This is a genomic window from Pantoea sp. X-Soil-TKNS-1280 (assembly GCF_059730475.1).
Genome location: NZ_AP035962.1, coordinates 1 through 113621 on the forward strand (window position 1 = coordinate 1; position 113621 = coordinate 113621).

At 54.4% G+C, this 113621-nt stretch carries 111 protein-coding genes and 1 tRNA gene (1 of these 112 running past the window's edge); 56 read left to right on the forward strand and 56 right to left on the reverse strand.

The genetic code is table 11. The features are described 5' to 3' along the window. Positions 1 to 323 precede the first annotated feature (323 nt). The 19 genes from mnmG to AC6I8X_RS00095 all read left to right on the forward strand — a co-directional run bounded on the left by mnmG (position 324) and on the right by AC6I8X_RS00095 (position 20160). A complete protein-coding gene (mnmG, locus tag AC6I8X_RS00005) occupies positions 324 to 2213 on the forward strand; it encodes a tRNA uridine-5-carboxymethylaminomethyl(34) synthesis enzyme MnmG (protein WP_299455765.1) in 1890 nt (629 codons plus the stop codon). 47 nt (positions 2214 to 2260) lie between these two features. Next, the gene (gene rsmG, locus AC6I8X_RS00010) at positions 2261 to 2878 is read left to right on the forward strand and encodes a 16S rRNA (guanine(527)-N(7))-methyltransferase RsmG (RefSeq protein WP_497840351.1); all 618 of its coding nucleotides are present in this window, start codon (positions 2261 to 2263) and stop codon (positions 2876 to 2878) included. Between the two features lie 713 nt (positions 2879 to 3591). Then, positions 3592 to 3972 (forward strand): F0F1 ATP synthase subunit I, encoded by a 381-nt coding sequence (gene atpI, locus AC6I8X_RS00015; protein ID WP_313684287.1) that lies wholly within the window; start codon positions 3592 to 3594, stop codon positions 3970 to 3972. 8 nt (positions 3973 to 3980) lie between these two features. Further along, on the forward strand, positions 3981 to 4799 hold the full coding sequence (gene atpB, locus AC6I8X_RS00020) for a F0F1 ATP synthase subunit A (RefSeq protein ID WP_013511097.1): 819 nt from the start codon (positions 3981 to 3983) through the stop codon (positions 4797 to 4799). A gap of 49 nt (positions 4800 to 4848) precedes the next feature. Next, entirely contained in the window at positions 4849 to 5088 is a 240-nt protein-coding gene (gene atpE, locus AC6I8X_RS00025; protein ID WP_003849523.1) for a F0F1 ATP synthase subunit C, read from the forward strand. A gap of 107 nt (positions 5089 to 5195) precedes the next feature. Further along, positions 5196 to 5666, forward strand: coding sequence for a F0F1 ATP synthase subunit B (gene atpF, locus AC6I8X_RS00030; protein ID WP_084878108.1), 471 nt, complete (start codon positions 5196 to 5198; stop codon positions 5664 to 5666). Positions 5667 to 5680: 14 nt separating this feature from the next. After that, on the forward strand, positions 5681 to 6214 hold the full coding sequence (gene atpH / locus AC6I8X_RS00035; RefSeq protein ID WP_299455745.1) for a F0F1 ATP synthase subunit delta: 534 nt from the start codon (positions 5681 to 5683) through the stop codon (positions 6212 to 6214). A 14-nt stretch (positions 6215 to 6228) separates the two neighbouring features. Continuing rightward, complete coding sequence (atpA, locus tag AC6I8X_RS00040; protein WP_084878112.1) at positions 6229 to 7770, forward strand: F0F1 ATP synthase subunit alpha; 1542 nt, start codon at positions 6229 to 6231, stop codon at positions 7768 to 7770. A 52-nt stretch (positions 7771 to 7822) separates the two neighbouring features. After that, positions 7823 to 8689, forward strand: coding sequence for a F0F1 ATP synthase subunit gamma (gene atpG, locus AC6I8X_RS00045; protein WP_084878114.1), 867 nt, complete (start codon positions 7823 to 7825; stop codon positions 8687 to 8689). A gap of 30 nt (positions 8690 to 8719) precedes the next feature. Then, a complete protein-coding gene (atpD, locus tag AC6I8X_RS00050) occupies positions 8720 to 10117 on the forward strand; it encodes a F0F1 ATP synthase subunit beta (protein WP_084878116.1) in 1398 nt (465 codons plus the stop codon). A 24-nt stretch (positions 10118 to 10141) separates the two neighbouring features. Continuing rightward, positions 10142 to 10561: a F0F1 ATP synthase subunit epsilon gene (locus AC6I8X_RS00055; RefSeq protein WP_084878118.1), complete on the forward strand. Its 420-nt coding sequence runs from the start codon at positions 10142 to 10144 to the stop codon at positions 10559 to 10561. A 178-nt stretch (positions 10562 to 10739) separates the two neighbouring features. Next, the gene (glmU, locus tag AC6I8X_RS00060; protein WP_497840352.1) at positions 10740 to 12110 is read left to right on the forward strand and encodes a bifunctional UDP-N-acetylglucosamine diphosphorylase/glucosamine-1-phosphate N-acetyltransferase GlmU; all 1371 of its coding nucleotides are present in this window, start codon (positions 10740 to 10742) and stop codon (positions 12108 to 12110) included. A gap of 144 nt (positions 12111 to 12254) precedes the next feature. Then, positions 12255 to 14084: a glutamine--fructose-6-phosphate transaminase (isomerizing) gene (gene glmS, locus AC6I8X_RS00065; RefSeq protein ID WP_497840353.1), complete on the forward strand. Its 1830-nt coding sequence runs from the start codon at positions 12255 to 12257 to the stop codon at positions 14082 to 14084. A 176-nt stretch (positions 14085 to 14260) separates the two neighbouring features. Beyond that, positions 14261 to 15304, forward strand: a complete 1044-nt coding sequence (gene pstS / locus AC6I8X_RS00070) for a phosphate ABC transporter substrate-binding protein PstS (protein ID WP_299455736.1) — start codon at positions 14261 to 14263, stop codon at positions 15302 to 15304. A gap of 91 nt (positions 15305 to 15395) precedes the next feature. After that, positions 15396 to 16358, forward strand: a complete 963-nt coding sequence (gene pstC, locus AC6I8X_RS00075) for a phosphate ABC transporter permease PstC (RefSeq protein WP_084878129.1) — start codon at positions 15396 to 15398, stop codon at positions 16356 to 16358. Beyond that, positions 16355 to 17242 (forward strand): phosphate ABC transporter permease PstA, encoded by an 888-nt coding sequence (gene pstA, locus AC6I8X_RS00080; RefSeq protein ID WP_299455732.1) that lies wholly within the window; start codon positions 16355 to 16357, stop codon positions 17240 to 17242. Before pstC ends, pstA begins: the two co-directional genes overlap by 4 nt. A gap of 44 nt (positions 17243 to 17286) precedes the next feature. Then, positions 17287 to 18060, forward strand: coding sequence for a phosphate ABC transporter ATP-binding protein PstB (pstB, locus tag AC6I8X_RS00085; protein ID WP_084878133.1), 774 nt, complete (start codon positions 17287 to 17289; stop codon positions 18058 to 18060). 17 nt (positions 18061 to 18077) lie between these two features. Then, positions 18078 to 18812: a phosphate signaling complex protein PhoU gene (gene phoU, locus AC6I8X_RS00090; protein ID WP_208716984.1), complete on the forward strand. Its 735-nt coding sequence runs from the start codon at positions 18078 to 18080 to the stop codon at positions 18810 to 18812. Between the two features lie 106 nt (positions 18813 to 18918). Continuing rightward, positions 18919 to 20160, forward strand: a complete 1242-nt coding sequence (locus AC6I8X_RS00095) for an MFS transporter (protein ID WP_497840354.1) — start codon at positions 18919 to 18921, stop codon at positions 20158 to 20160. A 102-nt stretch (positions 20161 to 20262) separates the two neighbouring features. Here AC6I8X_RS00095 and yieH read toward each other — a convergent pair whose 3' ends face one another. After that, positions 20263 to 20922 (reverse strand): 6-phosphogluconate phosphatase, encoded by a 660-nt coding sequence (gene yieH, locus AC6I8X_RS00100; RefSeq protein ID WP_313685515.1) that lies wholly within the window; start codon positions 20920 to 20922, stop codon positions 20263 to 20265. Positions 20923 to 21062: 140 nt separating this feature from the next. Between yieH and AC6I8X_RS00105 the strand changes: the two genes are divergently transcribed. Continuing rightward, on the forward strand, positions 21063 to 22376 hold the full coding sequence (locus tag AC6I8X_RS00105; RefSeq protein ID WP_299455724.1) for an NCS2 family permease: 1314 nt from the start codon (positions 21063 to 21065) through the stop codon (positions 22374 to 22376). A gap of 32 nt (positions 22377 to 22408) precedes the next feature. Here the strand turns inward: AC6I8X_RS00105 and AC6I8X_RS00110 are convergent, their stop codons facing one another. After that, positions 22409 to 23167, reverse strand: coding sequence for a 4'-phosphopantetheinyl transferase family protein (locus tag AC6I8X_RS00110; RefSeq protein ID WP_313685511.1), 759 nt, complete (start codon positions 23165 to 23167; stop codon positions 22409 to 22411). Positions 23168 to 23468: 301 nt separating this feature from the next. Here AC6I8X_RS00110 and AC6I8X_RS00115 point away from each other — a divergent pair, with 301 nt between their 5' ends. Continuing rightward, on the forward strand, positions 23469 to 23975 hold the full coding sequence (locus AC6I8X_RS00115) for a flavin reductase family protein (protein ID WP_313685509.1): 507 nt from the start codon (positions 23469 to 23471) through the stop codon (positions 23973 to 23975). A 54-nt stretch (positions 23976 to 24029) separates the two neighbouring features. Here AC6I8X_RS00115 and AC6I8X_RS00120 read toward each other — a convergent pair whose 3' ends face one another. The 6 genes from AC6I8X_RS00120 to rpmH all read right to left on the reverse strand — a co-directional run bounded on the left by AC6I8X_RS00120 (position 24030) and on the right by rpmH (position 28661). Further along, positions 24030 to 24620 (reverse strand): malonic semialdehyde reductase, encoded by a 591-nt coding sequence (locus AC6I8X_RS00120; RefSeq protein WP_299455718.1) that lies wholly within the window; start codon positions 24618 to 24620, stop codon positions 24030 to 24032. A 209-nt stretch (positions 24621 to 24829) separates the two neighbouring features. Next, on the reverse strand, positions 24830 to 26194 hold the full coding sequence (mnmE, locus tag AC6I8X_RS00125; RefSeq protein ID WP_313685507.1) for a tRNA uridine-5-carboxymethylaminomethyl(34) synthesis GTPase MnmE: 1365 nt from the start codon (positions 26192 to 26194) through the stop codon (positions 24830 to 24832). Between the two features lie 81 nt (positions 26195 to 26275). Continuing rightward, entirely contained in the window at positions 26276 to 27922 is a 1647-nt protein-coding gene (gene yidC, locus AC6I8X_RS00130; protein WP_313685505.1) for a membrane protein insertase YidC, read from the reverse strand. Between the two features lie 2 nt (positions 27923 to 27924). Beyond that, positions 27925 to 28182, reverse strand: coding sequence for a membrane protein insertion efficiency factor YidD (gene yidD / locus AC6I8X_RS00135; RefSeq protein ID WP_084878154.1), 258 nt, complete (start codon positions 28180 to 28182; stop codon positions 27925 to 27927). Next, positions 28146 to 28505, reverse strand: a complete 360-nt coding sequence (gene rnpA, locus AC6I8X_RS00140; protein ID WP_036625704.1) for a ribonuclease P protein component — start codon at positions 28503 to 28505, stop codon at positions 28146 to 28148. Before rnpA ends, yidD begins: the two co-directional genes overlap by 37 nt. A 15-nt stretch (positions 28506 to 28520) precedes the next feature. After that, positions 28521 to 28661, reverse strand: a complete 141-nt coding sequence (gene rpmH, locus AC6I8X_RS00145) for a 50S ribosomal protein L34 (protein WP_003849659.1) — start codon at positions 28659 to 28661, stop codon at positions 28521 to 28523. A 603-nt stretch (positions 28662 to 29264) separates the two neighbouring features. Between rpmH and dnaA the strand changes: the two genes are divergently transcribed. The 15 genes from dnaA (at position 29265) to AC6I8X_RS00220 (ending at position 47047) form a co-directional block, all read left to right on the forward strand. Further along, on the forward strand, positions 29265 to 30665 hold the full coding sequence (gene dnaA, locus AC6I8X_RS00150) for a chromosomal replication initiator protein DnaA (RefSeq protein ID WP_497840355.1): 1401 nt from the start codon (positions 29265 to 29267) through the stop codon (positions 30663 to 30665). A 4-nt stretch (positions 30666 to 30669) separates the two neighbouring features. Beyond that, positions 30670 to 31770, forward strand: a complete 1101-nt coding sequence (dnaN, locus tag AC6I8X_RS00155) for a DNA polymerase III subunit beta (protein ID WP_299455660.1) — start codon at positions 30670 to 30672, stop codon at positions 31768 to 31770. Positions 31771 to 31942: 172 nt separating this feature from the next. Continuing rightward, entirely contained in the window at positions 31943 to 33028 is a 1086-nt protein-coding gene (gene recF, locus AC6I8X_RS00160) for a DNA replication/repair protein RecF (RefSeq protein WP_313686833.1), read from the forward strand. A gap of 17 nt (positions 33029 to 33045) precedes the next feature. Continuing rightward, positions 33046 to 35454, forward strand: a complete 2409-nt coding sequence (gyrB, locus tag AC6I8X_RS00165) for a DNA topoisomerase (ATP-hydrolyzing) subunit B (protein WP_299455656.1) — start codon at positions 33046 to 33048, stop codon at positions 35452 to 35454. A gap of 199 nt (positions 35455 to 35653) precedes the next feature. Then, positions 35654 to 36853 carry a PfkB family carbohydrate kinase gene (locus AC6I8X_RS00170; RefSeq protein ID WP_313686831.1) on the forward strand — a complete coding sequence of 400 codons (1200 nt, stop codon included), beginning with the start codon at positions 35654 to 35656 and terminating at the stop codon, positions 36851 to 36853. A 36-nt stretch (positions 36854 to 36889) separates the two neighbouring features. Continuing rightward, positions 36890 to 37813, forward strand: coding sequence for a dihydrodipicolinate synthase family protein (locus AC6I8X_RS00175; protein ID WP_313686829.1), 924 nt, complete (start codon positions 36890 to 36892; stop codon positions 37811 to 37813). A 133-nt stretch (positions 37814 to 37946) separates the two neighbouring features. Further along, positions 37947 to 38441: a NanQ anomerase/TabA/YiaL family protein gene (locus tag AC6I8X_RS00180; RefSeq protein WP_313686827.1), complete on the forward strand. Its 495-nt coding sequence runs from the start codon at positions 37947 to 37949 to the stop codon at positions 38439 to 38441. Beyond that, positions 38438 to 39724, forward strand: a complete 1287-nt coding sequence (locus AC6I8X_RS00185; RefSeq protein WP_299455650.1) for an MFS transporter — start codon at positions 38438 to 38440, stop codon at positions 39722 to 39724. The genes AC6I8X_RS00180 and AC6I8X_RS00185 overlap by 4 nt, the downstream gene beginning before the upstream one ends. Positions 39725 to 39813: 89 nt before the next feature. Beyond that, positions 39814 to 40623, forward strand: coding sequence for a sugar-phosphatase (gene yidA, locus AC6I8X_RS00190; RefSeq protein ID WP_299455649.1), 810 nt, complete (start codon positions 39814 to 39816; stop codon positions 40621 to 40623). Between the two features lie 274 nt (positions 40624 to 40897). Beyond that, positions 40898 to 41596, forward strand: coding sequence for a FadR/GntR family transcriptional regulator (locus AC6I8X_RS00195; RefSeq protein WP_084878172.1), 699 nt, complete (start codon positions 40898 to 40900; stop codon positions 41594 to 41596). After that, positions 41593 to 42465 carry a 2-dehydro-3-deoxygalactonokinase gene (locus AC6I8X_RS00200; protein WP_497840356.1) on the forward strand — a complete coding sequence of 291 codons (873 nt, stop codon included), beginning with the start codon at positions 41593 to 41595 and terminating at the stop codon, positions 42463 to 42465. Before AC6I8X_RS00195 ends, AC6I8X_RS00200 begins: the two co-directional genes overlap by 4 nt. Beyond that, positions 42449 to 43066: a 2-dehydro-3-deoxy-6-phosphogalactonate aldolase gene (locus AC6I8X_RS00205; protein WP_313686821.1), complete on the forward strand. Its 618-nt coding sequence runs from the start codon at positions 42449 to 42451 to the stop codon at positions 43064 to 43066. The genes AC6I8X_RS00200 and AC6I8X_RS00205 overlap by 17 nt, the downstream gene beginning before the upstream one ends. After that, on the forward strand, positions 43063 to 44211 hold the full coding sequence (dgoD, locus tag AC6I8X_RS00210; protein WP_299455644.1) for a galactonate dehydratase: 1149 nt from the start codon (positions 43063 to 43065) through the stop codon (positions 44209 to 44211). Before AC6I8X_RS00205 ends, dgoD begins: the two co-directional genes overlap by 4 nt. A gap of 196 nt (positions 44212 to 44407) precedes the next feature. After that, a complete protein-coding gene (locus AC6I8X_RS00215) occupies positions 44408 to 45700 on the forward strand; it encodes an MFS transporter (RefSeq protein WP_497840357.1) in 1293 nt (430 codons plus the stop codon). A gap of 84 nt (positions 45701 to 45784) precedes the next feature. Then, on the forward strand, positions 45785 to 47047 hold the full coding sequence (locus AC6I8X_RS00220; protein WP_313684038.1) for a YidR family protein: 1263 nt from the start codon (positions 45785 to 45787) through the stop codon (positions 47045 to 47047). On the opposite strand, the gene AC6I8X_RS00225 is transcribed toward AC6I8X_RS00220, so the two are convergent. Further along, a complete protein-coding gene (locus AC6I8X_RS00225) occupies positions 47025 to 47384 on the reverse strand; it encodes a YceK/YidQ family lipoprotein (protein WP_313684036.1) in 360 nt (119 codons plus the stop codon). The genes AC6I8X_RS00220 and AC6I8X_RS00225 overlap by 23 nt on opposite strands. Positions 47385 to 47667: 283 nt before the next feature. On the opposite strand from AC6I8X_RS00225, the gene ibpA reads away from it, so the two are divergent. Then, a complete protein-coding gene (gene ibpA / locus AC6I8X_RS00230) occupies positions 47668 to 48084 on the forward strand; it encodes a small heat shock chaperone IbpA (protein WP_299455638.1) in 417 nt (138 codons plus the stop codon). Between the two features lie 64 nt (positions 48085 to 48148). Here the strand turns inward: ibpA and AC6I8X_RS00235 are convergent, their stop codons facing one another. The 10 genes from AC6I8X_RS00235 to AC6I8X_RS00280 all read right to left on the reverse strand — a co-directional run bounded on the left by AC6I8X_RS00235 (position 48149) and on the right by AC6I8X_RS00280 (position 56038). After that, the gene (locus AC6I8X_RS00235; protein WP_497840358.1) at positions 48149 to 49021 is read right to left on the reverse strand and encodes a hypothetical protein; all 873 of its coding nucleotides are present in this window, start codon (positions 49019 to 49021) and stop codon (positions 48149 to 48151) included. A gap of 19 nt (positions 49022 to 49040) precedes the next feature. After that, positions 49041 to 49358: a hypothetical protein gene (locus AC6I8X_RS00240; RefSeq protein WP_497840359.1), complete on the reverse strand. Its 318-nt coding sequence runs from the start codon at positions 49356 to 49358 to the stop codon at positions 49041 to 49043. Next, on the reverse strand, positions 49351 to 49845 hold the full coding sequence (locus AC6I8X_RS00245; RefSeq protein WP_497840360.1) for a hypothetical protein: 495 nt from the start codon (positions 49843 to 49845) through the stop codon (positions 49351 to 49353). Before AC6I8X_RS00245 ends, AC6I8X_RS00240 begins: the two co-directional genes overlap by 8 nt. Further along, positions 49802 to 50104 carry a hypothetical protein gene (locus AC6I8X_RS00250; RefSeq protein ID WP_208717011.1) on the reverse strand — a complete coding sequence of 101 codons (303 nt, stop codon included), beginning with the start codon at positions 50102 to 50104 and terminating at the stop codon, positions 49802 to 49804. The genes AC6I8X_RS00245 and AC6I8X_RS00250 overlap by 44 nt, the downstream gene beginning before the upstream one ends. Positions 50105 to 50319: 215 nt before the next feature. After that, entirely contained in the window at positions 50320 to 51225 is a 906-nt protein-coding gene (locus tag AC6I8X_RS00255; RefSeq protein WP_497840361.1) for an EamA family transporter, read from the reverse strand. Between the two features lie 20 nt (positions 51226 to 51245). Then, a complete protein-coding gene (locus tag AC6I8X_RS00260) occupies positions 51246 to 51746 on the reverse strand; it encodes a YbaK/EbsC family protein (protein WP_313684028.1) in 501 nt (166 codons plus the stop codon). A gap of 28 nt (positions 51747 to 51774) precedes the next feature. Further along, the gene (locus tag AC6I8X_RS00265) at positions 51775 to 52575 is read right to left on the reverse strand and encodes a 2OG-Fe(II)-dependent halogenase WelO5 family protein (RefSeq protein ID WP_313684026.1); all 801 of its coding nucleotides are present in this window, start codon (positions 52573 to 52575) and stop codon (positions 51775 to 51777) included. 6 nt (positions 52576 to 52581) lie between these two features. Continuing rightward, positions 52582 to 53289, reverse strand: a complete 708-nt coding sequence (locus AC6I8X_RS00270) for a class II glutamine amidotransferase (RefSeq protein ID WP_313684024.1) — start codon at positions 53287 to 53289, stop codon at positions 52582 to 52584. Then, entirely contained in the window at positions 53277 to 54554 is a 1278-nt protein-coding gene (locus AC6I8X_RS00275; protein WP_497840362.1) for an ATP-grasp domain-containing protein, read from the reverse strand. The genes AC6I8X_RS00270 and AC6I8X_RS00275 overlap by 13 nt, the downstream gene beginning before the upstream one ends. Positions 54555 to 54571: 17 nt before the next feature. Then, complete coding sequence (locus AC6I8X_RS00280) at positions 54572 to 56038, reverse strand: hypothetical protein (RefSeq protein WP_497840363.1); 1467 nt, start codon at positions 56036 to 56038, stop codon at positions 54572 to 54574. 219 nt (positions 56039 to 56257) lie between these two features. Between AC6I8X_RS00280 and AC6I8X_RS00285 the strand changes: the two genes are divergently transcribed. After that, positions 56258 to 57712 carry an aminotransferase-like domain-containing protein gene (locus AC6I8X_RS00285; protein WP_497841057.1) on the forward strand — a complete coding sequence of 485 codons (1455 nt, stop codon included), beginning with the start codon at positions 56258 to 56260 and terminating at the stop codon, positions 57710 to 57712. Here the strand turns inward: AC6I8X_RS00285 and AC6I8X_RS00290 are convergent. From AC6I8X_RS00290 to AC6I8X_RS00330, 9 genes are all read right to left on the reverse strand, one after another. Beyond that, on the reverse strand, positions 57709 to 58956 hold the full coding sequence (locus AC6I8X_RS00290; protein WP_497840364.1) for a valine--pyruvate transaminase: 1248 nt from the start codon (positions 58954 to 58956) through the stop codon (positions 57709 to 57711). The two genes, AC6I8X_RS00285 and AC6I8X_RS00290, sit on opposite strands and share 4 nt — an antisense overlap. A 93-nt stretch (positions 58957 to 59049) precedes the next feature. After that, positions 59050 to 60033 (reverse strand): glyoxylate/hydroxypyruvate reductase GhrB, encoded by a 984-nt coding sequence (gene ghrB / locus AC6I8X_RS00295; protein ID WP_313684016.1) that lies wholly within the window; start codon positions 60031 to 60033, stop codon positions 59050 to 59052. 69 nt (positions 60034 to 60102) lie between these two features. Next, positions 60103 to 61383, reverse strand: a complete 1281-nt coding sequence (locus tag AC6I8X_RS00300; protein ID WP_299455613.1) for an MFS transporter — start codon at positions 61381 to 61383, stop codon at positions 60103 to 60105. Positions 61384 to 61445: 62 nt separating this feature from the next. Next, positions 61446 to 62390 carry a sugar kinase gene (locus AC6I8X_RS00305; RefSeq protein WP_313684044.1) on the reverse strand — a complete coding sequence of 315 codons (945 nt, stop codon included), beginning with the start codon at positions 62388 to 62390 and terminating at the stop codon, positions 61446 to 61448. 13 nt (positions 62391 to 62403) lie between these two features. Continuing rightward, positions 62404 to 63150, reverse strand: a complete 747-nt coding sequence (locus AC6I8X_RS00310) for a sugar phosphate isomerase/epimerase family protein (RefSeq protein ID WP_497840365.1) — start codon at positions 63148 to 63150, stop codon at positions 62404 to 62406. 161 nt (positions 63151 to 63311) lie between these two features. Further along, positions 63312 to 64337: a LacI family DNA-binding transcriptional regulator gene (locus tag AC6I8X_RS00315; protein ID WP_299455607.1), complete on the reverse strand. Its 1026-nt coding sequence runs from the start codon at positions 64335 to 64337 to the stop codon at positions 63312 to 63314. Between the two features lie 66 nt (positions 64338 to 64403). Then, positions 64404 to 65399, reverse strand: a complete 996-nt coding sequence (locus tag AC6I8X_RS00320) for a LacI family DNA-binding transcriptional regulator (protein WP_497840366.1) — start codon at positions 65397 to 65399, stop codon at positions 64404 to 64406. Positions 65400 to 65551: 152 nt separating this feature from the next. After that, on the reverse strand, positions 65552 to 66214 hold the full coding sequence (locus tag AC6I8X_RS00325) for an OmpA family lipoprotein (protein WP_313684008.1): 663 nt from the start codon (positions 66212 to 66214) through the stop codon (positions 65552 to 65554). Between the two features lie 108 nt (positions 66215 to 66322). Then, positions 66323 to 66883 carry a DNA-3-methyladenine glycosylase I gene (locus AC6I8X_RS00330; protein ID WP_313684006.1) on the reverse strand — a complete coding sequence of 187 codons (561 nt, stop codon included), beginning with the start codon at positions 66881 to 66883 and terminating at the stop codon, positions 66323 to 66325. A gap of 144 nt (positions 66884 to 67027) precedes the next feature. Here AC6I8X_RS00330 and AC6I8X_RS00335 point away from each other — a divergent pair, with 144 nt between their 5' ends. From AC6I8X_RS00335 to AC6I8X_RS00350, 4 genes are all read left to right on the forward strand, one after another. Next, positions 67028 to 67729, forward strand: coding sequence for an autotransporter (locus AC6I8X_RS00335; RefSeq protein WP_313684004.1), 702 nt, complete (start codon positions 67028 to 67030; stop codon positions 67727 to 67729). Between the two features lie 113 nt (positions 67730 to 67842). Then, a complete protein-coding gene (gene dnaT / locus AC6I8X_RS00340) occupies positions 67843 to 68379 on the forward strand; it encodes a primosomal protein DnaT (protein WP_497840367.1) in 537 nt (178 codons plus the stop codon). Further along, on the forward strand, positions 68379 to 69119 hold the full coding sequence (dnaC, locus tag AC6I8X_RS00345) for a replicative helicase loader DnaC (RefSeq protein ID WP_313684042.1): 741 nt from the start codon (positions 68379 to 68381) through the stop codon (positions 69117 to 69119). The genes dnaT and dnaC overlap by 1 nt, the downstream gene beginning before the upstream one ends. 117 nt (positions 69120 to 69236) lie before the next feature. Next, on the forward strand, positions 69237 to 70370 hold the full coding sequence (locus tag AC6I8X_RS00350; protein WP_497840368.1) for an ROK family protein: 1134 nt from the start codon (positions 69237 to 69239) through the stop codon (positions 70368 to 70370). A gap of 93 nt (positions 70371 to 70463) precedes the next feature. Here the strand turns inward: AC6I8X_RS00350 and AC6I8X_RS00355 are convergent, their stop codons facing one another. Beyond that, positions 70464 to 71924, reverse strand: coding sequence for a sugar porter family MFS transporter (locus AC6I8X_RS00355; protein WP_313683998.1), 1461 nt, complete (start codon positions 71922 to 71924; stop codon positions 70464 to 70466). Positions 71925 to 72326: 402 nt separating this feature from the next. Here AC6I8X_RS00355 and AC6I8X_RS00360 point away from each other — a divergent pair, with 402 nt between their 5' ends. Continuing rightward, a complete protein-coding gene (locus AC6I8X_RS00360) occupies positions 72327 to 73319 on the forward strand; it encodes a LacI family DNA-binding transcriptional regulator (RefSeq protein ID WP_313683994.1) in 993 nt (330 codons plus the stop codon). Positions 73320 to 73367: 48 nt separating this feature from the next. Here AC6I8X_RS00360 and AC6I8X_RS00365 read toward each other — a convergent pair whose 3' ends face one another. Beyond that, a complete protein-coding gene (locus AC6I8X_RS00365) occupies positions 73368 to 74402 on the reverse strand; it encodes an acyltransferase family protein (RefSeq protein WP_313683992.1) in 1035 nt (344 codons plus the stop codon). Positions 74403 to 74639: 237 nt separating this feature from the next. Next, positions 74640 to 75773, reverse strand: coding sequence for an EpsG family protein (locus tag AC6I8X_RS00370; RefSeq protein WP_299455589.1), 1134 nt, complete (start codon positions 75771 to 75773; stop codon positions 74640 to 74642). Positions 75774 to 76216: 443 nt separating this feature from the next. Here AC6I8X_RS00370 and AC6I8X_RS00375 point away from each other — a divergent pair, with 443 nt between their 5' ends. From AC6I8X_RS00375 to AC6I8X_RS00395, 5 genes are all read left to right on the forward strand, one after another. Next, a complete protein-coding gene (locus AC6I8X_RS00375) occupies positions 76217 to 76957 on the forward strand; it encodes an alpha/beta hydrolase (protein ID WP_310616225.1) in 741 nt (246 codons plus the stop codon). Between the two features lie 130 nt (positions 76958 to 77087). Beyond that, positions 77088 to 77525 carry a DcrB-related protein gene (locus AC6I8X_RS00380; protein WP_497840369.1) on the forward strand — a complete coding sequence of 146 codons (438 nt, stop codon included), beginning with the start codon at positions 77088 to 77090 and terminating at the stop codon, positions 77523 to 77525. Positions 77526 to 77542: 17 nt separating this feature from the next. After that, the gene (locus AC6I8X_RS00385) at positions 77543 to 81790 is read left to right on the forward strand and encodes an RHS repeat-associated core domain-containing protein (protein ID WP_497840370.1); all 4248 of its coding nucleotides are present in this window, start codon (positions 77543 to 77545) and stop codon (positions 81788 to 81790) included. Next, positions 81787 to 82047 (forward strand): DUF6966 domain-containing protein, encoded by a 261-nt coding sequence (locus tag AC6I8X_RS00390; protein WP_497840371.1) that lies wholly within the window; start codon positions 81787 to 81789, stop codon positions 82045 to 82047. Before AC6I8X_RS00385 ends, AC6I8X_RS00390 begins: the two co-directional genes overlap by 4 nt. A gap of 248 nt (positions 82048 to 82295) precedes the next feature. Next, on the forward strand, positions 82296 to 82691 hold the full coding sequence (locus tag AC6I8X_RS00395; RefSeq protein ID WP_497840372.1) for a helix-turn-helix domain-containing protein: 396 nt from the start codon (positions 82296 to 82298) through the stop codon (positions 82689 to 82691). Here the strand turns inward: AC6I8X_RS00395 and AC6I8X_RS00400 are convergent. The 3 genes from AC6I8X_RS00400 to AC6I8X_RS00410 all read right to left on the reverse strand — a co-directional run bounded on the left by AC6I8X_RS00400 (position 82651) and on the right by AC6I8X_RS00410 (position 85626). After that, complete coding sequence (locus AC6I8X_RS00400) at positions 82651 to 83499, reverse strand: AraC family transcriptional regulator (protein WP_497840373.1); 849 nt, start codon at positions 83497 to 83499, stop codon at positions 82651 to 82653. The two genes, AC6I8X_RS00395 and AC6I8X_RS00400, sit on opposite strands and share 41 nt — an antisense overlap. A 281-nt stretch (positions 83500 to 83780) precedes the next feature. Continuing rightward, complete coding sequence (locus AC6I8X_RS00405) at positions 83781 to 84272, reverse strand: GNAT family N-acetyltransferase (RefSeq protein ID WP_497840374.1); 492 nt, start codon at positions 84270 to 84272, stop codon at positions 83781 to 83783. Positions 84273 to 84357: 85 nt separating this feature from the next. Further along, positions 84358 to 85626 carry a hypothetical protein gene (locus AC6I8X_RS00410; RefSeq protein ID WP_497840375.1) on the reverse strand — a complete coding sequence of 423 codons (1269 nt, stop codon included), beginning with the start codon at positions 85624 to 85626 and terminating at the stop codon, positions 84358 to 84360. Between the two features lie 22 nt (positions 85627 to 85648). Here AC6I8X_RS00410 and AC6I8X_RS00415 point away from each other — a divergent pair, with 22 nt between their 5' ends. Both AC6I8X_RS00415 and AC6I8X_RS00420 read left to right on the forward strand, forming a co-directional pair. Then, entirely contained in the window at positions 85649 to 86086 is a 438-nt protein-coding gene (locus AC6I8X_RS00415; RefSeq protein WP_497840376.1) for an ASCH domain-containing protein, read from the forward strand. After that, positions 86083 to 86628 carry an ATP-binding protein gene (locus tag AC6I8X_RS00420; RefSeq protein WP_497840377.1) on the forward strand — a complete coding sequence of 182 codons (546 nt, stop codon included), beginning with the start codon at positions 86083 to 86085 and terminating at the stop codon, positions 86626 to 86628. The genes AC6I8X_RS00415 and AC6I8X_RS00420 overlap by 4 nt, the downstream gene beginning before the upstream one ends. A 251-nt stretch (positions 86629 to 86879) precedes the next feature. Here the strand turns inward: AC6I8X_RS00420 and AC6I8X_RS00425 are convergent, their stop codons facing one another. From AC6I8X_RS00425 to AC6I8X_RS00455, 7 genes are all read right to left on the reverse strand, one after another. Further along, positions 86880 to 87128 (reverse strand): ogr/Delta-like zinc finger family protein, encoded by a 249-nt coding sequence (locus AC6I8X_RS00425; protein WP_084871612.1) that lies wholly within the window; start codon positions 87126 to 87128, stop codon positions 86880 to 86882. Further along, complete coding sequence (sid, locus tag AC6I8X_RS00430) at positions 87125 to 87838, reverse strand: capsid size-determining scaffold Sid (protein ID WP_497840378.1); 714 nt, start codon at positions 87836 to 87838, stop codon at positions 87125 to 87127. Before sid ends, AC6I8X_RS00425 begins: the two co-directional genes overlap by 4 nt. A gap of 401 nt (positions 87839 to 88239) precedes the next feature. Further along, on the reverse strand, positions 88240 to 90912 hold the full coding sequence (locus AC6I8X_RS00435; RefSeq protein ID WP_497840379.1) for a DUF927 domain-containing protein: 2673 nt from the start codon (positions 90910 to 90912) through the stop codon (positions 88240 to 88242). Between the two features lie 9 nt (positions 90913 to 90921). Beyond that, positions 90922 to 91299 (reverse strand): DUF5375 family protein, encoded by a 378-nt coding sequence (locus AC6I8X_RS00440; RefSeq protein WP_497840380.1) that lies wholly within the window; start codon positions 91297 to 91299, stop codon positions 90922 to 90924. After that, the gene (locus tag AC6I8X_RS00445; protein ID WP_497840381.1) at positions 91296 to 91580 is read right to left on the reverse strand and encodes a hypothetical protein; all 285 of its coding nucleotides are present in this window, start codon (positions 91578 to 91580) and stop codon (positions 91296 to 91298) included. Before AC6I8X_RS00445 ends, AC6I8X_RS00440 begins: the two co-directional genes overlap by 4 nt. 34 nt (positions 91581 to 91614) lie before the next feature. Further along, positions 91615 to 91971: a hypothetical protein gene (locus tag AC6I8X_RS00450; protein WP_497840382.1), complete on the reverse strand. Its 357-nt coding sequence runs from the start codon at positions 91969 to 91971 to the stop codon at positions 91615 to 91617. After that, positions 91964 to 92143 carry a host cell division inhibitor Icd-like protein gene (locus AC6I8X_RS00455; RefSeq protein ID WP_497840383.1) on the reverse strand — a complete coding sequence of 60 codons (180 nt, stop codon included), beginning with the start codon at positions 92141 to 92143 and terminating at the stop codon, positions 91964 to 91966. Before AC6I8X_RS00455 ends, AC6I8X_RS00450 begins: the two co-directional genes overlap by 8 nt. A 129-nt stretch (positions 92144 to 92272) precedes the next feature. Between AC6I8X_RS00455 and AC6I8X_RS00460 the strand changes: the two genes are divergently transcribed. After that, positions 92273 to 92446 carry a hypothetical protein gene (locus AC6I8X_RS00460; protein WP_167379232.1) on the forward strand — a complete coding sequence of 58 codons (174 nt, stop codon included), beginning with the start codon at positions 92273 to 92275 and terminating at the stop codon, positions 92444 to 92446. A gap of 69 nt (positions 92447 to 92515) precedes the next feature. Here the strand turns inward: AC6I8X_RS00460 and AC6I8X_RS00465 are convergent, their stop codons facing one another. From AC6I8X_RS00465 to xylF, 8 genes are all read right to left on the reverse strand, one after another. Next, positions 92516 to 92791 (reverse strand): helix-turn-helix transcriptional regulator, encoded by a 276-nt coding sequence (locus AC6I8X_RS00465; RefSeq protein ID WP_084871619.1) that lies wholly within the window; start codon positions 92789 to 92791, stop codon positions 92516 to 92518. A 123-nt stretch (positions 92792 to 92914) separates the two neighbouring features. Then, a complete protein-coding gene (locus AC6I8X_RS00470; RefSeq protein WP_497840384.1) occupies positions 92915 to 93742 on the reverse strand; it encodes a hypothetical protein in 828 nt (275 codons plus the stop codon). A gap of 1 nt (position 93743) precedes the next feature. After that, complete coding sequence (locus AC6I8X_RS00475; RefSeq protein ID WP_084871621.1) at positions 93744 to 94922, reverse strand: tyrosine-type recombinase/integrase; 1179 nt, start codon at positions 94920 to 94922, stop codon at positions 93744 to 93746. A gap of 175 nt (positions 94923 to 95097) precedes the next feature. After that, a tRNA-Sec gene (locus tag AC6I8X_RS00480) sits at positions 95098 to 95192 on the reverse strand. A 61-nt stretch (positions 95193 to 95253) separates the two neighbouring features. Next, on the reverse strand, positions 95254 to 96432 hold the full coding sequence (gene xylR / locus AC6I8X_RS00485) for a D-xylose utilization transcriptional activator XylR (protein ID WP_084871622.1): 1179 nt from the start codon (positions 96430 to 96432) through the stop codon (positions 95254 to 95256). A 93-nt stretch (positions 96433 to 96525) separates the two neighbouring features. Next, entirely contained in the window at positions 96526 to 97707 is a 1182-nt protein-coding gene (gene xylH, locus AC6I8X_RS00490) for a xylose ABC transporter permease XylH (protein WP_497840385.1), read from the reverse strand. Beyond that, a complete protein-coding gene (locus AC6I8X_RS00495; protein WP_497840386.1) occupies positions 97700 to 99226 on the reverse strand; it encodes a xylose ABC transporter ATP-binding protein in 1527 nt (508 codons plus the stop codon). The genes xylH and AC6I8X_RS00495 overlap by 8 nt, the downstream gene beginning before the upstream one ends. A gap of 20 nt (positions 99227 to 99246) precedes the next feature. Continuing rightward, positions 99247 to 100239 carry a D-xylose ABC transporter substrate-binding protein gene (gene xylF / locus AC6I8X_RS00500; RefSeq protein WP_416410778.1) on the reverse strand — a complete coding sequence of 331 codons (993 nt, stop codon included), beginning with the start codon at positions 100237 to 100239 and terminating at the stop codon, positions 99247 to 99249. Between the two features lie 369 nt (positions 100240 to 100608). Here xylF and xylA point away from each other — a divergent pair, with 369 nt between their 5' ends. The 3 genes from xylA (at position 100609) to AC6I8X_RS00515 (ending at position 104501) form a co-directional block, all read left to right on the forward strand. Continuing rightward, entirely contained in the window at positions 100609 to 101931 is a 1323-nt protein-coding gene (xylA, locus tag AC6I8X_RS00505; RefSeq protein ID WP_084871626.1) for a xylose isomerase, read from the forward strand. Positions 101932 to 101948: 17 nt separating this feature from the next. Further along, entirely contained in the window at positions 101949 to 103391 is a 1443-nt protein-coding gene (gene xylB / locus AC6I8X_RS00510; RefSeq protein ID WP_497840387.1) for a xylulokinase, read from the forward strand. Between the two features lie 177 nt (positions 103392 to 103568). Further along, positions 103569 to 104501 (forward strand): GlxA family transcriptional regulator, encoded by a 933-nt coding sequence (locus tag AC6I8X_RS00515; protein WP_497840388.1) that lies wholly within the window; start codon positions 103569 to 103571, stop codon positions 104499 to 104501. Here AC6I8X_RS00515 and AC6I8X_RS00520 read toward each other — a convergent pair. Then, positions 104486 to 105481: an acyltransferase gene (locus tag AC6I8X_RS00520; protein ID WP_497840389.1), complete on the reverse strand. Its 996-nt coding sequence runs from the start codon at positions 105479 to 105481 to the stop codon at positions 104486 to 104488. The genes AC6I8X_RS00515 and AC6I8X_RS00520 overlap by 16 nt on opposite strands. A 193-nt stretch (positions 105482 to 105674) precedes the next feature. Here AC6I8X_RS00520 and glyQ point away from each other — a divergent pair, with 193 nt between their 5' ends. Then, entirely contained in the window at positions 105675 to 106586 is a 912-nt protein-coding gene (gene glyQ / locus AC6I8X_RS00525) for a glycine--tRNA ligase subunit alpha (RefSeq protein ID WP_013507262.1), read from the forward strand. A 9-nt stretch (positions 106587 to 106595) separates the two neighbouring features. After that, complete coding sequence (gene glyS / locus AC6I8X_RS00530; RefSeq protein WP_497840390.1) at positions 106596 to 108665, forward strand: glycine--tRNA ligase subunit beta; 2070 nt, start codon at positions 106596 to 106598, stop codon at positions 108663 to 108665. 45 nt (positions 108666 to 108710) lie between these two features. On the opposite strand, the gene AC6I8X_RS00535 is transcribed toward glyS, so the two are convergent. From AC6I8X_RS00535 to fdhE, 6 genes are all read right to left on the reverse strand, one after another. Further along, positions 108711 to 109019: a type II toxin-antitoxin system RelE/ParE family toxin gene (locus tag AC6I8X_RS00535; RefSeq protein WP_497840391.1), complete on the reverse strand. Its 309-nt coding sequence runs from the start codon at positions 109017 to 109019 to the stop codon at positions 108711 to 108713. Then, complete coding sequence (locus tag AC6I8X_RS00540; protein ID WP_084871633.1) at positions 108985 to 109269, reverse strand: type II toxin-antitoxin system ParD family antitoxin; 285 nt, start codon at positions 109267 to 109269, stop codon at positions 108985 to 108987. The genes AC6I8X_RS00535 and AC6I8X_RS00540 overlap by 35 nt, the downstream gene beginning before the upstream one ends. A gap of 108 nt (positions 109270 to 109377) precedes the next feature. Continuing rightward, positions 109378 to 111222: a selenocysteine-specific translation elongation factor gene (gene selB / locus AC6I8X_RS00545; RefSeq protein ID WP_497840392.1), complete on the reverse strand. Its 1845-nt coding sequence runs from the start codon at positions 111220 to 111222 to the stop codon at positions 109378 to 109380. After that, on the reverse strand, positions 111219 to 112598 hold the full coding sequence (selA, locus tag AC6I8X_RS00550) for an L-seryl-tRNA(Sec) selenium transferase (RefSeq protein WP_497840393.1): 1380 nt from the start codon (positions 112596 to 112598) through the stop codon (positions 111219 to 111221). The genes selB and selA overlap by 4 nt, the downstream gene beginning before the upstream one ends. Positions 112599 to 112609: 11 nt before the next feature. Then, positions 112610 to 113221 carry a glutathione S-transferase gene (locus AC6I8X_RS00555; protein ID WP_497840394.1) on the reverse strand — a complete coding sequence of 204 codons (612 nt, stop codon included), beginning with the start codon at positions 113219 to 113221 and terminating at the stop codon, positions 112610 to 112612. Positions 113222 to 113271: 50 nt separating this feature from the next. After that, positions 113272 to 113621: the 3' portion of a formate dehydrogenase accessory protein FdhE gene (gene fdhE / locus AC6I8X_RS00560; RefSeq protein ID WP_084871637.1), read on the reverse strand. The gene runs 580 nt beyond the window's last position; only the last 350 of its 930 coding nucleotides appear in the window; its start codon lies off the right edge, out of view; the stop codon is at positions 113272 to 113274.

The following is a 113621-nucleotide window of genomic DNA, read 5'->3' on the forward strand; positions in this document are numbered from 1 at the left end:
CCGGTAGTTATCCCAAGAATAACCGATGATGCTTTTCTGAGCTGTGGATAACCAGTCATTTTGATCTCAGCTTATACGGATCAGGATCACCGATCATTCACAGCAAACGATCCTGACCAACATGCTGTTGCTGAAGTGCTTTTTCAGGTTATCAACAGAGAACCGTGATCCTAATAAGAGATCTAACAGGAAGATCATCCAAAGAATAAAGATCCTTTCTTTTAAACCTCAGGATCCCACGACTTTCACCGCAGACAGAATTTCAGTAGAATCCACCGCCCAGGGCAATGATCCCTGTCCGAACATTAACGAGGTACCACTTCATGTTTTATCCAGATCCTTTTGACGTCATCGTAATTGGTGGTGGTCATGCGGGCACAGAGGCCGCGATGGCAGCTGCCCGAATGGGTCAGCAAACCCTGTTACTCACCCATGACATTGATAAGCTGGGACAAATGTCCTGCAACCCGGCGATCGGTGGTATCGGCAAAGGACACTTGGTGAAGGAAGTGGATGCCCTCGGCGGTTTGATGGCAACGGCAATCGACAAAGCGGGTATCCAGTTTAGGATACTAAACGCGAGTAAAGGCCCGGCCGTGCGCGCGACCCGTGCACAGGCTGACCGTGTACTGTATCGTCAGGCAGTGCGTTCTGCGCTGGAGAATCAGCCTAACCTGATGATCTTCCAGCAGGCAGTTGATGATCTGATTGTGGAAAACGATCGTGTCGTCGGCGCTGTAACACAGATGGGCCTGAAATTCCGTGCTAAAACCGTAGTGCTGACTGTCGGGACATTTCTCGACGGAAAAATTCATATTGGTATGGATAATTACAGCGGTGGTCGCGCAGGCGATCCGCCGTCGATCCCGTTGTCCAAACGCCTGCGCGCACTGCCGCTACGTGTTGGCCGTCTGAAGACCGGTACTCCGCCACGTATTGACGCGCGCACCATTGACTTCACCCAGCTGTCACCGCAGCACGGCGATGACCCAATGCCGGTGTTTTCATTCATGGGTAATGTCAGCCAGCACCCACAACAGGTGCCATGCTGGATCACCCATACCAATGAACAAACCCATGATGTGATCCGCAACAACCTCGATCGCAGCCCAATGTATGCCGGGGTTATCGAAGGGATCGGTCCACGTTATTGCCCGTCGATCGAAGACAAAGTGATGCGCTTTGCCGATCGTAACTCGCATCAGATCTTCCTTGAGCCGGAAGGGCTGACCAGCAACGAAATCTATCCGAACGGTATTTCCACCAGCCTGCCATTCGATGTGCAGATGCAGATCGTCCGTTCGATGAAAGGCCTGGAAAACGCGAAGATTGTGCGTCCGGGCTATGCCATTGAGTATGACTTTTTCGACCCGCGTGATCTGAAACTGACGCTGGAAAGCAAATATATCCAGGGCTTGTTCTTCGCGGGCCAGATCAACGGCACCACCGGCTACGAAGAAGCGGCGGCACAGGGTCTGCTGGCGGGTCTGAACGCGGCTCGTCAATCCGCCGATAAAGAAGGCTGGGCGCCGCGTCGCGATCAGGCTTATATGGGTGTGCTGGTTGATGACCTGTGCACGCTGGGAACCAAAGAACCGTACCGCATGTTTACCTCACGCGCGGAATATCGTCTGATGCTGCGTGAAGACAACGCGGATTTGCGTCTGACTGAAACCGGCCGCGAGCTGGGTCTGGTGGATGATGCGCGTTGGGCGCGTTACAACCAGAAACTGGAAGCAATTGAGCTGGAACGTCAACGTCTGCGCGATTTGTGGGTGCATCCAAAATCCGACAACGTAGCGGAAGTGAACAGCATCACCAGCTCGCCGCTGACCAAAGAAGCCAGTGGTGAAGATTTGCTGCGTCGTCCGGAAATGACCTATGCGTTGCTGACCTCGCTGAACAGCTATGGCCCGGCGCTGGCCGATGAACAGGCAGCAGAGCAGGTCGAAATCCAGGTGAAATACGAAGGTTACATTGCGCGTCAGCAGGAAGAAATTGATCGCCAGCAGCGTAATGAAAACACCTTGTTGCCTGCCACGCTTGATTACCGTCAGGTGTCGGGTCTGTCGAATGAAGTGATTGCTAAACTCAACGATCATAAACCCAGCTCGATTGGTCAGGCGTCACGCATTTCTGGCATTACGCCAGCTGCCATCTCCATTTTGCTGATTTACCTGAAAAAACAGGGTCTGCTGCGTAAAAGCGCCTGATTGATCACGGGGCGAGCCAGCTCGCCCCCGTTAATGGAATTCTCGTCGTGATTAACAAACTCTCCGCGCTGCTGAAAGCGGCAAACATTTCTCTCTCCGATCAACAAAAACAACAGCTGGTTGGTTATGTTGAGTTGCTGCATAAATGGAATAAAGCCTACAACCTGACATCCGTACGCGATCCGCAGCAAATGCTGGTACGCCATATTCTCGATAGCATCGTGGTGGAGCCGCATTTACAGGGCGATCGCTTTATTGATGTAGGCACCGGGCCGGGATTACCAGGTATTCCGCTGGCGATTGTGCGTCCACAGGCACAGTTCACGCTACTGGATAGTCTTGGCAAGCGTGTTCGTTTTCTGCGTCAGGTGCAACATGAGTTAGGGCTTACTAACGTGACGCCAGTGCAGAGCCGCGTTGAGGAGTTTCCGGCGGAGCCGCCATTTGATGGGGTGATCAGCCGTGCCTTCGCTTCGCTTGAGGATATGGTGAACTGGTGCCATCATCTTCCTTCGGCACAGGGACATTTCTATGCCCTGAAAGGGGTACGCCCGGATGATGAAATAAACACCTTACCGGCGGGGTTTGTGGTCGAGCAGGTTTATCCGTTACAGGTGCCTGAGCTGGAAGGGGTACGTCATCTGGTGGTGATCGCCCGTCAATAGCCCCTGAAATGGTATGGATTAAGACCAATCTATACCATTTGAGTTATCCCAGGCGCTGTATAAAAAATCAGCAATCAAACAACAGGTGATGAAGAGATTTATTCAGCAGGGCAGGGGAAGCGAGTTAACATTCCTGGCGGAAATTATCCGAAAAGCTCTGTTACATTTAACGTTTAATTCACATTTCATTATCAGTTAGATCACTTCTCTGGGTGTATTTACGCGAAACAATAGTCACGCCAGAAAATATAACTCAGCAATAAATCGGCGTGCGTAATATCAGTTTTGCGATTTTATTACGCTGTGAGATGTCAATAGAGTGTTTTTATCGTTAATCCAGTCGATGTGGTCTGAATATAATTTTATCTTTCTGATAACTGGACTTTTTTGCCAAATCTGAAATGGGTATTTTTTTGTTCAAAACAAAATCACATCATGTCCATATGCTTATAATGTGATCTGAAGCACGCTTTAAAAGCAAGTGGCAGGCGCAATTTCACCTCATGAAACCATCATTCTTCGATGTGAATCTTTTGAGAAATAGCCCTCCGGAAAGAAATTTAAATAATTGTTCACCTTTTCGCTACTTAGCGATTGAAATCGCAGGTGCGGCCCGTATAATTTGCACGGCTTTTGCTGCTTGACTCAAATGAGTAAAGGCAGTCTTATACGACACGCGACATACCCCATTCGGGGCAGGAGAGTTCAGCACCATGTCAGTGTCTCTTTACAGTGTAAAATTAGCCCGAACCGTGCTGCTTTTTCAGCTGGTGACTTTTGTCGTAATCGGTGCGTTGTTTGCCCTGAAAGATGCCATCTGGGGTGCCTCCGCCATCGCGGGTGGGCTGGCAGCCTGGCTGCCGAATGTATTGTTTATGTTTTTAGCCTGGCGCCTGCAGGGGCAAACACCGGCCAAAGGGCGTGTAGCCTGGAGCTTCGCCTTCGGTGAAGTATTAAAGGTGTTCGCCACCATTATTTTTCTCATTGTGGCGTTGGGTGTGTTTGGGGCGGTCTTCTGGCCAGTCGCAATCACCTGGTTATCGGTGCTGGTGGTGCAGATCGTCGCACCGGCTGTAATTAACAACAAAGGGTAAGAGGCATCATGGCTGCAGGAGAAATCTCTACTCCGCAAGAATACATAGGTCACCACCTGAATAACCTTCAGCTGGACCTGCGTACTTTCGAGTTAGTGAATCCGCACGACGCTCCCGCGACGTTCTGGGTATTAAATATCGATTCCATGTTTTTCTCTCTGGTGCTGGGACTTATCTTCCTGGTGTTGTTCCGTAAAGTGGCCAAAAGCGCCACCAGCGGTGTGCCAGGGAAATTACAAGCGGCTATCGAATTGGTTGTCGGTTTCGTTGATAACAACGTACGCGACATGTACCACGGTAAAAGCAAACTTATCGCCCCGCTGGCTCTGACGATTTTTGTCTGGGTCTTCCTGATGAACTTCATGGATCTGCTGCCTATCGACCTGCTGCCGTTTATCGGTGAGCACTATTTAGGCCTGCCGGCGCTGCGCGTCGTGCCGTCTGCGGACGTGAACATCACGCTGTCTATGGCGCTGGGCGTATTTATTTTGATTCTGTTCTACAGCATCAAAATGAAAGGTGTAGGTGGCTTCGCCAAAGAGCTGACGCTGCAGCCTTTTAATCACCCGATCTTCATCCCCATCAACCTGATTCTTGAAGGTGTTAGCCTGCTGTCCAAACCGGTTTCACTCGGTCTGCGACTGTTCGGCAACATGTATGCGGGTGAGCTGATCTTTATCCTGATTGCCGGTCTGCTGCCGTGGTGGTCGCAATGGGTGTTGAATGTGCCGTGGGCCATTTTCCACATCCTGATCATTTCGCTGCAGGCTTTCATTTTCATGGTCCTCACGATCGTCTATCTGTCGATGGCATCTGAAGAACATTGATTTTTATCTCAACTACTTAGCTTTTAACTGAAACAAACTGGAGACTGTCATGGAAAACCTGAATATGGATCTGCTGTACATGGCTGCCGCTGTGATGATGGGCCTGGCGGCAATCGGTGCTGCGATCGGTATCGGCATCCTCGGTGGAAAATTCCTGGAAGGCGCAGCGCGTCAGCCGGACCTGATTCCTCTGCTGCGCACGCAGTTCTTTGTTGTAATGGGTCTGGTGGATGCAATCCCGATGATCGCTGTTGGTCTGGGTCTCTACGTGATGTTTGCTGTCGCCTAAGCCTGATAGCCTTTGTTTCTCATGACACCGGGTGTGGTGAGAAACGGATTCTGCCGCTTATCATTGATAACGGCAGAGCAAGTTAACTTAATAAGAGGCATTGTGCTGTGAACATTAATGCAACAATCCTCGGCCAGGCCATCGCGTTCATCCTGTTTGTCGCGTTCTGCATGAAGTACGTATGGCCGCCGATTATGGCTGCCATCGAAAAGCGCCAGAAAGAAATTGCTGATGGCCTTGCTTCTGCTGAACGCGCGAAGAAAGATTTGGATCTCGCGCAGGCCAATGCGACCGACCAGCTGAAAAAAGCCAAAGAAGAAGCCCAGGTCATTATCGAGCAGGCGAACAAACGCCGTGCACAGATTCTGGACGAAGTGAAAACTGAAGCTGAGACTGAACGTAACCGCATCGTGGCGCAGGCGCAGGCAGAAATCGAAGCCGAGCGTTCACGTGTCCGCGAAGAGCTGCGTAAGCAAGTCGCGTTGCTGGCATTAGCTGGCGCCGAGAAGATCATCGAACGTTCCGTAGATGAAGCTGCTAACAGCGACATCGTTGATAAACTGGTCGCTGAACTGTAAGGAGGGAGGGGCTGATGTCTGATCTGATTACTGTAGCTCGCCCCTACGCCAAAGCAGCTTTTGACTTTGCTGTTGAGCATCAAAGTATCGAGCGCTGGCAAAACATGCTGGCGTTTGCCGCAGAAGTGGCTGGCAACGAACAGATGGCAGATCTCCTTTCCGGTGCCTTAGCACCGGAAGCCTTATCTGCTTCTTTCATCGCAGTCTGTGGTGATCAACTGGATGAATACGCTCAGAACCTGATTAAGGTGATGGCGGAAAACGGACGTTTGACAGCGCTTCCAGATGTACTGGAACAGTTCATTCAACTGCGTGACGCTCACGAAGCGACGGCCGAAGTTGATGTGATTTCTGCCAGTACGCTGAGCGACGGCCAGCTGACGAAAATCAGCGCCGCGATGGAAAAACGTCTGTCACGCAAAGTTAAGCTGAATTGCAAAATTGATAAGTCTGTAATGGCAGGCGTGGTCATCCGTGCGGGTGATCTGGTGATTGATGGCAGCGTTCGCGGCCGTCTTGAGCGTCTGGCAGACGCCTTGCAGTCTTAAGGGGACTGGAGCATATGCAACTGAATTCCACCGAAATCAGCGAACTGATCAAGCAGCGCATTGCTCAGTTCAATGTCGTGAGCGAAGCTCACAATGAAGGTACTATTGTTTCTGTAAGTGACGGTATCATCCGCGTACACGGCCTGGCCGATGTGATGCAGGGTGAGATGATTGCCCTGCCGGGTAACCGTTACGCTATCGCCCTGAACCTCGAGCGTGACTCTGTAGGTGCGGTGGTGATGGGTCCGTATGCTGACCTCGCCGAAGGCATGAAGGTTAAGTGTACTGGCCGTATTCTGGAAGTGCCGGTTGGTCGTGGCCTGCTGGGTCGCGTTGTGAACACCCTGGGTGCTCCAATCGACGGTAAAGGCGCAATCGAAAACGACGGCTTCTCGCCGGTTGAAGTGATTGCTCCGGGCGTTATCGATCGTCAGTCTGTTGATGAGCCAGTTCAGACTGGTTACAAATCTGTCGATGCGATGATTCCAATCGGCCGTGGCCAGCGTGAGCTGATCATCGGTGACCGTCAGACCGGTAAAACGGCAATGGCTATCGACGCCATCATCAACCAGCGCGATTCAGGCATCAAATGCGTGTACGTCGCGATCGGTCAGAAAGCTTCTACCATCTCTAACGTGGTACGTAAGCTGGAAGAACACGGTGCACTGGCTAACACCATCGTGGTTGTGGCTTCTGCTTCTGAATCTGCTGCACTGCAATACCTGGCACCGTATGCCGGTTGCGCAATGGGCGAATACTTCCGTGACCGTGGTGAAGATGCGCTGATCGTATACGATGACCTGTCTAAGCAGGCTGTTGCTTACCGTCAGATTTCTCTGCTGCTCCGTCGTCCGCCGGGTCGTGAAGCGTTCCCTGGCGACGTGTTCTACCTCCACTCTCGTCTGCTGGAGCGTGCATCACGCGTTACCGCTGATTACGTTGAGCGTTTCACCAATGGTGAAGTGAAAGGTAAGACCGGTTCTCTGACTGCACTGCCGATCATCGAAACCCAGGCGGGTGACGTTTCTGCGTTCGTTCCGACCAACGTGATTTCAATCACCGATGGTCAGATCTTCCTGGAATCTAACCTGTTCAACTCCGGTATTCGTCCGGCAGTTAACCCGGGGATCTCAGTATCTCGTGTGGGTGGTGCAGCGCAGACCAAGATCATCAAGAAACTGTCCGGTGGTATCCGTACCGCTCTGGCGCAGTATCGTGAACTGGCGGCGTTCTCTCAGTTTGCTTCTGATCTGGACGATGCAACCCGCAAACAGCTGAGCCACGGTCAGAAAGTGACCGAGCTGCTGAAACAGAAACAGTATGCGCCGATGTCAATCGCGCAGCAGGGTCTGGTGCTGTTTGCCGCAGAGCGTGGCTTCCTGAACGACGTTGAGCTGGCAAAAATTGGTAGCTTTGAAGCAGCGCTGCTGGCGTTTGCAGACCGCGACCACGCCGAGCTGATGGCTGAAATCAACCAGTCTGGTAACTTCAACAACGAAATCGAAGAGAAGCTGAAAGGCCTCCTCGAAACGTTTAAAGCAACCCAGTCCTGGTAATGTCTGGCGGCTTGTCTGAAAAGGCAGGCCGCAAGGCTTTGAGGAGAAGCTAATGGCCGGCGCAAAAGAAATACGATCCAAAATCGGAAGCGTGAAAAACACGCAGAAGATTACCAAAGCAATGGAAATGGTCGCCGCCTCCAAGATGCGTAAAACGCAGGAACGCATGGCGGCCAGTCGTCCGTATGCAGATACCATGCGCAAAGTGATTGGTCACCTTGCGTTAGGCAATCTGGAATACAAGCACCCTTACCTGGATGAGCGTGACGTTAAGCGCGTCGGCTACCTGGTCGTTTCGACTGACCGCGGGCTTTGTGGTGGTTTGAACATTAACCTGTTCAAAAAAGTGCTGGCAGAAATGAAAGCCTGGACTGATAAAGGCGTACAGAGCGATCTGGCGATTATCGGTTCCAAAGGGCTGGGTTTCTTCGGCTCTGTGGGTGGCAACATCGTGGCGCAGGTTACAGGCATGGGCGATAAGCCTTCACTGTCTGAATTGATCGGCCCGGTAAAAGTGATGTTGCAGGCTTATGATGAAGGCCGCATCGACAAGCTGTATGTCGTCAGCAACAAGTTTAATAACACCATGTCTCAGACTCCGACCATTACCCAACTGCTGCCGTTACCGCCAGCGGAAGGTGAAGAAGAGATGAAGGCGAAGACCTGGGATTACCTGTACGAACCCGATCCGAAAGCGCTGCTGGATACCCTGCTGCGTCGTTATGTCGAATCGCAGGTTTATCAGGGTGTGGTGGAAAACCTGGCCAGTGAGCAGGCCGCACGTATGGTTGCGATGAAAGCTGCAACCGATAACGGCGGAAATCTGATCAAAGAGCTGCAGTTGGTTTACAACAAAGCTCGTCAGGCCAGCATCACCCAGGAACTTACCGAGATCGTCTCGGGGGCCTCCGCGGTTTAACCAGGTTTGGAATTAGGTAGAGGATTCAAGATGGCAGCTGGAAAGATTGTCCAGATTATCGGCGCCGTAGTTGACGTCGAATTCCCTCAGGACGCAGTACCGCAAGTGTACAGCGCCCTTGAGGTTAAGAATGGTGATGCTCGTCTGGTGCTGGAAGTTCAGCAGCAGCTGGGTGGTGGCGTGGTTCGTACCATCGCCATGGGTACTTCTGACGGCCTGAAGCGCGGTCTGGAAGTTACCGACCTGAAAAAACCGATCCAGGTACCGGTTGGTAAAGCAACCCTCGGCCGTATCATGAACGTGCTGGGCGAGCCGATCGACATGAAAGGCGACCTGAAAGAAGAAGACGGCAGCGCAGTAGAGGTTTCCTCTATTCACCGTGCAGCACCTTCTTATGAAGAACAGTCTAACTCGCAGGAACTGCTGGAAACCGGCATCAAGGTTATCGACCTGATGTGTCCGTTCGCTAAGGGCGGTAAAGTCGGTCTGTTCGGTGGTGCGGGTGTAGGTAAAACCGTAAACATGATGGAGCTGATCCGTAACATCGCGGCTGAGCACTCAGGTTACTCGGTATTTGCCGGTGTGGGTGAGCGTACTCGTGAGGGTAACGACTTCTACCACGAAATGACTGACTCCAACGTTATCGATAAAGTAGCGCTGGTGTATGGCCAGATGAACGAGCCGCCGGGTAACCGTCTGCGCGTAGCACTGACCGGTCTGACCATGGCGGAAAAATTCCGTGATGAAGGCCGTGACGTACTGCTGTTCATCGACAACATCTATCGTTACACCCTGGCCGGTACAGAAGTCTCTGCACTGCTGGGTCGTATGCCTTCAGCGGTAGGTTATCAGCCGACTCTGGCTGAAGAGATGGGTGTGTTGCAGGAGCGTATTACCTCCACCAAGACCGGTTCAATCACTTCCGTACAGGCCGTTTACGTTCCTGCGGATGACTTGACTGACCCGTCTCCGGCGACCACCTTCGCCCACCTGGATTCAACTGTAACCCTGAGCCGTCAGATCGCTTCGCTGGGTATCTACCCGGCCGTTGACCCGCTGGATTCCACCAGCCGTCAGCTGGATCCGCTGGTTGTTGGTCAGGAGCACTACGATGTAGCGCGTGGCGTACAGTCACTGCTGCAACGTTACCAGGAACTGAAAGACATTATCGCCATCCTCGGTATGGACGAGCTGTCTGAAGACGACAAACTGCTGGTGGCACGTGCGCGTAAGATTCAGCGCTTCCTGTCTCAGCCGTTCTTCGTTGCTGAAGTGTTCACCGGTTCTCCAGGTAAGTACGTATCGCTGAAAGACACCATCCGTGGCTTCAAAGGCATCATGGAAGGTGAATTCGACCATCTGCCAGAGCAGGCTTTCTACATGGTTGGCGCGATCGACGAAGCTGTGGAAAAAGCGAAGAAACTGTAATTTCGGTTTCCCGGGAGGAATGATATGGCTATGACTTATCACCTGGATGTGGTCAGCGCGGAGCAACAAATGTTCTCCGGTCTGGTGCAGAAGATCCAGGTGTCAGGTAGCGAAGGTGAGCTGGGTATTTTCCCAGGTCACGCCCCGCTCCTGACTGCCATCAAGCCTGGTATGATTCGCATCGTTAAACAGCACGGCGAAGAGGAGTACATCTACCTCTCTGGCGGCGTGCTGGAAGTACAGCCGAGTAGCACCACCGTGCTGGCCGACACTGCGATTCGCGGTGAAGACCTGGACGAGGCGCGCGCGCTGGAAGCGAAACGTAAAGCAGAAGAGCACATGAGCAGCAGCCACGGTGATGTGGACTATGCGCAGGCCTCTGCCGAACTGGCGAAAGCTATCGCGAAACTGCGTGTAATCGAGCTGACCAAAAAAGCGATGTAATCAGGCTTTATGCGTCACGAAATGCCAGCCCTTTGGGCTGGCATTTTTTTTCCCTGCAATTTCCTGCCTGCACATTTCTGTCACACCGCGACATCCTCTAATTTCGATCCGAGAAAAATGTAGTAATCTCAGGGGTAAACCTTAAACTTTCGAAAGCTAAAACAGAGTCAGGATGGTTATGTCTACAACTGCGATGAGTGTGGTGATTCTTGCTGCTGGCAAGGGCACCCGTATGTATTCCGATCTCCCCAAAGTTCTGCATACCCTGGCAGGAAAACCGATGGTTCAGCATGTGATTGACGCCGCCACCGGGCTGGGCGCACAGCAAATCCATCTGGTGTATGGTCATGGCGGTGATCAACTCAAAGCGCAACTTGCCGGGAACACCCTGAATTGGGTACTTCAGGCACAGCAGCTGGGAACCGGACACGCGATGCAGCAGGCGGCTCCTTATTTCGCCGATGACGAAGATATTCTGATGTTGTACGGCGATGTGCCGCTGATCTCGCAGGAAACTTTGCAGCGTCTGCGCGCTGCCAAACCAGCTGGCGGCATTGGGCTACTGACGGTAGTTCTCGACAATCCCACCGGCTATGGTCGCATCGTACGTGAACACGACACCATCACCAGCATCGTGGAACAAAAAGATGCTTCGGCAGAACAGCTGAAAATTCAGGAAATCAACACCGGTATTCTGGTTGCCAATGGCGGCGACCTCAAACGCTGGCTGTCGCAGTTAAACAATAACAATGCGCAGGGCGAGTTCTACATTACTGACATTATTGCCATGGCACATCAGGAAGGGCGTCTGATTCAGGCAGTACATCCGGCACGTATCAGTGAAACCGACGGTGTGAACAACCGCCTGCAACTGGCTGCGCTGGAGCGTGCATATCAGACTGAGCAGGCCGAGAGATTGTTGCTGGCAGGTGTGATGCTGCGTGATCCAGCACGTTTCGATCTGCGTGGCACGCTGAAACATGGTCGCGATGTCGAAATTGATACCAATGTGATCATCGAAGGTAACGTGACGCTGGGCGATCGGGTGAAAATCGCGGCGGGTTGCATCATCAAAAACAGCGTGATCGCTGACGATTGTGAAATCAGCGCGTATTCGGTGATCGAGGATGCCAGTCTGGCTGCGGCCTGCACCGTTGGCCCCTTTGCTCGTCTGCGCCCCGGAAGTGAACTGGGGGAGAAGGCGCACGTTGGCAACTTCGTGGAAATGAAAAAAGCCACCCTCGGTAAGGGATCTAAAGCCGGTCACCTCTCGTATCTTGGCGACGCAGAGATTGGTGACGATGTGAATATCGGCGCGGGCACCATTACCTGTAATTACGATGGTGCGAACAAATCCAAAACCATCATTGGTGACAACGTGTTTGTTGGTTCCGATACTCAGCTGGTGGCTCCGGTCACTGTCGCCAGTGGCGCAACTATCGCCGCCGGCACCACGGTAATGAAAGACGTTCCCGCCGCCGTTCTGGTCTACAACCGTAAAGAACAGAACCAGAAAGCAGGCTGGCAGCGCCCGGAAAAGAAAAAGTAATTTTTAATGGCCGACAAAGATCGGCCTGTTAGCAGTAACTATAACTACATCCCCACTCTCTACAAGGCTCGGGGAACCGGCACTGCCGGATATCAGGTCAGATGACAACGCAATGGCCGAAAGCCATGAAGTCAGGAAACTATTATGTGTGGAATTGTTGGTGCAGTAGCACAGCGCGACATTGCAGAGATTCTGCTGGAAGGTCTGCGTCGTCTCGAATATCGCGGTTACGATTCGGCTGGTCTGGCCGTCGTTGACGCCCAGGGCCATGTGACGCGTCTGCGTCGTCTCGGCAAAGTGCAGAAGCTGGCAGAGGCGGCGGAAGAACAGCCGTTGATTGGTGGCACCGGTATCGCTCACACCCGCTGGGCAACGCATGGTGAACCCTCAGAAGCGAATGCGCATCCGCATATTTCTGAGCACATCATCATTGTGCATAACGGCATCATTGAGAACCATGAGCCGCTGCGTGCACAACTGATTGAACGCGGCTACCAGTTTGCCTCAGAAACCGACACCGAAGTGGTGGCGCATTTGGTGCACTGGGAGCAGAAGCAGGGCGGTTCGCTGCGTGAAGTGGTATTGCGGGTCATTCCGCAGCTGCGTGGTGCTTATGGCATGGTGATCATGGACAGCCGCGATCCGTCGCTGCTGGTGGCTGCCCGTTCCGGTAGCCCGCTGGTGGTCGGTCGTGGCATGGGCGAAAACTTTATCGCCTCTGATCAGTTGGCATTGCTGCCGGTGACGCGTCGCTTCATCTATCTGGAAGAGGGCGATATCGCTGAGATCACTCGCCGCGACGTGACGATTGTCGATCGCAGTGGCAAACCGGTTAATCGCGCCGAGATCGAATCCAATGTGCAATACGATGCTGGTGACAAAGGCGTGTATCGTCATTACATGCAGAAAGAGATTTATGAACAGCCGATGGCGATCAAAAACACCTTAACCGGTCGTTTCAGCCACGGTGAGGTCGATCTCAGTGAACTGGGCCCGCAGGCTGAAACCCTGCTGAGCAAAGTTGAGCATATCCAGATTATCGCCTGCGGCACGTCGTACAACTCCGGTATGGTGTCGCGTTACTGGTTCGAGTCACTGGCCAACATTCCCTGTGATGTCGAAATCGCTTCTGAGTTCCGCTATCGCAAATCTGCGGTACGTAAAAACAGCCTGCTGATCACGCTGTCGCAGTCAGGTGAGACGGCAGATACGCTGGCCGCGCTGCGTCTGTCGAAAGAGCTGGGCTACCTCGGTTCGCTGGCGATCTGTAACGTCGCGGGTTCGTCGCTGGTACGGGAATCCGATCTGGCGCTGATGACCAAAGCGGGCACCGAAATCGGTGTGGCTTCCACCAAAGCCTTTACCACGCAGCTTACGGTATTGCTGATGCTGGTGGCGAAACTGGGTCGTCTGCACGGTATGTCTGCCGACACCGAGCACGACATTGTGCACGCGTTGCAGGCGCTGCCGAGCCGTATTGAGCAGATGCTGGCGCAGGACAAGGTGATCGAAAGTCTGGCAGAAGGTTTCTCTGACAAACACCACGCCCTGTTCCTTGGCCGTGGCGATCAGTACCCGATTGCTATGGAAGGGGCACTGAAGCTCAAAGAGATCTCCTACATCCACGCGGAAGCCTATGCTGCCGGTGAGCTGAAGCACGGGCCGCTGGCGCTGATTGATGCCGATATGCCAGTGATTGTGGTGGCACCGAACAATGAGTTACTGGAAAAGCTGAAGTCTAATATTGAAGAGGTGCGCGCGCGCGGTGGTCTGCTGTACGTGTTCGCCGATCAGGATGCGGGTTTCAGCGACAGCGAAGGCATGAAGATTATCTCACTGCCGCACGTAGAAGAGGTGATTGCGCCGATCTTCTATACCGTGCCGCTGCAACTGCTTTCGTACCATGTGGCGTTGATTAAAGGTACTGATGTTGATCAGCCACGTAACCTGGCGAAATCAGTTACTGTCGAATAATCAGTAAGAAAAGCGGGGCCTGTCAGGTCCCGCTTCATTTTTAAACGATGTCATAAAACTGTCATATTTCGTACATTTGACTGTAATCAAACTGTCCTATTTTCCCTCCAGCAGCAATCAATGACTCCTACTAAAATGGCATAGAGCCTGATTTTTTTAACTCCCCTGGAGGGAACATGACACTGATGCGTAGCACCGTAGCCCGAATCCTCGCCGCCACCTTCGCAGTAAGCGCGGTCTCTGCTTTTGCAGCAACCGATCTGACTGGCGCAGGCGGGACGTTCCCGGCACCGGTTTATGCCAAGTGGGCAGCAGAATACCAGCAAGCCACCGGTAGCAAAATCAACTATCAGGGTATTGGTTCTTCAGGCGGCGTGAAGCAAATCATCGCCAAAACCGTCGATTTCGGTGCGTCAGATGCGCCGATGAAAGATGAAGATCTGCAAAAAAATGGCCTGTTCCAGTTCCCGACCGTAATCGGTGGCGTGGTACTGGCAGTTAACATCCCTGGTATTAAATCTGGTCAGCTGACCCTCGACGGCAAAACCGTTGGTGACATCTACCTGGGTAACATCAAAAAGTGGAACGATCCGGCAATCACCAAGCTGAATCCGGGCGTGAAACTGCCTGACACCAATATCAACGTGGTACGCCGCGCTGATGGTTCCGGTACTTCTTTCGTTTTCACCAGCTACCTGTCTAAAGTGAACGAAGAGTGGAACAGCAAAATCGGTAAAGGTAACACCGTAAACTGGCCGACCGGTCTGGGCGGTAAAGGTAACGACGGCGTGGCTGCATTCGTTCAGCGTCTGCCGGGTTCAATTGGCTACGTAGAATATGCGTATGCTAAGCAGAACAACCTGACCTATACCAAACTGATGGATGCTGACGGTAAAGCGGTATCGCCGAGCGAAACCAGCTTCTCTAACGCGGCGAAAGGCGCGAACTGGAGCGAAACCTTTGCTCAGGACCTGACTTTCCAGAAAGGCGCAGATGCATGGCCGATCTCCTCTACCACGTTCATCCTGGTTTACAAAGATCAGGCGAATGCTGAGAAAGGTAGCGAAGTGCTGAAGTTCTTCGACTGGGCTTACAAACACGGTTCTAAAACGGCGACCAGCCTGGATTACGCCGCTCTGCCAGACAGCGTAACCGCGCAGATCCGTTCTGCCTGGAAAGCCAATATCAAAGACAGTTCAGGCAAAGCGCTGTTCGAATAACTGATAGACCTGGCCAGCTGCAATGCTGGCCTACCCAATGGGCGGCATGATGATCATGTCGCCCTGTCATTCCCTGAGAACAGAGACTTCTATGGCTGCCACTAAGCCGACGTTTAAAGCCCCTGGCAAACAAGGTGACATGATTTTCGGCGCGCTGGTTAAACTCTCCGCGCTGATTGTGTTGTTGCTGCTGGGTGGCATCATCGTCTCCCTGATTTTCTCCTCCTGGCCCAGCATCCAGAAATTTGGCTTCTCCTTCCTGTGGACCAAAACCTGGGATGCGCCTAATGAACAATTTGGTGCGCTGGTGCCGATTTACGGCACTGTCGTGACCTCACTGATTGCGTTGATCATCGCCGTTCCGGTGAGCTTTGGTATTGCCCTGTTCCTGACGGAACTGGCACCAGGCTGGCTGCGTCGCCCACTTGGTACGGCGATTGAACTGCTGGCGGCCATCCCCAGTATCGTTTACGGCATGTGGGGCCTGTTTATTTTCGCACCGCTGTTTGCGCAATATTTCCAGACGCCGGTGGGTGACATCATGTCGAATATCCCGATCGTCGGCGCGTTGTTTTCCGGCCCGGCCTTTGGTATCGGCATCCTCGCCGCAGGTGTGATCCTGGCCATTATGATCATCCCTTATATCGCTTCGGTGATGCGTGATGTGTTTGAGCAGACGCCGGTGATGATGAAAGAGTCAGCCTATGGTATCGGCTGCACCACCTGGGAAGTGATCTGGCGCATCGTGCTGCCGTTCACTAAAAACGGGGTTATCGGTGGCGTGATGCTCGGCCTGGGTCGTGCCTTGGGTGAAACCATGGCGGTCACCTTTATTATCGGTAACACCTACCAGCTCGACAGCGCTTCGCTGTTTATGCCAGGCAACAGCATCACCTCGGCGCTGGCGAACGAATTCGCTGAAGCGGAATCCGGCGTGCATGTGGCGGCACTGATGGAACTGGGGCTGATCCTGTTTGTTATCACCTTTATCGTGCTGGCGATCTCCAAACTGATGATCCTGCGTCTGGCGAAGAGTGAAGGAGCCCGTTCATGACAACGATTGAATTGCAGGCGCGCGCCGAGCTGGAAGCCTCACGTCGTAAAATGCAGGCATGGCGCAGCACTAAAAATAAAATTGCGCTGACGTTGTCGTTACTGACGATGGCGTTTGGCCTGTTCTGGCTGGTGTGGATTCTGTTCACTACCGTTTCGCGCGGTATCGATGGCTTATCCTGGTCGCTGTTTACTGAATCGACCCCGCCGCCCAATACCGCAGGTGGTGGTCTGGCAAACGCCCTGGCCGGCAGCGGTTTATTGATTTTCTGGTCAACCTTCGTCGGGACGCCGCTGGGCATCATGGCGGGGATTTACCTTGCGGAATATGGTCGCAAGCACTGGCTGGCGGAAGTGATTCGTTTTATTAACGACATCCTGTTATCCGCACCGTCGATTGTGGTGGGTCTGTTCGTTTACACCATCGTGGTGGCGCAGATGCAGCACTTCTCCGGCTGGGCAGGTGTGGTGGCGCTGGCGCTGTTGCAGATCCCGATAGTGATCCGTACCACCGAGAACATGCTGCGTCTGGTGCCTGACAGCATGCGTGAGGCAGCTTATGCCCTGGGTACGCCGAAGTGGAGGATGATTTCAGCTATCACCCTGAAGGCGTCAGTCTCGGGCATTATGACCGGTGTGCTGCTGGCGATTGCGCGTATTGCCGGTGAAACCGCACCGCTGCTGTTTACTGCGCTGTCGAACCAGTTCTGGAGCACCGACATGATGCAGCCGATCGCGAACCTGCCGGTGACCATCTTCAAATTCGCCATGAGTCCGTTTGCGGAATGGCAGAGTCTGGCGTGGGCGGGTGTGCTGATCATTACCCTGTGCGTGTTGCTGCTGAACATCCTGGCGCGTGTGATTTTCTCCAAGAGCAAACACTAATTTCCCGGCGCGGCTTCGGCGGCGCGGTACATGAGAGACGAGCAATGAGTATGGCAACTTCTTCTGCCGGCAAAATTCAGGTGCGCAATCTGAACTTCCATTACGGGAAATTCCATGCGCTGAAAAATATCAATCTGGACATCGCGAAAAACCAGGTCACCGCATTTATCGGGCCGTCGGGCTGCGGTAAATCGACCCTGCTGCGTACCTTCAACAAAATGTACTCACTCTACCCGGAGCAGCGTGCAGAAGGTGAAATTCTGCTGGATGGCGACAACATTCTGGCATCGAGCCAGGATATCGCCCTGCTGCGCGCCCGTGTTGGCATGGTGTTCCAGAAGCCGACGCCATTCCCGATGTCGATTTATGACAACATCGCCTTTGGCGTGCGTCTGTTTGAAAAGCTGTCGCGTGCTGATATGGATGAGCGCGTGCAGTGGGCGCTGAGCAAAGCAGCGCTGTGGAATGAAACCAAAGACAAGCTGCATCAGAGTGGTTACAGTCTCTCCGGCGGTCAGCAGCAACGCCTGTGCATTGCACGCGGCATTGCGATTCGCCCGGAAGTGCTGCTGCTGGATGAGCCTTGTTCGGCGCTGGACCCGATTTCAACCGGCCGTATCGAAGAACTGATCACCGAGCTGAAGCAAGACTACACCGTGGTGATCGTAACCCATAACATGCAGCAGGCGGCGCGTTGTTCTGATCACACCGCGTTTATGTATCTGGGAGAGCTGATTGAATTCAGCGATACCGATACGTTGTTTACCAAGCCCGCGCAAAAACAGACAGAAGACTACATTACCGGTCGTTACGGCTGATTTGACAGGAGACGCACATGGATAATTTAAATCTGAACAAACATATCTCCGGTCAGTTCAACGCGGAGCTGGAACATATTCGCACTCAGGTGATGATCATGGGTGGCATGGTTGAGCAGCAGCTCACCGACGCCATTACCGCGATGCATAATCAGGATGGCGAACTGGCACAGCGCGTTATCGACGGTGATCAGAAGGTCAATATGATGGAAGTGGAGATTGATGAAGCCTGCGTGCGCATCATCGCCAAACGCCAGCCTACCGCCAGCGACCTGCGCCTGGTGATGGCAATCATCAAGACCATTTCTGAGCTGGAACGTATCGGTGACGTGGCGGAAAAAATCAGCCGCACTGCACTGGAGAAATTTGGTCAGCAACATTTGCCGCTGCTGGTGAGCCTGGAATCACTTGGCCATCATACCGTGCAGATGCTGCATGATGTGCTGGATGCGTTTGCCCGCATGGATCTTAATGCGGCGATCCAGATCTACCGTGAAGATAAGAAGGTGGATAAAGAGTACGAGGGCATTGTACGTCAGCTGATGACCTACATGATGGAAGATCCGCGTACCATCCCCAGTGTACTGACCGCCCTGTTCTGCGCACGCGCCATTGAGCGTATCGGTGACCGTTGCCAGAATATCTGCGAAATCATCTTCTACTTCGTGAAGGGACAGGATTTCCGTCACGTTGGTGGCGACAAGCTGGATGAGCTGCTGTCCGGCGACGATGGCACCAACAAACCGTCCTGATAGCCTGATGGCTGTCTGCATTAGCGGCAGCCATCTTCATTTCTGATTGGTCTCACGGCGTTCCGCTCTTTATACTTGGCGCACTTTTTATTACAAGGTGTTGCTGATGTCACCCCTCTCCCCCAAAAAGAAACAGAGCGTCACCCCGGCCAAAGCGATGTTGGCGGCGGTCAGTGGCTATGCGATGGACGGATTCGATCTGCTGATTCTTGGCTTCATGTTACCGGCGATTAGCGTATCGCTGGCACTCGATCCTTCACAGGCAGGATCGCTGGTCACCTGGACGCTGATTGGAGCCGTGGTGGGTGGCATTGTCTTTGGTCATCTCAGCGACCGTTTTGGCCGCATCCGCATTCTGACCGTCACTATTCTGATGTTTTCCATTTTCACCGGGCTATGCGCAGTGGCGCAGGGCTACTGGGATTTGCTGGCGTACCGTACTCTGGCAGGGATGGGGCTGGGTGGCGAGTTTGGTATCGGCATGGCGCTTATCGCTGAAGCCTGGCCGCAGGAGAAGCGTAATCGCGCCTCCGCATGGGTAGGCATCGGCTGGCAGCTGGGTGTGCTGCTGGCAGCCTTTATTACCCCGGCACTGCTGAGTGTGATTGGCTGGCGCGGTATGTTCCTGGTGGGGCTGTTGCCCGCGCTGGTGTCGTTTGTGATTCGCCGCAGCATGGGGGAACCGGAAGGATTTACCCGTCATGTGGCGAAAACGCCGCAATTGTCGTTTGCCGCACGTATCCGTTTGCTGTTTAGCGACCGGGCCACCAGCAAGGCAAGTCTGGGTATCTTTATCCTCTGCTCGGTACAGAACTTTGGTTATTACGGTCTGATGATTTGGATGCCGAGTTATCTCTCCTCCAGCTTCGGTTTCAGTCTGACCAAATCCGGTCTGTGGACTGCTGTCACCGTGGTGGGGATGACGTTCGGGATCTGGCTGTTTGGCGTGCTGGCGGACCGCTTCGCGCGCTGGAAAATCTTCCTGTTGTATCAATTTGGCGCGGTAGTGATGGTGGTGATTTACGCTCAGCTGCGTGATCCCACCGTGATGCTGTTTACCGGTGCGCTGATGGGGATGTTTGTGAATGGCATGATTGGCGGCTATGGCGCGTTAATTTCCGATACTTTCCCGCCACAGGCTCGCGCCACGGCGCAGAACGTGTTGTTTAACCTCGGGCGTGGTGTGGGGGGTTTTGGGCCGCTGGTGATTGGTTTACTGGCTGCGAAAATATCATTCGCTGCGGCGATTACGCTGCTGGCGCTGATTTATCTGCTGGATATTGTGGCAACGCTGTTTTTGCTGCCGAAGAAGCAGGGTAACGAGGATTCACTGGGCGCGATTGGCTGACAATACCTGCACACCGTAGCGGCGCGATTTATCGCGCAATGTTTTGGGCGCGTGAATCAAAACCCGCGCGATAAATCGCGCCGCTACGGATAATGCGCTCAGTTACACCAATGTCCAACCGCGCGCGCGCCACAAGTCGGGGAGTTGCGCCATATCATCAAAACGGGTCACCAGCGGGTGATCAAGCTCCGGGTTATGCGCATCCGCGCAGTAATAAAACACCGGAATACCGGCGGCAATGCCAGCGCGGGCACCCGCTTCCGAATCATCCACCAGAATGCATTTCTCTATCGGCACCTGCATTTGCTCCGCCGCGTGATACATCAGTTCCGGATCTGGTTTCCAGTGATTGATGTCATAACCGCTGTAAAGATTCTCAGCGAAGTACGGCAGCATGCCGGTCAGACCGAGGGAATGCTGCATTTTCTTCACTGTGCCATTCGATACCACACACATCGGCACTTTAACCTGCTCCACCAGCGCTTTGGCCCCGGCGATAGGCTCCAGCTGCAAGTCAAACAGCCGGGCCACTTCGGCGCGGTAGGCGGTTTCCACTTCATCGATGGGGAGTTCGGCCTGATGTTCCGCCGCCACATCACGGATGATGTCGTACAGTTTTACCCCTTTGTATTTTTCGAACATCTGCTGGAGCGATAGCTCGATACCGTAGCGGGCAAAGGTGTTGACGTAAGATTGCGTACAGATCACCTCGCTGTCGACCAGCGTGCCGTCACAATCAAAAAAAATACATTCAACTGACATCGCACATCATCCTTTTGGTAAACAATTAGCTGCCACTCTACCCCACTGCGCGCGTCGAGCAAACGCTTGCGAAAAATCAGTGTGCTGGGCCGGTAAAATCTATAGGATACGCGCGTTAAATTTTTCAGCAGGATAATGCTATGAACAAGCAGGGTCTGTTGCAGCGCATTTTTAAGTTGCAGGAACACGGTACTACCGTGCGCACGGAAGTGATCGCCGGTTTCACCACCTTTCTGACGATGGTGTACATCGTCTTCGTTAACCCGCAAATCCTTGGTGCCGCGGGTATGAATACCCAGGCGGTGTTTGTCACCACCTGTCTGATTGCCGCATTTGGCAGCATCCTGATGGGGCTGGTGGCTAATCTGCCGGTCGCACTGGCACCAGCGATGGGGCTGAATGCCTTCTTTGCCTTTGTCGTGGTCGGCGCGATGGGGTATTCGTGGCAGATCGGTATGGGGGCAATCTTCTGGGGCGCGCTGGGGTTATTAATCCTCACGTTGTTGCGCGTGCGTTACTGGATGATTGCCAATATCCCGCTGAGCCTGCGCGTGGGCATCACGGCCGGTATCGGGCTGTTCATCGCCATGATGGGGCTGAAAAATGCGGGTATCATCGTGCCAAATGCCGACACGCTGGTCACCGTGGGTAACCTGACTTCGCATAGCGTGTTGCTGGGCGCGCTTGGCTTCTTCATCATTGCCATTCTGGCTTCACGTAATATCCATGCGGCGGTGCTGGTGTCGATTGTGGTGACCACCGTGATTGGCCTGCTGCTGGGCGATGTGAAGTTTACCGGCGTGTTCGCGACACCGCCGTCTGTGGGCTCCGTGGTGGGTCAGGTCGATATCAAAGGTGCACTGAATATCGGGATGGCCGGGGTGATATTCTCGTTCATGCTGGTCAACCTGTTTGACTCCTCCGGCACGCTGATTGGCGTAACCGACAAAGCCGGGCTGACCGATGAAAAAGGCACCTTCCCGCGGATGAAGCAGGCGTTGTTTGTTGACAGCGTCAGCTCAGTGGCCGGGTCGCTGATTGGTACTTCATCGGTTACCGCCTATATCGAAAGTTCTTCGGGCGTGGCGATTGGTGGCCGTACCGGGCTGATGGCGGTGATCACCGGTATCCTGTTCCTGCTGGTGATGTTTCTGTCACCGCTGGCGGCGATGGTGCCCGCCTACGCGGCTGCGGGCGCTTTGATCTACGTCGGCGTGCTGATGACGGCGTCATTGTCACGCGTGCGCTGGGACGATCTTACTGAAGCGGTTCCGGCGTTTGTCACCGCAGTGATGATGCCGTTCAGTTTCTCGATTACGGAAGGCATTGCGCTGGGCTTTATCGCTTACTGCGTGATGAAGCTGGGAACGGGACGCTGGCGGGAAATCAGCCCGTGCGTAGTGGTGGTGGCGCTGTTGTTTGTACTGAAAATCGTGTTTGTTGACGCCCACTAAAACTAAACAGGCCGCATAAGCGGCCTGTCTTATTATGGATGACCGATTTCCTGCGGTGTAGTGCGTTCGCTCGGTAAACTGGTCAGACGCAAGGTGCGTGGACCGATATTCGGTTTACTCATCTCCACATCGCGTAGCGGCTGCCATTGATAGCCGCCATCAATTTCCCACAACCGAAGTCGTTCCGTACCGGGTGACAAAGCGCATGACCAAACCAGCGTCGGTTCGGCATCGCACACGGCCTGAATATCCGGGAACACGCTGGAGCGCAGGCGTCCTGCGGCGGGATGGAGCCGCAATGAATCGATACCGCTTTCCGCTTCGCCGGTGAGTTTGAGAATGCTCTGGCGTAGCGTCCAGATCTGCGTCACCGCTTCCATAAAATCCTGCTGCGCATTAATCCAGGCTTTCTCCCCGGAAGAGAGGTCCTGGGTGAGGGCATCCTGCGTCTGACGGCTGTGGGCGCGCACGATTTCCATATCCAGCCCAGCCCGGCCACCTTCTTCAGCCAGCAGAACACCCACCATATTTCCGGCATAGGCGATGCTGAAATCAGGCAGGGCGGAATCGGCAAAACAAGGCCGACCGCTGCTGGTGGTTACAAGCAGCGGCAGTTCATTGATACCGTAAATACGCAACATCAGCTGCGCCAGCAGCTCACGAGCGGCAAGAAAGCGGCCGCGGCGCTTATCGGGCAGACGTTGCGCGCTATTAATTACATCCTGTGGAACCCGCATTGTCTCAGAGGAGAGGGGCGGGTTACCCATCCAACGAACAAAATGACTAGCCATCTGTCGCTCCGTGAAAATGGTCGGATAATCATCACAGCTATTGTAAGAATTTTCTCATGTCTTTGCATCCGGCATTACGTGGAATCCCTGAATTTCAGATAACGCCGAACATCATGACCATGCGCTGAGGCCGCGCCAGTAGCCATATCATCCAGCTTGTTTGCTGATAAATGCCTGATTAGATGCTGAATGGGGCGATGTAGTGTAGGATTTGGGCATTAAAAAAGCAGGCTGATGAGAAAATTATAATTGCCGGGTTTCAGCTGTGCTTCATCGCAGAATCATGCACGTCGGAGTTTTTATGTCAGTTACTTCATCTTCCCAGGAATCGATCTCACTCGATGACTTTCGTTTTGGTATGCGCCGCCTGAGTGCAGGCGTCTCATTGGTCACCACACAATCAGGCGATGAGAAATTTGGTCTGATTGCGTCGTCGGTCAGCTCACTGGCGGCAGAACCACCCAGCCTGTTGGTTTGCATCAACCAAAGCTCCTCCAGCCATGCGGGTTTTCTGCAGGCAGGATATTTTGCGGTTAACGTGCTGCGTGAGCACCATGCCGAGCTTTGCGCGCAGTTCAGTCAGCCATCACGTCGCGCTGAGCGCTTTCAGCACGGCGACTGGCAAACCCTGACTACTGGCGCGCCGGTGCTGGCTGATGCGCTGGTGAGTTTTGATTGTCAGCTGGAAAAAGTGGTGGACTGGCATACACATAGCGTGTTGCTGGCGCGTATTGTGGGCATTAGTTTGCCGGGCGAAGCGGCAGAACCGATGGTCTACTTCAATAGCGGTTTTCATTCGCTAGGGTAATAAAATCCACGCGATAAATCGCGCCGCGACAGACTGTGTCACGGCGCTTTTTACTCAGGCAAATTTGCAGACATCGTCAAAACCGAGGCGTGGCAGACGCGGATGCAGTTTGCTCGCTTCGCCATAACCGAGGTTGATCAGCAAATTAACCTGCCATTTGCTGTTGCTGAAGAAAGCTTCATTGATTTTGGCCGGATCAAAACCCGACATCGGGCCAGCATCCAGCCCCAATGAGCGAGCCGCCAGGATCAGATAGCCCGCCTGCAAACTGCTGTTGCGAAATGCAGTCTCTTTAACCAGCTCCGGATTGCTGGTGAACCAGCTACGCGCATCGCCGTGCGGAAACAGCTTCGGCAGATTTTCATAGAACTCCGCATCGGAGGCGACGATAACCGTCACTGGAGCTGCCATGGTTTTTTCCAGGTTGCCGGAAGAGAGCGCGGGTTTCAGCTTTTCTTTCCCTTCCTGGGAGGTGACAAACACAAAGCGGCCCGGTGAGCAGTTGGCAGAAGTCGGACCCAGCGCGGTCAGCGCATAGAGTTGCTTTAATAGGTCCTGTGAAATCGGTTTGTTTTGCCAGTAGCTGTGGGTGCGGGCTTCATTGAACAGCGCATTCAGGGCGAGGCTGTCGAGCGGTGTACTCATGTTTCTCTCCTTTTCAGGCATCAAATTGAGCCTAATGTTTAGCATGAATAGAGGAATGACCGGGATCCGTTGGTGCACTTTTTGCACCCAGTGGGATCGTTATACTGCAAAGGCAGGGGGGAGCCAAATAACAAAGCTGCATGCATTACACGCTATAGCAGGTAAATCAGCTGCTACCTGTTATAACAGGTAGCAGTAGAAGGTGAGCGTTATTTCCCAATACAAAAACTGGAGAAAATCCGCCCCAGCAGGTCATCCGAGGTGAACTCGCCGGTGATTTCGCTCAGGGCCTGTTGCGCCAGACGCAGTTCCTCGGCCAGCAATTCTCCAGCCCAGGCACCCAGCAGTTGATCTTTGCCCTGTTGCAGGTGAGTCGCTGCTAACTCCAGTGCCTGCAAATGGCGGCGGCGGGCGAGGAAGCCGCCTTCCATATTGCCGCTGAAGCCCATGGTTTGTTTCAGGTGATCGCGCAGGGTATCCACGCCTTCACCGGTACGGGCGGAGAGACGAATAAGTGAGTGACCATTTACTTCGGACAGGCCGAGAGATTCACCGGTCATATCGGCTTTGTTGCGTACTACGGTGATCGGCAGCTCGGCAGGCAGACGCGAAACAAAATCGGGCCAGATGGCGGCGGCTTCGGTGGCATCCGTGGTGGTGCCATCCACCATAAACAACACGCGATCGGCCTGTTCAATCTCCTGCCACGCCCGTTCAATACCGATGCGTTCAACTTCGTCGCTGGCATCGCGTAAGCCAGCGGTATCGATGATATGCAGTGGCATGCCGTCGATATGAATATGTTCGCGCAGCACGTCACGCGTGGTACCGGCGATATCGGTGACAATAGCGGCTTCGCGTCCGGCTAATGCATTGAGAAGACTGGATTTTCCGGCGTTGGGACGGCCAGCAATCACCACTTTCATCCCTTCACGCAGCAGGCTGCCCTGGCGGGCTTCGGCTCGCACGCCATTCAGGTCGCCGATCACCGCATTGAGCTGTGCTTCAATTTTTCCGTCAGAGAGGAAATCGATCTCTTCATCCGGAAAATCGATGGCCGCTTCCACATAGATACGCAGGTAAGTGAGTGCTTCCACAAGGGCGTTAATACGCACGGAAAATGCGCCCTGTAACGAATTCACCGCCGAGCGTGCTGCCTGCTCGGAACTGGCATCGATCAGATCAGCAATGGCTTCCGCCTGGGCCAGATCGAGTTTGTCATTCAGAAAAGCGCGTTCGGAAAATTCACCCGGCTGAGCAATGCGCACTCCGGGCAGGGCCACAATGCGCTTTAGCAGCAGGTCGAGAATTACCGGACCGCCGTGGCCCTGCAACTCCAGCACGTCTTCACCGGTAAAAGAATGGGGGCCGGGGAACCACAGCGCAATACCTTGATCCAGCACGCTGCCATCGGCATCGGTAAACGGCAGATAGTCGGCATAGCGTGGTTTCGGCAGTTTACCCAGCACGGCTTGCGCGATGTCGGCCGCTTTTGCTCCGGAGATACGCAGAATGCCGACGCCGCCACGGCCGGGTGGCGTTGCCTGGGCGACGATGGTATCGCTATGGCTCATGATTCACCTTCTTTGCAAAAAAAAACAGGGCGACATAAATGCCGCCCCGATGTTTACGTCCTTGCTCGCAGGAGCTGGGCGTTACGCTTTCTTCTTGTCGCGGCTATGCAGACCACGTTTTTCCAGGCCGCGATAAATCAACTGCTGCTGGAGGATGGTGACCAGGTTGCTGACGATGTAGTACAGCACCAGACCTGACGGGAACCACAGGAAGAACACGGTAAAAATAACCGGCATGTAAGTCATGATCTTCTGCTGCATCGGATCGGTCACGGTGGTCGGTGACATCTTCTGAATGAAGAACATGGTGATACCCATGATAACCGGCAGGATGTAGTACGGGTCCTGCGCGGACAGGTCATGAATCCACAGAATAAACGGCGCGTGACGCAGTTCAACCGAGCCTGACAGCATGTAGTACAGGGCAAGGAAGATTGGCATCTGAATCACCAGCGGCAGACAGCCACCGAGCGGGTTCACCTTCTCCGCTTTGTACAGCGCCATCATCTCCTGGCTCATCTTCTGCTTATCATCGCCCAGACGCTCACGCATAGCCTGAATCTTCGGCTGCAGCATGCGCATCTTCGCCATCGAAGTGTACTGCGCTTTGGTCAGCGGGTACATGATGCCACGAACGATGAAGGTGATAACGATGATGGAGAAGCCCCAGTTACCGATAAAGCTGTGGATGAACTTCAACAGCTTGAACAGCGGCTGAGAGATGAACCACAACCAACCGTAATCCACCGTCAGATCCAGGTGAGGCGCGATAGCTGCCATCTGGTCCTGAATTTCCGGGCCAACCCACAGGGTCGCGCCGAGATTCTGCTGCGCGCCAGGTGCGACGGTGACCGGTGCTGATTTATAACCGATGGCGGCAACGCCGTTACCCAGATTGCTGGTGTACAGGGTGTTGGTGCCTTCAGTGCGCGGCACCCATGCGGTGGCAAAGTACTGTTGCAGCATCGCCACCCAGCCATTGCTGGTGGTGGTGTTCAGGTTCTCATTATCATTGATGGTATCGAATTTATATTTTTCGTATTTCGCATCGCTGGTTGAGTACGCTGCACCACGGAAGGTATGCAGAGCAAAGTTGTTGCTGCCGGTATCACGGTGCTTCGGCACTTCGATGGTCTGTTTCAGCTGACCAAACATCGCCACTTCCAGCGGTTGCTGGCTGGTGTTGTTGATGTTGTAGTCAACATTCACGGCGAACTCACCGCGTTTGAACACGAAGGTTTTGGTGTAAACCACACCGTTCTCACCAGTCCAGGTGAGCGGTACGCGCAGCTCAGTCTGGCCTTCCGCCATCTCAAAGTGATCCTGAGTGGTGGTGAAAAGTGGACGCGCGCCATTGTTCGGATTATCCGGACCGTTACGGCCGGTTAAGCCGCTCTGTGCCTGATAGATGAACGCTGGGGTGGTTTCAAGCAGCTGGAATGGTGCATCCGAACCCAGTTTGTCCGGGTAAGTCAGCAGTGAAGCCTGCTCGATGTCGCCACCACGGGTGTTGATGTTCAATGACAGGACATCAGTCTTAACGGTGATCGTTTTGCCCTGGCCGCTGCCGGGAACGCCGGAAGAGGCGGCATCACCCGCTGTGCTGTTGGTCGTCTGCGTGGTCTGGGTTTGCTGCGGCTGCGGAGCATGGTCCGTTTGCCAGGCTTGCCAGATCATAAAAGACACGAACAGAAAAGCGATGAGAAAGAGATTGCGTTGCGAATCCATCGTTAATGTTCTCTGGTATCAAAGGTTTTTGGCGGCACAGGATCGTCGCCACCCGGGTTCAAAGGGTGGCATTTTAATACGCGTTTAATCGTCAACCAACTGCCTTTTATTACCCCAAAGCGACGCAATGCCTCAATCCCATACTGCGAACAGGAGGGATTGAACCGGCAATGAGGTCCCAGCAGTGGGCTGATGGCGCGTTGATACACGCGTATCAGGGCGATCAGGAGCCGCGAGCCAGGCGACAGTGACGACGCCATAATTTCTCCAACGCTTCCGCCAGCGCACGATTATCCAGGTCAGCAACCCCTTTTTTAGCCACGACCACAAAATCCATCGCTGGCAGTTCATGCTGGCGCAGACGAAAGCTTTCGCGGGTCAATCGCTTGATCCGGTTACGTTCATGGGCGCGTTTTACATGTTTTTTGGCGACGGTGAGACCGATGCGGGGATGCCCCAGCGAATTAAGGCGGCCGAGGATGGTGATTTGCGGCGTGCCAGCCCTTTGTGGCTGCTGGAAGACGAAAGTGAAATGAGTGGGAGTTAACAAACGTAACTCCCTGGGAAATGCGAGCTTAACCACGAGGGTTAGCTTTTATTACTTAGAAACGGTCAGACGAGAACGGCCTTTAGCACGACGACGTGCCAGAACCTGACGACCATTTTTTGTAGCCATACGTGCACGGAAGCCGTGAGAACGGTTGCGCTTCAGTACGGACGGTTGAAAAGTGCGTTTCATGGCGGTTTCTACCTAAACTTGAAAATTTTCACTGGGTGACGCGTATTCGGGCCAGTAAAACGACCGACGCCTCAATGTGTCTTTAATAAAGAGGCGGGATTGTAATAATTGTACAGTCCAGAGTCAATTTACTTCGCTGGTCGCGGTACCAGGAAAACCCGGATACAGCCCGCTGTTTCCGGGCATTGGGCTAAACGCGACAACGCCGGGGTGGAGAATTATACGGGCTATACGGCAAAGCGCAAGGATCGCGCAGGATCTTCTTGCGATCAAGGCGCGGATTTTTTGCACAGAAAACGAGATGCCGCCAGAAAATTTGCAGCTTTCATCCTGATCCCCGCTCGCTTTTCCGCCAGAAAGCGTAAACTCTTTAGCGCGCCACTACCCTGTGGATAAATTGGATCAAAACTGTGTAGAAAGGGAAGATCTCTGTGCCGCTTTGCGCTATGATCCGCCCTTCCGCTGACGATCCGCACTGCGATCGACGGGGAGACTACCGCGGATAGCGGTCGCGGGCGCTTTCTGATCGCCTGTGTCAAAAAACGAACGTTTCTTTTATTAGCGCCTAAAATTCTTATCGATTTTGTACGAGTGGAGTCCGCCGTGTCACTTACGCTTTGGCAACAGTGTCTTGCCCGTTTGCAGGATGAGCTTCCTGCCACCGAATTCAGCATGTGGATTCGTCCGCTGCAGGCTGAATTGAACGACAATACGCTCGCCTTGTATGCACCAAATCGGTTTGTACTCGACTGGGTTCGGGATAAATATCTCAACAGTATCAATGGGCTGCTGAATGAATTCTGCGGTGCGGATGTGCCGTTGCTGCGTTTTGAGGTCGGCACGCGTCCGGTGGCGCAGGTCGCTACCAGCCAGCCTGCGATGGCCAGCGTCAGCGCGCCAGCTCCGACACAAAACCGCCCGGCTCCGGCGCAAACGCTGCGTCCCAGCTGGGATTCTGTGCCTGCTCCGGCCGATGTGACTTACCGTTCCAACGTCAATAACCGCCACAACTTTGACAACTTTGTCGAAGGTAAATCTAACCAGCTGGCGCGCGCGGCGGCACGTCAGGTGGCTGACAATCCGGGTGGCGCTTACAACCCGCTGTTCCTGTATGGTGGCACCGGTCTGGGCAAAACCCACCTGTTACATGCGGTGGGGAATGGCATCATGGCGCGTAAGCCCAATGCCAAAGTGGTCTATATGCATTCCGAGCGTTTTGTGCAGGATATGGTGAAAGCCCTGCAAAACAACGCCATTGAAGAGTTCAAACGTTACTATCGTTCTGTCGATGCCCTGCTGATCGATGATATCCAGTTCTTTGCCAATAAAGAGCGCTCGCAGGAGGAGTTTTTCCACACCTTCAATGCGCTGCTGGAAGGCAATCAACAGATCATCCTCACGTCGGATCGTTACCCGAAAGAGATCAACGGGGTGGAAGATCGTCTCAAGTCGCGTTTTGGCTGGGGACTGACGGTGGCGATCGAGCCGCCGGAGCTGGAAACGCGTGTCGCTATCCTGATGAAGAAAGCCGATGAAAACGACATCCGCCTGCCGGGTGAAGTGGCGTTCTTTATTGCTAAGCGTCTGCGTTCCAACGTCCGTGAGCTGGAAGGCGCGTTGAACCGCGTGATTGCCAACGCCAACTTTACCGGTCGCGCCATTACTATCGATTTCGTACGTGAAGCGCTGCGCGATCTGCTGGCGTTGCAGGAAAAGCTGGTCACCATCGACAATATTCAGAAGACGGTGGCGGAGTATTACAAAATTAAAGTGGCCGATTTGCTGTCCAAGCGCCGTTCGCGCTCGGTAGCGCGTCCGCGCCAGATGGCGATGGCGATGGCGAAAGAGCTAACCAACCATAGCCTGCCGGAAATTGGTGATGCGTTTGGTGGCCGTGACCATACCACCGTGCTACACGCCTGCCGTAAAATCGAGCAGCTGCGTGAAGAAAGCCACGACATCAAAGAAGATTTCTCTAACCTCATTCGAACTTTATCTTCCTGACGCTATGAAATTTATTGTTGAACGTGAGCAGTTGCTGAAACCGCTGCAACAGGTCAGCGGTCCGCTCGGTGGGCGTCCGACGCTACCGATCCTCGGAAATTTACTGCTGCAGGTAAATGACGGCACTTTGTTGCTGACCGGCACCGATCTGGAAATGGAGATGGTGGCCCGCGTTGCGTTAACGCAGCCGCATGAACCTGGTGCAACCACCGTCCCGGCGCGTAAATTCCTCGATATTTGTCGTGGTTTGCCGGATGGTGCTGAGATCTCCCTGACACTGGAAGGCGACAGAATGCTGGTGCGTTCTGGGCGTAGCCGTTTCTCGCTTTCCACGCTGCCTGCCAGTGACTTCCCGAATCTGGATGACTGGCAGAGCGAAGTAGAATTTACCCTGCCGCAGGCCACGCTGAAGCGTCTGATCGAAGCGACACAGTTTTCGATGGCGCATCAGGACGTACGTTACTATCTCAACGGCATGTTGTTTGAAACCGAAGGGGAAGAACTGCGTACCGTGGCGACCGACGGCCACCGTCTGGCGGTTTGCTCGATGCCGATAGGCCAGGCGTTACCTGACCATTCGGTGATCGTACCGCGTAAAGGCGTGATTGAGCTGGTTCGTCTGCTCGACGGCGGCGAAACGCCGTTGCAGGTCCAGATTGGCAGCAGCAACATCCGTGCGCATGTCGGCGATTTTATCTTTACATCGAAGCTGGTTGATGGCCGTTTCCCGGATTATCGCCGCGTATTGCCGAAGAATCCCGACAAAGCACTGGAAGCCGGTTGCGATCTGCTCAAGCAGGCGTTTGCCCGTGCGGCGATCCTGTCGAACGAGAAATTCCGCGGTGTTCGTATCTATATCACCGAAAATCAGCTGAAAATCACCGCCAACAACCCGGAACAGGAAGAGGCGGAAGAGATGCTGGATGTCAGCTACAACGGCAGTGAACTGGAGATTGGTTTCAACGTCAGTTACGTGCTGGATGTGCTGAATGCGCTGAAGTGCGAAAACGTCCGCCTGCTGCTGACCGATTCTGTCTCCAGCGTGCAGATCGAAGATGTCGCCAGTCCGGCAGCGGCATACGTTGTCATGCCTATGCGTCTTTAGAAAATATCGGGCTAACTTACTCGCTATTTTGTACCCGGGCAGTGCTCACCCCTGGTCACATACTTTAGTATGCTCCCAGGGGATTGCGCGCTGGCCGTGCACAAACTAGCTTCGCCGTTTACGCCCTGGGCCGCCAAAGTTAGGTGAACCCCCCTCAAAGCTGGATTGATTGATGGCTTTAACCCGCCTCCTGATTAAAGATTTTCGCAATATCGAGCAGGCCGATCTGACCTTAGCGCCAGGATTTAACTTCCTCGTAGGTGCCAACGGCAGCGGCAAAACCAGCGTGCTGGAGGCTATTTATACCCTGGGGCATGGTCGTGCTTTTCGCAGCCTGCAAGCCGGGCGCGTGATACGCCACGATCAACAGGCTTTTGTGTTACATGGCCGTATCGAGGGCAGTGAGCGCGAGCTGGCGGTTGGACTCACCAAAAATCGCGCCGGGGAAAGCAAGGTGCGTATTGATGGCAGCGACGGCCATAAAGTGGCTGAACTGGCGCAATTGCTGCCGATGCAGTTAATCACGCCGGAAGGGTTTACTTTGCTCAACGGTGGCCCCAAATACCGTAGAGCCTATATCGACTGGGGCTGTTTTCATGCTGCCCATGGTTTTTTCCATGCCTGGAGCAATCTGCGCCGTTTGCTGAAGCAACGCAACGCCGCACTGCGTCAGGTCACGCGTTACAGCCAGATTCGCCCGTGGGATCAGGAGCTGGTGCCGCTGGCGGAGCAAATCAGCGCCTGGCGAGCTGAATACAGCGAAGCGATTTCCAGCGAAATCACCGCCACCTGCGCCCAGTTTTTGCCGGAATTTGAACTGGCGTTCTCCTTCCAGCGTGGCTGGGACAAGGAAAGCGACTACGGCGAACTGCTGGAGCGCAATTTCGAGCGCGATCGCGCGCTGACATACACCGCCAGCGGCCCGCACAAAGCGGATTTCCGTATTCGTGCCGAAGGGACGCCGGTAGAAGATTTACTCTCACGCGGCCAGTTAAAACTGCTGATGTGCGCACTGCGCCTGGCGCAGGGGGAATACCTGACGCGCAGCAGTGGACGTCGCTGCCTGTACCTGATTGATGACTTTGCTTCGGAGCTGGATGACGTGCGTCGTCGCCTGTTAGCGGAGCGTTTAAAAGCCACTCAGGCTCAGGTATTCGTCAGTGCCATCGGTGTCGAGCATGTAATCGACATGAGCGACGAAAAGGGCAAGATGTTCCGCGTGGAACAGGGTAAAATAGCAGTTCAACCTGAAGATTAAATGAGCGAGAAACGTTGATGTCGAATTCTTATGACTCCTCAAGTATCAAAGTTCTGAAAGGGCTTGATGCGGTACGCAAACGCCCTGGCATGTATATCGGCGATACGGATGACGGCACCGGTCTGCATCACATGGTATTCGAGGTCGTGGATAACGCCATTGACGAAGCGCTCGCCGGTTACTGTAGTGACATTATGGTGACCATCCATGCCGATAACTCGGTATCGGTGCAGGATGATGGCCGTGGTATCCCAACGGGTATTCACCCGGAAGAGGGTGTATCGGCGGCTGAAGTCATCATGACGGTACTGCATGCGGGCGGTAAGTTCGACGACAACTCCTATAAAGTTTCCGGTGGTCTGCACGGCGTGGGTGTTTCCGTGGTTAACGCCCTGTCGCAAAAACTGGAACTGACCATTCGTCGCGATGGCAAAGTGCATCAGCAAACCTACGTCCACGGCGTGCCACAGGCACCGCTGGCCGTGGTAGGTGACACCGATGCCACCGGTACACGCGTGCGTTTCTGGCCGAGCCATGAAACCTTCACCAATGTGACGGAATTTGAGTACGACATCCTGGCAAAACGCCTGCGTGAACTGTCGTTCCTCAATTCTGGCGTGTCGATTCGCCTTGAAGACAAGCGCGATGACAAAAACGACCATTACCACTACGAAGGTGGTATCAAGGCGTTTGTTGAATACCTCAACCGCAACAAAAACCCGATTCACCCCAATGTGTTTTATTTCTCTACTGAGAAGGACGGCATTGGTGTGGAAGTGGCGTTGCAGTGGAATGATGGTTTCCAGGAAAACATCTACTGCTTCACCAACAACATTCCGCAGCGCGATGGCGGTACTCACCTTGCGGGCTTCCGTGCGGCGATGACGCGTACCCTGAATGCCTATATGGACAAAGAAGGTTACAGCAAAAAAGCCAAAGTCAGCGCCACCGGCGATGACGCGCGTGAAGGTCTGATTGCCGTGGTATCGGTAAAAGTACCGGACCCGAAATTCTCCTCGCAGACCAAAGACAAGCTGGTTTCCTCAGAAGTGAAATCGGCGGTTGAACAGCAGATGAACGAACTGCTGGCTGAATACCTGCTGGAAAACCCGTCTGACGCGAAAATCGTCGTCGGTAAAATTATTGATGCAGCGCGTGCGCGTGAAGCGGCACGCCGTGCCCGTGAAATGACCCGCCGTAAAGGCGCGCTGGATCTGGCTGGCCTGCCGGGCAAACTGGCGGATTGTCAGGAACGCGACCCGGCGCTGTCCGAAATCTACCTGGTGGAGGGTGACTCCGCAGGTGGCTCGGCCAAGCAGGGACGTAACCGTAAGAACCAGGCGATTCTGCCGCTGAAAGGTAAAATCCTTAACGTTGAGAAAGCGCGTTTCGACAAGATGCTTTCCTCGCAGGAAGTCGCCACGCTTATCACCGCGCTGGGCTGCGGCATTGGCCGTGACGAATACAACCCGGACAAACTGCGCTACCACAGCATCATCATCATGACCGATGCGGACGTCGATGGCTCGCACATTCGTACCCTGCTGTTGACCTTCTTCTATCGTCAGATGCCGGAAATCGTGGAACGTGGTCATGTCTACATTGCTCAGCCGCCGCTGTATAAAGTGAAGAAGGGTAAGCAGGAGCAGTACATCAAAGACGACGAAGCGATGGATCAGTATCAAATCGCGATCGCTCTGGATGGTGCGACCCTGCACACCAACGCCAGTGCCCCGGCACTGGGTGGCGAGCCGCTGGAAAATCTGGTGGCGAGCTTCAACAGCACGCAGCGCATGATCAAACGTATGGAGCGCCGCTATCCGCTCGCGCTGCTGCGTAGCCTGATTTACCACCCAACCCTGAGCGATCTCAGCGATGAAGCCGCTGTTAAAGGCTGGCTGGATGGGCTGGTGGCGTACCTGACCGAGCGCGAAGCGCACGGCAGCACCTACGTCGCGCAGGTGCGTGCTAACCGTGAGCAGAACCTGTTCGAGCCGGTGCTGCGCGTGCGTACCCACGGCGTGGATACCGATTATCCGCTGGACAGCGAATTCATCGGCGGTCCGGAATACCGCAAAATCTGCGAGCTTGGCGAGAAGCTGCGTGGTCTGATCGAGGAAGACGCCTTTATCGAACGTGGTGAGCGTCGTCAACCGGTGACCAGTTTCGAACAGGCGATTGAATGGCTGGTGAAAGAGTCGCGTCGTGGTCTGTCAGTACAGCGTTACAAAGGTCTGGGCGAGATGAACCCGGAGCAGCTGTGGGAAACCACCATGGACCCGGACAGCCGCCGCATGCTGCGCGTCACCATCAAAGACGCCATCGCTGCCGACCAGCTGTTCACCACGTTGATGGGCGATGCGGTAGAACCGCGCCGCGCCTTCATCGAAGAGAACGCGCTGAAAGCGGCCAATATCGATATCTGATATGCCCAAACCCTTCCCAGTCGGGAAGGGTTTTTTGTTTCTGCCTCCGTTGTTACCCGCCTGACATTTCCCCTTTTTGCTTAAAAAACATCTGCGTTAGCTTTTGTTTGCTTCCGTTTTTTCCCGTGCGCTGCGATCCGTGTCACTTACATCTGCGGGCTGCTCCCTTACGCTTTTGGCGAAGCGGAGGGGATGACGCATGTTTCTGGAAGAACGACGCAACCAAATACTGAAATGGCTGGATGAACACGATCGTGTCACGGTGAACGGGCTGGCGAGCCAGCTTGGCGTGACGCGCGAAACCATTCGTACCGATCTCGGCGCACTGGCGCGTGAAGGGTTGGTACAGCGCTGCTATGGCGGGGCCATCGCGCTGCGCCGTAACTTGCAGGAAAAGCTGATCAGCGAAAGCGGCGGTAATTTTGAAGTGCTGCTGGAGCGGTTACAGGCGCGACAAACGGTCGCCAAAGTCTCAGAAAAGAACGGAAAAGTGTGCATTCTGGGCGCGTTCAACGTGGATATCGTAGCGAAAGTGGCGCGCTTCCCCCGGGGCGGTGAGTCGCTGCTGGCGCTGGGCAGTACCCTCGGGCCGGGGGGCAAAGGTGCCAACCAGGCGATGGCCGCCAGCTGTGCCGGTACGCGGGTGCATTTTGTCGCCAAGGTCGGCATCGATCAGTTCAGCAAATTTGCCTTCGACCACCTTTCTGCCTCCGGTATTCACTCGTTCCGTTTGTATCAGACCGATCGCGAGCCAACCGGCAGCGCCATCATTTACGTCTCGCAGGAGAATGGCGAGAACATGATCGCCATCTATTCCGGCGCGAACAAAACCTTCACCGACGACGAAATTGCCGAACTGACCCATGAGTTGTCGGATGCCAGCGTGTTGTTGCTGCAACTGGAAAACAACTTCGAGGCGACGCGTAGCGCCATCCGCCTCGCCCATACGCTGGGTGTGCGGGTGATTATGAACCCGGCACCGTTTTCCGCCGAGGTGCTGAGTTGTCTGGCAATGATCGATGTGCTGACCCCCAACGAGACGGAAGCCTCGCTGCTGTCCGGCATTGAAATCGTCGATCTTGCCAGTGCACGCGCAGCGGCCCAGGCCATCGTTCAGCTCGGTGCTCGCCGCGTCATCATCACCATGGGTTCACGCGGTGCGTTACTGCTTGATAATCAACAATTTCATCATATTCCCGCTTTCCCGGCGCTGAGCGTTGACACCACCGGTGCAGGCGATGCGTTTAACGGTGCGCTGGCTGCCGCGCTGGCGCAGGGGCAAAGCCTGTTGCAGGCCGCCACCTGGGCATCCGCCTTTGCGGCGCTGGCTGTGGAACGTGAAGGTGCCAGCAATATGCCGGATCGACAACAGGTTATGGCCCGACTTCATCAACGATAACAAATCACAGCGGTGGAACCGCTGGCAGGAGAGATCATGAAAAAAATCGAAGGCATTGTGCCGGTTATGTTGACCCCGTTTACCGCCGACAACCAGGTTGATTATCCCGGACTGGAGCGACTGATTAACTGGTATCTGGCGGAAGGCGTCGATGCGCTGTTTGCCGTGTGTCAGTCAAGCGAGATGCAGTTCCTCAGCCTTGAGGAACGTGTGGCGCTGGCGAAGTTTGTGGTGGAAAAAGTGCAGGGCCGTGTACCGGTGATTGCCTCTGGCCATATCAGCGACGATCTGGCTGAACAAACCACGGAGTTGCAGGCGATGGCGAACACCGGCATTGATGCGCTGGTGCTGGTCACCAACCACCTCGACCCGAAAAACGAAGGCAGCGCCACTTTCTATGCACATCTCAATCATCTGCTCAACGCGCTGCCAGTTTCCATGCCGCTCGGCCTGTACGAGTGCCCGGCCCCGTACCGTCGTCTGCTGAGCGATGAAGAGTTCAGCTTCTGCGCCAACAGCGGCCGTTTCGTGGTGCTGAAAGACGTGAGCTGCGATCTGCCGACCGTGACCCGCCGCGTGCAGCTGGCCGAAGGCACACCGCTGGCGGTGATCAACGCTAACGCCGCCATCGCCTGGCCTGCGATGCAGGCCGGTTCCAAAGGCTTCAGCGGCGTCTTCACCAACTTCCATCCGGGCCTGTATCACTGGCTTTACCACCACGGTGCGCAGCAGGCGGAGAAAGCCCATGAGCTGTCGCTGTTCCTGTCGCTCAGTGCGGTAACGGAAACTCTCGGTTATCCGAAAAACGCCAAAATCTACCATCAGCGCCTCGGCACTTTCGCCAGTGAACATTGCCGCGTCAACAAAGACAACGTGCTGGAGAAATTCTGGGGACTGGGCGTACTGCTCGACCAGATCCGCGATGGCAGCCAGATTTGGCAGCAGCGTATCGAAAACTAAAACCTCTGAGGAAAATGCGTAGCGGCGCGATTTATCGCGCGTGTTTTACCGACAGCACGCTCGGAAATGCGCGATAAATCGCGCCGCTACGGCTGTACCTGAACCCACTAATGATAACGACAGGGAAAACACCATGATTGTATGTGATAGCCAGGACTGGGCGCGCGAGCGCCATGCTTTCCACCCCATCGTCGATCAGGCACTGCGCTGGATTGCCGATACCGATTTCAGCCAGCTGGCGACCGGCAAGTACGATTTGCTGCCGGATAACCAGATGTTCTGCCTGGTGCAGGAGATGGAGACCGAACCGGCCAGCGATCGTCGCGCCGAGTCGCATTTTAACTACGTTGATATCCAGTACCTGCTGGCTGGGCGCGAGAATATTGGCGTGGCACGTGCGCATCCCCGGCATGTCATCACCGAAGATCTGCGTGCGGAACGCGACGTGGTGTTTTATCAGGAGACGGTTGATGAATCGATGATCACCCTGACGCCGGGCATGTTCGCGCTGTTTTTCCCGCATGATGTTCATCGCCCTTGCTGCGCCGCGCCTGAAGCGCAGCCGATCCGTAAGGCAGTGATCAAAATTCATCTCAACCTGTTCACTTCACCGGGGGCGACGCAATGAAAACCTCTGTGAATACGCTGTCCGGCGCAGCGGTGGCACAACCCACGCTGGTGGGGAAATTGCGCTGGGGCATTATCACCATCCTGCTGCTGGCGGCGGTGGTGAACTACCTTGATCGCGCTAACCTGAGTATCGCCAACACCACTATCGCGGCCGAGTTCGGTTTCTCGCAAACCGAGATGGGCCTGCTGTTATCCGCGTTTCTCTGGCCTTACGCACTGGCTAACCTGCCGGCAGGCTGGCTGGTGGATAAGTTTGGTCCGAAGAAAATGTTCTCCTGGGCGCTGGGGTTATGGTCCGGCTTTACCGTGCTGGCCGCCTTCGTGAACAGCTATAGCTTCTTCTATGGCCTGCGCATGATGCTGGGTATCTCTGAATCCCCGTTCTTTACCTCTGGTATCAAAATCACCCATCGCTGGTTTGGTGAAAACGAACGTGGTTTGCCCACTGCGATCATCAATACCGGTTCGCAGATCGCCAACGCCATTGCGCCGCCGATCCTCACCGTGCTGCTGCTGACCTTTGGCTGGCGTGGCATGTTTGTTGCCATCGGTCTGATGGGAATTCCTTTGCTGCTGGCGTGGTGGAAATTCTATCGCGATCCTGAAGCACGCGAAGATGCGTTGCTGCATGCCGGTCAGCGCAGCGAGGCCGCGCCGGAAGAGAAAGCCCAGGCGAGCTGGGGCGCGTTGTTCCGCCACAGCACCACCTGGTTTATGGTGATCGGTAACTTCTCCATCATGTTCACCATCTGGGTTTATCTCACCTGGCTGCCGGGCTATCTGGAAAAATCCCTTGGCTTCAGCCTGAAAGCCACCGGCTGGATCGCCTCGATTCCTTTCCTGTGCGGCATTCTGGGTGTGCTGGTCGGCGGTATGTTGTCGGATCGCCTGGTGCGCAGCGGCGTTCGCGCCATCACCGCGCGTAAAATCCCGGTGGTGACCGGTGCGGCGCTGGCAGCCTGCTTTGTGGCACCGATTCCTTTTGTCGATAGTACGCCGCTGGCGATTACCCTGCTGGCACTCGGTTATTTCTGTTCGCAGATGCCGCAGGGCGCGCTCTGGACGCTGGCGACGGACATCGCGCCAAAATCACAGGTGGCGTCTCTGGGGGCGATCCAGAACTTCGGTGGTTTCCTCGGTGCGGCGATGGCGCCGATTGTCACCGGCATCATCCTCGATACCACCGGCAAGTTCACCAATGTGTTCCTGCTGGGCGCGGCATTGCTGATGATTGGCGCGCTGAGTTACGGCCTGTTTGTGCGTAAACCGCTGGGGAACTGATACGTAAGGTGCCGTTTGTGTCGATAAACTGGTCAATGTGAGCTGAATCGCGCTAGCATGGATGCAAACCCTGAATTAACGAGGACGTTATGGCGATAAAACTGATTGCGATTGATATGGACGGCACCTTGCTTAATCCGTACCACCTCATCACCCCGGCAGTAAAATCGGCGATTGGGCGTGCACGCGACAAAGGCGTTGCGATCGTACTGGCAACAGGCCGCCCTTTTGTCGGTGTCGAGCGCTATCTGCAGGAGCTGGATTTGCGTCAACCGGGTCAGTACTGCATCAGCAATAACGGTGCGCTGGTGCAACGCGCCGATAGCGGTGAGAGCGTGGCAGAAGTGACGCTGAGTTTTGATGATTTTCGCTATGTCGAACAGCTGGCGCGTGAACTTGGCGTGCATTTCCATGCTTTCGACCACTCCTCGCTGTATACGCCGAACAAAGACCTCAGTGAATACACCATCCACGAAGCCAGCCTGACCGGCATTCCGGTGCGCTATCGTGCCGTGGAAGAGATGGACCCGGCTACGCGCTTCCCGAAACTGATGATGATCGACAAGCCCGAACTGCTGGATAAAGCGATTGCCGCACTGCCAGCACGCGCTCGCGACAGCTACACCATTTTGAAAAGCGCGCCTTATTACCTCGAAATCCTCGACCCACGCGTTAACAAAGGCTATGGCGTCAAAATGCTGGCGGAAAAACTCGGCCTGCAACAGTCAGAAGTGATGGCGATTGGCGATCAGGAAAATGACCTGGCGATGATTGAGTACGCCGGAACCGGCGTGGCGATGGGCAACGCGATTGATTCAGTGAAAAGCATCGCGCAGTTCGTCACCAAAACCAATATGGAAGATGGCGTTGCCTACGCTATCGAAGAGTTAGTGCTGTAACCCGTTTTTATCTCTGCACATACTGTAGCGGCGCGATTTATCGCGCGTGTTTTGCCACATCACCGCTGAACGACGCGCGATAAATCGCGCCGCTACCACCTTTTCCCTGACTTTTCCCACTTATCCCCGTTATGCATCTGCGTATGTGTTGTCTATTTTGTGATCCAGATTGTAGTACAAACTATATTAATGGTACTACAATCTGCACCAGAGGTTGAGACGGTGCAGATTGTAGTACTCTGAGGGTACACCGCCTTTCATTGAATGGAACATCATGACGCAAGAACAATTGAGCAAAACCGAGCGCATCATCCTGACGCTGGGGGAAGAGATTGTGGCAGGGAAGTTTGCACCGGGCGGCGCGTTGCCCGCCGAAGCTGAACTCTGTGAACGCTTTGCTACCTCGCGCAACATCATCCGCGAAGTATTTCGTTCGCTAATGGCCAAACGCCTGGTGGAGATGAAGCGCTATCGCGGCGCGTTTGTCACCGCGCGTAACCAGTGGAATTACCTCGATAGCGATGTCCTGCAATGGGCGCTGGCGCACGATCAGGACCCGCGTCTGATTGCCGCAATGAACGAAGTCCGTGTGCTGGTGGAGCCGCAGATTGCGCGCTGGTCTGCCGAGCGCGCCACCTCCAACGATTTAGCGGCGATTGAACAGGCATTTAACGACATGGTGGCGAATCACCTCGATCGGGATGCCTTTAACGAAGCGGACATTCGCTACCACGAAGCGGTGCTGGCCTCGGTGCATAACCCGGTTTTGCAGCAGCTCAACGTGGCGATCAGTCAGCTGCAAAAGGCGGTGTTCGCCAAAACCTACATGCCGGACGAAGGCAACATGCCGCGCACCCTGGCCGAGCACAAAGCGCTGTTTGACGCGATTCGCCATCAGGATGCGAACGCTGCCGAACAGGCCGCTAAAGCGATGATCGCCAGCTCAACGGCACGACTAAAGGAGTTTATGTGACCAGCTATATCGCGATTGACTGGGGATCCACCAATCTGCGCGCCTGGCGTTATCAGCAGGGGGAATGCATCGATGAACGTCGTTCCGAAGCGGGTGTGACCCGCCTGAACGGGCTCACCCCGGCGGAGGTCTTTGCCAGCATCACCGCAGGCTGGCCGGTGGATGAGGTGCCGGTGGTGATGGCCGGTATGGTCGGCAGCAATGCCGGCTGGCTTTCGGTGCCGTACCTGAGCTGTCCGGTGGCGCTGAGCGCACTGGCAGGCCGCCTGACCCGCGTGGAGGATAAAGCGTGGATCGTGCCGGGATTGTGCGTCGAACGTGAGGACAACTACAACGTAATGCGCGGTGAGGAAACGCAGCTGTTGGGCGCACTGGCCCTGCATCCGGCGTCGTTGTATGTGATGCCCGGCACGCATGCCAAGTGGGTGCAGATGGAACAGGACCGCGTCATCGACTTCCGTACCGTGATGACCGGGGAGCTTCATCATCTGCTGCTGACGCAATCCCTGATTGGTGCGGGCCTGCCACAGCAGGAAGACAATGCGACTGCTTTCCGTGCGGGCCTCGATATCGGCAGCCATGACCGCTCTATTCTGGCGCGTTTGTTTGAAGTGCGTGCGGCGCATGTGCTGGGCGCACGCGATCGTCGCCATATCAGCGATTTCCTGTCTGGTCTGCTGATCGGCCACGAAGTGGCACAGATGACGGCCAGCACCGCCGCACAACCGATCACCATTATTGCTGGCTCCGCGCTGGCACAACGTTATCAGCAGGCGCTGCATTTTATCGGACATGATTCAGTCACGCTGGAAGGTGACCGTGCCTTCCAGCACGGAATAAGGAGCATTGCCCATGAACTGGCAAACTAAGTTACCGCTGATTGCCATCCTGCGTGGCATCAGGCCGGAAGAGGCCGAGGCACACGTTGGCGCACTCATTGAGGCAGGTTTTGATGCCATCGAAATCCCATTGAACTCACCGGACTGGGCCAGCAGCATTGGCGCGATGGTGAACACCTTTGGCGATAAAGCGCTGATCGGTGCCGGTACGGTGCTGACACCCGCACAGGTGGATCAACTGGCAACGCTTAACAGTAAGCTGGTGGTGACGCCGAATACCGACGCGGCGGTGATTCGCCAGGCGGTGGCCTGCGGCATGACGGTGGCTGCCGGATGCGCGACGGCCACCGAAGCCTTTACCGCCCTGCAGGCTGGCGCACAGGCGCTGAAAATCTTTCCATCATCGGCGTTCGGTCCCGGTTACATCAAAGCATTGAAAGCAGTGCTACCGCCGGACGTGCCGGTGTTTGCCGTCGGCGGTGTGACGCCAGAAAACTTGCATGAATTCCTTGCCGCGGGTTGCATTGGCGCGGGCTTAGGCAGCGATCTGTATCGCGCCGGTCAGCCGTTAACGCGTACCGTGGAGAAGGCCCGCGCATTTATTGCTGCTTATAAGGACGCTGTACGATGAAAATTACCAAACTGACGACTTACCGCCTGCCCCCGCGCTGGATGTTCCTGAAAATCGAAACCGATGAAGGCATCGTCGGCTGGGGTGAGCCGGTGATTGAAGGCCGCGCGCGCAGTGTCGAGGCGGCGGTGCATGAGCTGTCGGAGTATCTGGTGGGTCAGGACCCGGCACGCATCAACGATTTATGGCAGGTGATGTACCGTGGTGGTTTTTATCGCGGCGGCCCGATTCTGATGAGCGCCATCGCCGGTATCGATCAGGCGTTGTGGGACATCAAAGGTAAAGCGCTTGGCGTGCCGGTGTATCAGCTGCTGGGTGGTCTGGTGCGTGACAGCATCAAAGCCTACAGCTGGGTTGGTGGCGATCGCCCGGCGGAAGTGATCGATGGCATCAAAAAACTGCGTACCATCGGCTTCGACACCTTCAAGCTGAACGGCTGTGAAGAGATGGGGATCATTGATAATTCACGTAAAATTGATGCAGCGGTCAATACCGTGGCGCAGATTCGTGAAGCCTTTGGCAAGGATATTGAGTTTGGCCTCGATTTCCACGGTCGCGTCAGTGCGCCGATGGCGAAGGTGTTGATTAAAGAGCTGGAACCTTACCGTCCGCTATTTATTGAGGAACCGGTACTGGCGGAGCAGGCGGAATATTATCCGCGTCTGGCCGCGCAAACCCATCTGCCGATTGCGGCCGGTGAGCGCATGTTCTCACGCTTCGAATTCAAACGTGTGCTGGATGCCGGTGGCCTGGCAATTCTGCAACCGGACCTGTCCCATGCGGGCGGCATCACCGAATGCTTTAAGATCGCGGCCATGGCGGAATCTTACGATGTGGCGCTGGCTCCGCACTGTCCACTCGGACCGATTGCACTGGCGGCCTGCCTGCATGTCGATTTCGTCTCACGCAATGCGGTGTTCCAGGAGCAGAGCATGGGCATTCACTATAATCAGGGCGCAGAACTGCTCGATTATGTGATCAATAAAGACGATTTTAAAATGGATGACGGCCATTTCTATCCATTAAATAAACCGGGTCTTGGCGTAGAAATTAATGAAGAACTGGTGATTGAGCGCAGTAAAAATGCGCCGGACTGGCGTAATCCATTGTGGCGCTTCCCGGATGGTTCTGTCGCTGAATGGTAATTTGATTAAGCTCTGAATTTATTAAATCTCTGATAACGATGTGCCGGTAAATAAGGCGCAGGGCCTCGTTCACGCTTTATTTATTGTCACCACCGGCGCGTAGCCTTATCCGGCTATGCAGGATTGCTGCGCGCCTTATTTGCCGCCATGGGCGGTTATTACCGATATTGATACCCTACGTATCCGGAGAAACACCATGGATCTCTCTGCCGTTCAGGCCCGACCGACGCGTCGCCGTTATATCACGTTATTGATGATATTTATTACGGTGGTAATTTGTTATGTCGATCGCGCTAATTTAGCCGTCGCTTCAGCCCATATTCAGCAGGAATTCGGTATCACCAAAGCGGAAATGGGTTATGTCTTTTCCGCCTTCGCCTGGTTATATACGCTGTGCCAGATTCCCGGTGGCTGGTTTCTCGATCGCGTTGGCTCACGCTTAACCTATTTTATTGCTATCTGCGGCTGGTCGATCGCCACCTTATGCCAGGGCTTTGCCGGTGGTTTATTGTCGCTGATCGGCCTGCGCGCCATTACCGGCGTCTTTGAAGCCCCGGCGTTTCCGACCAATAACCGTCTGGTGACCAGCTGGTTCCCGGAGCACGAACGCGCCTCGGCGGTGGGTTTCTACACTTCCGGCCAGTTTGTTGGTCTGGCATTTCTGACGCCGCTGCTGATCTGGATTCAGGAGCTGTTGAGCTGGCATTGGGTGTTTATCCTCACCGGAGCAATTGGCCTGGTCTGGTCACTGGTGTGGATTAAGGTTTATCAGGCACCGAGCCAGAGCAAAGGCATCAACCAGGCCGAGCTGGACTATATTCGTGAAGGCGGCGCGATGGTGGAAGGGGATGCGCCCGCTGAGAAGAAAACCCGTAGCCGGGTGACCGCTGCCGACTGGAAACTGGTGTTCCACCGTAAGCTGTGTGGCGTTTATCTCGGCCAGTTTGCCGTGACCTCAACCCTGTGGTTCTTCCTGACCTGGTTCCCGAACTACCTGACGCAGGAAAAACACATCGGCGCGCTGACGGCGGGCTTTATGACCACCGTCCCTTTCCTCGCCGCTTTTGTCGGGGTGATTCTTTCCGGCATCGTGGCGGACCGGCTGGTGCGCAGTGGCCGTTCACTGGGTTTTGCACGTAAAACGCCGATTATCTGTGGCCTGCTGATTTCCACCTGCATTATGGGAGCCAACTACACCAACGACCCGATGTGGATTATGGCGCTGATGGCGCTGGCGTTCTTCGGTAACGGCTTCGCGTCAATTACCTGGTCATTGGTTTCGTCGCTGGCCCCGGTACGGCTGATTGGCCTGACTGGCGGTATGTTTAACTTTATCGGTGGCCTGGGTGGCATCAGCGTACCGCTGGTGGTGGGGTATCTGGCGCAGGATTACGGTTTCGCCCCGGCGCTGGTCTACATCTCGGTGGTGGCGCTGATCGGTGCGCTTTCTTATATCCTGCTGGTTGGTGATGTGAAGCGCGTCGGTTGATGACGTTGCGCCCTGCCGGGGCACTGGCCCGGCAGGGCAGAATCGCGTAGTTTGTCTGGCAACTGTTGGATGTAAGGTTGCCCCATGTCAGAAAAACAACTCACCTTTGCAGAACGTCATCACCAGCTCACCAATATCAACGTCTGGACTGCCGACAGCCAATGGCTGGCGTTTGATGTCCGGCCTTCCGGTGCTTCCTTTACCAGCCTGACCATTGAGCGCGTTAATGTGCAGAGCGGCGCTGTGGAAGTGCTGTATCAGGCACGCGACGGTGCCTACGTTGGCGTGGTCACCGTCAGCCCGGATCTGCCGCCACGCTACGTTTGCATTCATGGCCCGGAACGTCCCGATACGCACTGGCATTACGATTTCCACCATCGACGCGGTGTGATTGTGCAGCGAGGTATCGCGGAAAATCTCGATGCCTGTGATATCACTGCACCCTACACCCCAGGCGCGCTGCGCGGCGGTTCCCATGTCCATGTCTTCAGCCCGGATGGTTCGCGTCTCAGCTTCACCTATAACGATCATGTGATGCATGAAAAGGATGTGCGCGATGACCTGCGCAACGTCGGTGTTGCTGTGCCGCTGCATCCGGTGTGTCCGCCAAAGCATCATCCTCGTGAATACGAAGGCAGCCATTATTGTGTGCTGGTCAGCCAGACGCAGCGTGACCCACAGCCAGGTAGCGACCAGATCGATCGGGCATATGAGGAGTGCTGGATTGGCGATCGTGGCTATCAGAAGCCAGATGGCAGCTGGCAGCGCTGGGCCATTGCGTTTATTGGTGATACGCGCGGGGCTGATGGCGAAAAAGTGCCGGAGGTGTTTGTGGTGGATTTGCCGGATGCGCTGGCAGATTACGCGAAGCCGGGAACGGTGCCGCTACAGGGAACCGTGGATAAATTGCCTGCGCCACCGGCCGGGGTTCAGCAGCGTCGCGTGACCCAGAGCAAAGGGCTGGCTTTACAGCCGCGTCATTGGTTGCGTGCTGCACCGGACGGCAGCGCGATTGCTTTTCTGCTGGCGGATGACAACGGCGTGGTGCAGCTGTGGACAGTCTCACCCAACGGTGGGATGCCGCGGCAGGTAACGCAGCTGGAGAGCAGCATTCAGTCGGCCTTTAGCTGGCATCCTGGCGGGGAGGCGCTCGCCTTTATCTGCGATAACAGCGTGATGCGCTGCGAGTGGACATCAGGTAAATGCACCCGACTGACGCCGCGCAGTGAACTGCCGCCATCCGGTGACGCGGTGGTCTGGTCGCCAGATGGGCAGAAGATTGCGTATATGCGCGAAGTTAACGGCTGGCGACAGCTGTTTTGCGTCAGTGCGCTTCCGCAGGCATAGCGGCAGCGGTGGACAGGCTGGCCTGGGTACCGGCCAGCTTCTCGCTTTGCCGCACGCGCTCACGCGGTGAGTCGATCGATTTGTCATCATCGTGGCGGAAGTAATCCCACGGCAGCAGGATGGTATCCATTACCGCTGAGAACGGCAGATCAATCGCGACCAGCGGTTTCATTGCCCAGCTGGTGTGATCATCGGTCAGCATTTCCGCGCTGGCGCGGGTGCCTGGGTAATAACCCTGGCTGGCGCCAGTATGGGACATGACGCTGGAACAACCGGAGGTGGTACATGCACAGCAGACCAACAGGCCTGGCAGCGAAAAGCGTTTCATTATATTCATCGTCTTCATCCCTTCAGTCATGGCATGGCCCTGGCTGGAGTGTGTCACCTGCGTCGCATCACTCTGGGGTGATGTCCTGAGTCTCAGGCGAATAATTTCCTGAGTGTATGCTATTTCATCAGAATTGCTGCAAGAAAATCCTAATGAAAACTTGAAAGCGACAAAACCGCACCCACTTTTAGGATAAGGTCACGCTGCTTTTGCCGACAGGGAGAGCAACGGGCCACACAACCTGTCCATGGTGGAAGGTTGCCAAAACTTGCTGAATATCAGGAGTCCTAATATGCGTAATTTTGATCTCTCTCCGCTTTATCGTTCTGCTATTGGTTTCGATCGTCTGTTTAACCTGCTGGAATCCAATCAGAACCAGGCCAATGGTGGCTACCCTCCGTATAACGTCGAGCTGGTAGACGAAAACCACTACCGTATCACCATTGCCGTAGCGGGCTTTGCTCAAACTGAGCTGGATATCACCTCACACGACAATATGCTGGTTGTGCGCGGCGCGCATCCCGAGGAACAACAGGAACGCAAATACCTGTACCAGGGCATCGCCGAGCGTAACTTTGAGCGAAAATTCCAGCTGGCCGACCATATCATTGTGCGCGATGCGCGCCTCGAAAATGGCCTGTTAAGCATCGATCTGGAACGCATCGTCCCCGAAGAGGCGAAACCGCGTCGGATTGAAATTTTGAAATAAGAGTCAGCGTTAACTGTCACCTTCAGAACCGCAATCCTGTCAAAGGACTGCGGTTCTTTTCCCACTAAATCAGCGCTTTATTTATTGATTTTTCATTAAGCGTCTTGCACGTCGCACAACCATGAAACCCTAATGCTATCATCACCTCCTCAGAAAATAATTGTTCGCTGTGTTGATTTATTTTGATTATTTTGCTGATGATTTCGCTTTTGGTATTCGTCTTGAGAATATGCCATGCGGTGATGATTTTATAATCCTCAATAGACATTTTATTTTCCTGGAGCAGCTTTTCTTTGAGGTGAGAAGCATAACCAAATTTATTTATTGTCTTTTTGTAAGTTTGAAAAAAAGACAACGCTTCTTCAATATATTTTCCGTTCTCTTCATCTGTTGAAGATTGCAGCAGATTATTGCTTGAAACTGATTCCTTACCACTGTTTGCGTGGTGGCTTTTTTTAATCGGACTCATATGAACCCGAAAGAATGCATTTGCCTGGGCATAGTAAGCTTCTTCATTCCGGTTAAAAGTATCGATGTTGTTAATGAAATATTGTCGATACTCTTCTATTCTGTGCTCAGGAATTTCAACAGGGATGGTGAAGTTTTTATAGTCTGACAGCAGATTTGGACAATCCTTATAATAATGATAAGTTAGCCTATCCTGATAGAAAATCACCCTTTGCTTACGTGAATGAAACTCGGATTTTCTCTGATTCATTATTTTTATGTTGTCAGCAGTTTCTGTATTAAGGATGTCGTTCACCGCAAGCGTCATCGTCATTACCTTAAGTTCAGGTGAACTGAATATTTTTTCTTTTGTATGTGACGCTATTATTGTATGAATCGCTTTACTAGCAGAGAGAGATCTTTCATAGGGTATATCAAGGATGCCACCAATCTTAATTAAAGAATATTTTGTGATGTATACAAGAGGCATTTTAATTCCCTGTCGATAATTATTTCTCTGGAGTGGAGTGAATAATGTTATTATTAATTAGCTGGTCAACGAAGGATTCCTGGTAGTATTGAGGATCGATTTTATTGATAATCTCCTCAATTAAATCAGTTTCCTCACTCTCCGTAGCGACAATCCGGTATAAGGTTTCAGAGATATCTTTGGTAAGTAATGAGGTTTTAGGTTCGGAACTCAACCGACTTAATAACTCGAGCATGGCATAACTTTTAGCGGGTATCTTAATTGATACGGTCTCGTAAAGATCGCGAGAATCTTTAATTGTGTTGCTCTTCATTTTTTCGATTTGATTCTTAATCATTTTTATTCACCAGTTTCTGCTCAATAAGTTTTTTACAAAGATTATGTTCATCAGAGTGTTTTTCTAACGCGATCTCTTCTTTGCTGAGAATGTCAGTATATTGATCCTGCTCTGATAATTTGAAGTTATTATACTTATAAAGAATTTCATGCTTGATTTCCGCCCTGGCAACTTCAAATATCCAGCTTTCCTCCAGGTCATTACAGCCATCAATGATATTTTGCGAGGATAATTTATCAGCTTCAATCGCTAATAACACCTGGCTATCAAATTCGGTTACTTCTGATTTCAGTTTTTCAATTAAAATCTTTCTGATGATATTGTTGAGAATGGCCGACCTTGTTGTATCAATTTTAATTGCCAATTCATCGATGAATTTAAGGTCTGCCCGATGTATTTTTAAATTAATTTTTTGTGGAGGTACCGGCAATACAATGGTACTGTCAGCTGAATTGCTTAATATTTTGTCTTTGTTTATTTTTAGCATTTTTTTTACCATAATGAAAAAATGAAGTCATAAGCAGATCGTCGGTTAATGCGACGCTTGCCCCTTTTTTTTGCTGTAAAGACACTAGCTGTTTTTTCAGTGAATCGGTGCATTGAATGGCTAACGCCAATGTCTTCTCATCTAATATCAATCTTTCGCTGTTATCGCTAAAGGAGCCAAGTGACATTACTAAATTAATCACTCCTAGAGATATATTTCTTTCCGACATTCTCTTTTGCAGATGACATGATATTTTCACGGTTTCACCTCGTCAGTTTTCAGTATAATGGCACTAAAAGTGATATTGTGAAAGTACAATTTGTACCTTTATGTTTAATTATATGTTTTAAAAGGTTATTTAATTTTTTTGACAAGGCGCAGTGACCTGCTGAGAGCGACAGGAAAGACGACGGTGGGGACGGGGAATGTGATTTGGAGTGGCGGGGTTACATACCCCGACACCCCTGCGATGCGTCAGGTCCTCACCAGAAATCGCTGGCTCACCATCCCACCAAACACATTGATCAGCAGACCGAGAATAATCACCGATGCCCCCAGCATTTGCTGCGCCGACAGGGTTTCCCCCAGAATCAACGCGGCACTGAGAATTCCCACCACCGGTACCAGCAGCGACAGCGGGGCCACGCGCCAGGTTTCGTAGCGACTCAGCAAATTGCCCCAGATGGCGTAGCCGATAATGGTGGCGATAAAGGCGAGGTAGATCAGCGCCAGCACAGTTTGCAGCGAGATATTCATCAGGCTGCTGACAATCGTCTCTTGCCCTTCAAACCACCATGAACAGGCAAAGAACGGCACCATCGGCACCAGCGCACTCCACACCACCAGCGAGATCACCGGCACTTTGCGGTTACGCAGAATAATCTTGTTGGTGATATTGCCCAATCCCCACGACAGCGCCGCCGCCAGCGTCAGCATCATGGTGGTGAGTGTAATGCCTGCGGTGGTTTGCCCCTCCATCCCCGCCGTCGCCAGGGTGAACATGCCAAGGGTCGCCACCAGAATGCCGACGATATGGTTCCAGCGCAGTTTCTCCGCCAGCAGCAATGCGCCGAGTATCAGGGTGAAAAAGGCCTGCGCCTGCACCACCAGCGAGGCCAGTCCGGCGGGCATCCCTAGCTTGATGGCGAGGAACAGAAAGGCGAACTGACCAAAACTGATGGTCATGCCATACACCACCAGCCAGCGTAGCGGAATGGCCGGGCGTTTAACGAAAAAGATCGCCGGGAATGCCACCAGAGTAAAACGCAGTCCCGCCAGCAAAAAGGGGGGCATGCCATGCAGCCCCAGCTTAATCACCACAAAATTGATGCCCCAGGCGAGTACCACGCAAAGGGCTAATAATAGATCTTTGACTGACATAACAATTCCTTCTGCCGCGTTCAGGCGGTGGCCGTCACGGGAGTGGCGATCTCTGCGCAGCAGTCATCGCCGATAACACGAAAATAATCATTCACATCCAGCGCCACTGAACGTTCCAGCAACCCGGCGTTAAACCACAGCGTACCGACATCACGCAGGCGTGAATCCACACGCAGCGCCAGCCGGTCATCAAAACTAAAGGGCGGCACCGCGCCCATCACGCACTGTGTCAGCTCCTGGGCTTTTTCCGCGGTGGCAAAGCTCGATTTCTTGCCGCCGATGGCACGGGCGGCGCTTTTGAAGTTAATTTTGCAATCACCCGGCACAATCGCCAGCAGATAACGGGCCTCCGCGCCCTCCGGCATCGTCACTTCCAGTACCATCGCCTTTGCGGCCTGATTCAACTCGTTACCCCGGATGGCGCTGATGACATCGGTCTGACCGATGGCCTCATGCTCAATCACACGATAATCCGCCTGATGCTGCTCCAGTTGGGTGATCACTTTCTCAAAGGTTGTCATCTTTTCTCCTCGTATGACGGGCCTCGGGTTAACTCCAGGCAATCGCGTGCTTCATCTTTTTGTCGGTGAGACCAAAGAAGAAGCCCATGGTGATGCGCGTATCGCCTTCCACCCGATCAATTTCATGATAAAAAGCAGGATTAAACAGATAGATATCGCCACTGCGCGGCGAAAATTCGCAGGTTTCGCAATGCTCAACCACGCCACTCTGGTAACCGAGTTCGCCGGGCGTTTTAAAGCGCTCGTCCACCGGCTGCCATTTCTTATTAAAGATGCGTAATTCACCCCCGGCGTTGCATTCCTGGAGGCACACCACGCAACTCAGTTGATGCAAAATATCGGTCACGGCCAGGCCGCTGCCCGCCGCATCGCGTACGATGTTGTCGTTATGCAGCGGATTCGCGACGCCATTGGCATGGAAGCGCACAATCGACCCTGCGTAATCGCCGTGTTGTGGATCGGTGGCGGTTTGCAGGCTTTCCAGCCGCAATGCGTGTTTCACCCAGTTGTAAACCTGGTCACGCAGGCAGTGCAGCGACGGCGGTAACGCGGGCTGGATATCACGCAGTTCGGTGAAATAGTTTTCCGGCGCAGCGGTATGCTTCGCCAGATAGGGGCCAAGAGTGGTCAGTGCACCGTTGGGGTAGTGGGATACCCGCACCTTTTCGCGGCAAAGTTGCAGGTCATCCACCGCCGCTTCACGCACTTCCGGGGTCAGGAAATTACGCAGCACCAGCAGCGGTACGCGCGCAGTAACAATGTCATCCAGCCAGGTACTTTCCACAAACATTTTGGGGCTAATAACGCGTATCTGATTGAAAATGGCCATGCTTGTTCACTCCGACAAAGGAATTTCATGAAGTTCATGGTTGCTCATACGACGCCAGGTGGACGCCGCGCCCAGTGCTGCAATGGGTTCAGAAGAGATAAACGTGCTGTTGTTATGCTGACAGTGGTGCAGGGTGAAGTAATCCGGGTAGGGGGTGTCATCGGGATGCCATTGCCACGCCCAGGCTTTCTCGCGGGTGACAAAAATGGCATTGGCCGCGCTGCCGCCCGGGGCCACCTGCGCCATCTTGTTGCGCAGATAATCGCGGGTGAAATCGGCAGGTGTGGCGCGATCAACCATATATTCCAGGTATTCCGCCGAGTCAAAGCGTGACTCTGTCATGCCGAGCTGCTGATACACTGTCGGCAGAAAGCCGTTGTGCATCATGTGCCACTGCGTCTGGCCGCTGGTACGCCATAGCGGATGGGAAAATTCGATGCCCTGATTTTTGCTCAGCGTGGCATGACGCACATGTACCGCGAGAAAGCGGCCACGCAGACGATCCACATCAATACCCGGCAACGCATCGGCAAAAGTGCCGGTGCCGTGTAGCGTGCGAATATGCCCCTGTTCCCGCCACAGCAAGCCCCAGCCGTTCGGATGTTGTTTGATCGGGCCATCATGGGTGGCGGTTTCTCCACAGCTCATCGCGCGCGCCGCCTCCAGTACCGCTGCGGCATCAAACTGTCCGTGCGCCAGAATCATTCTGCACATAGTAAATCCCCCCGGGTGGCAAAGGACGTGACATCGAGAATCTGATGGAAGGTCGCCAGCACGTCGTCGCGGCTGTTGCCCGGCAGACGAAAGGTGGCGAGGATGCCCGCATGGCGGGTTAAATCGGCGTACAGTGAAGAGCGCGGCGAGACGTCAAGCGCAGGCAGATTGAGCGGTGGCAATAGCTGGCCGCGTTGCTGTTGGGCGATCCACTGTTCCGCCTGACGATATTGCAGTGGCTGGCGTAAACGTAAGCGTCCCACCACCTGAGCGGCCTGGCAGAAATGCAGCTCAGGCATGCCACGTCCCGCTTCGATGTGAAAGGCAATCTCGGCCCAGTTAATGCCGGTTACTTCCTCGACCAGATTCACCACACCCATCCCCGACAGACGGAAACCCATTTCGAGAAAATGCGGCTCGCCATTGACCACAATGAAATCGATATGAAAGGCCCCCTGACGGTAGCCAAAGGTTTCGCAGCAGAAACTCATCAGGCTGGTGAAGGAAGCTGGCAACTGCTGTGCCGTCATCGCTACATGCCCGGATTCGTAAAAGCTGATGCTGCCGTCCTGATCGCTGTGATGTTCGATCACCTTCTGGCAGCAGGTCAGCGCCACCGCGTGACCGTTATCCACCACCCCCTGGAGCGAATATTCATCGCCGCACAGCCAGCTTTCGACGATAAAGCCGGAGAAACCGCGCCCGCCGTAATTCATGGTATCGACCAGTTTATTGATCACGGTGTCGAGCTGGCTGGCCTGTTCCACCAGCCAGATACCGAGGCCGCCACCGCCATCAACCGGCTTGATCACGCACGGATAAAGCAGCGCCTCACGCGCATCGCGGATACTGAGGGGAGAAGCAAAGAAGCGGAATTCCGGCTGCGGGAAACGCGGCCAGGCTTTGCGCAGCGCCATGCGTTGCGCATATTTATCCGGGGGAATAAAACCGGGACCGGCATCCGGGCCAGCCAGCATCTCGCGTACCCGTCCGGCGGAGACGTTGTAGGCTTCAAATCCCGCCAGCACCACCTGGGGATGCTCCAGCAGCCCGGCACGCAGGCAGGCCTGCAACACATCCCAGGGATTTTCTGGCCGGTCAAGCCGCACGATCAGATCGAACGGCAGCGTAAAGCTGAGCGACTGGTAATCGACAAAATCGCCCATCTCCGCCAGCACGGTAAAATAGCCTTCGCGTTTCGCCACGGCGCAGTACGGGTTTTGCCCGTCACGGGTCGCGCCAATCTGCAGGAATATTTTTCTCATCGCTTAGCCTTACCGGGTCAGCGCCCGGAAATCACTTCTGTGACGATGTCCTGCAGGACACCATTGTTCACCTGAATCACCGCTTTGTGGGGATCGAAGCGCAACACGCGCGACAGGGCATCGTGCTGCTGGTTATCCAGCAGCGAACTCACCTGCGCGCTGCGCCAGCAATGGCGCATCTGGGTGATGGTCAGGCCGGACAGTTGTTCCAGCTGTTGTGCCAGCTGGATATCGTTGCTGTCACCCGCCAGCAGCGCCCGCACGGCCTGCTCCTGCGGCGGATGCGGCAGTTGGTGTAACCAGGCCGCCAGCTGCCTGCCGCTGGCGATAAATGGGGAATAAATCATGCACACCAGCTGGGTTTCATTGAGGCCAAAGGCCTGTTCCGCGAACTGCGCAGCGCGCTGACGCGCCCGGGCGATGGCCTCATCATCCTGATAACGCGCTGCCATCTCCTCAATCAGCTGGGGTGGGAAATCCTTTTGCTGCATCAACCCCAGTGCAAAGCGCACATATTCGCGAATGCCTTCGGCGTAGCTACGCTGCAACAGCGTTTCCGCGCGCAGGCCGCGAATATGTGCCATTAAGGTGGGATTGCCGCAGTCCGATTCGGAAAAGCTGAACATCAGTTCATCGAAGCGGAAATGCATAAACTCCGTCAGCAGCGCCCAGTGCGCACCGGCTTCATAGGCGGTGTCCTGATAGATATTGAAGAACAGCGGGTCGCGGGCCAGCTGCCAGGTGATGCGATGCGCCGGTGTGACCTGATCGGCACCGTAGATATCAGTAAAATAACGTTCAGCGACGCCATCAAGGGTTTGCAGAAAGCCGCTAAAGCCGCGTGATTTATCCGCCACTGGCGCATTAAACAGTCGTGACAGATGGCGCGCCCACGCGAGGTAAGCGGTTTGTTCCTGCGGGGAATCGCCGGTGATGATCATATCCACCCCGCCATCGTAGTGCGCAGCAAGACCAAAGGAGTTCACCATGCTGAGGTTGCAGGCGTTACAGAAGGTGGAACGCGCATCGGCGCGGAAGCGGTGGCCATTCATCAGCACATCGCTGCGATTTTGCTGGCGCACCGCTTCCGGCATCGGCAAATGACGGGCAAAAGGACGAATCTGTAATCCGTCGGTCACCAGACATTCGGTAAAGTCATCGTTGTGGATATGCAGCGCGCGATAGACGCGATCGATGTTCTCCATCACGCTGTCGTTCATCGCCGCATGGCGGTTGGTACTGATGCGCAGCTGGAAGGTGCTGCCGCGCTGTTGCCAGATCAGCCCCTGGATGTAGCGCACATACGCCACCATGTAGCTGCTGTCTTTGCCACCGCCATAGGCGAGTAGCACACGGTTGTTTTCGGGATGATGCGTATCGGGTAAAGCGGCGAGCAAACGGCGGGAACAGGCCTGGGCTGATTCGAGAATGGCGTTGGACAGGTATCCTTCAATTTCTCTCATCATGGTGGACAGATTATTCATTTTTCACTTTTTCCTTTGGCTAATAAAATCGCAGTCGCCTTGAAGTCGACAACCTTGCTCACGGGCCACGAAGGTGTTACGGAATGAATGTCTCGGTCTTATGCTGTGTGGCTGTTGGCTTGCCACCGCTGCGCATCGTTATTTAAGAGATGCAGCCTAAACTACTTTGAATGTAATCTGATGGATACGCACAGATCAGCACGATATGGGGTGGAACAGATGGCGGGTGAAACGGAAGAACAGGAGAGTCAGAGCAGTCGTTACCGTCAGATAGCAGAACAGATCAAGCAGGCGATTCACAGCGGATCGCTGCCGCCAGACAGCCGTCTGCCTTCGGTACGCACCCTGGCGACGCAGTACCATGTCAGCATGACCACCGCGTTAAAAACATTACGCACCCTTGAGGATGAGCATTATGCGGTGGCGCGTCCTAAGTCCGGCTTTTTTGTTGCGCCGCGTAAAGCGGACAAAAAATTGCCGGTGGTGAGCCATGAGCAGCCGCGCGAAATCGCCCCGCTGGATGAGCAGACTGAGCTGCATCTGGCGATGGTCGGCTCGGATTGCCGGGTACGACTGGACCTGGCAAACGGCGATATCTCGCTGTATCCGGTAAAGAAAATTGGCTTGCTGATGCGCCAGATGGGCTACAGCAAACCGGCGCTGCTGGGCAACACCGTCAAGGGCACCGGCTATGCGCCGCTGAAAGCGGAGATTGCCCGCCGCGCGGTGGATTATGGCTGCAACATCAACGCCGATGACATCCTGATCACCAATGGTTGCATCGAGGCCATCTCGCTGTCGCTGCGCGCCACCACTCGGCCCGGCGATATCGTGGCGGTGGAATCGCCGTGCTACTTCGTGCTACTGCAAATGTTGCACAACCTTAATCTGCGGGTGATTGAAGTAGAAGCGGGCGCGGAAGGCTACGTCAACGTGGAAAAACTGACGTCGCTGTTCCAGCGCAAAGCGGTGCAGGCGTACCTCAGTATTAACAACATCAACAACCCGCTGGGCAAAAGTATTCCCAACGAACAGAAGGCCTATATTGCGCGTCAGGCGGATGAAAACGATGTGGTGATTATTGAGGATGATATCTTCGGTGACACCGCGTTTGGTGAGCGCCGTCCGTTCCCGATGCGCGCCTTCAGCCCGAACGTTATTTTGTGCAGCGGCTTCTCAAAAACCGTGGCACCCGGCATCCGCATTGGCTGGGTGCACAGCGCCAACTACATGCGCAAAATCGCCTCGTTAAAATACACCTCAACCATGGGCACTTCGGTGCTGTCGCAGGCGGCAATTGCCGAACTGCTGCGCAACGGCGGTTACGATGCCCATCTGCGTAAGCTGCGCCGTGAGCTGGCGAACCAAATCCGCCAGATGCGCCAGGCGGTGCTGCGCTATTTTCCTGCGGGCACGCGGGTGTCTGATCCGGAAGGGGGCTATGTGTTGTGGGTTGAGATGCCGGTGCAGGCGCTGAACGTGCGTGCGCTGTTTCTCAAGGCGCGCAATGCCGGGATTGGCATCGCGCCGGGGCATATATTCGCCACCGATCACCGCTACGACCACTGTTTTCGGCTCAACGCCGGGTTTGGCTGGAATGCGGAAGTGGAGCAGGCAATTCGCCAGCTGGCACAGTGGTGCCAGCTGTCATTGGTCGAAGCAAAGCAGGATTAAGCGCGCCAGGCGTCTTCGAGTTCTTCCGCCAGAATCTGCACCGCGCGTTCAATATTCTCCGCGTCCGGTACATAATTCATGCGCATACATTGGTGGGTATGCGGCCATTCCTGCTCCAGGCCGGGGAAGAAGAAGTGGCCAGGTACCATCAGCACGCCGCGCGCTTTCAGGCGCTGATACAGGGCTTCGGTGGAAATCGGCAAATCGCGGAACCACAACCAGAGGAAAATCGCCCCTTCCGGTTTATGAATCAGGCAGCGATCTTCCGGTAAATAGCGGCGAATGATGGCGATCGTTTCGCTAACTTTGTGCTGATAAAACGGTTTGATCACCTCTTCCGACAGACGCAATAAATCCCCGCGCACAATCATCTCGTTGGCGATCGCCGGGCCGATGCTGCCAGGTGCCAGGCTGATAATACCGTTCATGTTGCCAATGGCGCTGATGGTCTTTTCATCGGCAACGATAATGCCGCAACGCGCACCGGGCAGGCCAAGTTTAGACAGGCTCATGCACAGGATGATGTTGGGATTCCACAGCGGGCGTGCTTCGCTAAAGATAATGCCGGGGAAGGGCACACCGTAGGCGTTATCAATCAGCAGCGGCACCTGGTGCTGCTGTGCCAGGGCATCCAGCTGTAACAGTTCATCATCGGTGATCACGTTGCCGGTGGGATTGGTCGGGCGTGATACGCAGATCAGACCAACCTCGTCATTCAGCGGCAAATGGTCAAAATCGACGTGGTATTTAAACTGGCCTTCCGGCAGCAGTTCGATGTTCGGTTTCGCGGAAACAAACAAGCCTTCTTCCAGCCCGGCATCAGCGTAACCGAGGTATTCCGGGGCCAGCGGGAACAGTACGCGTTTTTTGCTGCCGTCGGCGCGGTGTCCGGCGAACAGGTTAAACAGATAGAAAAACGCGCTCTGGCTGCCGTTGGTGAGCGCGATATTCTGCGCCGTTAATGGCCAGCCGAACGCCTCGCGCAGCATGGCTGCCAGCGCATCGAGCAGCAACGCTTTGCCGCGCGGGCCGTCGTAATTGCACAGCGCCTCGCTCAGCTTGCCTTCCTGATGCATCTGCTGCAAAAGCTGGTGGAAATAGTCGTTAATGGCCGGGATTTGCGCCGGATTTCCGCCGCCAAGCATGATGGTGCCGGGGGTTCGCAACCCTTCACCCATATCTTCCATCAGACGTGAGATACCGGAATGTTGCGTAAATTTATCGCCGAACTGTGAAAAAGACATAGCAGGTTAAAACTTTGTAATGACTGATTGGGGACAACCATAGCGCCCGCAACAGGCAGGCGCAATGGTCAGGCGGGGAAAAGGTGCAAAGCCTTATTTCACAACCTCAGGATTGACACAATTCTTCTCGATTTTGCCGGTCAGCGCGGCGATCAGGTTATCCACTGCATCGCTCAGCATGCCGTAGCGGGTTTCATGGGTGGCGGAACCGATGTGTGGCAGCGTCACCACATTCGGCAGCTTCAGCAGTGCGGAATCGGCAGGGACAGGCTCCTGCTCGAACACGTCCAGACCCGCGGCGTGAATGGTGCCGTCCTGTAATGCCGTGATCAGCGCTTGCTCATCGACCACCGGACCGCGTCCAGCGTTGATCAGAATGGCGCTCGGCTTCATCATTTTCAGCTGTGCGGTGCTGATCATATGATGTGTCTGTTCAGTCAGCGGCAGGCTGATGCAGACAAAATCGCTTTCCTTCAGCAGCGTATCCAGGTCGCAGGCGCGAGCGCCAAAACGGGTTTCCGCTTCGCTATGCTGACGACGTGCGTTGTACAGAATCTTCATACCGAAGCCGAAATGCGCGCGCTGCGCCAGCGCCAGACCGATGCGGCCCATGCCGAGGATACCGAGGGTTTTGTGATGCACATCGATGCCGTATTTCTCCGGGCCAATGCTTTTCTGCCACTGACCGGCTTTCACCCAGGCATCCAGTTCCGTTACGCGGCGGGCGCTGCTCAGCACCAGTGCCATCATGGTGTCGGCCACGGTTTCGGTCAGCACCGTGGGTGTGTGCATCAATACCACACCACGCTGGTTTAACGCCGCGACATCAAAGTTGTCATAGCCGACAGAGATGGTTGAACAGGCGCGCAAGGCAGGCATTTTTGCCAGAAGGTCCGCATTCACTTTACCGCCTGAACCCAGTAAGCCCTGAGCCTGTTGAAACTGGGCTGCGTATTGATTGACGGTTTCTGGGGAAATGTCGTTGACTTCGGTGACAGTGAAGTGCGCGTCGAGTTTCGCGTACAGTTCTTCCGGCAGGCTTTTCTGACCCTTATAAACAATCACAGCAGGTTTCATCTTTTGCTCCCTGTAGAACGAGTGACGGGCGACCAGCGTCGCCCGGAAAAGTCATTTCAGCTTACGCTTTCAGGCGTGTTTTGCCCCGTGCAACGGCGGCGTTTTGTTTTCAGCGGGCTTGACGACCAGCGTCAGCCAGACTGACGCCAGCAGGGCTGCCCCCATAAAAATGTAAGAGGCCGAGGGGTTGCCGGTTGCGCCATTAAGATAACCCACAATCCATGAGCCGACGAATGAACCGAGTGCGCCCATGCTATTAATCAGAGCCATTGCGCCGCCTGCCACATTACGCGGCAGCATTTCCGGGATGATGGCGAAGAACGGACCGTAAGGGGCATACATCGCACCACCGGCGATCACCAGCAACGCATACGACAGCCAGAAATGGCTGGAACCCACCAGATACGAACCGAGGAAGGCCAGCGCGCCAATCAGCAGCAGCGGCCAGACAAACAGTTTACGGTTCTGCATTTTATCCGAGGCCCACGACACCACGATCATCGCGATGGTGGCGACCAGATAAGGCACCGCCGACAACCAGCCCGCTTCCACCATCCCCATCTGCGTACCGTTGCGCAGGATGGAGGGCAGCCACAGCACGAAGCCATATACGCCGATGCTCCAGGCAAAATATTGCAGGCATAACAGCACAACATTACGGTTACGGAAGGCTTCGCCGTAATTACGCACCGCTTTGATGCCTTCCTGCTCTTTCTGCAACTGCGCCTGCAACGCGGCTTTTTCGCTGTCGCTCATCCATTTCGCCTGTGCCGGTTTGTCCTGCACCAGGAACCACCAGGCGACGGCCCAGATCACCGCTGGAATCCCTTCGAAGATAAACATCTCACGCCAGCCAAAGGAATCGATCAGATAGCCCGACACCACCGACATCCACAGCACTGTCACCGGGTTACCAAGGATCAAAAAGGTGTTGGCGCGTGAACGTTCGGATTTGGTGAACCAGTTGCTGATGTAAATCAGCATCGCGGGCATCACCGCCGCTTCCACCACGCCGAGCACAAAACGGATGGCCGCCAGCATCGGAATATTGCTCACTACCCCGGTCAGCGAGGCACACAGCCCCCACAGCACCAGGCAGCAGAAAATCAGTTTTTTCACGCTGCGGCGTTCGGCATACACTGCCCCAGGGATCTGGAAAAAGAAGTAGCCAAGGAAGAACAACGCGCCGAGCAGCGATGACATGCCTTTGGTGATGCCGAGGTCGTCGTTAATGCCTGCGGCCGAGGCGAAGCTAAAGTTCGCGCGATCGAGATACGCCAGACTGTAGGTGATAAACACGATGGGCATGATAAACCACCAGCGTTTTGGCGCGATTGTCTGCGTTTTCATACGTTTATCCTCTGTTCGTCGCGGCACGATTTATCGCGCCGCGACATGTGTTTGTGCAGGTATCAGTAATCACCGAGGGTGGCGCGTGTCGGCAGCCCTTCGCTGTCGCCCGCGACCTGAATAGCCAGCGAGCCGATTCTGTTGCCGCGCAGGATCGCCTGCGGCAGCGTTTTGCCCTCCAGCAGGGCGCTGATCAGGCCGACGGCAAAGCCATCACCGGCACCGACGGTATCGACCACCTTGTCAACGCGAATCGGGGCCACCAGGCCTTTGTCACCGTCGGCAGTTTTGAACCAGGCACCGTCGCTGCCGGTTTTGATCACCACTGCTCTGACGCCTTTATCCAGGTAGAAATCAGCGATGGCTTCCGGCTGGCGATAGCCGGTGAGAATCAATCCCTCGCGCTCACCCGGCAGCACCCAGTCGGCGTACTCCGCCAGCAGGTTCAGCTGTTTACGCATCTCATCTTCACTGCGCCACAGCACCGGCCGCAGGTTGGGATCGAAGGAGATGGTTTTGCCCTGCGCGCGCATCTCTTTGGCGGCATGTTTGCAGAGCGCCAGCGAGGTCTCGGAAATCGCTGCCGCCACGCCACTCAGATGCAGATGGCGCGCATGGCCGAAATAGCTGGCATTGAAATCATCCGGCGACAGATGGCTGGCGGCGGAACCGGCACGGAAGTACTCCACTTCAGGGTCGGAGCCATCATCGACGCGGGATTTGAGCTGAAAACCGGTGCGATAACGCGTATCAACGGTGACGCAGCGATGATCAACCGCCTCTTTTGCCAGCTGTTGCAGGGTAAAGCGACCAAAGCTGTCGTCACCCACCCGGCTTACCCAACCCACCTGCAATCCCAGGCGCGCCAGACCAATTGCCACGTTAAGTTCGGCACCGGCGATGCGTTTGGTAAAACGTTCGGCAGCGGCCAGATCGCCCGTTTGCTCCGCGATAAACATCGCCATCGCTTCACCAATGGTCACCACATCCAGTTGCGTCGGGGTCATCATTGTCAGCTCCTTAGCAGGCGCGCAGCAGGTCAACGTAGTGACGCGTTACCGCCACTAAATCGTCGCCTTCCAGCGGGAATTCGATGCCGCGAGGTACATCACCGGGCAGCGCCTGTAACAGGGCGCGCCAGTCTTCGGGGCTGTCATCCAGCGCGATGGCGCGGAAGCTGTTGTGATGCGGTACGGCAGTTTTGACATGCACGTAGCCGACATAGCGGCTCAGCTGCTGTGCCGCCTGCATGGCGTCTTCGCCGGTCCAGTGCCAGTTCGCCATATCAAAGGTCATGTGCAGCGGCAGCGCAGCGTCAAAGGCGTGATGGAAAAAGCGCTGCATCGGGGCCAGTTTGCAATCGGCGGTTTGATCGTTTTCCACCACCAGTTTGATCGGGGATGCGTTCAGTTCCGCAAGTAAGGCGTCGAAGTGTGGCTCGACATAATGGCCGAGCGACAGTTTCAGGCGCTGTGCCTCGAGCTGCCCGGCTTCGCGCAGCAGTTGTGCCAGATGGGGATTCAGCGCGCCATCGGCCAGATACAGCGTTTCCGGTGCGGAATAGCACACGCTCAGACCTTGCTGGGCAATCGCCTCACCCAGCGCGGGCAGCTGGCTAATCTCATCAGCACCGAATAATTCGCGGCGGATTTCCACACCATCCGCCCCTGCCTGCTTAATCAGCGGCAGCAGCGCAGCCTGACCGCCCAGTTCTGCTACTTTGGTGGTGCCGTAAGCGGCTGTAACAACGATAATTTCTGGTTTCATCTCATCTCTCCGGGCGTGAACAGCATGCCAAACGTTATAAAAACGTTAGATGGAACCGGTTCCAAAGAAAAGCGACAGATTGCGGAAGTATGATCCTGCTCACGAAGTGGGCCGTGGGGGCTGTAGCGGCGTGATTTATCGCGCGGGTTTTAACGAATAAATTAACGCAGCCGTTGGCTGGAGCCGCGCACAATCAGTTCGCCGGAAAATACCTGCTCGGAAATCGGTTGATCGTCGCCTTCAATACGCGCGATAACCTTTTCCAGCGCGGCATAGCCGATCTGCCAGGTAGGTTGTTTCAGGGTGGTGATGCCAGGCCCGGCCAGCGCAGCCCATTCCAGCTCATCGAAGCCGAGCAGGCCGATGGATTCGCCCCAGTTGAGGTTAAGACGTTGCATTGCGCGTGCCACCTGCAACGTCAGTGCACCGTTGGCGGCGACGATGGCACAGCGTTTTCCGGCATGACGCTGGCGGAAATCGCGCAGTGCCGCATCCATCAGGGCGGGCTGATGCAGGGCAACTTCGGTGTTTTCAGCCTGCACCGCAGGTTGCGATTGTGCGGTGCTGAAGAACGCCGCCAGGCGCTCGCGACGAGTGTTGACGCTACCCAGTGGCTCGCTGAGGAACAGCAGCGCTTCATAACCGTTATCCAGCAGGTGTTGAGTGGCTTGTTGCGCTGCTTCCGGGTTATTCAGCCCGACCACATCACAGGCGAAATCAGGGATTTTGCGGTCAATCAGTACCATCGGTAGCATTGACTGTTGCAGCTGGCGCAGCACGTCTTCACGCATGCCGACCGCATTCACCACAATGCCTTCCACCTGATAGCTGCTCAGCAGTTGCAGGTAATGCTGCTCCAGATCCACTTCATTGTTGGTGTTACACATCAGCAGGGTAAAACCGTGGCTACGGCAGGCGGCTTCAATACCGCTCAGCACATCAACGGAGTAGGGATTGGTGATGTCCGCAATGATCAGGCCAATCAGGCGGGTTCGTCCACGTTTCAGTCCGCGCGCCATCTGGCTGGGCCGATAATCGAGTTCAGCAATGGCCTGTTCAATACGCGCTTTCAGGTCGGGCGACAGCAGATTCTGCTCGCCATTCAGATAGCGGGAAACGCTGGTTTTCCCGGTCTTTGCCGTGCGGGCAACATCACTGATAGTCGCGCGTGGCGGCCTCGTCTTCATTGCATATACCTGAATCAAAAGAAACAGGCGAAGACTACCACAGGAACACCGCTGCGCAACAACCGGCTAGTCAGAAGTGAGGAGCAGACGCGGTTGCCACAGGGCCTGCACCTGTTCAGGGGGGGTGCCGTCCAGCAATTGCAGCACCATCTCGGCAATCTTTTCGCCAACATGTTGCTGTGAGCATTGCAGGATGGCATTGACCGGGTGATCGATAATCGAATCATGCGGCAGCCCGTCATAAACAAACAACGGAATGGCCTGTGGCCCGCTGAGCCGCCCGGCCTGTTGCAATGCTATGGCGGCACCTTCTCCCAGCGGGCTGCAATCGGTAATGATCGCCTGCGGTTGAGAGTCGCTCGCCAGCCAGGCCGAGGTTTGCTGATAACCCGCACGACGTGAGGGAGCTACGGTAGCAAGCTTCGGCACAGGAACCGGCGGCTGGTGCGATGCGATGGCATCGAGGAACCCCTGGCGGCGGTCACGCACAAAAGAGCTGGGTTCGTTGCTGCCAATCCACCCCAGCCGGGTCAGCCCCTTTGCCAGAAAGTGTTCTGTCGCCAGCTTTACCCCGGCGTGATTATCGTAGTCAAACCAGGCATAGGGCTGCGCCAGCTGGCTACGTCCCAGCGACAGGAAGCGGAAACCTTTCTGTTGCAGACGTTGCAGGCGGATGTCGTCGGGGGTGGTATGGGTGACAATCAGCGCATCCATGGCGCGGCTGCGCAGCATACGCAGCGTGCGCTGCTGGTCCTGGGGTTTATCGGCCAGCATCAGCAGATCAATGCCTTCACGGGCCAGGCGTTGATCAATGGTTTGCAGCATGCCGGTGAAATGGCTATCACTTAGCGGCAATACGCTATCGGGTATCACCAGCCCGACGGTGTTGGTACGGCCGGTCTTCAGTTGGCGAGCCGCGGCATTGGGGCGATAGCCGCGTCGGCTGGCTTCTTCTTCAATACGTTTGCGCGTGTCTTCAGCCACATCATCATAGCCATTCAGTGCACGACTCACGGTGGTAACGGAAAGTCCGAGGACGGAGGCGATGGCTTTCAGCGACATGGTGGGCTTCCATTGATCAATTTTTGATCAAGCTAACATAAAGAAATCGGCGGCTCTACGGGGGGATAATATTTGAGGGCAGGGGCAGCAGCAAGCGTCAAAAGTGGAGTAAAAACGTGCGAAATGGGCCTGACAGCGCAGGCCCAAAAGACTTATCCCAGCGGGGTGAGGGTGATCTCGACGCGGCGGTTCTGCGCCTTGCCGGCTTCGGTGCTGTTGCTGGCAATCGGGTTATCCGGCCCCATGCCCTGGGTACGCAGGCGGCTGGCTTCGACGCCCTGCACAATCAGCGCGCTGGCAACGCTTTCCGCACGCTGCTGCGACAGACGCATATTCAGGGCGCGCGTACCGGTGCTGTCAGTAAAGCCAACCACATTGACGGCGGTTTTTGGATACTCTTTCAGTACCATTGCCACGCCGGTCAGGGTATTGGCACCCGCCGGTTTCAGGTTGCTGCTACTGGAATCGAAGGTGACATTGTTTGGCATATTCAGCACGATGTTGTCACCCTGGCGCGTGACGCTGACGCCGGTGCCACGCATTTTGTCGCGCAGTTTGGCTTCCTGCACATCCATGTAATAACCGATACCGCCTCCCAGCGCTGCGCCGGAAGCCGCGCCAATCAACGCCCCTTTACCGCGATCTTTTTTCGAGGAGGACAGCATGCCGACGCCCGCGCCCAGCACGGCTCCGAGGCCAGCGCCAATGCCGGATTTACCTGCCTGTGATTCGCCGGTGTAAGGGTTGGTGGTACAGCCAGATAATACCAGGCTGCCGCTCAGTAACAAGGCCAGTGCAACAGTGTGCTTATTCATAAAAGTCCCTTCGATTTAAATGGGGGGAAAAACCCAAAACGGTGCTGATTATGCCGTTAAATCATGAGGGAAAGCGTGAGAATAAGTCTTAAATTGTAAAGAATCGCCTCATATGTTGGCAGGATGGCAGAAACAATCAGTTTGATGATCATTAATCAGGCCACAGGCTTGCATATAGGAATAGCAAATCGTAGGGCCGATGAATTTAAAACCACGCTTCTTCAACGCTTTAGACATTGCTATGGCAGCATCGGAGGTGGTGGGAGCCAGCTTATAATCGGGGAAATGGTGCAAAACTGGCGTGTTATCGACAAATCCCCAGATAAAGCGAGAAAAGTCTTCACCGCTGGCCTCCATGGCGAGGAACGCACGCGCATTCACAATAATGGCTGACAGTTTGGCGCGTTGACGAATCAGGCCGCTGTCCTGCATCAGACGATCGAGATCGGCTTCATCCATCGCAGCCACTGCCTGTGGATCAAACTGATGAAAAGCACGCTGATAATTTGCGCGTTTTTTTAACACGGTAATCCATGAAAGCCCGGCCTGCTGTCCTTCCAGACACAGCATTTCAAATAAGGCACGCTTATCAGTTTGCGGCACGCCCCATTCGGTGTCGTGGTACGCCAGATAGAGCGGATCCTGTGTTACCCAGCCACATCGTTGCATCGCAGTGCTCCTAAAGCATGAGGAAAATACTTCTCTTTCCTTGACGTATTCAATAATCGGTTAATAGTTAATCAAAGGGCGCCGATAACTGTTTTATCCAATACCTAAACGCCCGGTTCCTATCTGGCTCGTCAGGAGTCCTTCATGTTGCAGAAAAGTCAGCGGTCAGGCCAGCACATTCTTGCGCTGGCTCTTGTTGGTGTGTGGCTATCTGCCTGCGCCCTGCCTGCCCGGGCATGGGATGAGGGCAGCCAGCAGAACACGACCAGCGCGAGCTCGCCTGATTATGACGCCATCCTGGAGGAAAAAATTTCCCAGAATCACCTGACATTGACCGGTAACAACGATCGAGGCCTGATGGATGCGGCGCTTAACCCACCTGATGGGGCGATCATTAACCTTCATACCGAAGCCGCCAGCGTTGGCGCGAATCCGTTTGCTAACCGCCTCTCGGCTGGCTGGCAAATGCCGATGAGTGAGACAGTATCCACCGGGCCGATTGCGCAATACGCGGTCGATCCTTCGTCTCTCAACTGCCCGCAATGTGACTTTATTGATCGTAACAATCCTGACCAGGTCGCCTCGCTGGGCTGGCGTGTTGATTCCAGCCTTGGCTGGATAGCGCCCTACGCACAGATTAGCTACAGTCATCAATTGGGTGAGATGAATTTTACGCCACGCAGTGATGAGGGGATCGGCAGGGAAAACAACTGGATGGATGTCAGCGTGGGTGCCAATATGCCGCTGGGGCAGCATCTGTCAGCGTTTGCCTCATTCTCACAAACCGGGGCGATGAGCAGCGGTGAGCAGTTCATTTATAGCCTTGGCGTCAGCGCCAGCTTTTAATCTGCGATGACCTTTTTTGGCGATTCCGCGCGCTAAAACAGGTACACTGCAACCTTAGCGCCGGGCGGAATATCCGCTCCGTTGCACTGGGCTAGTCAACGTCAGGTTTCTTCATGTCAGTCAAAATCTTAACTTCAACGCTGGTCGGGCTGGATGGCTTTTGCCAGGATCCGCTCGCGGTACTGCAACAGGCGGAAAACGGCACGCTGGCAGTGCTGCATCAAAACGCACCGGCATTTTATGCGCTGACGCCACAGCGGCTGGCGCAATTGCTGGCGCTGGAAGCCGCGGCACGGCAACCCAATGATGTCATGCTGGATGACAGCATGTTTGACACCCCCAGCGCGCCCATTGCGGCCCCGGTGGGGAAATTTGCCATGTATGCGGGCTGGCTGCCGGACGACGATTTTCAGCGCCAGGCGGCCATCTGGGGCATCGCGCTGAGCGAACCGGTGACGGCGGCTGAGCTGGCCACTTTTATTGCTTACTGGCAGGCCGAGGGTCGTTTGTTCCATCATGTGCAGTGGCAGCAAAAGCTGGCGCGTAGCGTACAGATGAACCGGGCGGCCAACGGCGGACAGCCGAAGCGCGATATCACCCGGATCAGCAATACTGATTATGATATTCCCGATGGTTTTCGAGGTGAATGATGAAAACGCCGAACGATCTTTTCAGTCGCCTGAAAAAACTGATGCCGCATGAGGTGAAACCAAAATTCACCAGCGGTGAAGAATTGCTGGCCTGGAATCAGGAGCAGGGCCGTTTACGCTCCGAAGCCATTGTGCGTGAGAATCGTGCGATGAAGATGCAGCGTATTATGGGCCGCTCCGGCATCCGCGAACTGCATATAAATTGCTCGTTCGACAACTATCGGGTGGAAAATGAAGGGCAACGCAAAGCCCTGAGCCTGGCGCGTGAGTACGCAGCGGGTTTTGATAACAGCATTTCCAGCTTTGTGTTTTCCGGCCGCCCTGGTACCGGCAAAAACCATCTGGCTGCGGCTATCGGCAATGACCTGATTTTGCGCGGCAAAAGCGTGCTGATTGTGACCGTAGCGGATTTGATGTCGAGCATGAAAGGCACCTTCAGTGGCGGCAGCGATATCACCGAAGAACGCCTGTTGCAGGATCTCAGTAATGTCGATCTGCTGGTGATCGACGAGATCGGCATGCAAAGCGAATCACGCTATGAAAAAGTGATCATTAACCAGATTGTCGATCGCCGATCCTCGTCCAAACGCCCGACGGGCATGTTGTCGAACCTCGACCCCGCCGGTATGAACACGCTGCTGGGCGAGCGCGTGATGGACCGTATGCGCCTCGGCAACAGCCTGTGGGTGCGCTTCGACTGGGAAAGCTACCGCAGCCGCGTGCGCGGCGATGAATACTGATTCGCCTGCCTCACTTCATCAGGGTGCGCTACGTCAAAAATGCCAGCAAAGTCTGAGATAAAGCGCACCCGGACACTGCTACACTGAACCTCTTCCATTTTGCCGGGTGAGAAAGGCATGAAAGCGATGGGTAAAGGGCCGGCATTATTACGACTGAATAACCTGAAGCGGGTCATGACGCAGCTGCGTCAGACGCGGATAACCTCCCGCCAGGATCTGGCCCTGGCATTAAACCTCAGCAAAAACACCGTTTCGCTGATTGTGGATGATCTGCTGGAACTGGGGGTGATTACCGAACTGGGTCCGGTCAGTGTTGCCTCTGCCGGGCGTCCGAAGATTGAAATATCACTCAGGCCGGAAAAGCTGAAAAGCGCCGGTATCATGGTGGAACGCCAGACGATTCATTGGCAGGTATGTGACTATTTCTCGCAGGTGATTGCCGAACAGACCTGGCGCACCAAAACGGATGACCCCGCCGTGCTGTTGCAGGAGCTGGCGGAGTGCTGCCAGACACTGGTTGCCGCCCATCCGGAGTTAATTGGTATCGCGCTCGGATTCCCAGGCATCGTTGATCCACAACGTGGCTGGATGCATTTCTCTTCCCATCTTGGCTGGCAGGATGTTGATCTGCTGACGCTACTCAAATCTCAAATCAGCCTGCCGCTGCGCATCATGAATAATGTTAAAGCGGCGGCGCTGCTGCCGGTGCAGCAATTGGCGCTGGATAAAAACCAGAGTCATTTTTATCTGCGCATTGCGGAAGGTATTGGCGGGGCGCTGGTACAGCAGGGCGAAGTGTTTACCGGCAGCAGCTGGACCGCAGGAGAAGTGGGTCATTTGACGGTGCAGCCGAATGGGAGGCGTTGCAGCTGCGGGCGTCTTGGCTGCCTGGAAGCGCTGGTCAGCCAGCCTGCGATTCAGTATCAGCTGGCCCAGCGAAAACCGGGTCTGCGCTGGCAAAATCGCGAGAGCGAACCAGCAATGGTCAGTGTGGTGATGAGTGAGGCTGGCGCGCAACTTGGCAGCGCGTTGAGCCAGGTGATGCTGCTGCTCAATCCCGCCAGCATTATGGTGGATGCGCCGTGGAATGCGTCCCCCGCCTTTGTTCAGGCGGTGCAGCAGACGGCGCAGGCGAGCACGCTGGCTTTTACCTTTGCCCATACCGCGCTGCATTTTCTGCCGCAGCGTATCGATCCGACCAATGGTCTGGCGCTGGCGGTGATTGAGCAGTATGAGCAGCGGATGGGGTGACGCTTTAAACAATGCGCGATAAATCGCGCCGCTACCGGATTGTGCAATCATTTGTAGCGGCGCGATTTATCGCGCTATTTTCTGGCGGTAAATTTAATGCCGGGGAATATTCAGTGACTCAGCGGATTTGCTGCTGGTGGCGGCAGGCAATTCTGCATCCACATTGAATTTTTCCAGCACCAGGCCGTGAATTTTCTCCAGCGATACTCCCGCCGTTTCCGGCAGATAGCGGAAGGTGAAGAAGTACATACCCAGCGAGAAAATCGCGAACAGCAGTAGCGGGAAACCACCGTGGAACATATCGATCAACATCGGGCTGCTGTTCATGATCGGGAAGGTGGAACTGATGATAAAGTTCGCCATCGACATCGCGCAGATGGAGATCCCGACACAGATGGAGCGGATTTCGGTCGGGAAGATCTCGCCCAGCACCGTCCAGACAATCTGGCCCCAGGTCATGCCGAAGAAAATCATATAGGCGAACAGACCAATCACCGGCAGCAGGCCTGGCAGATGGTAATAGAAGGCGATAAACGAGTAGGCCAGGAAGATGCAGGAGGTGATAGCCCCGAGCAGCAGCAGCTTACGACGCCCCACTTTATCGATCAGCGTCATCCCCACCAGTACGCCAATAAACTGACACACTGACAGCCAGAAAGTTTGCAGCAGCGCCGAATCCACACTGCCAGAGACATTTTTCAGCAGCGTTGGCCCAAAATACTGAATCACGTTAATGCCGCTGATTTGGTTACCCACTGCCAGACCAATACCGATCACCAGCAATGGCACCGTGGTTTTATCAAGGCGGAAACGTGCCTTGTGCTGACGTGCTGCCTCGTCGGAGAACGAATGTTTGATTTCGCTGAACACGCTTTCCGCATGTTCGCGGTTGGAGATTTTGGTCAGTGTGTCCAGGGCGGCATCGTATTTGCCTTTCAGCACGTTCCAGCGCGGTGATTCCGGGATAAAGGCGATAAAGAAGATAAACAACGCGCAGGGCACCAGTGCGGTCGCCAGAATATAGCGCCAGCCCATAGCAATCATCGCTTCCGGCAGCATCGATTTGGTGATGAAGTAGTTAGTCAGCAGCACCACCGATTGCCCGCCGACGCAGCACACCGCATACAGCGCGGTGGTGCGACCACGAAACTTTGATGGCGACAGCTCCGCCAGGTAGATAGGCGAGATCACCGAAGCGAGTCCGATTGCCAGGCCCCCAATGATGCGGAAAAGCACAAATACCGTGAAATTGTGGGCGATGGCGGTGCCGATCACCGAAACGGTGAACAGCAAGGCGGTAATGGCGAGCGATTTTTTTCGTCCCAGCACATCGCTCAGGCGTGGGGCGATAAAACAGCCCACCAGACTCCCGAGCAGAATGTTAGAGACTGCCCAGCCCGTTTCAGCGGGTGTCAGCTGGAAGTATTCACTTAAGGGTTCGATTGCACCGGAGATAATGGAAGAGTCATACCCCATCAGCAACCCGCCAAATGCGGCGACGGTGCAGCAGAGAATGACATACCTCATGTTGTAGCGTTTTTGTCTGGAATCCATGGTTATAGCCCCTTGTCTCTACCGCCTGAACGTTGCATGTCCAGAAAGAGGAATGTTGTAGGTTGTCGATGTTCCGTGTATTCACGCAGGGTACTCACAGTGAAATATATTTTCTAAATGGATATTTTTGGATAATTTTTTCCGAAATATGTGAGCGGGGTTGCGAAAATTGCTGTCGTGGATAAGTGGGTTAAGATTTATCCAGATGAAATGATAGGTTTTTTGTCATTACCTTCTGACCGGGATGTTGCGCTTGTTGCTTTTTACTGGAATTTCTCTGAAATTTTTATTCTGAAATGAGCGACTTTACCTGGCCGCTAATTGCGCCAGGGTGCGGTTTCATTTTTTGCCGGGCAGCAGGCATAATACGTTGATTGAAAGGCCGTCTTTGCGGACATCGCGATGAAAACGCAGCGCATCACCCTGGATGATATTGCCACCCTGGCGGGGGTCACCAAGATGACGGTGAGCCGATATTTACGCACGCCGGAAAAAGTGAAAACGGAAACGGCCGACAAAATTGCCAGCGTTATTGCTGAAATCGGCTACACGCCCGATCCGGACAACCTCGCCCTGAGCAGCGCCAGTCCGCCACGCATTGGTGTGCTGATCCCTTCCTTTAATAATCAAATTTTTGCCGATTTACTGGCCGGGATTGAATCCGTGACCAGTGCGCAAGGCTACCAAACGCTGGTGGTCAATTATGATTACAACCCGCAGCGGGAAGAGGAGCAGATTGCCACGGTGCTGGCATTGAATATCAAAGGTCTTATTCTCACCGAGTCCGTGCACACTGTCCGTGCGGAAAAATACCTGAAAGCTGCCACCATTCCGGTGGCGGAAGTGATGGGACTGACCGAAACGCGCGATCGCATCAATGTCGGGTTCGATAATTATCGTGCGGGCTATGACATGACGGCGATGCTGCTGGCGAGTGGCAAAAAGCGTGTGATCTATTTTGGTTCCATGTCAGACCGGCGTGATGAGCAACGTTATGCGGGTTATTGTGATGCGGTGGCCGCGGCGGGGTTGCCCGCCGGGCGCATTGTGCCAAACAAAGTGTCATCGGTATCGATTGGTACCGGCATGATGACGCTGGCGCGTCAGCTCTATCCGGAGATGGATGCGATTCTCTGTACTAACGATGACCTCGCGGTTGGCGTATTGCAGGAGTGCCATGCGGCAGGTATTGCGGTGCCGCAGTCGATGGCCATTGCCGGTTTTCATGGGCTGGAGATTGGTCAGGTCACGACGCCACGTCTGGCCAGCGTGATTACGCCACGCTTTGAAATGGGCAAAGTGGCTACCGAAATCGTGATTAAAAAGATCAACCACCTGCCGACGATTGAGCAGGTGAATCTGCACTATCGGCTCTCGATGGGTGCCACCATCTGAAAAAGCAAAAACCCCGTTCAGCAGTGAACGGGGTTTTTGTTTACAACATCAGTCGCGAGCGGTGCTGCCCGCAATGGACGGTGGCGTATGATGTGCCCGTTTCAGGAAGCGGCTTTCCAGCAGGTTCCACGAGGTATAAGCCAGCGCCACGGTAATCACAATCGTCATCAGCAGGCCGAGGAAGGCGTTAGCGTTGAAGACGCCAAAGTGCTGCAACACCTGAATAATCGGCCAGTGATAGAGGTACATCCCGTAAGACATGTCACCGTACTGGCTGATTTTGATCTCGCTACACAGGTTGGTGCAGAACAGAATCACCACCGACGAGAAGGCGATCGGCTCCACCAGGAAGGAGTAATCGGTGCCTTTGAACAGCAGAAACACCACCAGTGAAATAATGGTGATTTCTTTCAGGCGATCAAACGTGGGCTGATGGGTCGCCAGCAGGCTGCCAAAGAAGAAGTAGGAAGAGAGCGAAATGAACTGTTTCGCCAGCGTATCGGCTTTGGCTCCGGTATACACTGCCGTGAAGTAAAAGAACCAGGCACAGGAAATGATGAAAATCGCCCCCCAGACTTTCAGCGGGTTTTTCTTCATCAGCGGCAATACGAAGGGCAGCAGCACGTAGAGACTCAGCTCAGCCTTAATCGTCCACAGGGAGCCATCCAGCGGCTGGTTCGGGTTGCTGGTGAACACGCCCGGCAAGGATGGCTGGATGAAGTTGAGGAACGAGAAGTTCGCTATCAGATACTTGATAGTTTCTTTGTTTTTCAGAAAATCGACAATGGGCAGCGTCGTCAGGCACAGGCCAATCACGAAGCACATAATCACCACGAATATATACGCGGGTAAAATTCGTTGCGCACGCTTAATAAAATAAGAGGTGAGTGATTTACTTCTTAAGTAACTTTTTGCAATAAGAAAACCACTTATTGCGAAAAATCCTTTTACGGCAAAATCACTATTCAGAAAGTGAGCAAGGAAACGAATGTCAGGATTTCTGGTGACTTCTGCCGAATGCACCAGTAACACGATAAAGGCGAGCGATAGTCGGACGATGTCGAAGTTATTTTTTTCGTTCATATCTGCATTCTTTCATTGAGTGACGTTGCGCCAGTGAAATCATTAATAAACTTCACGTGAGTTGTTAGGAATAATCCGATCACTGCTGACGCAGATGTTCAGCTATTAGAGTTTTAAAAGATTCAAAATGCAAGCAATGCCCCGAACAGCAAAGATATTCGGACTTTCCTTATGTGTCTATCGGGGTATTCTTAAATAGAAGCGCAGCGCTGACGCAGTTAACGTCAGCGCATTTTTTTAGCGGAACAGCTGGAAGGTACGGGAAACCTGGTAGCCGGTGATCGACTGCTTACTTGAAATAGTATTGTAATAAAGATAGTAAAGAACCATTAATACCGTCACGCCTACCGCCAGAACCTTCATGAATTTCTTCGTTTCCCAGATGCACAGGGAAATAAGTACCGGCTCTACCTGCAATAAATAGTTGGCCAGACGTCCGCCGGACGCATAATCCTGCAGAGCCATCCTCAAACCACTACCAATCGCAAAGGTAATGACCAGGATGTAGTAAAGACGGAATTTCTCATCTTCAAAATTCTTTATTTTGTCGCTCAGCAGCAGGAAGCTAAAGATGAAGACGAAGCCAATATTTTTCAGGTTGGAAAGGGTGATGATGCCCTGTTCCTGAGCAGAGTCCTGGTTGGCGTAGCCCATTGCCCTGTCGCCTAACGAACCCAGATGGCTGGAGAGGGCAGAGATTAATGCCGAGCTGCCCATGAAGGCCAGTGGCAGGCTGGCTAACACGATAAGTATCGGGATGTACTTATGTTTCTTCACAATCAGCGCTATCGGCACCAGTAACGCAACAATACCGGTGGCGTGGCTGATAAACGACAGAATAAAGGTGGTTACCATTCCGGATTTACTTCTGCGCGCGAAATGATAAACAAAACCCATTAAAAATGCCGAACACAAACCAAAGCGAATCTGGTTCATGTCTTTATTGATAAACAGGTGTGCAGAGTACACAGCCAGGGCGACTAAGGGGATCGGCGTCAGCTTGCGGAAATAATGCGCATTGACGCAGACGGCAATCACGGTAAAGACAAAGATAAAGATGTCCGGATTGGCGGTAAATATTCGGGTAATGCCGGCAATGGCATAAATAGCCGGTTCATAGCGGAAGTTGATAACTGCATTCCAGAAGCCATCGATAATAATCTGATCGATAAACTGTGAGAAGAACTGGCGATACTGTAAATCATCCAGACCGGTGCCAAGACCACGAATTCCACCAAAGGTAAAAAGCACGACCACGGCAACAAAATAAAGATATAATCTGAGTCGTGCTGTGTTTTCATCTTTACTAAGCATGACTTCAACAATTGCCACGAAGGTCAATGTCAGGCTTATGATCCAGTAAATTCCCATGGTCACAGATTCTTATAGTTTAAAATTTACTTATAACATAGGGTGTTGTTAACGTAAACATGAGAAAAGTCTAATTTTTTCTGGTCCATAATTATATTGGGTGAAAATACACACCAATATTTGCTACCTTTCTCTATAGATTCATTTGGGCTTATTATAAAGTCAGGTTTTTTCTTCTGGGGTTGGATTCTGCTGCAGGCTGCTGTGCCATCGTGGTGAGTTGCCGGAACGCTTGTTGTTGTTTTCATTCAGGATTTGGAGCCAGAGAGATGAAGTCGATTTTTTTATCCGCATTGATTTCCCTGATTTATCTTCCCAGCGCATTTGCCAATAAGGAAATTCCGATCTGGCCAAATGAAGTGTCAGGAAATAATACATTTATTAACTTTAGTAAGAACCTGGCAGATAATAATCGTGCTGTCACAAAGGTGGAATCACCGGAAATGATTTATGTTCCACCGGCCGGGGAAAATAATCATTCGGCGGTGCTTATCATTCCGGGTGGGGGATTTTCTTATATTATGGAAGATCTCGAGGGGCTGGATGTGGCAAAGGTCCTGAGTAAAAAAGGCTATTCCTCGTTCGTGCTGCTTTACCGCATGCCACACGGTGGATCAGAGGTTAACCGCAATGATGCTTTCGCTGATGTTCAGCGCGCCATGCGCCTGATTCGCGCCAATGCTGACCAATACCAGGTCGCGCCGAATCAGATTGGTGTGATGGGCTTTTCGGCCGGTGCCTTCCTGGCGGCCAATGTCAGCAACGATCCTGATGCCAGCAATTACCCGGCAAAGGATGAGCAGGATAAGGTTTCCGCGCGTCCTGATTTTGCTGCGCTGATCTATCCGGTGCTGTCGCTGAAAGATGGCGTCACTCATAACGGCACGCGTGCGGCAATGTATGGCAAAGATATCAGTGATGACGTCAAACAACGTTATTCACAGGAAAACCGGGTATCCGCTCATACGCCCCCCACTTTCCTTGCCCAGGCGCTGAATGATGGCACAGCCTCGCCACAGAACACCTTGCGGATGTTTGACGCGTTGCGCAAAAACAAGGTGCCGGTTGAGCTGCATCTGTTTCAGCTGGGGGGACATGGTTTTGGCATCGTGAAAAAACAGGACATTCCGGCAAAAAACTGGCCGACGCTGTTTAGTGACTGGCAGGCAAACCTGGTGAAGTAAGGGAATTTACAACAGCGCGATTTATCGCGCTGTACCAGTCAGCAGAAAATTCAGTACCAGCTTAAAATGTGGTCAATGGCGACTTCATATGAGAGACTCCCTTACGTTTTAAGCATAGGGAATGCGCTCAATGAACGACTCAACTCAATTTTGTCTCTTCACGGAAGGCCTGATTGCGCTGCCTGACGGCTATCAGGATCGCACAGTCAATGTCTTTACGGTAACAGGTGCGGGTTTACCCGCGTTCAATATCTCCCGCGATACGCTCCACGCTGATGAAGCGCTGGATACGTATATTGATCGTCAACTGGCACTGATGGCGCAGCATCTGCAGGGCTGGAAACAGTTGCAACGTACCTCCGCCACGCTTGGCGAAAATCTCCTGTCGGGTGAAATCGTCCACGCCAGTTACCTGCGTGATGGCAGACGCGTCTGGCAGCAGCAGGCGGTTTTCACCCCGGACAACAGCAGAGTGCTGGTGTTCACCATGACTTCGATGGATGTACTGAGCGATACGGACACGTCGCGTTTTGCCTCCCTGCTCAGGAGCTTCCGTTTTCACGCTTAACGATAAGGAATGTTGTTATGTTTGAAGCTGCACGCGTCGGGGACGACATCGGGCATTCTCATGCCCTTGCAGGCATGATTGGCGGCACGCTGATTGGCGGATTGATTGCGGCGGTCGGGGGGATTGCCTCGGGCGCACTGATGATTGCCGGGCTGGGCGCAGCCTGTCTCGGTGTGGGTGTTCTGCTGATCGGTGCCAGCGTGGCGGTCGGCTGGATCACGGGGGAACTGGCGACGGCAGCCCGCGATGGCATTGCCGAAGCCGGTGCCGCCAGCATGTCGAAAGAAGGCACCATCACCACCGGCTCCGCCGATGTTTTTATCAATGGTCAGCCTGCGGCGGTCGCCACTTACAGCGAAGTGGACTGTTCTGATGACGGTTCGGAGCAGATGGCGGAAGGATCGTCCAGCGTCTTTATCAACGGCATGCCCGCCGCGCGCCTCGGGGACCATACCACCTGCGATGCAAAGGTGATGACCGGCTCCGCCAATGTGTTTATCGGTGGTGCTGCACAGCAGACCCTGCCGATCGAACCTGAAGTCCCTGAATGGTTATATAAATTCTCGGATCTGACGCTGCTGTTTGCCGGATTCGCCGGTGGCTGGGGCGGCATGGCCGGGAAGACCGGCGCGCTGAGCAAATTACTGAGCAGGTTGCCGGGCATCAACAAACTTGCGCGTATTGCCTGCCGGGCCGGGGTGCTGATGACCGGAGCCGCAGCGGCAGGGATTATTGCTCGCCCGGTGGATATCGTCAGCGGCCAGAAGTTTCTCAGCGGTGATGACGAGCTGGATTTTGTGCTGCCTTCCCGCCTGCCGGTGCGCTGGCAGCGCTACTGGCGCAGCGGTAATCCCGGCGACAGCGTGCTGGGCCGGGGCTGGAATCTATTCTGGGAAACCCGGCTGCAGCATTATCAGGATGGCCTGGTATGGCGCGCACCCTCCGGCGACTACATTTCTTTTCCCCGGGTTCCCCGGGGCCATCGCACCTGGTGTGCCGATGAAAAACAGTGGCTGGAACATCACCAGGATGACAGCTGGTCACTCTATGACATCAGCGGCGAGCGCTGGCACTTCCCGGTGTTATCCGATGATGAACCTTCCCTGCCGCTGCGTCTGAGTGATCGCGGTGGCAATGACATTCTGTTCACCTGGAACGCCGATCGCACCCTGCATGCCTTGACGGACAGCGCGGGGCAAACTGTGGTTTGTCGTTATAACGCGGGCCGCCTGACGGGCGCCTGGCGGGATGACGAGGTGTGCCTGGTCAGTTACGCTTATGATGATCAGCACCAGCTTGTTTGCGTAACTGGCCGGGGCGGTAGCGTGCGCCGTCGTTTTCAATGGCGTGACGGGTTGATGAGCGCCCATGAAGATGCAAACGGTCTGCTGAGTGAATATCGCTGGCAGGAAATCGACGGCCTGCCGCGTGTGGTCGCCTTTCGCCACAACGGCGGCGAACAGCTCGAATTCAGCTACGATTTTGCCGCAGGCACGCGGCGGGCGCTGCGTGACGATGGCGCGCAGGCGCACTGGCTGATTGATGACGACGACAATGTTGCCCGCTTCACCGATTTTGATGGTCGCCAGACCACCCTGATCTACGCAGACGGTGAGCTGAGTGATGTCATCCTGCCGGGCGGCGCAATGCGTCGCAGCAGCTGGGATAAATACGGCCGCATGACTTCAGAGACCGATCCGGCCGGACGCCGGACGGAATATCACTGGCATCGCCAGACTGACCTGATCACCCGTATCCAGCATCCCGACCAGACCAGCACGCAAAGCCTTTACGATGTGGCCGGACGCCTGCTGTCGGAAACCGACGCATCCGGCTATGCCACGGTTTATCACTACCCGGACGATGAAGAAACGCTGCCGGAAAGTGTGACCGATGCGACAGGCGGCGTGGTGCAACTGGCGTGGAATCGTCAGGGCTTGCTGACGCAGCGCACCGACTGCTCCGGCAGCGTCACCCGTTTCAGCTATGACCGTTTCGGCCAGCTTCTCCGCAGCGAAGACGCGGAAGGCAACGTGACGCAGCGCGAGTGGAACAACGCCGGGCAGCTGTGCACCCTGATTCATCCCGACGACAGCCGTGAAACGCTGATATGGAACCCGCGCGGTCAGCTGAGTGCCTGGCGCGACACGCTGGACAGTGAAATCCGCTGGGCTTACAACGTCGCAGGTCTGCCCGTCAGCCAGACCGATCGTCTCGGACGCACGCGTCGCTGGCATTATGATCCGCGCGGCAACTTGCTGCGGCTGGAGAACGGCAACGGGGGCGAATACCGTTTTGACTATGACGCCGCCGGTCGTCCGTTACGCGAAGTGCGCCCGGATGAAACCGAACGGCTGTGGCAGTGGGACGAGCGCGGCCAGCTCAGCGCGATGCGGGAAGACGGTATGCCCGGCCCGGATGGTGGACTGCCGCGTCGTATTCAGCAGTTTCGCTATGACGACAGTGGCCTGCTGACCGGACGCAGCCACCGCCATGCCGGATATCTTTACCGGCATGACCGCGCCGGTCAGCTGGTTAGCGTGACGCGCACGCCCACAGAGGAAGGAGCGGCGCTGGGTATCGAAGCGGATGAAATCCTTTTCCGGCGCGATACGTCAGGCCGTCTGCTGAGTGAATCAGGCAGCAGCGGCACGCTGGATTATCAGTGGGATGAACTGAACAACCTCACAGGTCTGACGCTGCCGGACGGGCAGCAGCTGAGCTGGCTGCATTACGGCTCCGGCCACGTCAGCGCCATACGTTTTAACCGGCAGCTGGTGAGTGAATTTACCCGTGACCGGCTGCACTGGGAAACCCGCCGCAGCCAGGGCGCACGCTGGCAGACGCGCGAATACGACAGCCTCGGTCGCCGCACGCGGCAGCAGAGCGCGGTGACAGACGGGGTAGCGCTGCCGGAGCAGGACATCCTGTCGCGCGCCTTCCGCTACAGCGCACGGGGTGAGCTGGCGGGTATCCACGACACGCTGCGCGGCCAGGTGGACTACGGTTATGACGCCGAAGGCCGCCTGCTGAAGCATTACGAAGCCCGGCAGGGCCACGCCAGCCGCTGGTTCCGCTACGATGCTGCCGACAACCTGGTGGATGAAGAGCAGGCTTCCGCCGCAGTGAGGGATAACCGTCTGCGGCAGTGGCAGCAGCTGTTTATGAAGTACGACGCGTGGGGCAACCTCATCCGTCGCCGCAGCGGCCAGTATGAGCAGCATTTTACTTACGACGCAGAAAACCGGCTGATAACCGCCAGCGGGAGCGGCCCGCAGGGTCAGTTTACCGCGCATTATCATTACGATGCGCTGGGCAGACGAACGCGCAAGGTTGTGAACAGCGGACAGGGTGAGCAGGAAACCCGCTTCCTGTGGCAGGGGTATCGCCTGTTACAGGAGCAGCAGGCGAACGGCAGCCGCCAGACCTATGTTTATGACCCGGAAGAAACCTGGAGCCCGCTGGCGCGGATTGACCATCAGTGGGATGCAGAACAGGGAGAGACAGTCTGGTTCAGTACGGACCTGAACGGCGCGCCGCTGGAAGTGACGGATGCAGAGGGTACGGTGCGCTGGAGCGGGCAGTATGGCAGCTTTGGCGAGGTGAGCAGACAGACGGAAGGGTTTTACCGTCTGCCGGGGAGCGCGTCGCTGCATCATCAGCCGCTGCGCTACGCCGGGCAGTACGCGGACCGGGAGACCGGACTGCACTATAATCTGTTCCGGTATTATGACCCGCAGGTGGGACGGTTTACGGTCCAGGACCCGGTGGGGTTAAGAGGTGGAACAAACCTTTACGCTTATGCACCCAATCCGTTCAACTGGATCGACCCGTTGGGACTATCAAGGTGTAATCTTGGTAAAACTACAGGTAAGTACTCAGCAGCAAAACCTGGTCCGTTAGATGATGGGTTAGCTGAAACTTTTTCTGGCGGAAGGTATAAAGAAGTTATTCTATCGAGAGATGTTGAATTTTATCGAGCTGGAGTCGGTGGTCGTCCATTTGGACAGTTCTTTAGCCTTGAGAAACCCATGAGTGTTATTCAAACGCGCATAGACAAGGCGGTATTACCTAAATGGCCGAATGGTGCATCATCTCCTATAGATAGCGTGTTTAAAGTTAACATCCCTGCAGGTACAAAAGTGTATGTAGGTGAGGTTGGTGCCCAAAATGGCTTCTATCTTGGTGGTACTGAGCAAATAGTCATCCCTAAAGCATGGGATATTCCTGGTGCAAAAATATTAGGTCAGTGGCCATTGTTATGAAAGATGCAATCAGAAACGTTATGTCAGATATTATTGAAATACTTTCCAGGAATAATGAAATGTCCTGGGCTGAAGTGTTTAATCTTTGTCTTATCCAGATTGAAAATGATTATGAAGAAGGACGGTATAACATAAAAAAATTGTACGGAGGTATGGGGTCGTTCAACGATGTTGTTTTACATAAAGATGGGCTACCTGTTAAAGATGATAATGAAAAATTAGATATCCTTCGTAAAAAGTTGTATCACTTACTGTAAAACAAAGCCGGAAGCGATCTTAACGATCCTTCCGGCTTTTTATTTTAGCCGCCCGCCGTCAGGATCTGGCCAGTCTCCATGAAGAGATACTCAGATTTATGACACAAACCCCAACCATCCACCCCAAACTGGCGAGTTAGCGTTATTTATTGGCCTTACGCATAAACATAGCCATTTGCGGTTTTTTTATAATCCTCCTGACTGACCGGATTCAGGCCCGGTTTTGCCTGACAGCATCGGGAGGAAGTATGGATATTAACGTGACCTTCATGCATCAGTTGCTGATCTGGATTGAAGCGAACATCGAGCAAAAACTGATTCTGGAGACCGTTGCCCAGCGGGCGGGGTATTCGCAGTGGCACCTGCAACGTCTGTTTCGCCGTTATACCGGTCTGGCGCTGGGTGCCTATATTCGTGAGAGGAAGTTAACCGCCTCGGTGATTGAACTGCTCAGTGGCAACACACCGTTGATGCACATCGCTTTGCAGTTCGGTTTTGATTCGCAGCAAACCTATTGCCGCACTTTCCGTCGCATGTTCAATTTGCCACCTGGCGCGTTTCGTCGTAAATATCAGCACAGCCTGCCGCCGATGGACGGCCCGGCTAGTCTGCTGATGCTGCATCCGCACGGTCTGCAGGCGTAGCAAAGTATTTACCCGGTGTTGATCCAAAGGCGTTGCGGAACGCACTGATATAGCTGCTGACATTTTCGAATCCAACCAGCCATGCCACCTGTTGCACACTCTTTCCGGCGGCGAGTTCCTGCAATGATTTCAGTAAACGCGCAACCTGACGATATTTTGCCAGGCTCATGCCAGTGGCGCTGGCCCAGTGACGGCTCAGGCTGCGCGGGCTGAGTCCGGCCCAGCGAGCCAGCTCCGGCCCGGTACGCGCGTCGGATGGGTCATCCATCAGCTGGCGGGCAATCTGCAACAAACGAGGGTCCTCAGGAAGCGGTAAGGTGAGCGGCTGGACCGATGCCTGGTAGAGTTCATCAAGAAAAACCTCGCTTAGCCGGTTGTAACGATCGCTGCCCCACAGGTCCGGTGATAAGGTCGCCAGCCTTTCGGCCAGTGGCTCCAGCAGTGCCGGGCAGGCCAATAGCACCGGACGATCCGGCAAGGGTATCGCCAGCGTTTCATCAATCAGCACCGTCCAGCCTGTCACGCGCCCCGGCCCGACGATGGCGTGTTCAAAGTGTGGCGGAATCCAGCCAACCAGACGTGGCGGATTGGCGAAGATGCCAGATGGCGTATTGACCGTCATTAACCCCTGTTTCAGGCAGTAAAGCTGCCCGGCGGCATGTTGATGCGTGCGGCTTTCGCGATCCAGCTCTTTGGATAGCGACACGGCAATGACTTTGGGCGCATCCGGCTGCATCAACCGTTGGCGTAAATCGTCTTTGCGTGGGTCGCCAGCGAAGGGGATGTTATCGGCAGGGTTGAATAGCATGAGGTGTCCTGGGTGGAGAAGGCCAAGTGGCGGAGATCACAGGAGTCTTTTGTTTCTATAACCAAATGAAAGAAAAGGGAAATATAATTTTTATTAAAAAATACACCCCCATAAATACCCCCAAATAGGATGTCCAAAGAAAATAAATTCTTTTAACCAGATAATATAAATGAGCAGGATACAAACATGAAAGTTATCCGTTTTTGGGGCTAACTTATTGATGTTGAGTGATTTTGTAATTGTATGAAATAAAAAGCCAAGCTTTATAGCTTGGCTTTTTATTAATTGGCGATGAAGAAATGCTCAGATTTATGAGGCCAGTACATATCCTCTACTGAAGAGTAAACCTTAAAACCATGCTTTTTCAGCAATGGTTGTAGTTCTGGGGTGCGATCTTCAGAAACAGAAATTATCGGACAGTTATCGAAGCGTTCTAAAGATAGACGCATCATGTCATCTGCCAGTCCTTGCTCTCGCGCATCAGGATGAACAAAAAATGTACAAATCTTGTTCTCATCTGACGATACTTTGAGCAGAGCGCATCCATAAACTCGATTCCCATCGTGCGCAACTACAGCTTGACGTTTACCTTCGCCCATTTGACGTACGAAAGTGAAATTAAGCCAAGCCTCAAAATTCGGATATAAGTACGAGACAGGCTTAAGAAAACTACGCATACGCAGTTTCGAAAAACGGGCGGCGGAGAACGCATCCTCAAAAAGGATGTCAGATTTATCCTGCTTTTTCAGCCAGATAGCTCTTTTTTGGTTCATTTCAAACCTCCAACCGTTCCATGTGTGACGATACCATTTTTAACAATCTTGCTTTAGATTCGGTTCGTTCGTTAAGCATTATATGTTATTTAAAAAACCAGTCACTCAATTTATTCGCAAAAACACTCAAAATGAGAGCAATCACAATGCTTCTCAGTATGATAAACAAGGAGTAGCGCGGATATCGGAATTTAGCAAAGGCTGAAAAGTTATTCAGTCGTTTAGGAGTGCTGTTTACGATGTCGGAGTTGATAGGCTTTGCTATCTCTTTCCAGTGAAAAATCAACATCTTAGGAACGTTCTGTATGGACTTAAGATGCTTGGTTTGAAGATATTTCTTCCACAGATCCCCCTCAAGAAAGCGGCACCGCGAATAGCCCTTGTCAGACATAACATATTCTGAGTCAACTTCTCTGATTATGAAAAAATGTACAGCATTTAGTGGGACTTTTTCAGTTATAAAGCAGTTTATACTTTCCGGTGTATTACGCACTTCGTTTATTCTGAAGTCAATTACTTCAACTGTTTCCTCTGTAGTGAGGAGGAAACGGTCTGAAGGCTTGTAGTATGTTGAAAGTGCTTTTTTGTTTGCACCCTCTAAAATTAATCTGAATCTAAAATACCCACTGGTTTCTTCTTTTAAGTCAAAATTGCTTAAAGGAAAGCTAATAATAGTACCCTCATCCTCGACATTATGAAGCTCAACACCGTTACCAAAGGAATTAGAGTTTACTAGCTCAATATTTGTGAAGAAGCGTATTTCTTCACCATCAGAAAAGGTAATATCAGAGTGATGATATCTACTGTCACTAAATGTGATATTTTTTATTTCCGTGTTGAATATAGCTGAAAGTAATAATACATCGTTGGCAACCTTTAGCCCCATCTGACTATCGTAGCTATTTTCATGAATAATAAATGGAATGTAAATGTTAATTCTGGAGTCAATGTTTTTGAATTTAACTCCAATATCTAAAAATGAGCTTGCTTCTCTTTCTTTCAATAAGCTCAATAGATATTTGAATGGTTTTTTTATCATTCCCCATAACATGGGTATGTACTTTATTGGGTAAACCCAGTCATTCTCACCTGAAGCTTCTTCCTTGCGAATAATCTCTTTGCTATTAAGTAACCAATAGTTGAAATGTAGCTCCAAATACTGTTTTTCTGTAATTGGGTTCATACCTACATCAGGAAGCGGGCCTACAAAACGATTAAGCCAATCATTACAATTCTCACAGCATTGGTGAGCAGGGCTGGAGTTGAAGAGACTGTGGCCACAATTTTGACAAGAACCATGTGTAGAGGATACGTTCTTGGCATCACCAGTCCATACTGCTAAGCTTTTTGCCATGTGAAAATCCACGAAGATTAAGATGGTTAAGATGATTTTATTGAGTGTTAAACCCTTTTATCTCGACAAGATATTAAATGGCAAAAAAATCATCGAGTTAAGAAAGAGAGTGGGTGTTGCATTTCAACCCAATACTAAAATTTATCTTTATGCTTCGTCACCTGTCAAGGCAATTGTTGGCACCGCCAGCTTGAAAGCGGTGGCAAAAGTCCCTTTGGATGAAGCTACCAATGAAAAGAATGATATTTTTAATAAAGCGTGTATAAGCCAGTCTGATTTCAATAGCTATTTTTTACACTCTGATTTCTGTTATTTTCTTCACCTTGAATCTGTCAAAAGAGCCAGTTCGCCAGTCTCTTTAAAAACATTACGCTCGATGGGTATTACTCCACCACAATCATTTTGTTATCTGGTGTCGGAAAATATCACAGCAATTGATGGCATTTTGGAGGGGAAATGATAATTGGTGTATTTGGTATTCCAGGTGTTGGTAAAACTACTTTGTGTAATAAGGTTTCAGAGGTTTTGCCAGATGTGCAGGTTTATAGCGCCTCTCAATTGATTAAGCTGTTCGATGGTGAGATTTCCTATAATAAATTATCTAGAGATAAAGTGAACTCCAACCAAATCAAACTCATCTCAGTAGCTAGAGAGTTGAAAGAAAGAGCACCTTGCTCTTCATATATATTAGATCTCCATAATATTATCGAGACTGAGTTTGAAGATGTTTATATCCCTAAGTGGGTTTTTGAAAGCCTAGGGCTTGATAGGGTGGTTTTCTTATATAAATCGCCTCTTGAAATCTTAATGCAAAGAAGCCTTGATCAGAAAGAAAGGTCATTCAAAACTCTTGAAGAGTTAGAGAAGTTACAACTAAAAGCCTTAGAGTATTTTAGGGAGGTATTCCCTAATGAAATTGCGAAAATTTTATTTCTTGGTAGCTTAACCATCGGCGAAGCGACTAATGTTCTTTATAAGGAAATTGAGTCTTATCTAACGTAATAAGACCATATTGCGCGCAATGCTATCCCCGCCACGCCTGCCCGCTTCATGCACCGCTTTTCATGCAGGTGCATGATCATGCTCAGGCCGCGTCAGACGGGCTGCTGTGTGTTTCTCTGGCCGGTCAAAACTGCATGCAGATCCATGCACCCTATGCATGCATACTATTTATACACGTCAGTATTCAGAAAATCTTCAGGTTTTGACAAAAAAATCCCCGCCGGATGGCAGGGATTGAACCGAATTTGTTATCAGTGCCGGAATGCAGAACCGTAGCGTCCCAGCGTCTGAGGTTGCCGCTGGGGTGGCGGTGGCGGTGGCGCCGGGGGTTGTTCCGGCTCTGGTGGCCGGGTGATAACTTTCACGATATTTTCATGCGTCTTGAAGGTGCTGGAGCATTCCAGGTTTGTGCACTGATGGTAAGACTCCTTTACCTGTTCAGAAAGATAGCGGCTGCTTTTAACGTGCGAAGAATGGCGGCAGAACGGGCAGCGCATCATTGTTTATTCTCCCTCTGCGCGCGTTTTGCTTTCAGTTGATGCAACAGCTTATGTACAGCAACCGGGCTGTTGTACAGGTGCATATCCACGCCGGTCAGTGCAGGACGGCGCAGTCCGATTTTCGTCAGTACCGGCTCGCCTTCCATATCCAGCGTCGCTTTATCCGCTGCACGGGTCAGCAGCTCCCCCACCTGACGGCCCAGAATGACTTCTGGTTCTTCATGGAAAGCGGCAGTCTGCTGACCGCTGTCACTGAGCTGCATTGCCATCAGTTTCAGTTTGATCCCGCGCAGCAGTTTCGGGCTGATGTTGCGCATAGCTGAATCCCACTGGCTTTCGGCATAAGCGGTGAACGCGGAATGATGCGCATGGACATACTGTCGGGCGGTAGAAACGGCATTAGTCATCTGGCCCTGTTTTTCCAGCTCCAGCTCTTCAATCAGCGCCGTGAATTCGTCGGCCAGCTCCTTGCTGGCGATACGCTGGCTGTGCTCGGCGCGCATTTCCGGCGTAATGGCACCACGCAGGCTGCGAAAGCGCGTGCGCCAGTTATTTTCCGCCTCCTTTCCACTCTCTATGGCGTCGTTACGTTCCTTTTCGCAACGGGTGATGGATGAATTAATCTCGTTGAGTTTCAGCATCTGCGCGGTGTGCGCTGCTTTTTCCCGGCTGAATGCTTCAATCTGCTGTGCAACAACGTCGGTGGTCATGGTGATTTTTCTCCCTCTGTAAAGGCTGAGGTCATTCTGCTGTGGCTGATAAAACAATTCATGCCGTGCCTGTCTGCTCTCCCACCACAGGACAAAGCCAGTGTGTTTGTGTCATTGATTTAGGCCTGCCAGGAAAAGAGGTGCTGTTTCGTGGCTCACCGGCTTCTCTGTCTCTGCTGTGGTGTAACAGGGGTTACATGGGTTACATGACTGAATTGAAATACCTTTTTTCATTCTGGCCGGTGTAACACGACGGGTTACAACGGGTAACAGGCCTGAAACGGCGTTACACCTGTTACCTTTTCACTTGGAATGAGGTGTAACAGGGTCAGCCCTGCTCTGACGCCGTTGTTACACCTGTTACCTCTGTTACCCGTTATGAATAAGACTCACGCAAAGCCTTAACCCGGCACCTCGCTGTTAAAGACATAGAGCCTGCGCACGTTCATCTCTGGCGGGCGTATGCTGGTCTGGAGCTTGCCGTCATTGGCTGCCAGCAGATAGCCCCGGTCGGCGCAGAGACGCGCCACCTTGCGCGGATCGAAGCCCCGGCAGATTTCTTTCCACCCGGACGGCATGACATAGAACGTCGTGACTGCCTCCGTGCCCTGTGCCGTGCTGCCTTTCTCCACCCTGCGCCAGCCCACCATGTTGCCGGGGCGGTTGCGCTCGTCGTGCCAGTCGGCAAAGCGGCTGTACTGGTTAGCGGTGAAGAAGCTGCGCACCTGCTCCAGCGCGGCAATATCTTCCTGGTTGGCGGTATGGCCCCGGTCTTTCAGCCAGGCACTGAGGCATACGCGGGTCGCCCGCAGTGCTTCACCCTCCGGCCAGCCGGTAATGCCGAGCCGGGTTGCCAGCTCACCGGCCATTGCCACCAGGGCAAAACGGTTGACCGCACGGCCCACCTGATTGCCTGCATCCTGTGGAGTGAGGGCGGCGGTGTACTCCTTCATCAGCGCCTTTGCCTGCGCCGTCAGTCCGTTAAGGTCTGCGGTCAGTGCTTTCAGCCATTCGCGAAACGGCGCGCCGTAATAGCTGGCCGTGGCCCATTCCAGATGCTCGGCCAGCGCCTTGCCGCTCTCAAAGCCGTGCAGCTCCTCAAACACGCCAAATTTCCCGGAATCGCTGGGTATCTGGATCATTCTTACCTCCATTCCGGCAAAGGTGCGCTCACCGGCTTTCGCCGCGTGCTCAGTCAGTGACAGCTCGCCGGTGGAGAAGAACAACAGACGCCACTGCTTGCGGGTGCGCAGCTCGCCGTCCGTACCGGCACGGCCCTTACCCTGACCATTTGCCAGCATGTAGGCGATGTTGCCTGCCTCGCGCCCGTCCACCTCGCGGATTTCATCAAGCATCATGGCCGCATCGTTGCGACGGCTGGCGCAGCCCTCCAGCGCGTTGCCGGTCGCGCGCCACGTCTGCCAGTAGTCCGGCCCGCCGCATACGGAGGTCGCCGCCTTCATGGTGGTGGTTTTACCGTCTGTCGATTCCCCCTTGAGGTGGTAGCCGCCGCCGTCCATGCCGACCAGACGCAGCAGCGGGGCGGCAAAGGCGAGGCTTACCGCGAACGCCACGCGTGAATTGCCGGTACAGTAGCGCGCCACATTTTCGCGCCACTCCTCCACCGTGCCGGATACGCGGAAGTCGCGCCCCTGCACGGAGGTGGTCTGGAGAATGACGCCGTCTGCACCTTCGCCGCTAACCTCATCCTGGAGGACATAAACCTGTCCGTGCCAGCCGGTGCGGCTCACGCAGGTGACGCGGCGCTCCGGTTTGCACAGTGAGATGTATTCCATCAAGCGGGCGCGGGCCTCGCCGGTGGTGCTGATGTACGACAGGCCGTTGACCAGCAACACCCGTCGCAGCTCCTCGCCGCTGCCACTGAGCATTTCCATCGGCATCGCCCAGCGGCGACGCTCGCCCCAGGTGTCCTCCCACTCCAGCAGGCGGCCAAAGTTGCCGCCGTCGGCGTCGCAGGTAATGGCCGTGACGCGCAGAGGATTGCAGATTTTCACGTTCTGGATTTCCGTCTCACCGTTGCGCTGCACCTGCTTTTCGTACCACAGGTATTCCTGTGTCAGCCTGAATCCATGCGGCAGTTGCGTGCGGCCCTCACCGCACAGCACCAGACTGTTACGGAAGGCTTCACGGGCGCGGGTGACGCCGTGTTCCCTATGAAAATCGTTCCAGTCGGCTTTGACTTCACCCGGCGGCAGGCTCACCCAGCCACTGACGGCTTTTGCTGCCTTCTCCGCAAACGCTTTGCCGGGGTTTTCACCGCCGTCCTGAAAGTCGTTATCACCGGCGATGACAATCTTCGCCTCCGGCCAGCGTGCCCGAAGCGCCTGCGCAACGTTCGGCAGGTTGCCCGCCGAAATCGCCGCCACGACGCACCCGGTTGTAAGCTGGCTCACGGTCAGCGCGGTGGCGTACCCTTCGGTAATCACCGCCTGCACCGGTGGCTGTGGTGGCAGAGGGCTGAGCGCTACAAATGCGCCCTTCATGGTGCTGCCCGGCAGCAGGCTTTTTTCACCTGTGGGTGCAACAAGCTGTGCCCCGGTGACCGTCCCGTCTGCTGTGGTCAGCGGCAGCAGCAGGGAACCTGCCGGAAAGGTTGTGCCGCTGATACACTGTGCACTACCGGTGAGGCATCCCGGATAACCGGCAAAGCCTTTACCGGCCAGATAAACACTTTCGCCCGTGTGACTGGCTTTCACCAGCGCCTCCACCGTGGCGGCCATGTCCCGCTTCGGCGCTTTCTGCCTGGCTGGCTTAACCGGCATGTCCTGCACATCACGAACATCGAGCACCTGTGCCACCTCCTGCGCGGCCTGTTTCACGCCTTTGCCTGTCACCAGCTTCACCAGGTCAAGGCCGTCACCGTTGCCGCAGTGGCTGCAAATCCACGTCCCCCGCCCCTCAAGGTCATCCATGCGAAAACGGTCTTTACCTTCACACTTCGGGCAAGGGCCGTGCCTGCCGCCGTCCGGCACGCTGAGGCCGAGCAACTGAAAAACGACCGGCCAGCGGCCGCGCGCAGCGGCAGCGATGTCTGATACTGACTGTACTGTCATAACGCCTCCTTAATGCCGGTACAGCGACACGCCGGTGTCACAGAAGTCATCAAACGCCGCCGGAAGTGTGCGGTACAGTGCCGTCATGACCTCACAGCCCCGTGCTGTGAGTACGGGTGGTGCGGTCAGCAGCGACGGCTCCAGCATGTCGGTGAGCAGGGCCAGCGCAACCGCTGCGCCCCGAGCCTCGCCGTGCTCATTTACCATCGCGCTTTCAATATGCAGGGCGATGGCCATTTCGATGCGCTCAACCGTCAGGCGATGCGGGCCATGCGTCTCACTTTCGGTTTCGGCGAGGCGCTTTTCCCGCCACGCAGTGGCGATGGCGCGGCGATAAAGGGCGGTGGTCAGTTCTGCCGGAAAAATAGAAACCTGTGGCTGGTTCATTTGCGGGCCTCCGTCAGCGGGCCACACTGGTCAGTGACGTCCGCGAGGTCGCTGTAGAGATAATCCATCAGCGCCGCGACGCCCGGTACGTTGCTGCCAAACGGCAGGCCGTCATTCTGCGGGTGCTGGGCAAACAGTTGTTGCAGCAGGTCACAGGCGTCTTTTGCGCGCGCCAGTTTTTCAAATGATGCTTCCGACAGACCATAAGTGAAGGCGTCGAAAGGGCTGTTTTCAGGCAAGGGTATGCCCTGAGCACCATTGTGCCCGTTGAAAATATTCATGGATTACTCCGTCAGTGCGTGGCTGGCTGTGGTATCAGAGAAAGTTTGAATAATGCTCGGCATCCTTTGCCGGTGGCTTTTTTTCGTGTCGTTCACGCCAGCGCGAGAACGTAACGGACGGATGCAGGTTCAGCGGATTAAAGCCACCACTTTCACCAGGCGGCACTGCGGTTCTGAGAGGAGCAGCGCAAATGCGGGTATAGTTTTCCTCAAACCATGCCAGCGGCGATGAGGTCAGCTGGCCGTCGCTGTCGTAGCGGTACAGCACTTCATGACTGAATTCAGGGTTAGCGGCTGCGACGGAGAATGGCGCAGCGGAAAGACGCAGCACAATAACCGTCCAGCCTTCCCGGTGCTGCCAGCGTTCCCCGTTCTGCGGATATTCACGCATGACTGCCTCCGTGGCAGGGCAGGCGGCCCGCAAATAACAGAATGTAATCAGCAGCCAGACGGCGACGGGCGCTTTGCTCATCACTGGCAGTGATGCGCAGCATGACGGGGCGGCGGGACAACTGAGAACGGTTGATTGCCGCAAATATCCAGGTAGACTTTGATGTAGCCATATTATTGTTCCAGGTATGTTTGGTTAGATGCCCGTTATGTGTTGCAGCACAGGCGGGCATTGTTTTTTGGGTTTATGATAACTACAATGGTAATTACCATGTAGGTCATCATAAGTTAGGGTAATTACCATGTCAACACCACAAGAAAAACGTTCGCCCCCATTTCAGATGCGCTTAACAGATGAATTCCGGCAGCAGTTGGAAGCAGAAATGCGTAAAGATGGTGATACTGCTCTGGCTGCATGGATAAAACGTGTACTGCGTAAGGAACTGCAATCACGCGGAATTGATCCTAATGGCTAAGGGTCGCAAACACGCGCAAAACCTTTACTCAAAGAAGATCTTTTTTTAAGCGGCTATGGCTCAAGCCGCTTAAATCCTTGCCTGTTGCAACTGTCTTGCCTGTTTTCTCATCCCCTCAAATTTCTCGACTGAACTCACCTCATGCTGATCGCGCCATCCGTAATAGTCGGCAGCACGCCAGCGCGACATGCGTCCAATTTTTATAGGGTGGGGAAAACGATTCTGTGAAATTAAACGATAAATCCATTTGTCACTTAGCAGGCAGTCAGCAGTGATGAACTTCATATCGATCAAGGCATCCATCGGAGGGCGCTGTGTGGTCAAAAAATCATGGGTAGGGGTCATAGCTCATTCTCCGTTTGTTCACGTCTACTCGCTTCAATACGGAAAATTTAATCATCGAAATTCAGTTGGTTAAATGTGACTAAAGCGCAGGAAACGGAAAGGCATTAGTCACAATATTTGTTATCAGAATGTTAATCCTTCTTTCTTGATACAGCTTCTTAATAGACTGACGATAGTGTCAAAACTAAGCGGTGGTTCTCCTTTTTCAGGCCAAAATTCACCAGCATGCAGGAATAAATGCTCTGTGATAGCCGCGGGACTTTCTCTTCTGAGTTTCATATCACGATGATACAGCGCAACAACAGCCATCAGGACTTCAACTCTGGGAATCGCGTGTTTTTGCTTTTGTGCTTCTGATTGTGCTTTGTAATTTTTAATGGTCTTTTTAGGTTGGTTTTGTTCCCTGACAGCATCCAAAAAGCATGAGATTTCCTTCTTCGTAATCCATAGAGTATCTAATAAATAATAATTTTCTCTTTCATCATAGTTAACATATAAAATAATTTTAGAATTTAATGTGCATTCTCCTGATGGAGTAAAATAAGACGGCCATTCATCTGGTAGTCCCTCATGTTTTATCAAAATATCCTTATACTCATCATCTACTGAAAATAAGCCTTTCATATAGCATTTTATAAATCCATCATCATTGCATTTCATGTCTTCATCATTAATGCGTAAAGAACAACTTTCAGATAAGATATAGTAGCCTTTTTTATCTCTGGGTAAGGATGCTAACTGTCCAATTAATAGGCTATTTTCAGTTTCAGATTTAAGGGAGCAGGAAACTTCCAAATCGTCATCATGAAATTCCATACAAAGCTCAATGCCTTTATTAAAGGCAAACCACAAAATATCCTTGATATCACAACCAATTATTTTTGCCGCCTCTGATAATTGATAGTGGTCACGTAAAAGAGCATCTGTATTTTGTATTTTTAAAAAATCCATTTTATACACCTCCATTTGGGGTTAAATAATCTGCATACCACTGCATCATTTCTCTACGGCCATCAAAATATTGCGCATGGTTGTAAGCTCCCCTGATGGCATTTTTATCCACATGGGCCAATTGCATTTCTATCCATGCAGAGTCATAGCCTTGCTCATGCAAGATTGTACTCATAGTATGCCTGAAGCCATGCCCGGTCAGTCTTCCCTTATAGCCCAATAGCTCAATGACCTGATTAATGCTTTCTTTGCTAATAGGCTTACGTGGATCATTCCGGCCAATAAATACTAACGGATAATGACCGGTTATCGGTTTAAGTTGTTTGAGTAGAAATACAGCCTGATTCGATAGCGGAACTTTATGAGGGCGACGCATCTTCATATGTTCTGCTGGTACTTCCCATACTGCCTTATCGAGATCGATATCTTGCCAGCGAGCGAAGCGTAACTCCTGAGTTCTTACACCCGTATACATGATTAAATAAGTAGCTGTTTTAGTTATAACACTTCCGGTATATCCAGCCAGATCGTTTAAGAATGCTGGGAGTTCCTGAGCAGTTAAAAACGGCAAGTGCTGTTTTTTATGTATAGCTAATGCGCTTGCCAGGTCGGGTGCTGGATTATATTCAGCTCTGCCCGTAATAATCGCATAGCGAAAGACTTCTCCGCAGCGTTGGCGCACCTTACGCATCTTTTCTAATGCACCGCGCTTTTCCATTCTTTTAAGCGTTTCAAGCAGTTCCAGCGGCTTAATGTCAGCAATAGGCTTCATACCTATAAAGGGAAAAATATCCTTTTCGAACGTGCTTAGAATCTCCTCACGATAGCGAAGTGACCAGCGGTCAGCTTTAGCTTTGTGCCACTCCCTCGCGATCGCTTCGAACGTATTTGCAGTAGCGATTTTTTTTGCTTGTTTTTCGGCTTTTTTCATCGCTCCCGGATCATCTCCAGCTGCGAGACTTCGCCTGGCCTCATCTCGTTTCTGGCGAGCAACTGCAAGTGGTACGTCAGGATAGACGCCGATAGATAGTAATTTCTCACGTCCTAAAACGCGGTACTTCATTCGCCAGTAGCGGGAACCATTGGGATTGACCAGTAAGTACAGGCCGCCGCCGTCTGCGAGCTTGTAGGGCTTATCCAGCGGTTTTGCTGTGCGCACCTTGACGTCAGTTAAGGGCATTCCGTCTCCTTCTGGGGGTATCAATTTTATGGGGTATTTTCTAACCCCCTAAAATACCCCAAAATGGGGGTAGGTTTGAGTAGACATAGATTGACATCAGAAGAGGAGGGTTTCAACCTAACTAGCAGATTTTAATGGTTTTGATTGACGGTTGTTGACGTGAAAAGAGTAAGAGTGGCGGAAGATCACAGGAGTCGAACCTGCCCGGGACCGCTGGCGGCCCCAACCGGATTTGAAATCCAGCCGCCTCACCGGAGACGACGATCTTCCTTTACCGCAGCCGCAGAATTATAGCGGCAAACGGGGCAACGTTGTTGATCTTACCCGTGCGTCACAGCACGTTTTCACCGTTATGTTGCCGGTACTCCTTCGGCGTAGTGGCATAACTTTTCTTAAATACCGAATAGAAATATTGCAGCGAAGGGTAGCCGCACATCTGTGAGATTTCATTGATGCTGAGGGAGGAACTGGCCAGCAGCTCGCGCGCCTTCTCCAGTTTTTCGCGGTGAATCATGGCATGAATGGTATCGCCCGTTTCATCGCGGAAGCGTTTTTCCAGATTGGAACGTGAAATGCCGATGGCATCCAATACCTGTTCCACCTTGATCCCTTTACAGGCGTTAAAGCGGATGTAATGCATCGCCTGGATCACGGCCGGGTCGCGCAATGAACGAAAATCGGTAGAACGGCGGGCAATCACTTTTATCGGCGGCACCAGGATACGTTGTAGCGGTAGCGACTGCTTATCCAGCAGGCGATGCAGCAGTTTGGCGGCCTGATAACCCATCTGACGCGTGCCCTGTGCGACGGAAGAAAGCGCCACGCGCGACAGATAGCGGGTGAGTTCTTCATTGTCGATGCCGATAACCGTGAGCTTCTCCGGTACCGGAATCTTCAGATGCTCACATGCCTGCAACAGATGGCGCGCGCGTGCATCGGTGACGGCGATAATGCCGGTCTGCTGCGGCAGCGTTTGCAGCCAGTCCGCCAGGCGGTTCTGCGCGTGTTGCCAGTTTTCTGGGGCTGTTTCCATTCCCTGATACACCACCCCCTGATAACGCTCCCGTGCCACCAACTGGCGGAAGGCGTGTTCACGCTCCTGCGCCCAGCGTTTACCGCTGGCGGCGGGCAGGCCGTAAAAAGCGAAGCGGTTGATGCCTTTTTCTTTCAGGTGCAAAAAGGCACTCTCCACCAGCGCGGCGTTATCGGTGGCGATGTAATGCACCGGTGGGTAGTCCTGTTGCTGATGATAGGAACCACCCACGCCGACAATCGGCACAGACACATTCGCCAGCAGCTTTTCAATTGAGCTGTCGTCGTAATCGGCGATCACCCCGTCGCCCAGCCACTCACGAATGTTATCGATGCGGCAGCGAAAATCCTCTTCAATGAAGATGTCCCAGTCGGTTTGCGACGCCTGTAAATATTCACCTACGCCTTCAACAACCTGGCGGTCATAGACCTTATTGGCGTTGAACAGCAACGTAATGCGATAGCGTTTTTCATGCATAGTGGCGTGTTCCCTTAAACCCTCAGCGCATTGCATAACACGGCTGGCCGGGGAGCAGAAAGAATTTGCGCCACATTGTGATCGCTCACGCGATTACACCCGACGCCGGGTAGCGGTATCCATCCACACTGCCAGCAGCAGAATCGCGCCTTTGACGATGTACTGCCAGAAGGTCGGTACGTCCATCATGCTCATGCCGTTATCCAGCGATGCCATGATAAATGCCCCCATCACCGCACCCGCGACAGACCCGACACCTCCCGCCAGGCTGGTACCGCCGATGACACAGGCGGCGATGGCATCCAGCTCCGCAATGTTACCCGCGGAGGGAGAACCCGCGCCCAGTCGCGAACTCAGGATCAAACCGGCAATCGCCACCATCACGCCATTGATAGCAAACACCGCCAGCTTGGTACGTGCCACGTTGATTCCGGAAAGCCGGGCGGCATCCAGGTTGCCGCCAATGGCGTAAATACGGCGGCCAAAGGCGGTGCGCGTTGCCATAAACATGCCACCCAGCAGCAGTAACGCCAGCAGCAGCACTGGGGTCGGCACGCCACGATAATCATTCAGCAGCCATATTGCCCCCAGCACCAGAACGGCGGTGATTGCCTGACGTGCAACGGCACCACTCGCGGCGGGTTGTGACAAGCCCAGCCTCTGACGGCGCAAGCGCAAACGCCACTGCCAGAGGATAAACAGCGCCAGACCGGCAAAGCCGAAACCAAATCCGACCCCGCCAGGCAGGTAACTTTGCCCAATCTGCGACATCGCCGGGCTGGTGGGTGCAACGGTGGTGCCGTCGGTGATCCCCACCAGGATGCCACGGAACGCCAGCATGCCCGCCAGGGTAACGATAAAAGAGGGGACTTTACGATAGGCGACCCACCAGCCGTTCCAGGTGCCGAGCAACAGCCCCATCACCAGGGTGACCACGATGGTGACTGGCAGCGGCCAGCCGAGCCAGACATCAAAAATCGCCGCCGCACCGCCAAGCAGGCCCATCATCGAACCGACCGAGAGATCGATCTCCGCCGAAATAATGACAAACACCATTCCCACCGCAAGGATGCCGGTGATGGCAGTCTGGCGCAGCAGGTTGGAGACGTTACGTGGACTGAGCCAGGCACCGTCGGTGGTCCAGGTGAAGAACAGCGCAATCAACACGATGGCACCCAGCATCACTAGCACCTGCAAATTCGGCAGCGGGAATTTGCCCGGAGCGCTTTTACCCGGCGTGGTAAGGCCGCGTTCTGTACTTTCGGTCTTAAGCATAGTGTTCACTCCGCAGGGCGGCTTCCATCACCTGCTCCTGAGTCAGGTTGTCGTTAATCAGATCGGCTTTGATTTGTCCTTCGTGCATCACCAAAATCCGATCGCTCAGGCCCAGCACTTCGGGCAGCTCGGACGAAATGACAATGACGGCAATCCCTTGCTGCACCAGCGCATTGATCAGCAGATAGATCTCCTGACGTGCGCCGACATCGATGCCGCGTGTTGGCTCATCGAGAATCAGAATCTGTGGATTCAGCAGCAGGCATTTGGCGAGAATCGCTTTCTGCTGGTTACCGCCACTCAGACGGCCAATAGGCAATTCGGGAGAGGAGGTTTTCACACGCAGACGGGCAATGGCATCGTTGATCGCCTGTTGTTCCAGCGCCTCATCCAGGGTGGAAAGCCGCTGGCTGAACTGGTCCAATGCCGCCAGGGTGATGTTTTTGCCCACCCCCATCAGCGGCACAATGCCGTCCTTTTTACGATCTTCCGGCACCATCGCGATGCCATGCGCAATGGCGTCCCTGCAGTCACGGATGTGTACTTTTTTGCCGTTGAGGGTGATGTCGCCCTGCCAGCGACCGGGCCAGACGCCAAACAGGCACTGGACGGTTTCGGTGCGCCCAGCCCCCACCAGCCCGGCGATACCCAGAATTTCACCGCGCTTCAGGCTGAAAGAGACGTTATTCACCCGGCGGATATGGCGATTGACGGGATGCCAGGCGGTCAGATTCTCCACCTGCAAAAGGGTCTCGCCGATTTCATGCGGCGTGTGGGGATAGAGCGCGGTGAGCTCACGTCCCACCATCATGGTGATGATGTCATCCTCACTCAGGCCAGCCGCCGCACGCGTGGCGATATGCTGCCCATCGCGGATCACACAGATGGTGTCCGAAATCGCTTTGACCTCGTTGAGTTTGTGCGAGATATAGATGCAGGCGATACCATGCTCGCGCAGGTTTTTGATGATGCTGAGCAGCACCTCGGTTTCCTGCTCGGTCAGGGAGGAGGTGGGTTCATCGAGGATCAGCAGGCGCACCTGTTTATTCAGGGCGCGGGCAATCTCCACCAGCTGTTGCTGGCCCAAACCCAGCTCACCCACGCGCGTGTCGGGCGAAACATTCAGTTTGACCCGCTCCAGCAGCTGCTGGCAGCGCAAGGTCATGGTTTCGTCATCCACCATGCCGTAGCGCCCCAGTTCAGCACCAAGGAAAATGTTTTCCATCACCGTCAACTGACGCACCAGCGCCAGCTCCTGATGGATAATCACAATCCCTTTGCGTTCGGTATCGCGGATAGTCTGTGCCTGGATTTCATCGCCAGCAAAATGGATACTGCCGTCAAAGTCCCCGTGCGGGTAAAGCCCGCACAGGATCTTCATCAGTGTCGATTTTCCCGAGCCGTTTTCGCCGCACAGCGACATCACTTCACCCGCTTCCAGCCGCAGGCTAACGTCATCCACCGCTTTCACCGCGCCGAAGCGCTTAGTGATATGGTTCATTTCCAGCAACATCGACATCTCTCCTTCGCGGGCTGCGCTTAGAGTTCGCTCTGCTTATGGAAGCCGTCTTTGATTACGGTGCTTTCGATATTGCTTTTGTTGACCGGAATGGGTGTCAGCAGGCGTGACGGCACATCTTTCAGGCCATTATTGAGTTTGCCGTTGCTGGCCGGGGTCTGGCCGTTGCCGAGTTCAACCGCGATTTTGGCGGCTTCGGTGGCAAGCTGGGTGATGGGTTTATACACCGTCATGGTTTGTGTGCCATTCATGATGCGTTTGATGGCGGCCAGGTCGGCATCCTGTCCAGAGATCGCCACTTTACCTGCCAGGCCCTGTGCGCTCAGCGCCTGAATGGCACCGCCTGCGGTAGCATCGTTCGAGGCCACGACCGCATCGATATGGTTGCTGTTGGCGGTAAGGGCGTTTTCCATAATTTTCAACGCATTTTCTGGCAGCCAGGCATCAACCCACTGATCGCCCACCACTTTGATACTGCCGTTATCAATATAGGGTTTTAACACCTTCATTTGTCCGGCGCGGAACAGGCGCGCGTTATTATCAACCGGTGAGCCACCCATCAGGAAATAATTCCCTTTTGGCACCTGCTGCACAATACTTTCGGCCTGAAGTTCGCCCACTTTTTCATTATCAAAAGAGATATAAAAATCAATGTCGGCGTTATTTATCATGCGGTCATAGGCCAGAACCTTAATGCCTTCACGTTTCGCTTCCGCTACCACGTTACTTAATACCTGGCCGTTATAAGGGATGATCACCAATACATCGACGCCGCGGTTGATCATATTTTCAATTTGCGACATCTGGGTTTCTTCGTTGCCGTTGGCGGACTGGACAAATACGGTCGCTCCCAACGTTTCCGCCTGTTTCACGAAGATATCACGGTCTTTCTGCCAGCGTTCCAGACGTAAGTCATCAATCGCCATACCGATTTTCACTTCTTTCGCTACGCCAGCGTGGCTTATCAGGGCCAGCGCCGCGCAGACGGCTAACAACGTTTTTTTCATGTTCATGGTGTTCATCCTGTAGGGGTGGAGGCTGTTTTCGTTGTTTAAGGTTTGAGGCTATGAACAGGGCGGTTGAATTGTTGACCTGAGATTCCGGCAACATCAATTACTGATTTTTATCCAGCTATTACGTTTTTTGGTTTATTTGCGATTTTTTGAGCGCGATCGATATTTGGCGGTTTTCAGAGGAATGGATTGCAAGGCAGCTGCGAGAAGGCGTGCAATGAAAATAACAACATTATTTTGCGAGCTGACGCACAAATAATAATTATCTTAAGTTAAGTGTGAAATATCGTAATTGAGAAGCGGCATAACGCATTACCACAATAATGACTCAAAGCTGACCACTCGGGTCCTTATGCTAAGGAGCAAAAAATGCACGCCTATTTCGACCAGCTTGATCGCGTTCGTTATGAGGGAGCCGCTACCCGCAATCCTCTGGCGTTTCGTCATTACAATCCTGATGAAGTGATTCTCGGTAAAACCATGGCGGAGCATCTGCGTTTTGCCGCCTGCTACTGGCATACCTTCTGCTGGAACGGCGCAGATATGTTTGGTGTCGGTGCCTTTGATCGCCCCTGGCAGAAGAATGGTGATGCACTCGAACTGGCGAAACAGAAGGCCGACGTGGCTTTTGAGTTCTTCCACAAGCTCAACGTACCTTATTACTGCTTCCACGATGTTGATGTCTCGCCGGAAGGCGATTCGCTGAAAAGCTATCGCGAAAACTTTGCGGTGATGACCGATAAACTGCTGGAAAAACAGCAAGAAACCGGCGTGAAACTGTTGTGGGGCACCGCCAACTGCTTCACCCATCCACGCTACGGCGCAGGTGCAGCCACCAGCCCGGATCCGGAAATTTTTGCCTGGGCCGCCAGCCAGGTGTGCAGCGCCATGCAGGCAACGCAAACCCTCGGCGGTGAAAACTATGTGTTGTGGGGCGGCCGCGAAGGTTATGAAACCCTGCTGAATACCGACCTGCGCCAGGAACGTGAGCAGATTGGCCGCTTTATGCAGATGGTGGTGGACCATAAACACAAAATCGGTTTCCAGGGTATGTTGCTGATCGAGCCGAAACCGCAGGAGCCGACCAAACATCAGTATGACTATGATGTGGCGACGGTATATGGCTTCCTGAAGCAGTTCGGGCTGGAGAAAGAGATTAAAGTTAACGTGGAAGCTAACCACGCCACGCTGGCGGGCCACTCCTTCCACCATGAAATTGCCACTGCCATTGCGCTGGGGATTTTCGGTTCGGTGGATGCCAACCGTGGCGATATCCAGTGCGGCTGGGACACCGACCAGTTCCCGATCAGCGTGGAAGAGAATGCGCTGGTGATGTACGAAATCATCAAAGCGGGCGGATTCACCACTGGCGGCTTAAACTTTGATGCCAAAGTCCGGCGTCAGAGCACCGATAAATATGACCTGTTCTACGGCCATATTGGCGCGATGGATACCATGGCGCTGGCGCTGAAAGTAGCGGCGCGGATGGTAGCGGATGGCGAGCTGGATAAGCGTGTCGCACAGCGCTACAGCGGCTGGAACGGGGAGTTTGGTCAGCAGATCCTCAAAGGGGAATTTTCCCTCGCCTCGCTGGCGGAGCATGCCGGGCAGCAGCAATTTAATCCGCAGCATCGCAGCGGACGGCAGGAGCAGCTGGAAAACCTGGTGAATCACTACCTTTTTGATTTTTAACCCTTCGGGAGAGCAGCATGGTTATCGGGATCGATTTAGGCACCTCCGGCGTCAAGGTGGCATTGCTGGATGCGCAGGGGCAGGTGGTTGCCGTAACAAGCGCGCCGTTGCAGGTGTCGCGCCCGCATCCGCTATGGAGCGAGCAGGATCCCGAAAGCTGGTGGCTCGCCACGGACCAGGCAATGCAGGCACTGGCGCAACAGCACGATTTAAGCGGCGTGAAGGCGATTGGGCTGAGTGGCCAGATGCATGGTGCCACCTTGCTGGATGCCCGGTTTCGGGTACTGCGTCCGGCGATTCTCTGGAACGACGGACGCAGCGCTGAGCAATGCCGCCAGCTGGAGCAGCAGGTGCCGGAGTCACGCACCATCACCGGCAACCTGATGATGCCGGGTTTTACCGCACCCAAGCTGCTGTGGGTGCAGCAACATGAACCTGAGATCTTTGCGCAAGTCGCTAAGGTCTTACTACCCAAGGATTATCTGCGCTGGCGATTAAGCGGCGATTTTGCCACGGATATGTCGGATGCGGCCGGGACCCTGTGGCTCGATGTAGCGAAACGCGACTGGAGCGATAAGTTACTCACCGCCTGCGGGCTGGATCGTCGCCAGATGCCACAGCTGTTTGAAGGCAACCAGGTGACCGGTATATTGCAGCCAGAGATTGCCCAACGCTGGGGAATGCAGCCGGTGCCGCTGGTAGCAGGTGGCGGTGATAACGCAGCGGGAGCGGTGGGCGTCGGTATGGTAGAGCCGGGGCAGGGTATGTTGTCGCTCGGTACTTCGGGCGTCTATTTCCTGGTGAGCGATGGCTATCTCAGCAATCCACAGCGGGCGGTACACAGCTTTTGTCATGCGCTACCGCAGCGCTGGCATTTGATGTCCGTGATCCTCAGTGCGGCCTCTTGTCTGGACTGGGCGGCAAAACTCACTGGCTGTGAGGATGTGCCGCAGCTGCTATCCGAAGCCGAACAGGCGCGCAGCGATGTCTCACCCGTATGGTTCCTGCCTTATCTCTCCGGCGAGCGGACACCGCATAACAACCCGCAGGCGCAGGGGGCATTTTTCGGCCTGACGCATCAGCACGGCAGGCCGGAACTGGCGCGTGCGGTGCTGGAAGGGGTGGGATTTGCCCTGGCAGAAGGAATGGATGCGGTACATGAATGTGGCGTGCAACCACAAACGGTGATGCTGATTGGCGGCGGGGCGCGTAGCGCTTACTGGCGGCAGATGCTGGCAGATATCAGCGGCCTGACGCTGGATTATTGCCACGGCGGCGAAGTAGGACCTGCGCTGGGGGCGGCACGGCTGGCACAGCTGGCGGTTGCTCCCGATAGCGTGTTGCCAATGCCGGAGCTGGCGCAACGTCATCAACCGGATGCGGCCAGACATCGGGCCTATCAACCGCAGCGTGAAGTCTTTGCCCGCCTGTATCAGCAACTGCAACCGCTGATGTCCTGATACAGCGTCAGGATGGCCGAATAGGACATGAGTTGGATGTTAAGGTTGGCTATGATGTAGCGGCGCGATTTATCGCGCGTCTTTTGAACCGGGACACCTGCTGCTAAAACATGCGCGATAAATCGCGCCGCTACGGTCAGGTGCAGGACGTAAAGAAAAACCAACCGGAGCACCACTATGCCGCAACCCGTGTTCTTCCTGACTCTGCCTGGGGTGATGGTGCTCGATCTCACCGGTCCGGCAGAAACTTTCCAGCTGGCTGGCGGCCACTTCGTGCTGCACTATATCGGGCCGCAGACCAGCGTCACCTGTTCCACCCAAATGACCATCAGCGACATCGCGCCGCTGCCCGATCGCTTGCCTGCCGACAGCCTGCTGGTGGTGCCTGGCGTGCACGATTCACGTACCTGTTACGACACCCCCGCCGCCGCCATTGCGCGTGACTGGTTGCGTCAGCAACAGGCCGATATTCAGGCTCAGCGTATCACCCTGGTGTGCGTCTGTTCCGGTTCGCTGCTGGCAGCACAAGCCGGGTTGCTGGATGGCGTGCAGTGCACCACGCATCATGACGTGTTGCCCCGTTTACAGGCGGCGGCCCCGGCTGCGCTGGTAAAAGAAAACCGGGTGTTTATTGAAGATGGCGGCATCTGGAGCAGCGCCGGGATTACCGCCGGTATCGACCTCTCACTCCACTTGATTAACCGGCTATGTGGCGCGCGTCAGGCGCTGGCGGTGGCGCGTGAGATGGTGGTGTGGTTCCGGCGTTCCGGTGATGACCCGCAACTCTCGCCGTGGCTGCGCTATCGTAACCATCTGCACCCGGCGATTCACCGCGCGCAGGATGTGATGATCGCCCACCCTGAGTATGACTGGTCGCTGCCTGCGCTGGCGGAGCGGGCCCATGTCAGCGAGCGGCATCTGACGCGTCTGTTCCGCCAGCATCTGGGTATTAGCGTGCGCGAATACCACGAACAGCTGCGGCTGGTGATTGCCCGTCAGCGTCAGCAGCAGGGCGAAGCCGCAGAAAAAGCCGCGCTGGCCGCGGGTTTCTCCTCTGCACGTCAGCTGCGTCGGGCGCTGCAACGCTGGGACGATCAGCTCACCAGATGATGTTTATCGATCCGCTTCAACAATATCGCCAGCAGCAAACTGCCGATTAGTGTCACGCCAAACACCCACGGCAGGTCAAGCCATGGATTTGCCATATCGTCGTAATGATGGGTACGCAGAAAATGGATAAACAACGCATGAAAGCCATAAATTGGCAGAGAGTAGCGTGCAATGGTCCCCATTAGCGGCAATGTGCGGCGATTGAGGGTGTTTTTGCAAAATACCAGCAAGCTAATCGCTGCAATAAATACCAGCGGTCCGCAGTAGAGATACCAGGTATCGTTGAACGCGCCGTTTATCAGCAACATCTGTTTGGTACCAAAGGTGATGCCAATGACGCAGGCGATAAAACCCAGCGCTGCCAGTGGGGTGACTCCCGATTTTTCCGTATCCATACAGCCAATGGCCCGCCCCAGCAGCGCATACAGCAGGTAATAAATGCTGTCTCCGCTGACATACAAATTCACCGGCAGCCAGTGAAACGGCCCTACCGACTGGCTGATTGTATTGGGATTCGCCAGCACCGCCAGCACCACGACTAACAACGCCACGTAGCGCGGCTGTACGGTTTTCACCTGTATCAGCGGAGAAAGCAGGTAGATACCGATAATCGCAAAGAAAAACCACAGGTGATAGAACACCGGTTTTTGTAGCAGCTTCAGCAGCGAGCGACCTTCGCTGATCGGCGTCAGCCAGGTGATATAGACCAGCGCCACCGCGCTGTAGAACAGCAGGCACAGCACGATACGTAGCATATGCCGCCCCTGGGCACTGCGTTCACCAAAGAACAGATAACCTGAAATCATAAAGAACAGTGGTACGCAGACGCGTGATGCTGAATTGAGCACGTTTGCCACATCCCAACTGATGCCAGTCACTGCCATCGGCCCGGTGATGTACCAGGTGGTGGTATGAATGACGATCACCATCAGGCAGGCGATGGCGCGTAAGTTGTCGATCCAATAGATTTTTTGCGGCATGGCTTCCCCGAGCACAGAACGTCCATGCCCGGAAGGGTAGTCATTGGCTAGCGCGCCAACAACCTTTGGGCCTGCAATTCAGAGCCATCTGGCTACTGGTACCGCCGTCAGGATTTCCGGCTGCACATTGCGCGACCAAAGGGTATACTGTCGCACTCTTTTTTAATCCACCCGTATCGCGTGCGAATTCAACATGCAAAAGTTTGATACCAAGACCTTTCAGGGCCTGATCCTGACCTTGCAGGATTACTGGGCGCGTCAAGGCTGCACCATCGTCCAACCGTTGGACATGGAAGTGGGCGCTGGCACCTCTCACCCGATGACTTGCCTGCGTGCATTAGGGCCGGAGCCCATCGCTGCTGCTTATGTGCAGCCGTCACGCCGTCCTACCGATGGACGCTACGGTGAAAACCCGAACCGTTTGCAGCACTACTATCAGTTCCAGGTGATCATCAAGCCGTCGCCGGACAACATTCAGGAGCTGTACCTTGGGTCGCTGAAAGAGTTGGGTATTGATCCGACGGTGCACGACATTCGCTTCGTTGAAGATAACTGGGAAAACCCGACGCTGGGTGCCTGGGGTCTCGGCTGGGAAGTGTGGCTCAACGGCATGGAAGTGACGCAGTTTACTTACTTCCAGCAGGTGGGCGGCCTCGAGTGTAAGCCGGTGACCGGTGAGATCACTTACGGTCTGGAGCGTCTGGCAATGTATATCCAGAGCGTGGACAGCGTCTACGATCTGACCTGGAGCGACGGCCCACTGGGTAAAACCACTTACGGTGATGTATTCCATCAGAACGAAGTGGAACAATCGACCTACAACTTCGAATACGCCGATGTGGATTTTCTCTTCACCTGCTTCGAGCAGTACGAGAAAGAAGCGCAGCATCTGCTGGCGCTGGAAAAACCGCTGCCGCTGCCTGCGTATGAGCGCATCCTGAAAGCCGCGCACAGCTTTAACCTGCTGGACGCACGTAAGGCGATCTCGGTGACCGAACGTCAGCGTTACATTCTGCGTATTCGTACCCTGACCAAAGCCGTGGCAGAAGCCTACTACGCCTCCCGTGAGGCGCTTGGCTTCCCGATGTGCAATAACAACAAGTAAGAGGCAGCCATGACCGATAAAACTTTCCTGGTGGAAATTGGCACCGAAGAGTTGCCTCCGAAAGCGCTGCGCAGCCTGGCGGAATCCTTTGCTGCGCATGTGACTGCTGAACTGGATGCTGCTGGCCTGGCGCACGGTGAAGTCAGCTGGTTTGCGGCTCCGCGTCGTCTGGCACTGAAAGTGGCCCAGCTGGCGGCGGCACAACCGGATCGCGAAGTTGAAAAACGTGGCCCGGCGATTGCGGCGGCTTTTGATGCTGACGGCAATGCCACCAAAGCGGCAGAAGGCTGGGCACGCGGCAACGGTATCACCGTCGATCAGGCGGAACGTCTGAACACCGATAAAGGCGAATGGCTGGTGTATCGTGCCCAGGTGAAAGGCGAAAGCGCTCAAGCGCTGCTGCCCGCCATGGTAGCGACCGCCCTGGGCAAGTTGCCGATCCCGAAACTGATGCGCTGGGGTGCCAGCGACGTGCAATTTGTGCGTCCGGTACACACCGTGACACTGCTGCTGGGTGCGGAGCTGATTCCGGCTACCATCCTTGGCATTCAGTCTGACCGCGTGATCCGTGGGCATCGCTTTATGGGCGAGCCGGAAATCACCCTCGACAATGCCGATCAATACCCGCAGCTGCTGCTGGAACGTGGCAAGGTGATGGCGGACTACGAAGCGCGTAAAGCACAGATCAAAGCGGATGCCGAAAAAGCGGCGCTGAAGCTCGGTGGCAACGCTGACCTGAGCGATAGCCTGCTGGAAGAAGTCACCTCGCTGGTGGAGTGGCCGGTAGTGCTGACCGCTACCTTCGAAGAGAAATTCCTCGCGGTTCCGGCTGAAGCGCTGGTGTATACCATGAAAGGTGACCAGAAATACTTCCCGGTTTACGCTGACGACGGCAAACTGCTGCCGAACTTCATCTTTGTTGCCAACATCGAATCCAGCGATCCGCAGCAGATCATCTCCGGTAACGAGAAGGTGGTCCGCCCGCGTCTGGCTGATGCTGAATTCTTCTTTAACACCGACCGTAAAAAGCGTCTGGAAGATCATCTGCCGCGTCTGGAAACGGTGCTGTTCCAGAAAGAGCTGGGTACGCTGCGTGATAAAACCGACCGCATTCAGGCCCTGGCTGGCTGGATCGCCGCGCAGATCGGTGCCGATGTGAATCATGCAACCCGTGCTGGCCTGCTGTCCAAATGCGACCTGATGACCAACATGGTGTTTGAATTTACCGACACCCAGGGTGTGATGGGCATGCACTACGCGCGCCATGATGGCGAAGCGGAAGATGTGGCCGTGGCGCTGAACGAGCAGTATCAGCCGCGTTTTGCCGGTGATGATCTGCCGTCTAACCCGGTTGCCTGTGCTGTCGCGATTGCCGACAAAATGGATACCCTCGCGGGCATCTTCGGGATTGGTCAGCATCCGAAAGGCGATAAAGACCCGTTCGCGCTGCGCCGTGCTGCGCTGGGCGTGCTGCGTATTATCGTCGAGAAGAACCTGCCGCTCGATCTGCAAACCCTGACGGAAGAAGCGGTGCGCCTCTACGGCAGCAAACTGAGCAATGCTAAGGTCGTGGATGATGTGATCGACTTTATGCTGGGACGTTTCCGTACCTGGTATCAGGAAGAAGGCCATAGCGTAGACACCATTCAGGCAGTGCTGGCGCGTCGCCCGACCCGTCCGGCAGATTTCGATGCGCGCATGAAAGCGGTTTCGCACTTCCGTACTCTGGAAGCGGCGGCAACGCTGGCGGCTGCCAACAAGCGTGTTTCTAACATCCTGGCGAAATCAACCGAAACGCTGAACGACAGCGTGCAGGCTTCGTTGCTGAAAGAGAACGAAGAGATCAAGCTGGCGACCTTCGTCACGGCGCTCAGCAGCAAACTGCAACCGTACTTCGCAGAAGGCCGCTATCAGGATGCGTTGATCGAACTGGCGCAGCTGCGCGAAGCGGTCGATAACTTCTTCGATAAAGTGATGGTGAACGCGGATGACCAGGCAGTGCGGATTAACCGTCTGACATTGCTGGCCCAGCTGCGCGAGCTGTTCCTGCAAGTAGCGGATATTTCGCTGTTGCAGTAAGGCGCATATCTGGAAAAACGAAGGGGCGAGCAATCGCTCCTTTTTCTAAATAAAAAGATTACTGAAGGTTATCGCTGTGGCATCTTGTGAATGATGTAGAATGCGGCCGATAATAACGCTGGCTGGTTCAGTGCGATAGATAATGCTGTGCTGACCGTAGGGTATTGAATAAACCTGCTTGCCTAATTCTGGTCGCTTACGACCTAATTCATGAACAGCAAGTTTAAAAAAGAGTTTGTGCATACTCTTGCTGTACTGATCTGCCTGATACTCTCCAAAATTCCAATAGCTATAGAGCCAGATTTCCATCATATCCTGATTAGCTTCCGGCATTATCTCTATCGTTCTCTTCATAAATGCCCACCCTGGCTTTAACTTTTCTAAAGAAAGCGGCTTCATCAAATACCTGAGGTTCACCGCTCTCAAAACCTTGTTTCACCAGCGCTCTCAGCGTTTCCAGCTTCGATTCCGCCTGTTTCTCCCGCAACAAACGTAGCGATTCCCGCACTACTTCGCTTTGTGTACGGTAGTCACCGGATGCAACCAGTGATTCAACAAACTCGCGCAGTTCGTCACCCAAATCGATCGTCATAGTTCGTGCCATAGCGGTTACCTGATGTAAGAAATATTCTTACATCCTGGCACATTTTTGTTCAACGATGAACTGGAGTTGCAGCGGGATTACAGCGGCAATTGCGAGGAGACGCGAAAATCAGGTGTTAAATAGCCGCGTATCACGCAGCAGATGTTCATTACCACGGCGGCGGGTAAAACCGCTGCGGTCAAAAAACTCCAGAATTTGCACCGCCACTTTACGCCCGGTGCCAAGCTGGTTGCGGAAATCAGCCGCCGAAGTGCTGCCGCCGTGAACGGCACGCTGGCGAATGAGATCGGCGAAGATCTGCACCTGCGAAGTCAGGTAGTAGCGATCGCGCACGATCGCGGTGACGTGGCCGAGGCGTGCCGCCGTCAGCAACAGGGTGCGAATCTCCTGTTCATCCTGCTGGAGGCTGGTGGCAATATCGCGTACCCAGAGCGGCTGGTCAGTGAACAGCGGGCCAACCTGTTGCCACAACGCTTCTTCCTGCGGGTTAAAACGGGGTTCGAAATGGGGTTGGTGCAGCCAGCCGCTGCGTTGCTGAATCCGCCCCTGTGCCAGCGTCTGATCAATCAGCGCCAGCACCAGTTCTGCCGGGGCATGCGGGAGGGCGATACGACGCAGGCGGTCGTGGCCGATACCCGGTTGCTCGGGATGCTGCTGATGAAAATGGGCCAGCGCGTCGAGCAGCAGCAGCTGCCAGCGGCTGGCCTGATCCGGGTCCATTAATGCCTGATTTAAGCGCACCGGCGCGATGGCGGTCAGCAGGGTCTCCATTGCCGCTGGCGTGAGCTGACGCGCCCAGGAAAATTCACTGTAGTCAGCAGGCTGATGTGCAAGGTGGGTACGCAGACTGGCTTCATCCTCCTCCGCCAGCGCCAGCTGTTGCAGCCAGGCCAGATAGTCAGGATGCCGCTTGCCGCGCTTTTTGCTGTTCAGCAGAACCACCCGACCACCCCCCAGCGTTTGCTGTGTATTGCTGTCGCGGATGATCAGGCGGTCATTGTCTGCCAACCATAGTGGGCTGGTCAGTACCAGCTCGGCGAGCTGGTCGCTGAGTGGTGTTATGCGTCCGGTAACATGGCTGGCGGCATGATGAAGATGCACCGGCTGTGAAGCGCTATGCAGCGGCTGTAACAGCGATAACGCCACGGTGAGTCGCGTACTGCCGTGATCCTGTTGCTGGCTCAGCAGCCAGTCACCACGACTGATCTGCGCTTTTTCCACCTCACCAGCAATATTCAGTGCAATGCGTTGCCCGGCCTGCGCATGGGGGACGGACTGATTCTGCGCATGCAGGGCGCGCACGCGTACCGGCTGATTGACTCCGGTCAGCCACAGGGTATCACCGATGCTGACTTCTCCCGCCAGCGCGGTACCGGTGACCACAAGGCCAGTCCCTTTCAGGGTAAAGGCGCGGTCAATGGCAAGGCGAAAACGCTGTCGGGGTATAAAGGGCGGTTCAGGCAGCGCGATCAGATGCTGGCGCAATGCATCAATGCCCTGCCGGGTAGTGCTGCTGGTGACAAATTGCGCCGCATCTGGCCAGCCCAGTTGCTGCGTTAACTGCGCCACCTGTTGCTGCACTTCTTCAATACGGGCCGCATCTGCGCGATCCGCTTTGGTCAGCGCGATGCTGAGTGGTGGCTGCCCGGCCAGGCTGAGCAGCTGCAAATGTTCACGGGTTTGCGGCATCACGCCATCGTCGCAGGCCACCACCAGTAGCGCGTGATGAATACCGCCAATCCCCGCCAGCATGTTGGCGAGAAACTTTTCATGGCCCGGAACATCAATAAAACCGATCACCCGGCCATCAGGCTGTGGCCAGTAGGCGTAACCCAGGTCGATGGTCATGCCACGCCGCTGTTCTTCTGGCAGACGATCGGCATTGATGCCGGTCAGTGCCTGGAGCAGTGCGGTTTTGCCGTGATCGACATGTCCGGCGGTAGCGATAATCATGGTACTAAGGCTCTGATAAAGGCCGATTCGTCGCTGAGGCAGCGCAGGTCAAGCCACAGTTTGCCATCCTGCAGGCGACCAATCACCGGTTGTGGCAGGGTGCGCCAGCGCTGTGCCAGCGCATTCAGAGTGCCACCCTGACCATCGCGCGGGCGAAAGGTGATGGCAAAGCTGGGCAAACGCTCCACTGGTAGCGATCCGCTACCGATTTGTGACGAACAAGGGGCGATTGCCAGCGAAAAATCATGACCAAAGGCATTTTCCAGCGCGGGTATAAGCCGTTCGGCCTGTTGCAGGATGTCATCTGCGGGTCGGGTCAACAGCTGCAATGTTGGTAGCGTTTCACGCAGCTTTTCCGGGTGACGGTAAAGTTGCAGCGTGGCCTCCAGTGCCGCCAGCGTCATTTTATCCACGCGCAACGCGCGTTTGAGAGGATGCTGTTGCAACCGGGCAATCAATGCTTTTTTACCGACAATGATCCCGGCCTGTGGCCCACCCAGCAGCTTATCGCCGGAAAAACTCACCAGGCTGACACCAGCGGCAATCAGCTGCTGTGGCATTGGTTCGGCAGGCAGGCTGTAAGCGGTCATGTCGATCAGCGATCCACTACCGAGATCGGTGATCACAGGCAACTGATGTTCTGCGCCGAGCGCCACCAGATCCGCCTCGGTCACCGCATGGGTGAAACCCTGGATCTGATAGTTACTGGTGTGAACTTTCATTAACAAGCCGCTATCGTCGGTGATTGCGGCGCGATAATCTTTCAGATGGGTACGGTTAGTGGTGCCGACTTCCACCAGACGGCATCCGGCCTGGCGCATCACGTCAGGAATGCGGAACGCGCCGCCAATTTCCACCAGTTCACCACGCGAGACCACCACTTCACGCCCGGCAGCAAGAGCGGAGAGCATCAACAGTACCGCCGCCGCGTTGTTGTTGACGATGCAGGCATCTTCCGCACCGGTCAGTTCGCACAGCAGGGCCGCAACGGCACGATCGCGATGGCCGCGTGCGGCATCATCCAGCGCGTATTCCAGCGTCACCGGCTGGCGCAGGCAGTGAGTGACGGCATTGATGGCGGCCTCGCTCAATTGGGCGCGGCCCAGATTGGTGTGTAATACGGTTCCGGTCAGATTGAACACCGGACGCAACGCGCTCTGGCGCTGCTGCCGGGATCGGCGCAAGGCTTCATCCGGCCAGTTAGCATGCCAGTCGGGCAAAGCCTGATACTGCTGGATGTGTTCGCGGGCTTCCTGTTGCATGGCGCGTAGCTGACGTGTGGCAAAAGTCGTACCTGCATCATCAATCAGCGCCTGCAACGCGGGATCGCGCAGCAGGCTATCAATAGCAGGCAGCTGGCTAAACAATGTTTTCATCGGGCAAACTTTTAGCTGGTAGGCGGGACGGTGCGGGCAAAACTTTCCCGCTGGAACAGGTTCTCCGCCAGTTTGATTAATGCCGGGCGATTCACACACCAGTTTGGCACCACGCGGCGGAAGTTGAGGTAACCAATCATGCAACCGGTAGCGATATCTGCCAGATTGAGGGTGTCGCTATGCAGCAGATCGCGCTGGGCAGCAGCGGTTTCCAGTGCATCGAGACCGCGCAAAATTTTTTCCCGATTGCGCAGCAACACCTCTTCGGATTGCTGATCGCCAGGGCGCATTTTTTCACGCACGATCATCACCGCCGCATCGTTGATGCCATCGGCCAGTTTTTCCAGCTGGCGGATTTGCAATGCACGCAGGGGATCTTTGGGCAGCAATGCCGGCGCTTCACCTCGCAGTTCGATAGCTTCGGCGATCAACGAAGAATCAAACCAGGTCAGATGGTTGTCATCCACCAGCGCCGGGACTTTGCCCAGCGGATTGTAATGCGGTACATGGCTATCGGCATTCCACGGTGATTCATTGACGAATTCAAAGACGATGCCTTTTTCCAGCAGGATCACCGAAATTTTCCGGACAAAAGGACTGGTGTAGCTGCCTATCAGTTTCATCGAACGCCTCCGTGGTTGTCGCGGCACGCAGAAAGAGTAATGGCGAAGGCTTACCCTTCGCCTGGAAACAGAAATGGATTCAGGCTACTGCGCGCAAAACCTTCCTGCTCCATACGCGCATCCAGCACCAGAGAAGCGAGGTCATCGGCCACCGGTTCTACGGCGGGATCCTTCTCCTGATACAACATCTTCAGGTAAGTCCCACAATCGCCACAACTTTCGGCTTTGACCGCTGCCATCTCGCTATCCAGCGACCAGTAATGCAAATCCCTTGTCTGTTCGCAATTAGAACATTTACTGCGTACCACATACCATTCGCTTTCGCACAGATTGCAATGCAGATAACGCAATCCCTGCTGCCCGACATCCATATGCACCACGCTGGCCACCGGCACGCTGG

What these genes read in the sequence shown, in the direction of transcription:
- mnmG (WP_299455765.1), top strand. Translation starts at nt 324, where the DNA reads ATGTTTTATCCAGATCCTTTTGACGTCATCGTAATTGGTGGTGGTCAT.
- atpI (WP_313684287.1), top strand. Translation starts at nt 3,592, where the DNA reads ATGTCAGTGTCTCTTTACAGTGTAAAATTAGCCCGAACCGTGCTGCTT.
- atpB (WP_013511097.1), top strand. Translation starts at nt 3,981, where the DNA reads ATGGCTGCAGGAGAAATCTCTACTCCGCAAGAATACATAGGTCACCAC.
- atpE (WP_003849523.1), top strand. Translation starts at nt 4,849, where the DNA reads ATGGAAAACCTGAATATGGATCTGCTGTACATGGCTGCCGCTGTGATG.
- atpH (WP_299455745.1), top strand. Translation starts at nt 5,681, where the DNA reads ATGTCTGATCTGATTACTGTAGCTCGCCCCTACGCCAAAGCAGCTTTT.
- atpA (WP_084878112.1), top strand. Translation starts at nt 6,229, where the DNA reads ATGCAACTGAATTCCACCGAAATCAGCGAACTGATCAAGCAGCGCATT.
- atpG (WP_084878114.1), top strand. Translation starts at nt 7,823, where the DNA reads ATGGCCGGCGCAAAAGAAATACGATCCAAAATCGGAAGCGTGAAAAAC.
- atpD (WP_084878116.1), top strand. Translation starts at nt 8,720, where the DNA reads ATGGCAGCTGGAAAGATTGTCCAGATTATCGGCGCCGTAGTTGACGTC.
- AC6I8X_RS00055 (WP_084878118.1), top strand. Translation starts at nt 10,142, where the DNA reads ATGGCTATGACTTATCACCTGGATGTGGTCAGCGCGGAGCAACAAATG.
- glmU (WP_497840352.1), top strand. Translation starts at nt 10,740, where the DNA reads ATGTCTACAACTGCGATGAGTGTGGTGATTCTTGCTGCTGGCAAGGGC.
- glmS (WP_497840353.1), top strand. Translation starts at nt 12,255, where the DNA reads ATGTGTGGAATTGTTGGTGCAGTAGCACAGCGCGACATTGCAGAGATT.
- pstS (WP_299455736.1), top strand. Translation starts at nt 14,261, where the DNA reads ATGACACTGATGCGTAGCACCGTAGCCCGAATCCTCGCCGCCACCTTC.
- pstC (WP_084878129.1), top strand. Translation starts at nt 15,396, where the DNA reads ATGGCTGCCACTAAGCCGACGTTTAAAGCCCCTGGCAAACAAGGTGAC.
- pstA (WP_299455732.1), top strand. Translation starts at nt 16,355, where the DNA reads ATGACAACGATTGAATTGCAGGCGCGCGCCGAGCTGGAAGCCTCACGT.
- pstB (WP_084878133.1), top strand. Translation starts at nt 17,287, where the DNA reads ATGAGTATGGCAACTTCTTCTGCCGGCAAAATTCAGGTGCGCAATCTG.
- phoU (WP_208716984.1), top strand. Translation starts at nt 18,078, where the DNA reads ATGGATAATTTAAATCTGAACAAACATATCTCCGGTCAGTTCAACGCG.
- AC6I8X_RS00095 (WP_497840354.1), top strand. Translation starts at nt 18,919, where the DNA reads ATGTCACCCCTCTCCCCCAAAAAGAAACAGAGCGTCACCCCGGCCAAA.
- yieH (WP_313685515.1), bottom strand. Translation starts at nt 20,922, where the DNA reads ATGTCAGTTGAATGTATTTTTTTTGATTGTGACGGCACGCTGGTCGAC.
- AC6I8X_RS00105 (WP_299455724.1), top strand. Translation starts at nt 21,063, where the DNA reads ATGAACAAGCAGGGTCTGTTGCAGCGCATTTTTAAGTTGCAGGAACAC.
- AC6I8X_RS00110 (WP_313685511.1), bottom strand. Translation starts at nt 23,167, where the DNA reads ATGGCTAGTCATTTTGTTCGTTGGATGGGTAACCCGCCCCTCTCCTCT.
- AC6I8X_RS00115 (WP_313685509.1), top strand. Translation starts at nt 23,469, where the DNA reads ATGTCAGTTACTTCATCTTCCCAGGAATCGATCTCACTCGATGACTTT.
- AC6I8X_RS00120 (WP_299455718.1), bottom strand. Translation starts at nt 24,620, where the DNA reads ATGAGTACACCGCTCGACAGCCTCGCCCTGAATGCGCTGTTCAATGAA.
- mnmE (WP_313685507.1), bottom strand. Translation starts at nt 26,194, where the DNA reads ATGAGCCATAGCGATACCATCGTCGCCCAGGCAACGCCACCCGGCCGT.
- yidC (WP_313685505.1), bottom strand. Translation starts at nt 27,922, where the DNA reads ATGGATTCGCAACGCAATCTCTTTCTCATCGCTTTTCTGTTCGTGTCT.
- yidD (WP_084878154.1), bottom strand. Translation starts at nt 28,182, where the DNA reads ATGGCGTCGTCACTGTCGCCTGGCTCGCGGCTCCTGATCGCCCTGATA.
- rpmH (WP_003849659.1), bottom strand. Translation starts at nt 28,661, where the DNA reads ATGAAACGCACTTTTCAACCGTCCGTACTGAAGCGCAACCGTTCTCAC.
- dnaN (WP_299455660.1), top strand. Translation starts at nt 30,670, where the DNA reads ATGAAATTTATTGTTGAACGTGAGCAGTTGCTGAAACCGCTGCAACAG.
- recF (WP_313686833.1), top strand. Translation starts at nt 31,943, where the DNA reads ATGGCTTTAACCCGCCTCCTGATTAAAGATTTTCGCAATATCGAGCAG.
- gyrB (WP_299455656.1), top strand. Translation starts at nt 33,046, where the DNA reads ATGTCGAATTCTTATGACTCCTCAAGTATCAAAGTTCTGAAAGGGCTT.
- AC6I8X_RS00170 (WP_313686831.1), top strand. Translation starts at nt 35,654, where the DNA reads ATGTTTCTGGAAGAACGACGCAACCAAATACTGAAATGGCTGGATGAA.
- AC6I8X_RS00175 (WP_313686829.1), top strand. Translation starts at nt 36,890, where the DNA reads ATGAAAAAAATCGAAGGCATTGTGCCGGTTATGTTGACCCCGTTTACC.
- AC6I8X_RS00180 (WP_313686827.1), top strand. Translation starts at nt 37,947, where the DNA reads ATGATTGTATGTGATAGCCAGGACTGGGCGCGCGAGCGCCATGCTTTC.
- AC6I8X_RS00185 (WP_299455650.1), top strand. Translation starts at nt 38,438, where the DNA reads ATGAAAACCTCTGTGAATACGCTGTCCGGCGCAGCGGTGGCACAACCC.
- yidA (WP_299455649.1), top strand. Translation starts at nt 39,814, where the DNA reads ATGGCGATAAAACTGATTGCGATTGATATGGACGGCACCTTGCTTAAT.
- AC6I8X_RS00195 (WP_084878172.1), top strand. Translation starts at nt 40,898, where the DNA reads ATGACGCAAGAACAATTGAGCAAAACCGAGCGCATCATCCTGACGCTG.
- AC6I8X_RS00205 (WP_313686821.1), top strand. Translation starts at nt 42,449, where the DNA reads ATGAACTGGCAAACTAAGTTACCGCTGATTGCCATCCTGCGTGGCATC.
- dgoD (WP_299455644.1), top strand. Translation starts at nt 43,063, where the DNA reads ATGAAAATTACCAAACTGACGACTTACCGCCTGCCCCCGCGCTGGATG.
- AC6I8X_RS00215 (WP_497840357.1), top strand. Translation starts at nt 44,408, where the DNA reads ATGGATCTCTCTGCCGTTCAGGCCCGACCGACGCGTCGCCGTTATATC.
- AC6I8X_RS00220 (WP_313684038.1), top strand. Translation starts at nt 45,785, where the DNA reads ATGTCAGAAAAACAACTCACCTTTGCAGAACGTCATCACCAGCTCACC.
- AC6I8X_RS00225 (WP_313684036.1), bottom strand. Translation starts at nt 47,384, where the DNA reads ATGAATATAATGAAACGCTTTTCGCTGCCAGGCCTGTTGGTCTGCTGT.
- ibpA (WP_299455638.1), top strand. Translation starts at nt 47,668, where the DNA reads ATGCGTAATTTTGATCTCTCTCCGCTTTATCGTTCTGCTATTGGTTTC.
- AC6I8X_RS00235 (WP_497840358.1), bottom strand. Translation starts at nt 49,021, where the DNA reads ATGCCTCTTGTATACATCACAAAATATTCTTTAATTAAGATTGGTGGC.
- AC6I8X_RS00240 (WP_497840359.1), bottom strand. Translation starts at nt 49,358, where the DNA reads ATGATTAAGAATCAAATCGAAAAAATGAAGAGCAACACAATTAAAGAT.
- AC6I8X_RS00245 (WP_497840360.1), bottom strand. Translation starts at nt 49,845, where the DNA reads ATGCTAAAAATAAACAAAGACAAAATATTAAGCAATTCAGCTGACAGT.
- AC6I8X_RS00255 (WP_497840361.1), bottom strand. Translation starts at nt 51,225, where the DNA reads ATGTCAGTCAAAGATCTATTATTAGCCCTTTGCGTGGTACTCGCCTGG.
- AC6I8X_RS00260 (WP_313684028.1), bottom strand. Translation starts at nt 51,746, where the DNA reads ATGACAACCTTTGAGAAAGTGATCACCCAACTGGAGCAGCATCAGGCG.
- AC6I8X_RS00265 (WP_313684026.1), bottom strand. Translation starts at nt 52,575, where the DNA reads ATGGCCATTTTCAATCAGATACGCGTTATTAGCCCCAAAATGTTTGTG.
- AC6I8X_RS00270 (WP_313684024.1), bottom strand. Translation starts at nt 53,289, where the DNA reads ATGTGCAGAATGATTCTGGCGCACGGACAGTTTGATGCCGCAGCGGTA.
- AC6I8X_RS00275 (WP_497840362.1), bottom strand. Translation starts at nt 54,554, where the DNA reads ATGAGAAAAATATTCCTGCAGATTGGCGCGACCCGTGACGGGCAAAAC.
- AC6I8X_RS00280 (WP_497840363.1), bottom strand. Translation starts at nt 56,038, where the DNA reads ATGAATAATCTGTCCACCATGATGAGAGAAATTGAAGGATACCTGTCC.
- AC6I8X_RS00285 (WP_497841057.1), top strand. Translation starts at nt 56,258, where the DNA reads ATGGCGGGTGAAACGGAAGAACAGGAGAGTCAGAGCAGTCGTTACCGT.
- AC6I8X_RS00290 (WP_497840364.1), bottom strand. Translation starts at nt 58,956, where the DNA reads ATGTCTTTTTCACAGTTCGGCGATAAATTTACGCAACATTCCGGTATC.
- ghrB (WP_313684016.1), bottom strand. Translation starts at nt 60,033, where the DNA reads ATGAAACCTGCTGTGATTGTTTATAAGGGTCAGAAAAGCCTGCCGGAA.
- AC6I8X_RS00300 (WP_299455613.1), bottom strand. Translation starts at nt 61,383, where the DNA reads ATGAAAACGCAGACAATCGCGCCAAAACGCTGGTGGTTTATCATGCCC.
- AC6I8X_RS00305 (WP_313684044.1), bottom strand. Translation starts at nt 62,390, where the DNA reads ATGACCCCGACGCAACTGGATGTGGTGACCATTGGTGAAGCGATGGCG.
- AC6I8X_RS00310 (WP_497840365.1), bottom strand. Translation starts at nt 63,150, where the DNA reads ATGAAACCAGAAATTATCGTTGTTACAGCCGCTTACGGCACCACCAAA.
- AC6I8X_RS00315 (WP_299455607.1), bottom strand. Translation starts at nt 64,337, where the DNA reads ATGAAGACGAGGCCGCCACGCGCGACTATCAGTGATGTTGCCCGCACG.
- AC6I8X_RS00320 (WP_497840366.1), bottom strand. Translation starts at nt 65,399, where the DNA reads ATGTCGCTGAAAGCCATCGCCTCCGTCCTCGGACTTTCCGTTACCACC.
- AC6I8X_RS00325 (WP_313684008.1), bottom strand. Translation starts at nt 66,214, where the DNA reads ATGAATAAGCACACTGTTGCACTGGCCTTGTTACTGAGCGGCAGCCTG.
- AC6I8X_RS00330 (WP_313684006.1), bottom strand. Translation starts at nt 66,883, where the DNA reads ATGCAACGATGTGGCTGGGTAACACAGGATCCGCTCTATCTGGCGTAC.
- AC6I8X_RS00335 (WP_313684004.1), top strand. Translation starts at nt 67,028, where the DNA reads ATGTTGCAGAAAAGTCAGCGGTCAGGCCAGCACATTCTTGCGCTGGCT.
- dnaT (WP_497840367.1), top strand. Translation starts at nt 67,843, where the DNA reads ATGTCAGTCAAAATCTTAACTTCAACGCTGGTCGGGCTGGATGGCTTT.
- dnaC (WP_313684042.1), top strand. Translation starts at nt 68,379, where the DNA reads ATGAAAACGCCGAACGATCTTTTCAGTCGCCTGAAAAAACTGATGCCG.
- AC6I8X_RS00350 (WP_497840368.1), top strand. Translation starts at nt 69,237, where the DNA reads ATGAAAGCGATGGGTAAAGGGCCGGCATTATTACGACTGAATAACCTG.
- AC6I8X_RS00355 (WP_313683998.1), bottom strand. Translation starts at nt 71,924, where the DNA reads ATGGATTCCAGACAAAAACGCTACAACATGAGGTATGTCATTCTCTGC.
- AC6I8X_RS00360 (WP_313683994.1), top strand. Translation starts at nt 72,327, where the DNA reads ATGAAAACGCAGCGCATCACCCTGGATGATATTGCCACCCTGGCGGGG.
- AC6I8X_RS00365 (WP_313683992.1), bottom strand. Translation starts at nt 74,402, where the DNA reads ATGAACGAAAAAAATAACTTCGACATCGTCCGACTATCGCTCGCCTTT.
- AC6I8X_RS00370 (WP_299455589.1), bottom strand. Translation starts at nt 75,773, where the DNA reads ATGGGAATTTACTGGATCATAAGCCTGACATTGACCTTCGTGGCAATT.
- AC6I8X_RS00375 (WP_310616225.1), top strand. Translation starts at nt 76,217, where the DNA reads ATGATTTATGTTCCACCGGCCGGGGAAAATAATCATTCGGCGGTGCTT.
- AC6I8X_RS00380 (WP_497840369.1), top strand. Translation starts at nt 77,088, where the DNA reads ATGAACGACTCAACTCAATTTTGTCTCTTCACGGAAGGCCTGATTGCG.
- AC6I8X_RS00385 (WP_497840370.1), top strand. Translation starts at nt 77,543, where the DNA reads ATGTTTGAAGCTGCACGCGTCGGGGACGACATCGGGCATTCTCATGCC.
- AC6I8X_RS00390 (WP_497840371.1), top strand. Translation starts at nt 81,787, where the DNA reads ATGAAAGATGCAATCAGAAACGTTATGTCAGATATTATTGAAATACTT.
- AC6I8X_RS00395 (WP_497840372.1), top strand. Translation starts at nt 82,296, where the DNA reads ATGGATATTAACGTGACCTTCATGCATCAGTTGCTGATCTGGATTGAA.
- AC6I8X_RS00400 (WP_497840373.1), bottom strand. Translation starts at nt 83,499, where the DNA reads ATGCTATTCAACCCTGCCGATAACATCCCCTTCGCTGGCGACCCACGC.
- AC6I8X_RS00405 (WP_497840374.1), bottom strand. Translation starts at nt 84,272, where the DNA reads ATGAACCAAAAAAGAGCTATCTGGCTGAAAAAGCAGGATAAATCTGAC.
- AC6I8X_RS00410 (WP_497840375.1), bottom strand. Translation starts at nt 85,626, where the DNA reads ATGGCAAAAAGCTTAGCAGTATGGACTGGTGATGCCAAGAACGTATCC.
- AC6I8X_RS00415 (WP_497840376.1), top strand. Translation starts at nt 85,649, where the DNA reads ATGGTTAAGATGATTTTATTGAGTGTTAAACCCTTTTATCTCGACAAG.
- AC6I8X_RS00420 (WP_497840377.1), top strand. Translation starts at nt 86,083, where the DNA reads ATGATAATTGGTGTATTTGGTATTCCAGGTGTTGGTAAAACTACTTTG.
- AC6I8X_RS00425 (WP_084871612.1), bottom strand. Translation starts at nt 87,128, where the DNA reads ATGATGCGCTGCCCGTTCTGCCGCCATTCTTCGCACGTTAAAAGCAGC.
- sid (WP_497840378.1), bottom strand. Translation starts at nt 87,838, where the DNA reads ATGACCACCGACGTTGTTGCACAGCAGATTGAAGCATTCAGCCGGGAA.
- AC6I8X_RS00435 (WP_497840379.1), bottom strand. Translation starts at nt 90,912, where the DNA reads ATGACAGTACAGTCAGTATCAGACATCGCTGCCGCTGCGCGCGGCCGC.
- AC6I8X_RS00440 (WP_497840380.1), bottom strand. Translation starts at nt 91,299, where the DNA reads ATGAACCAGCCACAGGTTTCTATTTTTCCGGCAGAACTGACCACCGCC.
- AC6I8X_RS00445 (WP_497840381.1), bottom strand. Translation starts at nt 91,580, where the DNA reads ATGAATATTTTCAACGGGCACAATGGTGCTCAGGGCATACCCTTGCCT.
- AC6I8X_RS00450 (WP_497840382.1), bottom strand. Translation starts at nt 91,971, where the DNA reads ATGCGTGAATATCCGCAGAACGGGGAACGCTGGCAGCACCGGGAAGGC.
- AC6I8X_RS00455 (WP_497840383.1), bottom strand. Translation starts at nt 92,143, where the DNA reads ATGGCTACATCAAAGTCTACCTGGATATTTGCGGCAATCAACCGTTCT.
- AC6I8X_RS00460 (WP_167379232.1), top strand. Translation starts at nt 92,273, where the DNA reads ATGTCAACACCACAAGAAAAACGTTCGCCCCCATTTCAGATGCGCTTA.
- AC6I8X_RS00465 (WP_084871619.1), bottom strand. Translation starts at nt 92,791, where the DNA reads ATGACCCCTACCCATGATTTTTTGACCACACAGCGCCCTCCGATGGAT.
- AC6I8X_RS00470 (WP_497840384.1), bottom strand. Translation starts at nt 93,742, where the DNA reads ATGGATTTTTTAAAAATACAAAATACAGATGCTCTTTTACGTGACCAC.
- AC6I8X_RS00475 (WP_084871621.1), bottom strand. Translation starts at nt 94,922, where the DNA reads ATGCCCTTAACTGACGTCAAGGTGCGCACAGCAAAACCGCTGGATAAG.
- xylR (WP_084871622.1), bottom strand. Translation starts at nt 96,432, where the DNA reads ATGCATGAAAAACGCTATCGCATTACGTTGCTGTTCAACGCCAATAAG.
- xylH (WP_497840385.1), bottom strand. Translation starts at nt 97,707, where the DNA reads ATGCTTAAGACCGAAAGTACAGAACGCGGCCTTACCACGCCGGGTAAA.
- AC6I8X_RS00495 (WP_497840386.1), bottom strand. Translation starts at nt 99,226, where the DNA reads ATGTCGATGTTGCTGGAAATGAACCATATCACTAAGCGCTTCGGCGCG.
- xylF (WP_416410778.1), bottom strand. Translation starts at nt 100,239, where the DNA reads ATGAACATGAAAAAAACGTTGTTAGCCGTCTGCGCGGCGCTGGCCCTG.
- xylA (WP_084871626.1), top strand. Translation starts at nt 100,609, where the DNA reads ATGCACGCCTATTTCGACCAGCTTGATCGCGTTCGTTATGAGGGAGCC.
- xylB (WP_497840387.1), top strand. Translation starts at nt 101,949, where the DNA reads ATGGTTATCGGGATCGATTTAGGCACCTCCGGCGTCAAGGTGGCATTG.
- AC6I8X_RS00515 (WP_497840388.1), top strand. Translation starts at nt 103,569, where the DNA reads ATGCCGCAACCCGTGTTCTTCCTGACTCTGCCTGGGGTGATGGTGCTC.
- AC6I8X_RS00520 (WP_497840389.1), bottom strand. Translation starts at nt 105,481, where the DNA reads ATGCCGCAAAAAATCTATTGGATCGACAACTTACGCGCCATCGCCTGC.
- glyQ (WP_013507262.1), top strand. Translation starts at nt 105,675, where the DNA reads ATGCAAAAGTTTGATACCAAGACCTTTCAGGGCCTGATCCTGACCTTG.
- glyS (WP_497840390.1), top strand. Translation starts at nt 106,596, where the DNA reads ATGACCGATAAAACTTTCCTGGTGGAAATTGGCACCGAAGAGTTGCCT.
- AC6I8X_RS00535 (WP_497840391.1), bottom strand. Translation starts at nt 109,019, where the DNA reads ATGAAGAGAACGATAGAGATAATGCCGGAAGCTAATCAGGATATGATG.
- AC6I8X_RS00540 (WP_084871633.1), bottom strand. Translation starts at nt 109,269, where the DNA reads ATGGCACGAACTATGACGATCGATTTGGGTGACGAACTGCGCGAGTTT.
- selB (WP_497840392.1), bottom strand. Translation starts at nt 111,222, where the DNA reads ATGATTATCGCTACCGCCGGACATGTCGATCACGGCAAAACCGCACTG.
- selA (WP_497840393.1), bottom strand. Translation starts at nt 112,598, where the DNA reads ATGAAAACATTGTTTAGCCAGCTGCCTGCTATTGATAGCCTGCTGCGC.
- AC6I8X_RS00555 (WP_497840394.1), bottom strand. Translation starts at nt 113,221, where the DNA reads ATGAAACTGATAGGCAGCTACACCAGTCCTTTTGTCCGGAAAATTTCG.